The organism is Pseudomonas sp. P4_B4, from assembly GCF_056402255.1.
In genome coordinates, this window is the sequence record NZ_JBFUHS010000006.1 from 230,687 (window position 1) to 329,510 (window position 98,824).

Consider the following 98,824-nt stretch of genomic DNA (forward strand, 5'->3'; position numbering starts at 1 on the left):
GCCGCCGATGAGCGTTCTCGCGAGCGCCAATACAGCCGAATGATAAGCCTCGGCAACCGTTTCGAATTGCGGCAGTCCGGACGGCATTTGATTAGGGCCAAAAAACGGAGAAACCTCATCGTAATGGGCGCCGTAATCAAAGCACTCTTTGAAGTCGCGCGTATTAGCAGGATCTACGTTTTCCGCATACATCGGGATGTAACCACGTAGCGTAAGCCCGGAGTTCACGATGTTAAGTGTGTTCTTCTCTTCGGATGGAAGCTTGAAAAAAAGTTTGGTGACCCTGTACATCTCATCTATCAGTTGCTGCGAAACGCCATGGTTTTTTATATAAAAAAAACCCACCTTTTCGCACGCTTCGCCTATCTGGCTTGCCACCCGCAGCGGATTTTCGCCGTTTATGAGTGGCGAAATATCTATGACCGGGATTTCAGTGAAGGCAGTTTGTTTGCTGGCCAAACGAATATCAAATAACTCAGTCACGCTTCTCTCCTTTCTAAATGGATGACAGACGCGGACGAGCCACATTCGTCCTTGTTTGGGCGGATGTTAATCCTGGATTTTTTGGCACGCAAGCAAAATGTACACCTGTGTCACCAATCGTTGACACAGGTGTACATTTATCCTTATTTTAAGTCACCGAGCCTGATGAAGCCCACTTTGGAGCGCACCACGATGTCCAGCGATCCCTTGCTGCAACCCTATAAAATCAAGAATCTGACCCTCAGAAACCGGATCATGACCACCTCCCATGAACCGGCCTACCCTGTGGACGGCATGCCCAAGGATCTCTATCGCGCCTACCACGTGGAGCGCGCCAAAGCCGGTGTCGCCCTGACGATGACCGCCGGTTCCGCTGCCGTATCCCGAGACAGCCCGCCGGTGTTCAACAATGTGCTCGCCTACAAGGACGAAGTAGTTGGATGGTTGAAGGACCTGACCGATGAATGCCACGAACATGGCGCGGCAGTGATGATCCAGTTGACCCACCTGGGCCGCCGTACCCGCTGGGACAAGGCCGATTGGTTACCGGTGGTGTCGCCGTCACACCGCCGCGAGGCGTCGCACCGCTCCTTCCCGAAGAAAATGGAGGAATGGGACATTGAGCGGATCATCAAGGACTATGTAGACGCCGCGGAGCGCATGAAGGCGGCAGGTCTCGATGGTCTGGAGCTTCAGGCCTACGGGCATTTGATGGATCAGTTCTGGTCGCCGTTGACCAATGACCTCGACGGCCCTTACGGTGGCTCGCTGGAAAACCGCATGCGCTTTACCTTCGACATCCTGCGTGGCATCCGCCAGCGGGTAGGTGAAGATTTTCTGCTGGGAGTTCGTTACACCGGTGATGAAGAATTACCCGGCGGCTTCACTGCCAGTGAGGGCATGCAGGTTTCTCACATGCTCAAGGACAGCGGACTGGTCGACTTCCTGAACGTCGTGCGCGGTCACATCGATACGGATGCAGGGCTGACCGATGTCATCCCGATTCAGGGTATGCGCAACTCGCCCCATCTCGACTTCGCTGGCGAGATCCGCTCGTCGACAGGCTTTCCGACCTTCCACGCGGCGAAGATTCCCGATGTCGCTACCGCGCGCTACGCGATCGCCTCGGGCAAAGTGGACATGGTGGGCATGACCCGCGCGCACATGACCGATCCGCATATCGTGCGCAAAATCATCGAGAAGCGCGAAGAAGACATTCGCCCGTGCGTGGGCGCCAACTATTGCCTGGATCGCATCTACCAGGGCGGCGCGGCCTACTGCATCCACAACGCAGCGACGGGGCGGGAAACCACCATGCCTCATGACATTCCCAAAGCCGCCGTCAAGCGCAAGGTGTTGGTGGTCGGTACCGGCCCTGCCGGGCTGGAAGCAGCGCGGGTCGCCGGTGAGCGCGGCCATGACGTGACGGTGCTTGAAGCGGCTGACCAACCCGGTGGGCAAATTCGTCTGACTGCGCTGAGCGAGCGTCGTCGCGAGATGATCAGCATCATTGATTGGCGAATGGCGCAATGCGAACGGCTGGGGGTGAAGTTTCACTTCAATACCTGGGCCGAAGCCGACACTGTGCAAGCCTTCGAGCCAGACGTGGTTATCGTTGCGACCGGCGGCCTGCCGGATACCGAGGTGCTCAGCAAAGGCAACGAACTCGTGGTTTCAACCTGGGACATCATTTCCGGCGACATCAAGCCCGGTCGCAACGTACTGATCTTCGACGATGCGGGGGATCATGCTGCCCTGCAGGCTGCCGAGGTCATCGCGCAAAGCGGTGCGAGAGTCGAAATCGTCACCCCTGATCGCTCGTTTGCACCTGAAGTCATGGCCATGAACCTGGTGCCCTACATGCGCAGCCTGCAGGATCTGGACGTCACCTTCACCGTGACCTACCGGGTCGATACAGTGGAAAAACATGATGGCGGGCTCGTTGCAACCTTTGGCAGCGATTACGGACAGGTTCACAAGCAGCGCGTGGTCGATCAGGTGGTCGTCAACCACGGCACCCTTCCGCTGGACGACTTGTACTTCGACCTGCGTCCTCTCTCCACCAATGGCGGCGCGGTAGAACAGCATGACCTGATCGCCGGCACGGCTCAGAACATCGTCACCAATCCCGAAGGACGCTTCCAGCTGTTCCGGATCGGCGACGCCGTGTCTGCTCGTAATACCCATGCAGCCATCTACGACGCTTTGCGCCTGGTGAAAGAAATCTGAATCCGAACCTCCATTCTTGTTGGACCGGAGGCTCGCCATGAACAAGAGGGAAACCATGTCAGCAGTGACCATTAAATCGAGGGCGGCAGTCGCTTTCGGCCCAGGACAGCCGTTACAGCTGGTGGACATCGATGTCGCACCGCCCAAGGCTGGTGAAGTACGGGTACGAATCGTGGCAACCGGTGTCTGCCACACGGATGCTTTTACCCTGTCGGGCGATGATCCCGAGGGGATCTTTCCTGCCGTGCTGGGTCATGAGGGCGGCGGGATCGTCGAGTCGATCGGCGAAGGCGTTACGTCATTGTCGGTCGGCGACCATGTGATTCCGCTGTACACGGCCGAGTGCCGGCAATGCAAATTCTGTCTATCGGGCAAGACCAACCTGTGTCAGGCAGTGAGAGCGACACAGGGCAAGGGCCTGATGCCTGACGGAACATCGCGTTTCTCCTTTCAGGGCCAGCCGGTGTTCCACTACATGGGCTGCTCGACCTTCTCCGAGTACACGGTACTGCCGGAGATCTCCCTGGCCAAAATCCCCAAGGATGCGCCGCTAGAACAGGTGTGCTTGTTGGGTTGTGGCGTGACCACAGGTATTGGTGCCGTACTCAATACCGCCAAGGTCGAGGCTGGGGCAAGCGTTGCAATATTCGGGCTCGGCGGGATCGGGCTGGCGGCCATCATCGGCGCGAAAATGGCCAACGCCGGGCGAGTCATCGCCATTGATATCAACCCGGTCAAGCGGGACGTCGCCCTGTCGCTCGGCGCGACCGACTTCATAAATCCCATGGACTATGACAAGCCCATCCAGGACGTGATTGTCGAGCTCACCGACGGTGGCGTGGACTATTCGTTTGAATGTGTCGGCAACGTCAAATTGATGCGAGCTGCTCTGGAGTGCTGCCACAAGGGCTGGGGTGAGTCGATCATCATCGGTGTCGCCGGTGCGGGCCAGGAAATCAGCACCCGCCCTTTCCAGCTGGTGACCGGGCGCGTCTGGCGCGGCAGCGCGTTTGGCGGGGTCAAGGGCCGCACGGAGCTTCCCAGCTACGTCGAGAAAGCGAGCACTGGCGAAATTCCGCTGGAAACCTTCATCACCCATAACCTTGGCCTTGAGGACATCAACAAGGCTTTCGAATTGATGCATGCCGGGCAAAGCATTCGCACCGTCATTCATTTCTGACCAAGGCACTGCCGTGATATCGGCCAGCGCTCACACCCGCATCACAACCCATAGGAAATCAAAATGTCTGTTTTTACCCATGTCACTGTCGGAACCAATGACCTTGCCAAAGCACGGAGCTTCTATGATGGCGTTCTCAAAGAAATTGGTCTCAACCGTGTTGCCGATCTTGATGAATCCGGCTCCATTTGGGGCGTGGATAAGCCGTCATTCTTCGTGCTCAAACCCGCCAATGGCAATCCTGCCAACGTTGGCAATGGCGTGACTGTCAGCTTCGAAGCGCCAAATCGCGCTGCGGTACATGCATTCCACGAAACCGCACTCGCTGCCGGTGGCATCTGTGAAGGCCAACCGGGTTCGCGTAACTGGGCTGAAAATGCCTATGCCGCTTACGCTCGGGACCTTGATGGCAACAAACTGGCTGTCTATTGCTTCAAGGCTGAATAATCGCAACCGTCTGACGCCTTCTGCAGTGGAGGCCCTTCAGCGGGCCTTCACTGTATATCCCCTGCCCTGGCTACATTCCCCGCCGCGCAACCTCAGCGCCAGCCTTTACTGCCCGCCCGACAATGGACTCGATGTTTTGATCGGCCATCGACTGCAGCGCTGCTGCCGTCACGCCACGGTAAGCCATCAACGACTCAATCATTTGCTGCGGATCGCGACTGGCAAGCATCTGGCCGCCCCCCACTACTACGCCTTGTGCAGCGCGCTGCGCAATGACAAGAGGAATTCCCGCAGCCACCGCCTGATTAGTCAGTGCCATTTGCAACATTGCCGGGAAGGCCGGCCCAGTCCCGGACAACGCGCTGAGGTAATCAATACAGTCTTCATCAGACACTTCGTCCGCTGAACCTACGCACTCGAACAGTCGTTGCACCCACTTGCGGTCGCGTTCAACAAGGTTTCCGGCACAGTACCAGGGCGTAAACGACTGCCTGATTTCCACGGCCGCATTCGGCATGGCCCGCACCACTGTATCCGCACCGGTGGCCGCGCTGATGGATGCCGCCGGAACTCCGGCCATCAGGGAAATCACCAGTTTGCCGCGGGCGTTGATCTGCAGTTCGCGAAACTGCTCCGGCCGGATGGACAGCACGACAATATCGCTGAGGTCCACCAACTGCTGGTTGTCGGCCAGCAGTCTCACGCCTGGCCCGAAGGTACTGACGCCGGAGCGGTTCGAGATCAACAAATGGTCAGGCCCGATGAGCCCGCTATCGAGCACCGCCTCAGCGATTGCGCGCCCGAGCCAGCCGGTGCCTCCGATGATGCCCAGAGTTCTATTCTCCATCGGCAGGGGACTCCTCGAATGTTTCGACCAAGGGAACGAAAACGCCAGGTTCTTTTTCCGCGTAGCCAAACTTTCCATAAAAGCGGTCCAGCTCGCGCCGCTTCGGTACTTTGCCGGTGAACACGCTCACGTACTGTGGAATCCGTCGAAATCGTACGACGATATCTTCATTGGTTTTCATGGAGATGTAGCCGATCTGCGTGAGGTAGATCGTCCTGGCCCGAACATCGGCCCCCTCGCCGTCGTAGCCAAACCGTCGGAACATCGCGGCCAAGGCATTCATCCGTGCCTCATCGGCCAGAGCGATTTCAGCAGTGACCTCGTCCGATTGCAGCGCCCAACTGCGCACGGCAAATTCGAACTGCGAGTCGAACAGTTCAGGGTTCACCCAGCATTCGAAGACGTTGAGAATCGCTTCGGAAATACTTTCTGCGTAACTCTCGCATTGGCTGACCATACCGCCGGTGTTCTTGTCCCGCCATCGAGCCAGGAGTGCCGCGAGCAGCTGTTCCCGATCTTCATAGAACCAGTAAAAGCTGGTACGAGACAAATTCAAGCGTTTGGCCAGCGGCATCACCCGCACAGCATCCACACCCGACTCTTTAAGAGCATCGTAAGCGGCGTCCAGCCAGCCATCGACGGAGCCTCGCCAGCCTGCGTCCTGCGCTTTGGTTTTCGCCCTTCCTGTCTGTGACATTCGGGTTGCACCTTTATTTGAAAATTCTTCTCCACTGTACACCCCGGAATCCTTGGCGTACACGGCATGTACATAGGCGTACATTTTCGAGACGCTCGATCGCTAAATCAAGTGAACACACCATCAATGAACCCGAATCAATTGACTGGTCGAAAAAGTGCGGATTCCACACAAAAAAACGCGACGCACGAAGTACATCATGCGCCGCGCCGCTGGAGTTCAACTCAGCGATAGATCGCTACGGGCTCACCGACGACGTCCCGATTGATCGTGAGGCCCAATCCCGGGGCCTGCGGGGCACGGATACGGCCATCCACCACGGGAATGTCGACGTGCGCCGTGATTGGTGGATACATATCGCGCGTATCCAGCACGCAGCGTAGATTTCGGTGTGGGATAGATTGCCCGAGGTGAGTCAGCGCAGCGAACGCTACCTGTGAGCCAGCGGTCTCCTGGACGCTCATCGTCAAGCCGGAGGTCATGCACATGTCGCGCAGTCGCTGGGCTCTGGTCAGGCCGCCATGTTTGGAAACCTTCAAGCCAATACCATCTGCAGCCTTCTCGCTGATCAGTTGCATCACCGAAGCTTCATCCGTCGCCAGTTCGTCCATGATCAGCGGCACATTGGTACGCTGGCGCAGGGACATGTGCTCAGCCCAGGTAGCGCATGGCGCCTCAAGCACGAAGTCCAGCCCGGGTGGCAGCAGTTTCAGCATGCGCAATGCATGCTCTACTGTCAGGCCACCGTTGCAATCAACGATGAAGTATTCCTCGGGGCGGGCATCTGCAAGGGATGCCTCAATGCGCGCGGCATCCAGCGCGGGCCCACCCTCCTCCGGTGTCGCGCCGACCTTCACCGAATGCCCCAGGTATCCTTGCTTTCGAGTCTGAGCAACTCGACGACGCATGTCATCGGGGTCGCCGGCATAGGTCGAGTCGATGATCGGCATGGACAGTCCTGTACTGCCCCCCAGCAGTTCACACACCGGCATCCCGACCGCTTTGCCCAGGATGTCCCAGCAAGCCACATCAATCGCAGCTTTCGCATGAAGGTGGCCCATCAAGGTACTGTCCATGAGATCGTTGATTCGATCAACCTGCCGGGGATCCCGGCCGATGAGCAGGTCCGCCATTTCGGCGATACCCGCTCTCACACCCAGAGCGTGCGCTGCAATATAGTTCGGGCCAAAAGGCGTCGACTCGCCCCAGCCTTCAAGGCCAGTGTCTGTGCGAATACACACTATCGTGGAGTCAAAACTTGTGTAAGTACGGCCGCCTGACAGCTTATAAACGCCGCCAGCATAGGGCAGATCGACTTGATAAACTTCAATTTCAATGATCTTCACAAACACTCTCCTGTGGTGGCACTAATACCAGTTTTCCCGCATAACGTTTTTCTATGAAGTCACTCTGTGCCTTGGCAATGTCGGACAGTGGATAACTGTTGCTGACAAAGGGACGGATACGACCATGTTGAATATGACCGACCAACTCATCGAAAACTGCATCCTCCTGGAAAGTGCAGCCATGAAATGTGAGGTCTTTCAAGTAAAGCGTTCGCAGATCCAGCTCAACGATTGGGCCAGCGATAGCACCTGAAACAGCGTAACGACCACCCCGCTTGAGCACTTGCAACAGCGCGGGCCAATCTTTCCCACCCACCAAGTCCAGCACGACGCTAACGCTGTTTTCACCAAGCGCCTCAACCAGGTTTGCGTCTCTATGAATGATGCGATCGGCGCCCAGAGACAGAATTTGATCCGCCTTGCTTGAACTGGTAATTGCAACTACCTCAGCGCCGCGGCATTTCGCTAACTGAACCGCAGCCGATCCCACACCGCCGCTTGCACCGGTGATCAGTACTTTGTCAGCACCATTGACGGCTGCACGCTGGAGTAAAAGTTCGGCGGTTGAATAGGCACATGGAATCGAAGCTAATTCGATATCGCTCCAATCACTGTTCACGGGCCAGGTGTCCGCTGCCGGTGCAACTGTAAATTGAGCAAAAGCACCATTGCAGTCTGAGCCGTAAGTCCAGCACTCGAACGGCCGATTCTCAACAGGCGCTCGCAGCATGTTGCGTACCAGTACCCGCTGTCCGATTCGAGCATCGTCCACCCCTTTGCCAACCGCAACAATGCGCCCGCAGCAATCGGCCCCTTGGATCAGCGGAAATTTAAGCGGAACACCAGACCAGGATGCGTCCTCAGTGTCGATCTGAGCGAATCCGGAAGCGCCACCCGAATTTGTATCGCCAGTTATTTGTTTGGAGTACCAACCAATACGCGTGTTGATGTCGGTGTTATTGACGCCGGCAGCGCCAACTTTTATCAAGACTTCGCCGACACCAGGGCTAGGCACTGGCACATCGGTTCGATACTCCAGTTGCTCCGTACCCCCATGCCCCTTCAGAAGCACAGCGTGCATGGTCTTGGGTAAAGTAAACGTCATTCGGCTCTCCTAGTCGTTTGAGGGGGGGATGCAACCTGTCTTCAGTTTTTTATTAGTCGGCGGATTTGCCAAGAGGATGTTTGCTTTGCGCGCAAACAAATAGACTTTACTGGCAGTTATTTATTTTTATTCATTAGGCGCTCAAACCCTTTGCATTCAAAGACCTAGAGATTGCCAGCAAAAAACAGTGAGGCTTGTAAACTGCGAGCTTGTAGCGATCTGCTTATAGAAAACCTTAGCAGCTGATATCCCCCACCCATAATGATATTTTAGATAGATAAATGATGACTTCACGTTATGAGCGGCTGACGGTTTTCAACCGGTCTGGCGCGATTGCAAATGCTCGAGTCAGAAACTTTGGATAACGTCAGGTTATCTTTGGCCCCGTAAAAAAGTTATTGGACGCGGCGATCCATTGAAATTAAATAATGGCTGCGCCAAAAAACTACCAGGTAGGTTGCCATATGAAATTCAATAATAAAGTGGTGGTCATTACCGGCGCTGCCGGCGGTGTCGGACAGGCGTTAGCGTTATTGTTCGCCCGAGAAGGCGCAAAGCTTGTTTTATCTGATCTTGACGAAGCCGGTTGCAAATCAATCTCAGCCAAAGTTCGTGACTTGGGTGCCGAAGTGCACTACGTGGCAGGCGATTTACGCCGAAAAGAATATTGTGAAGCGATTGTCCAAACTGCAGTCGATATTTTTTCGGGGATCGATATCGTGTTGAACAATGCGGGCATCATTCCCCGAGGCACGATTGAGGAAACCACTGACGATATGTGGTTTGACGCCATGGGCGTAAACCTGAATGCAGTGTTCTTCATCTGCCGTGCCGCGATACCGCACATGAAAAATCGCCCGGGCGCCGCAATCGTCAACACATCATCTGTCTGGGGAATTTATCCAGGCCCCGCCCACGTGGCGTATTGCACAAGCAAAGGGGCTGTCGCGGCTTTAACCAAAAATCTGGGCCGCGATTGCGCCCCTTTGGGCATCCGTGTCAACGCCGTGTGCCCGCACGAAATCAATACCCCGATGATACGCAGCGGCTTTGAACGTCGCGGCCTGGATCCGGACAAAGCCGTGCAAGAGCTAAACAAGAGCGTGCCATTAGGCCGCATCGCCGAGCCTGAAGACATTGCGGATGTCATCGCATTTCTGGCGTCCGACGAGGCCAGGTACATCGCCGGCGAAACGGTAGAAGTCACAGGCGCCAAGCCGGTGTCCGGCTAAGGAGAGGTAGCGATGCTCAACGGTAAAAATGTAGTGGTGACCGGGGGCGGCAGAGGGATTGGCCGAGGCATTACCGAACAATTGCTTGAGGCGGGAGCTTGCGTGTTGATCGCTCAGCGCCAGGCACTGGACGACGACTTGCGAGATCACCCTCAGGTCTATTTCGTCGAGGCTGATCTCGCCTCGATGGAGTCACCCGGTTTGATTGCACAGTTCGCCCAGGAGCAGCTTGGCGGAATCGATGTATTGGTTAACAACGCCGGGTTCATGTTCGAGAAATCCATTGATGATATGACCGAACAGGACTGGGATCGCATGATGGCAGTCAATCTGCGGGCGCCAGCGTTCTTGTGCAAGGCGTTGGTGCCCCAGATGCGTCTGCGAGGCGGTGGCAGCATCATCAACATCGGGTCGATCGAAGGGATAGGCGCCAACCCTGAACATGCCGCGTACTGTGCCTCCAAGGCCGGTATCCATGGGCTGACCCGAGCCTTGGCAGTCGATCTCGGCCGGGACGGCATCCGCTGCAATGCCATTGCGCCAGGGTGGATCAATTCCGAGTTGAGTGATGCGTACCTCGCCGCTCAAGCTGATCCGCGTGCGGCGCGCCAGGCACTCCTGCGCCTTCACCCGGTCGGACGTACCGGATTGCCGGCGGATGTTGGCGGGACAGTCGTTTTCCTGGCCTCGGAGTCATCGGCCTTCATCACCGGGCAGGTGCTGGTGGTGGATGGGGGGCGCACGGCGAAACTGCCACTGCCGTTTTGATCGAATCAGCCCGACTTGCGACGGAGGGAGTCACTTACCCTCCTCCGTTGCAGGTTGCGCGGAGCCAGACTCTGGTTCGCTGCAAAATTTTGCGGCGGGCAACGCATTGATTACTTGGGTGCTTTGTTCTCTATCAGGCAATTGCCACCATCGATCACCAGCAACTCACCGGTAATGTAACTTGACTCAGGTGAGGCCAGGAACGTAACGGCAGCAGCAACTTCTTCCGGACGACCAGCCCTGCCAACCGGAACATACTTCGCTGCATTCTCTTCCTCTGGAGTGCTTGACCCTGTGGCGATCCAGCCAGGCGCGACCGAGTTCACAGTGATTCCATAGCGCGCGACCTCAAGGGCCAGGCTCATGTTCATACCTACCATCCCAGCTTTGGCCGCAGCATAAGCAGCCTCTCCTGGATTACCTGCCCGAGTGCCAGTCGTGGAGCTGACATTGACGATACGGCCGTAGTGTCTGTTGCGCATCCCCGGCAAAATTCCACGGGTCAACAGGAAGGCGGTTGTCAGATTTCGAGCAATTGAAAGATTCCAGCTATCGACACTCATGTCCGCCAGATCGGCAAAAGGCTCCGGATGACCTTGGGCGGCCATGCCGGCATTGTTCACAAGAATATCGATTCGCCCCCATACCGATTCGGCCCAAGTGGCAAGTTCAAGGACTTGATCCTCTTCACTCAAGTCCGCCGTACGCCCTTGCGCTTCAAATCCTGCGGCACGTAACTCCTCCACCCGATCATGGATGCGAGCGCTGCTGCCTGTGACAATCAACCTCACGCCCAGGCTGCCCAGACGCTTCGCAATCGCAATACCAATTCCTCGCTCACTACCGGCTCCGCTGACAAGCGCTACCTGACCTGTCCAGTCCGCAATCATCGCGTTTACTCCTATCGTCCGGGGTTAGCCCTGAATCCATGGAAATTGAGGGGAAAGAGATACTCAACAGGGACTAAATGCTCTCGCCGGGTGCTGATACCAGGCGTAGGATCGATACGATAACTGCTAATCACGCGTCGTTGGAAGGTGACTTCCAACCAATCTGCATTCACGCGCAAACGCAAGACATATACCACTGCACTGTAAGGCCGCGCGCCCCTTCGCAGTACAAGGGCCGTGTTCTCACAACAACAAAAGCGAGGTGAAAGCATGTCTGGTAATCGTGGTGTCGTGTATCTCGGCGCAGGCAAGGTCGAGGTGCAGACCATCCCCTATCCGAAAATGGAAGACCCGCGCGGCAAGCGCATCGACCATGGCGTAATCCTGCGCGTGGTTTCGACCAATATCTGCGGCTCCGACCAGCATATGGTGCGTGGTCGGACCACGGCCCAGGTCGGGCTGGTGCTTGGCCATGAGATTACTGGTGAGGTGATCGAGAAGGGCCGTGACGTGGAAAACGTGCAGATCGGTGACCTGGTCTCGGTGCCGTTCAACGTCGCCTGCGGCCGTTGTCGCAGTTGCAAGGAACAGCACACCGGCGTCTGCCTGACGGTCAACCCGGCGCGCCCCGGCGGTGCCTATGGCTATGTGGACATGGGCGACTGGGTTGGCGGCCAGGCCGAATACGTGCTGGTGCCGTATGCCGACTTCAACCTGCTGAAGCTGCCCGACCGCGACAAGGCCATGGAGAAAATCCGTGACCTGACCTGCCTCTCCGATATCCTTCCGACCGGCTACCACGGCGCGGTGACCGCCGGTGTCGGCCCTGGCAGCACGGTGTATATCGCCGGTGCCGGTCCGGTCGGACTGGCTGCTGCCGCCTCCGCCCGTCTGCTTGGTGCGGCGGTGGTGATAGTCGGCGACGTGAATCCGCTGCGTCTGGCGCATGCCAAGGCCCAGGGCTTCGAGATCGCCGACCTGACCAAGGACACTCCGTTGCACGAGCAAATCGCCGACCTGCTCGGTGAGCCGGAAGTCGATTGTGCGGTCGATGCGGTCGGCTTCGAAGCCCGTGGCCACGGCCATGACGGCGCGCAGCACGAGGCCCCGGCCGACGTGCTCAACGCGCTGATGGGCGTGGTGCGGGTCGCCGGCAATATCGGGATCCCGGGTCTGTATGTCACCGAAGACCCGGGCGCAGTCAACAAAGCCGCCAAGCATGGCAGCCTGAACATCCGTTTCGGCCTCGGCTGGGCCAAGTCCCACAGCTTCCACACCGGCCAGACCCCGACGATGAAGTACAACCGTCAGCTGATGCAGGCGATCATGTGGGACCGGATCAACATTGCCGAGGTCGTCGGCGTGCAGGTGATCAGCCTGGACGACGCGCCGCGCGGTTACCACGAGTTCGATGCCGGGGTGCCGAAGAAATTTGTCATGGATCCGCACAAGCTGTTTAGCGCCGCCTAAGGAGTAGGTTGGGAAAAGGGCAGCTTTGAGCTGCCCTTTTTTATGGCCGTGCTCATCCAGGAAACATTGATTACTTCATACACTCAGGTACGTTCACGCCTTTGCCTTAATCGCATACAGCCCCCCAATAATCACCAACGTGGCTCCGACAACCACCCAGGTATCCGGGCGCTCGGCAAAAACGATCACACCAATCAAAGTGGCGAACACCAGAAGCGCATAGTTGAAAGGCTGCAGGGTAGAAGCGGTTGCGTATTTCAGTGCTTGAATGAACAGAATCTGAGCGACTACACCCGTCAATGACAGGATCCCCATCAAGAGGCCCTGGACCGGAGTCGGAGAAACCCATGCGGGTAGCCCCGCAAATGTGACTGTCAGGGCACCCACACTTGCCATAAAGAGCATGTTCGTAGCAAAGGAGTCGTGTTGGCTAATCCGGCGCGTCAATACGTTGAACACCGCGAACGCCAAAGCAGCCAGCAGGGGAATCAGCGCCGCGAGTTCGAAAACGCCCGCGCCTGGTCGAAGGATGATCAGTGTCCCGGTGAACCCTATGGCGGCGGCAATCCAGCGCCGCAGACCTATGAACTCCCCAAGCACGGCCCCCGCCAATGCCAGTGCCATCAGCGGAAATACGGCGTAGAGCGCATGCATTTCGGCCAGGCCCAAATATCGTAGCCCTACTGCAAACAGTATGGTTTCACCCACGGCTAACAGCGCTCGAATGATTTGGAGCCCAGGGTGCTTACTGCGAAATGACTCTTTGCCCCTACCTTGGTAGGCGGCATATCCGAGGGCAAAAACGACAAACACCCAATAGCGCATCATGACCAGTTGGGCAACCGGGAAGTCTTTGACAAGCACCTTGGTTAGTCCGTCCTGGCTCGCAAAGATAAGCATTGAAAGCAGGCATAAGAAGATCCCGAGTTGGGGCCTTGCGACCCCAGGACTAGCAGCAACGGTGGGCGCAGCATTTTCTGTTCGGTCGCACTTCAATCGCAACTCGGTCATGCCCTCCTCCTTAAAATTTTTGCGACAGCCCTTTTTTACTTCACCAGCCGTGTTTCTCTCGAAGGCCGGTAACCAAAATACGAGCTGTAGCATTTGCTGAAATGGCTCGGTGAAACAAAGCCGCATGCGACCAGCACATCAACCTGAGACAGCTCTGTGTGCTGAAGTAATCGCCGCGCTTCGGTAATGCGCAATTCCAGGTAATACCGTTGCGGCGTGGTACCCAGTTGTTCTTTGAACAAGCGCTCTATTTGTCGACGGGAACGTCCGGCATATACCGCCAGTTGGTCCATTTGCAACGGTTCTTCCAGGTTGGCGTCCATCAGTTTGACCACCTCCTTGAGGGGGGCGCTCAACGAGATGTTCTGTGTCGGTTTGATACGCCGATACCGCGACTCTTCGAAAGACAGAATGTCTTCGATGCCCTCGACAAGCGCCTTGCCATGCAGCCCTTTGATCCACTCGAGAGCCATATGAAAAGCACCCGCCGGACTCGAAGCCGTGAGCCGGTCTCGATCCATGACAAATGCTTCACTGGTGACATGCGTGACTTTTGAAATTTCTGCGAGCGCAGGTCGGTGTTCGGGATGAATCGCACAACGATACCCCTCAAGCAAACCTGATACGCCCAAAAACCACGCCCCATTCCACAGCCCTGCCAGGGTGATACCAAGTTCTGATGCCGTTTTAAGGATGCTGATCAGCTCGTGATTGACTTTGAGTTCGGTGCGATAGCCGCCGCATATGACCAGCAAATTAAGGTCTTTGAGTGCTGCCACGTCCAAACGCGCATCCGGTCGAATGACCAGGCCAAGGTCGCTGGTAACCTCTCCGTCCTGCAACCCGAAGGTACGTGAAGAGAACAACGTAGGACGCAAAAGGTTGGCAGTGACAATCGTATCGAGCGCTTGCGTAAATGCAGGCAACGAGAAGTGCTCGAGCAGTAAAAATCCTGCCCGAGCATGAGCCGTCGGCTCACTACGAGTCTCTTCCAGATAGCGCAGGTTTTTACCTTTCATACACCCGCTGAAATCTCGTCGTTCTCTCACTTTACGCCTCGCTTCTTTACACTGACGAATGCAGCCTTTGTGCAAACCACGGTTGAATCTGCACTTGCGAAGAATCAACCGCTGGCGCCGTGACCGTACTGTTTATGCGAGCTGGAACCCGTGGGCAAGAGGGTCTTTGTCATCGACGAAAATAGTGTTGTGACCTATCACCTCAGCCCAGCCGCTGACACTTGGATTCATGCCGTCGAAGGTTCCGACCTTTACCGACGCCTCCACTTTTCCTTCGTAGATTGTACCGATCAGACTTTCGAGTCGATAAACGTCGCCGACGTTCAGCCGACCTTTTCCGAAGAGCTGAGCCATCCGGGCCGAGGTACCGGTACCGCCGGGAGAACGATCAATAGCTTTATCACCGTAGAACACTGCACAGCGGCCATGCACGGTTCTGCTCTGTGGTTTGTCACACCAGATGACGTGATGAACACCACTGATTCTGCTGTTCTCTGGATGCACAGGGTCACAAATGGCCGAGAGCGCTGCGCGCAGCTTCTGGCTCATCCCCACGATGTCAGCCGTCGTCTGCCCTTCGAATCCAGTCCAGCACTCCTGTGGTTCGACCACCGCATAGAAATTCCCGCCGTAGGCGATGTCCACCGTAAACGTACCAATTCCAGGTACTTGCACCACCACATCGGCGCTGTGCAGGTAGCTGGCTACGTTGAACAAGCGAATCGACTCAACAAACTCGCCGCCCATTGTGTATTCGACATCGACCCGTCCCGCCGGTGTTTCAATCGCCAGTTTTCCCGGCTCACGAGGTGTCACCAAGCCCTCTTCAATGACCACGGTCGATAATCCGATGGTGCCCGCTCCACACATCGGCAGGCAGCCACTGACTTCGATAAACAGCGCACCGAAGTCGCAGTCATCACGTACCGATGGATAAACAATGACGCCAGACATGATGTCGTGCCCCCGAGGCTCGAACATCAATGCGGTGCGTACCCAGTCGTGGTCACGCACGAAAATATCGCGACGCTCCGCCATCGATACGGAGGGCATCAGCGGTGCTCCGCCCGCTACAACCCGAACCGGGTTGCCGCACGCGTGCGAATCAATGCAAAAAAAGCTGCGTCTCATACTGATGCCCTTTCAAAGGAGTTTGCTGGGGGAGTGACGCTGTAACGCGCCCCGTGACAGTCGATCCAACAGCAGCGCAATAGCGACAATGGCCAGGCCCGCTCGAAGGCCTAATCCCATCTCCATCCTGGAGAGGCCACGGGTAACTTCAGCCCCCAGACCGCCCGCCCCCACCAAACCTGCCAGCACCACCATCGCCAGCGACATAAGGATGCATTGGTTCAGGCCTACCAACAGTGTGGGTGCAGCAGTCGGCAGTTCAATTTTGAACAGAATGTCTTTAGGTGAAGCACCGGACGCCTGGCCCAACTCAAGGAGATCCTTGGGCAACTGCTTGAAGGCCAGAGTCGTCAATCTGAGCATCGGCGGGATGCCGTAAACAATCGTTGCGATGATCGCGGGCACCCGTCCCAAGCTGAACAGCATCACTGCGGGGATCAGGTATACCCAGGGCGGCACCGTTTGCATGATGTTCAGAATCGGCAGCAACGCTTCATCTACACGCTTCACCCGGGCGGCCAGAACCCCCAGCGGGAAAGCAATGGCAACAGAGATCAGGACCGACACGCTGACGAGCGCAATCGTCTGGATGGACGCGACCCAAAGGCCAGCGAACAAACAGAAAGCCAACATCACCGCAGCGAAAACAGCGACTCGTTTATTGGCAAAAAAGAAGGCCGCAACGACGACAATACCGATGAATAAGTACGGATGGGGAGCAAGCAGCGCCCCCTCCACTGCACCGAGTACCGCCTCAATGACCTGACTTATCCCTTTGAACAATCCATGTAAATTAGTGTTCAGCCAATCAACGGCGGGAGCCAGGTAATCGCCTGGAGAAAATTGAATGTGCGTTGTCATTGGGAAGCCCTCACCCGCGCCTGTGCAGCACTCTGCGCCAGACGATCCAGGATCATGGTCAGGATAACGATAGCGATGGCCGCGTTGATCGACTTGGCGATATCCAACGTACGGATGGAACCGTAAATCGCCTCGCCCAAACCGCCCGAACCCACAATGCCGGCGATGACGACCATACCGAACGCCATCATCAAGCTTTGGTTGACACCGGCCATGATGCTGGGCATGGCGAACGGTAAGCGGATCTTGAAAAACATCTGCATTCCAGTCACGCCGCTGGCATCTCCCAACTCGATGAACTCCTTGGGTGTCATGCGAATACCCAGCGAGGTCAGTCGTAGCGCAGGGGGAAGCGCGACGATAAAAGTCGCCAACAGCGCCGTGGCAGGGCCGTAGCCGAGCAGTGCAATGGCCGGTAGCAGGTAGATGTAGGGCGGCATCGTTTGGATCAAATCCAGACAAGGATCAACCACGCGATCAAAGGCCGGCGCCAGACCGGCAATGACCCCCAGCGGAATGGCGACAACCAGTGCCAGGACAGTTGCTGTGAGCACCAGGGCAAGCGTGCTGACTGTCTCTGGCCACAAGCCGATGACGTCGCAAAACAACAGGGCCAAACCTGCAAGAATTGCAAAGCGAACGCCAGCCAGACGCCAGCCAATCAACGCCATGACAATCGCTACAACGTAGTGCGGTGGATAGGCGACACACCACAGCACACCTTCGTAAATGCCCTTCAGCACCGCATTGACGGCATCGAACACGAACTCGCCATTGTCCGAAAGCCATTCCAGTCCTGTATCAATGGAGGTATCAAACTGACTAGAAAAATCCGGCGTGCTCATGCGGACGCCTCCATCGCACCGGCGGTTGGTACTGGCACCAACTCGTTGGGAATACCTTGAACGCCACGCAGCAGATCACGAGGCGTAATGATCCCGACCACTGTTCCGTTATCGACGACGGCAAGCCCGTCGCGCTTGGACTTCATCGTCAAGCTGATGAGTTCATCAATATCGGCGTCAAGCGAGGTTTGAGTGAGCCTGGAAATATCGCAAGTCGGCTGTGCGGCCTTGTAGGCTTGGACAGACGTCATGACCGAGTGAGCCTTGACCAGATGCAATCGGGAAATGCCGGCGACGAATTCCGCCACGTAGTCGTCAGCCGGGTTGAGCACGATTTCCTCGGCGGTGCCAACCTGAATGATGGCGCCATCCTTCATGATCGCAATGCGGTCACCGATGCGGATGGCCTCGTCCAGGTCGTGTGTAATAAACACCGCGGACTTGCCCAGCTCCTTGGTCAGCTGGCGGAACTCATCCTGCAACTGTCGGCGAATCAGCGGATCAAGCGCGCTGAACGGCTCATCCATCAAAATTATTTCTGGGTCAGCTGTGAGTGCACGCGCCAGTCCGACCCGTTGTTGCATGCCGCCTGACAGTTCGCTTGGATAGCGTGAAGTCCACTCGCTCAATCCAACCTTTGCTAGCGCCTGCTCGGCCACTTTGTAACGTTCAGCCTTGCCCACACCCTGCACTTCCAGGCCAAACGCGGTGTTCTCAAGAACCGTACGGTTAGGCAGCAAGGCAACGCTTTGAAAGACCATACCGATGTGACGCGCCCTCACCTCTCGCAGTTGTGCCGGCGACAAGGATGAAACGTCCTTGCCTTTGACCAGGACCTTCCCCGAGCTCGGGGTGATCAGCTTGTTCAGCAACCTTATAAGGGTGGATTTGCCACTGCCGGACAAACCCATGATGCAAAATATTTCCCCCCGGCGAACCTGGAGACTGACATCGGAAACCCCGACCACGCAGCCATGGTTTTGCAGGATCTGGGTCTTTGAAAGACCCTGCTGGACAACCGCGTCCATGGCTGCCGGTGCATTTTTACCGAAGATTTTCCAAACCGACTGGCAATCTACCAGCACTTCGTCAGTATTAATTGTGGCCATTGTCATTTCGCAATCCATCGAACCAGTTGTTTGCTGGTTTCTTTAATTAATCAAAGGGCGGCAGTGGCAAACAAACAAAACTTAATAGTTCTTGATATTTCCCCAACGATTTACAAGATCTGTATGACTATCAATCCAACCCTTGATAGCCTCGTCCATGGTCTTGCCATCCTTGACTTCAGCATTCATCGCGGTGATGTCCGTGATAGGCACATAAACACTGGCCATCAGTTCACGCGCACGCGGATTGGCTTCAGCGAAGCCTTTGTGTCCAATCCAGTAATAACCCTGCAACGGCGGGAAGACCCCTTTTGGATCTTTCAAGAATTTGAGATCAAATTTCTTGGTCATCCAGGAAGGATCCCAGACGGTTACCGCCACCCATTCTTTTCGGTCGACTGCCGACTTTAAAGCCGCGGTCATGGCCGAAGTACTGCCTTCGACCAGCTTGAGCTTGATGTCGTACGCTTTGACCACGTTGTTCGCGTCACTCATCAAACCCGAACCTGGCTCAATACCAATGATTCTGTTCCCCAGTTTGTCCGCGTTTGCATTCAGCTGTTCGATGGAGTCGATGTCTACGTAACTGGGTACTGCCATGCCCTGATAAAGACCAAAGGAGACCGGTGACAGCTTCTCGATTTTGTTCTTGTTCTTTTTCCAATAATCGGCGGCGGCGTAATCAATCTGGGATGCCAATACCTGAATATCCCCTTTGCTGAGTGCAGCGTAGGCGATACCCCACTCGGAAAACTCCACGACTTTTACGGTATACCCAGCGTTCTCAAGTACTTTCTTGGTAATGCCGGTAATGGGCACCAAATCCTCCCAAGACATGGTCCCCATTACTATGTTTTTTTCTTCAGCGTGTGCCTGCAAACTCATCATGCCCACAAACGCGAGCGCGCAGAATGCCTTCCAAATATTCTTCATGGATTGTTCCGTTATTATTAGTGACTTATTAAACGGCCTTTTATAGGAAAAGCCGACAGCTTAAACTTGTTAACCTTCTCGCCCGGCCCAAAATTCATGCCAACGAATGACCGAACTGACGCCCAGCTTCGTTATTATTTGGGGGGGTAGCCTGCTGGGCCCTGGCGCGTGACTGAAACTATCCAGAAAATCAGAACGTATACCCGAAGCCAATTCCGCCGCCATTACACCTGCCAGAGTGCTCTTGACCGTTCCCAACCCATTTTCGCAGCAAGCCGAATACAGGTTTTCTTCGATCTCGCCAAATGCAGCGGCGCTGTTACGACTCAAACACAGACGGCCGGCCCAGCTGAACTCCAACGCAGTGGATTTCAATTCGGGAAAGCGTGCATCCAGAGAATGTCGCTGTTCTTTGGCAACCGCCGCTACACGCTCTGGCGTGACCTGGATACTCGGGTCATAGGTGAACTTTGTCCGGATGACGATACGCGAGAGACCGTCTGTAGAGATTTTACGAACAGTCGCGCCCATTGGATCAGCTGGCAACAATGCCCACTTGGCTCTACCCGGCACGTCTTTCTTGAATGCATCATCACTGTACGTTGCCGTCATGGAGGCGTACGTAAAGACGTGCAGCAGGCGTCCCTGATAATGACCAAAGTCTTCAATGTGACCGTTAACCCCAAGAATGACCTTGGGTGCGTGCACCGTCCCGTTATGAGATCGAGCGATCCAGCCGCTGCCCTGCTTCGACAATTCAATAACTGGAGAGCGCTCAAAGAGAGTGATTTTCCCTTCCAGCCCTGCTGCCAGGTCTCTGATGTATTGTGCGGGTTGAATCAACACAGCTCCGGGGGTATAGATCCCTCCATGGTAATAGGTAGACCCGGTGATTTCACGCATTTGCACTGCATCAAACATCTCGAACTTTTCGCCAATGCGCTCAAGGGATTTGGCATAATTGACGTTCAGCTTCAATCCACGCTCAGTGGCGGCAGCGTTGATCTTCCCTGAAGGGTCAAAGGTGTCTGCGGACATGCCGTACTCGCGTGCGGCTTGCGCAGCAAAATCAATCGCAAAACGATTTTGCGTGATCTCCAGCGCCGTTGCAGACTCACTCGCCACGGAGTATTCCCCTGACGACAGACTGTGCGGCACATCGATCATGAAGCCAGAGTTTCTGCCCGCCGGGCCCTTGGCGACTTCATGAGCATCGACCACAACAATGCTGTCACCCGGGTGTAACTGTGAAAGTCTGCGAGCGGCGGACAGGCCAGCAAAACCGGCACCGATAATCAGCCAATCCGCCGTCACGTTTCCATCAAGCATGCGGACAGGCGCAGTGCGTGCGGAAATCGCCTCCCAACCTGAAACCCCGGTGTCTACCGGCAGGCGCTTGATGGTATGGGTGCTCATTTTTCGGTCTCTTCATCCGACCGATCAGACACATCGATCCAGATTGTTTTGATTTCGGTGTACTGGTCATGGGCAAAAATGGATTTGTCCCGACCACCGAAGCCCGACTCTTTGTAGCCGCCGAATGGCGTCGAGGCATCGCCCTCACCAAAGCAGTTCACGGTGACAATGCCGGCGCGAATTTCCCGCGACAACTTGATTGCTCGGCGAAGGCTGCCGGTGTAAACCGAGGCCGCCAGGCCGTACACCGTGTCATTGGCCAGGGCAATGGCTTCGGCGATCGAACTGAATGTGGTGACTGAAAGGATCGGACCGAATATCTCTTCCTGGAACAGACGGTTGTCTCGACCGACACCGTCAATCACGGTTGGCTCTACGAAGGCACCGTCTTTGGTCGCGCCACCGTAAACAACTTCAAGCTTCCCGGCGGTGGCGTGCTCAAGGTACGACTTCACTTTTGCGAAATGCTCTGGGCTGACCAGCGACCCTACGCGGTTTTGCGGATCGAGTGGGTCGCCCATCTTCCATTCGCGGATGTAGGCGCCCATGCGCTCCAGCAACTCGTCTTTAACAGACGCGTGGACGATCAGGCGCGAGGTCGCGGAGCAGTTTTCGCCCATGTTCCAGAACGCGCCGTTGACGACATGCTCGGCCACACGATTCAAGTCTTCGGCATCATCCATCACTACCGCCGGATTTTTCCCGCCGCATTCGAGCACGATGCGTTTCAGGTTCGAATCGGCTGCGTAATGCAGGAAACGGCGGCCGGTCGCGGTGGAGCCGGTAAAGCTCACCATGTCGACGTCGTTATGCAAGCCAATGGGCTCGCCAACCTCTTTGCCCGTGCCGGTCACAATGTTGAGGACACCGGCGGGTATACCGGCTTCAAACGCCAGCTGAGCGACGCGCAACGTGGTCAGCGACGTTTGTTCTGCAGGTTTGACGATGACCGAACAGCCCGCAGCGAGCGCTGGGCCGATTTTCCAGGCAAGCATCAGCAGCGGGAAGTTCCAGGGCAATACGCAGCCCACCACGCCGATCGGCTCCCGGACCACCATGCTCAGCGCGTCGCTGCCCACCGGGGCGGTGTTGTCATAAATCTTGTCGATCAGTTCCGCGTGCCAACGCAGGGTGTGGATGGTGTCCGGCACATCGACCAGCTGACACTCACTCACAGGCTTGCCGCTATCGAGGCTCTCGAGGACGGCCAGTTCGTGTTGATGGCTTTCAAGCAGGTTTGCAAACTTCAACAGAACCGCTTTGCGCTCCCTGGGAGAAATCGATCTCCAGCGTCCATCCTCGAAGGCCTCTTTGGCGTTACTCACCGCAAAGTCGACATCCTCGGACGAACAGGCAGCGACGTCTGTCAAAAACTCACCTGTTGCCGGGTTGTTCGTGGCGAAGGTTTTGCCCGAGATCGCGGATTTAAACGCGCCATTGATGAACGCCTTGGATGGCAACGAAATATCTTTGGCCAGAGCGGCATACTCGGCCTTGCTCAGAAGGTCACCCATGGCTGGCTCCCGAAGTAATGTTGGCTACGTTACGTTTGAGTTCAGTAATGACCGACGCGAAACTCTGCTTTTCGTCCGCTTCAAGTGGCTGCAATGGCAGGCGCACGTTACCGACTTTCAATCCGGCAACTTCGCAGCCGTACTTGATCGACTGCACGAACTTGCCACCGTCCAGGGCATTCATCAGCGGCATCATTGCCGACATGATTTGACGGCCTTTGTCGAAGTTCTTTTCGATCACGCAGGCTTCATAAAGCGCAACGTGTTCCTTGGGCAGGAAGTTGGAACCTGCGCACACCCAACTGCGGGCGCCCCAGGCAAAAAACTCGAGGGCCTGGTCGTCCCATCCGCAGGACAAGGCGATGTTGGGGAACTGCCGGGCCAGCATATGCACCTGGCCCATGTCGCCGGAACTTTCTTTGATGGCGACGACGTTTTTCGATTGGCTGACACGCGTGAAATATTCTTCATCCATCGAAACGCACATGCGCCCCGGATAGTTGTAAAGCATGATCGGCAAGTCCGCTGCGCGATCGATAGTGAGCGCGTGAATCGCGTTTTCCTGTGAGGTTGGCAGCGCGTAAGGCGGGGACGTGACGAGAATGGCGTCCGCTTTGATCGATTTGGCATCCTTGGCGTACTGAACCGCATCTTCGGTACGAATCGCCCCGGTGCTGACGATCAGTTGCACCCGAGTGCCGATCACATCTTTGGCGTAGGCTGCCAACTCGGTGCGTTCTTCCGAAGTCTGCGCATAATACTCGCCGGTTGAGCCGCCGATAATAATGCCGTGTACTTTCGCCTCAATCAGCGACTCCAAAACTTCCGAGTACACATTCCAGTCAATCTCCCCATCAGAGTTATAAGGAGTTACTGCTGGCGTATAAATACCTTCAAATTTCAAGATAAATGCTCCGAATGCGAGTTAGGTGGAAGATCAACAAACGCGTCAGCCTTGATGCCTTGAACACGATAAAAATCGCCATGTTTTCACGGGACAGTTCCCATTGCTCAAACACGAGATCAACTACGGCACTTTGGCTACTGTTGAATCCAGACTGGCATGGGCCAAGAAGGCGGTCAATAGAGTGTATTTCTGACGTATACATTTCTAAATGGACGCATCACTTGTCACAGGAAATAAATATCCCTTTATATTCAATGACATAAGATTTCCTCGCCGCGTCCACGACGTCAATCGATAACATTTGTTTATGCATTGATCAGAGTAAATGTTTCTTGTTGATGCATGATTGCCGTCGTAGCCTTACAACAGCGATATTCTACCGACGAATTGGAGAAGAAGATTTCTCGTACATTCGTCCCGTTAGTTAAGATTCGTTTGCCCGGGATCGAATATGGTGCTGTAGAAATATTGCTGTTGATGCAAACATCGGCATTAAAGAATTGTCTGCATTAGTAATGGATCAGAAACGAAATGAGTGCACGGATGGCACCCCCATCCAAGAAGGCACATTTCGTAAGGCGCTTCCTGGACGTGGCAAACCGTTCCGGTTCGCGGATAGAAGCAGCACGGTTTGATGGGCTTGCATCCACAGACGGTACTGCGAACTCAAGACCGTTTGGCCTTACCTCGCTGAGCAGGCTGAATGTGTCGCCCCCTTGGTATTTTGGAGTGTGTTGACCGTGAGCACTAAATCGGCAGTTTCAAATCTAATCGCGCAGCGCAAGCCTGACCACGCGCTGCCAGGTGCCCTTTATAGCGATCCAGACGTTTACAGGCAGGACCTGGAACAGATCTGGCACAAAAGCTGGATCTTCGCAGGGCACACATTTGAGCTGGAGAAGTCGGGTCAGTACCTGTCGCTGCAAATCGGCGATTACCCTGTCGCTATCGTGCGCGGCGCAGACAAGCAGATTCGTGCATTCCACAACGCCTGCCGCCATCGCGGCTCCAAGGTGTGCCCGGAAGCAAGCGGCAAGGTCGCCAAGCTGGTGTGCCCTTACCACAAATGGACCTTCGAGCTGGATGGCAGACTGCTTTTCGCCGGGAACATGGGGGATGATTTCGACAAGTCTCAGCATGGGTTGAAAACCGTGCATTGTGAGGTCGTCGAAACGTACATCTATGTGTGCGTAGCAGATGTCGCCCCAGACTTTTCGTCGTTCAGAAAATCCGTCACCCCTTTCGTTGCGCCTCATAACCTGGACGACTGCAAAGTCGCGTTTGAGTCGAACATCATCGAGAAAGGCAACTGGAAACTGGTTTTCGAGAACAACCGCGAGTGTTACCACTGCGATTTTACTCACCCGGAATTGATGCACTCATTCGTCGACAACCCATCAGTGGGTGGCGCCGGCGGCGATGAGGATCTTGAACTCAAAGAGCATTGGGATCGTTGCGAAGCAGCAGGCCTGCCCAGCCAATTGGTCATGGACGAAGACGGTCGCTTCCGCATGACGCGCATCCCCCTTTTTTCCGGGGCCGTCAGCTACACAATGGATGGCAAGCCTGCGGTTGCCGGTCGCTTGGACACAACCGGTGAAGCCAACATCGGTGCGCTGCTTTATTTCAACTACCCATCAACCTGGAACCACTTTCTGGGCGATCACGCGCTGAGCTTCCGCGTTCTGCCCATCGGTCCGGGCGAGACGTTGGTCACTACAAAATGGATCGTCAAGAAGGACGCGCAGGAAGGTGTCGACTACGATATCGATCGCCTGACCAAGGTTTGGCTTGCAACCAATGACCAGGATCGCACCTTGGTGGAAGGCGCACAGGTCGGGGTCAGCTCTCCTGCTTACGAGCCGGGCCCATTGTCGGTGGCCAGCGAAATTGGTGTGTGTCAGTTTGATGACTGGTACTGCAAAACGATGCTTGAGCAACTCAATGACACGATCCCGTTGAGATCTGTCGGCTAAGTACAAAACTGCCGGTGGTGGGAACCACGAATGATCACCACCGGCATACCCAAACTTCTCCCCTCCTCGCACCCCGAGTCACTGCTCAGTCAGTACTCCTATCTTCTAAACAGCTCAGGAAAACTGGGCGAGAATCCAGTCTCGTAGCCGGCAACAGGCGTCGTCATTGATCCGGTCTTCACGAAATGTCAGATAGTGCTGACTTTCATGGAGAACCACTTCCTCTTCTATCGGCCGAATCAGCGTGCCGTTTTCGATCAGGTTTGCAACCAGGTGATTCCATCCGAGGGCGACGCCCTGATGGGTCAACACCATGCTAATTACCAGGTTGTAGTCGTTCGCGTTGAACACGTGAGGGCTGTCGTGGGGGCGTTTCTCGATATCAACATCGTGATAAGCCAGCCAAACGCCCCAGTCAACGTGCTCCGCTACCTGGGATCTGCCATAGGGGCTGAGGTTTAGCAAAACCCCGTCGCGTAATCCTTCCAGGCTGGACAGCTCAGGGTGCTCCTCTTTGTAACGAGGTGTGCACACCGGGTAGATGACGTCATGAAACAACGGATAACTGCGGTAGCCATCCTGAATCCTGGCCATTTTGGTGATGAAGATGTCCGGCGTTACACCCGGTTCCATCGACAAAAAGTTTTGAGTGGTTACCAGATTGAGGTCGATGTCTGCGTTCTTGGTAAAAAAACCTGGCAGCTTCGCTGCGAGCCAGAGGGCTGAAAACGCGGGAGAACAGCAAAGCGTCAACGTGCGCTTGCCTGCATTGTTGGTGCGAATGCGCTCCGCCGCCTGGGAAATGTTGACGAAAGATAGCTGTGCCGCATCAAAAAAGATGGATCCGGCTTCCGTCAACTCGACTGCTCGCCCCACCCTCTTGAAGAGATCCACCCCAAGGTACGCCTCAAGTTCCCGAATCTGACGGCTGATTGCCGCTTGAGTAACGCACAGTGCTTCTGCCGCACGCGTAAAGCTCTGATATTTTGCGGCGGCTACGAATGACTTCACTGCTTTCAGAGACGGCATTTTCAGCAGCGTCATGTCTGGATCGATGTGCTTAACCATAACCTAGAGTATTGAATATCCGGTTCGGGGCCCTTTGGAGGGCCTTAAGGGATGAGATCGGTGGGAGGGTGCCACCTAGAGCCTACGCTGGAGCGTAGCTCAAACACAGGGTCTAAGACAGGGCCAGCCGCAGTCGTCTTCGCAACTAGCACTGCCGCAGTCGCAAATTGACATGATTAATTGATTGATAACATGACGTTATTGATTGGCTGGAAGAAATGTTGTTAGACGCTGACTCTATTAGGTAATAACTTGGTTCTCAAGGTACTGCTTAATTCAGCGCCGATAAAACAAAAATAATAAACATCACATAATAAAGAGGATGGTCACAATGACTATTTCCCAACCTTTCTCCAAGCTTGACTGCCCCCACAAGCACCGTCTGAACTGATCAAGACACGTACACCTAAATTCTTGATCTTACGTCGTAATTGCAGCAGGAGGGGTTATGAGTCTTGGTGACGAGATACTCTCGGTAAAAAACATTTACAAAGTCTTTGGTGCTCAGCCAAAACTCGCGATGGAGATGCTGGCTCGCGGTGCTGATAAAAGTGAAATTTTCAGCAAAACCGGTCAAGTCGTTGGCGTTTTTGATGCCAGTTTCTCCGTAAAGCGTGGAGAGATTTTTGTCATCATGGGGCTTTCCGGTTCCGGGAAGTCGACGATGGTCCGCTTGTTCAATCGACTGATCGAGCCAACCTCCGGAACAATCCATCTTAACGGACAGGAAATTACCGGTCTGTCGGATGCTGATCTCCTCAGCGTTCGTCGCAAAGACATGAGCATGGTGTTTCAGTCGTTTGCCCTGATGCCCCACATGAGTGTGATCGACAACGTTGCTTTCGGTCTGGAAATCTCGGGTGTCGAGGAAAGTGAAAGGCATAAACGTGCACTCGAGGCACTCAAACAGGTGGGGCTCGATGGCCACGCCTACAGCTACCCGCACCAACTGTCCGGCGGTATGCAACAGCGGGTAGGCCTGGCCCGAGCGCTGGCTAACGACCCAGCCATCCTGCTAATGGACGAAGCCTTCTCGGCACTTGACCCGTTGATTCGCCACGAAATGCAGGGCGAACTGATCCGCCTGCAGGCAGAACAGCATCGCACCATCATCTTCATCTCCCATGACATTGACGAGGCGATTCGCATCGGCCATCGCATTGCGATCATGGAGGGTGGCCGGGTAGTACAGATCGGTACCCCGCAAGAGCTGCTTTGCAACCCGGTGAACGATTACGTCAGGGCTTTCTTCAAAGGTTTCGATGCCTCGAAGATCCTGAAGGCTGGCGATGTTGCCAAGATTTGTGCAGAGCATCCGTACGCCGTGGACCAATCCACGCCTACGCTGCGCGACGATGTACTCCTGCAGGACGTCTTTCACATCGTTGCTGATGCAGTTAATCCAGTTGCCGTCCTGGATCGCCAGGGTGTGTTCAAAGGCACGATCTCCAAGAGCCTACTGCTTCAGACAATGAGCCGACACTAATAGTCTCTATTTGCTGGCTTGCCAGGCTCGGACATTCAGGTGATGACATGAACGAATTCAGTTTTCTAGACCCGTTTCAATCCATCAACGTCCCTTTGGGCCAATGGGTAGAAGTTGCCTTAAATTATCTGGTTCATAATTTCCGCGAGGTATTCCGCTCAATTAGATGGCCAATCGACCAGGTACTCAATGGTATTCAGTTCGGATTGTTGGCTATTCCTCCGTCAATATTCATTATTATTGCGACGCTCCTCGGCTGGCAGGTAGGAGGGAAAAAGATAGGGATCCTTTGTTTCGTTACCCTTACCCTCTTAGGAGTGATCGGCGTATGGAGTGACGCCATGGTCACCCTCGCCCTGGTGCTCACTTCACTGTTCTTCTGTGCAGTTATTGGCATACCGCTGGGTGTCCTGTGTGCCCGGAGTGACAGACTGGAGATGCTTCTGCGGCCGGTACTCGATGCAATGCAAACACTGCCTGCATTTGTTTATCTGGTGCCCGTGGTGATGCTGTTTGGTATCGGCAACGTACCGGGGGTGCTGGTCACGATCATCTTTTCGGTAGCACCACTGGTCAGGCTCACCAATCTGGGAATTCGCCAAGTACCGGAAGACAAGGTTGAGGCGGCCCGGGCTTTCGGATGCACCCCACGCCAGATGCTGAGACGGGTTCAACTTCCTTTAGCTGCACCGACGATCATGGCGGGTCTGAATCAGGCATTAATGTTGTCACTTTCCATGGTGGTGATCGCATCAATGATTTCGGTTGGTGGGTTGGGAATGATGGTACTTCGCGGGATTGGCCGCCTTGATATGGGCTTGGCAACCGTCGGTGGATTGGGGCTGGTATTGCTGGCGATTTTCCTCGACCGACTGACCCAGGCGATGGGCGAACGCAGTAACAGGGCAACCAAAGGTGAGCACTGGTACCAGACAGGTCCGGCGGGTGTCATTTATCGCCTGAAGAGAAAAAACGCTGTTACGAAAATAGAAGTCAGTCCCAAAGAGAGCTAACTCCGCTAAGCGGCGCGTCGTGAACCAAAAGAAATGCCAACTTCTTTAATCCAGCCAAGGCAAACGATAATGAACTTCACAACCTTCGGAATAAAACAGAAATTCATTCACTCTGTGGCGCTTTTAGTACTAGCGGTTTCCCCTGTTTTCGCATCAGCCGCCACGGCGCAGGAGCCCGGAAAAGGGGTATCGATCACCCCAATTTTCCCGTCAATTGCCGAAGAGCGATTTCGCGGAGAGATCGCAATGGCGGGTCTCAAGGAATTGGGCTACGACGTTGAGACTCCTAAGGAAACCGAGTACTCCACCATGATGATTGCAATTGCCAATGGTGACGCTGATTTCTCGGTTCATCTGTGGGAGGAGCTACACAAATCTTTCTACGAGAAGGCCGGCGGCGATGAGACGATGGTGAAAACCGGCGACATTATGCCGGGCGTACTACAGGGCTACATGATCGATAAGAAAACGGCTGATGAGTATCACATCACCTCTGTCGATGATCTGAAAAAGCCAGAGATAGCCAAGCTGTTCGACAGTAATGGCGACGGTAAAGCCGACCTGACGGGTTGCAACCCCGGTTGGGGGTGTGAGCTGGTCATTGCCCACCATATGAAAGCCTATGGCCTGGAAAAAACCGTCACAAATAACCAGGGCTCCTATTTTGCCCTGATGGCCGACACCATTGCTCGTTACAAACAAGGCAAGCCGGTTCTCTATTACACCTGGGTACCTCAGTGGATCTCCGGTGTTTTGGTCGAAGGTAAAGATGTTGTGTGGTTAACCGTGCCGCGTACGGATCTTCCAGGTGGCAAAAACGATGTCAACACTACCTTTAATGGTAAAAACCTTGGTTTCGCGGTAGACAGTGTCAAAGCGGTAATCAACAAAGAGTTTGCCGAGAAAAATCCGGCTGCCGTGAAGTTCCTGTCTGAAATGCAGATCACTACCGACGATGAAAGCGCGCAAAATCTGAAAATGCACAACGGTGAAAAAAGTGCAGCTGACATTACTCGTCACGCCAAAGAATGGATCGCGGCCCATCGCGCGAAATATGACAGCTGGCTGGCAGACGCACGAGCCGCGGCTAATACCGCCACCGCAAAAAATTAGTCCCTTCATTTAAATCTGCATAAAAGGTTGCCCTTCCCCGGGCAACTTTTTCATCCGTTTCGGCGTTCATCATTCAGGAATCATGAAATGCAGTTGTATTCATTCGTCCAGAATTTCAGTTACAAGGACGCGCCCCTGCATACACGCGAGTTGGTTAAAACTTGCCTGCTCGACATCATTGGTGTGGCCGCCGGTGCTCGCGACAATCAAACCAGCGTGATGCTCAAAACCTACGCTGACACCCACTACTCTGCCAACAAGCTGTCCAGCCGCCTTTGGTTCGACGGCAGAGCCGTACATCCATTGGGCGCCGCGTATGCAGGCGGTTTCTGCGTTGATAGCCTGGATGCACATGAAGGTCACTTCACCTCCAAGGGGCATGCAGGTGCAACTGTTGTCCCGGCCATTGTTGCATTGGTTGACGCGTATCGCAGTCAGGGCAAAGACATCAGCGGCGAAGAACTCCTCAGCGCACTGTGCATCGGTTACGAGACCGCCTTACGGGCGGGCCAGGCATTGATGGCCACCGCCCCTGAATATCATGCCTCAGGCGCCTTTTCCGGGATCGGGGTCGTTTGCGCCGGTGCCCGCCTGCTGAAGCTTGATGAAACGACATTCCGTCATGCGCTGGGTATCGCGGAATACTTCGGCCCGAGGTGCCCGATGATGCGCCTGGTGAGCTTTCCGACAATGTTGCGTGATGCCCACGGCGCCGGGGCGTATGCCGGACTGAACGCATTACTGATGGCACAGCTCGGTGTCACTGGCGCTCCAGCCGCCACCGTTGAACCTTTGGAGATTTCCACTTTCTGGCAGGACATCGGAACCCGTTGGGAGATCGACGAGCAATATTTCAAACCGTGGCCGGTATGTCGCTGGGCGCAACCGGCACTCACGGCCATGACCGATTTGATGCGAACACATCCAGTCATCACTGCTGAGTTGATCGAGACCATTGATGTCGAGACATTCCACGAGTCTGTGTGCTTGCAGGGGCATTTTCCGAAGAATGCGGATGAGGCCCAATATGCGCTCGCATTTCCACTGGCCGCCTTGATCGTTCGTGGAAAGCTGGGCCCTGACGAAGTCACCGGGGATTCCATTCATGCGCCGGACATCTTGAACATCAGCGGGAAGATAACCCTTCATGAGGCGCCCGACCTGTCCGCCAGGTTCCCTGAGGAAATTCTCTCCCGCGTCACAGTTACCCTGAAAGACGGCACGCGTCTTACGAGCCCAACCGCGACGGCCAAGGGCGACCCCGGCAACCCTATGTCGAGTGCCGAACTCACGGCTAAATATCATTTGCTGGCTGATGACAGCTTGGGATCCACGCTCAGCAATGCGATCAAGAACAGTGTTGAAGCACTGCCTGAGAGCGATGACTGCCAGGCATTCTTTGATTTGTTGCTGTCTGCTCCAAAAACCGCTGTCTAGATTGCGCAACGGTTTCGTAGCTATTGGTAAAGGTGTCAAAGAGGATTTATGCCATTCGTATTCGAGAGCGTGCTTAAAGACAAGAACATGGGGTACTCCTATACGGCGCAGAAACCATTAATGCCGCAGGCGGTGACTCGTGTAGCTTTCGTGCTTTTGAACAATTTCTCGATGATGTCGTTCACCGGTGCTATCGATGCGCTGGTGACCGCCAACCTGATTAGCGAGACACCGGCGTTTGAGGTGTTGACGGTCGGCATCAAGAACCGTCTGGTGATGAGCGATCTGGGAATCGCAATTTCAGCGGACCTGGAGTTATCCCAACTACCGGATCGTATCGACGTTCTCATTGTCGCTGGTGGTTTGCGAGTGAAGCTGATGAGCGACCCGCTGTTACGGCGCAAGCTACGTAACGTCGCATCTCTTGGCGCGACCATGGGCGGTTTGTGGAATGGTGCGTTTTTTCTGGCGGAAGCTCAGTTAATGGACGGTGTCGAGTGTGCCTTCCATCCAGATGGGCGAGCGATGATGGAGGATGTTTTCCCCAAAGTCCTGGTCACTTGTCGGACTCACGTATTAGATAGAAACCGTATCACATGCGCCGGCGCCAGCAGTTCGTTACGAATGATGCTGGAGCTCATCACCGCTAAACAAGGCGTGTCGCTGACGCACGCTGTCGAGGAAATACTCAGTTGCGATCAAACCGCTGAAGTCTCCGGGATATCGACTGTCATCGTTGACACTGACCCCACCTTGCCACAAACCCTGAAGCTCGCTTTAGAACTGATGCAAAAGAACATCGAAGAGCCACTATCGATCGACGAACTGGCTGAATGTGTGAAAATCTCCCGACGACAATTGGAGCGGCGCTTCTGCCGTTTCGTGGGCGCCACGCCCACACGCTACTACCTCGAGCTGCGCTTGACTCGAGCGCGACAGCTTATTCTGCAGAGCAATCGGCCGATCACCGATATCGCGATTGCGACCGGCTTCTGTAGTTTCGCCAACTTCCATATGCGCTTTCGTGACTTCTTTGGCGTAGCGCCAAGCAGCTATAGAGCAACGTATGAGCGCAGGCGTTAAGTTTCGAAACCCGGGCACGCGAAAAACATACGAAACCCGCACTGCCTAAGCCGAGTAAACGATGGCTAGCATCATCGATAAGGATTACCGAGAATTATGAATGCTCCATCGCCGGTGTTATTACCCACGGCTAACCACAGCGAGCGGATGTCTACACGCATTGCCTTCCTCATCGCGGGCTTACTCATGTCCGCTTGGGCGCCTCTGGTTCCATTGGTTAAAGCACGCGCCGGCCTGGACGATGGTGGCCTGGGGTTGCTGCTGCTTGGCCTTGGCGGTGGATCTATTGTGGCCATGCCCTTCGCTGGGTATCTCACTGCACACTATGGATGCCGACCGGTCGTAATCTGGGCGACGATTGTCTTGTGTGCCGTTCTTGCGCTGTTGAGCACCTTGGTGTGGCTGCCGGGTCTGGTCATCGCTGTCATTATCTTCGGCGCCAGCATGGGCATGCTTGATTGCGCCATGAACATACAGTCCGTCATCGTCGAGAAAAACAGCGGGCAGGCACTTCAGTCCGGCTTCCATGGCCTTTACAGCGTCGGAGGCATATTGGGCGCCGGGGCGATGACCGCTCTGCTGACCTTGGGCCTGCATCCTTTGATTGCTGCGCTCTGCATCGTTGCCACCGTTTTGGGAGCGCTTTACAAGGCAGCGCCTGCTTTTCTGACTTATGGCACTGAACGGGGTGGACCAATGTTCGCGGTGCCCAGGGGTATCGTGCTGTTTTTAGGGGCGCTCTGTTTCATCGTCTTCCTCACTGAAGGCGCAATCCTCGACTGGAGCGCGGTTTTCCTTGTCTCGAGCCGAGGGTTAGAGCCGAGCATCGCCGGCTTGGGCTACGCATCCTTCGCCGCCGCGATGACGGTGGGCCGCCTGACAGGAGATGCCATCGTCAGCAAACTAGGCGGCGTGCGCGTCGTTGCGCTTGGCGGACTCTGCGCAGCCGCAGGCATGATCGTGTCGCTTGGAATCAATGGCTGGGCCGCGTCCTTGATTGGCTACGCTCTGGTCGGTGCTGGATGCTCAAACATTGTCCCTGTGCTCTTTACCGCCGTGGGCCGCCAGCAACGTATGCCACAGGCAGTAGCCATCCCCGCTGTCATCTCGATGGGCTACGCGGGGATTCTGATCGGTCCCGTATTTATCGGGGCGGTCGCCCATCTGAGCACCTTGTCATTCGCTCTTGGCTGCGTGATTGTTTTGCTGGTTTTTGTCAGTGCGACAGCTCGATTACTTCGCAATTAACCGAATCGTTTCAGGCGCGATTTCAGCATTGGCCATTGCGAATCGAGCTCAATCGTTCAGAAAGCCAAGAGACAGCTCGATGGATGGATCACTGAATTCTCAAAGTGACCTGCCTGGTATGTTCAAGAGGTAAAAGGTGATGCAGTCGTACTCACAGATGTCGGAACAAGCACTCCTGATACAGGGAGTGGTGATGCGGGAGGCACTCCTGCGAATCCTGGCCCGGTATTCTCAAGTGAGTGGTGTTGATGGCGTGGATACAGAAATCTGTGTTCGCTCCTTGAGCAATGCGCGCCTGGACATCGGCTTGCCTCCGTTCTCGGGCACTTCCCTGCCCGCTTGCCTGGAGCCCACGGTAGCGCGGGCATTGGCGGATGCTCCCCGAACGAATCGGGACTTCAAGATTCTGCTATCGGCTCTTGAGACCCTGTTGTCCAGTAGTCGCTGGATAAAGCGATCCGCTTCAGAAGGGGACGATGATGCGTTTGAAGAAAGGCACCGACATGCGCTGATTCTCGGCAAGGGCGCACTGCTTGAATGTTCAACTTTTACAGTGGGGCTGGCGGTAATGGAGCCCGAACTTTGCTATCCGTACCACAAGCATCCTCCGGCAGAGTTTTATGTCGTTTTATCGGAAGGTTACTGATACCGAAAAGATGTCGGCTGGTGGAATCCCGGGCCGGGCGGCGTAGTGTTCAACCCACCATCGGCTGTCCATTCCATGAGGTCAACCGACAAGCCGTTGCTGGCACTTTGGGGACTTTCCCATGCAGTGGATTGATGCACCGACAATCAGCAGACTGCTCGACTATCCAAGCTTATGTGCCGCTTTTGCCCAGGCACATAGAGAGCCGCTGCCCGTCATCGCCGATCTATGCCTTGAGCACCCTGGTAGCGCTGATCGTTTCATGTTGCGCTCCGCTTGGAGCGAACGGCAAATGGTGGGAGTGAAGCTTGCCACCGAGTTTCCTGGCAACCAGCACCGACACCCGGCCTCCCCTTCGATACAAGGCGTCTATGTTGCGTTTGATGGCATCACCGGCGCCCCTATATTCGTTGCTGATGGCGCGGCCCTTACGGCCCGCAAGACTGCTGCCGACTCGGCCCTGGGACTTGATCTGCTTGCGCGCCAGGATGTCCGAACGATGCTGATGGTCGGTGCCGGTGACATGGCAGGCCCACTGATCGAGGCATTCACCGCGTTGAGACCCTCGTTGCGCCAGGTTTTTATCTGGAACCGCACGCGACCTCGCGCAGAGAAGCTGGCTGCCGACCTTCAAATCCGCGACGTTGAACTCACTGTTGTCGATGATCTAGACGCGGCATTACCTGCGGCTGAAGTTATCTGCGCCGCAACCATGAGCGACCAGCCTTTGATCCGTGGCGCCCAGGTTGCTCCTGGCACGCATGTCAATCTGGTGGGTAGTTGGCTGCCGCACATGCGTGAGGCCGATAACGATGTTCTGATTCGCGGCCAACTCTATGCGGACTTTCGACCGACTGCTCTGGCAAGTGGCGAGCTCCAACTTCCGTTAGCAACTGGCGTGATCTCGGTCGACGATATAATTGGCGATCTCTTTGATCTGTGCGGTGGTGGTCCGCCTTGCTTCACTACAGATCAGATCACTGTGTTCAAGAATGCCGGGGGAGCCCACCTTGACCTGTTTACGGCTCAACTACTGGCGAGACGAATGGGAATCGAACAAGCGGTGCGACGGGTCGGAAACGAGTCCACCTAGCCCTTGCTCGCGCCTCGAAGAAAAGACATTTCGATCAGTGCCACCATCCCCGACCGAGCCACACGGCCACGGCGCTCAGCATCCACCAGCCCGAACAGTATGGAAGCGAAGATCTCCGACAGCACGGGGGCGGCGATATCGATTCTGAACACACCCTCCGTCTGACCTCTCAGAAAAAACGCATCCAGTGCATCCGAGTAAGGCAACCAGCGATTACCTGCTTCTCCGTCCAGTGAGTCGGGACGCCATTGAACGATGAGGAAGACCATTAGCTCACGGTGCGTCAAGTGTTGCTCAATGAGTTTGTGTAGAGCGTCAAGCGCTGGTGACTTTACAAGGTCCGCAGCAGCAATCGCTCGCTCCATCACCTCTGAGGCGTAATTCATCAGCATCTCGATAAGGTTATCTCGAGTGCCACAGAAGCGGTTCAGGGTCGCTTTGCTCACCCCGGCGGCTTGGGCGAGGTCTTTGAAAGTGCCTCGGGGACGATCAACGATGGCGATATCCAAAGAGCCCATGCAGGAGCAATCCAGCCCGGGGATTTGAGGCCACAACGCAAGTATTGCGTCGATTGACAGCGCTGGGGCTCGGCTAACCGACCCCAGCTTTATTTTTAGCAGGCTCAGCAGCAACCTTCCTGCCCTCAAGTGTTGGGCAGACGCCATCCACCTTTTCCCGTCTCATGGTAGCGTTCAAAGAAACTCCTTTCGGATGTCGATACTCGACCGTTCGCCAATATCCCGATAGTTCTCTGTGAGCCACGCCTCGGCCTCGCGTCGTCCGTTGTCGCGCAGTCCGCAAAGGAAGTCCCAGCCCGCGTTGTACTTGCTGGACACGGTGAGCGCGCACATCGCTTCGTCGGACCGAATGGAATGGATCAGCATCTCCTTCATCTCGTCGCAATCGACCTTGCCTTGCTGGATGAGGTCGGTGACAAAGGCGATGGTGCGCATCTCACGCATCAGCGACGAATTGAAGCTGATTTCATTGATGCGATTAAGGATATCGGCAGCGGTAGTGGGCACGCCCGGGCGAACGAGCGGGTTGATATGGACGATCACTACATCACGTGTATTGCAGTGGTAGATCAATGGGAAAATGGCCGGGTTTCCCATATAGCCGCCATCCCAGTAGTGCTGACCTTCGATCGTGATCGCCTGGAACAATGTCGGCACACAGGCCGAAGCAAGCACCGCTTTGGCGCAGACGTCCTCGCCCGAGAAGATGCGTATCTTCCCCGTCTCGACATTGGTCGCGCACAGATAGAGATGGAGCGGGCATTGCTTTCGCAAGGCGGCGAAATCGACCTGACTCTCCAGCACCTCTCGCAGCGGATTCAAGTTGTGGCGATTGAACTGGTAAGGCGAGAAGATACGAAGCGCCACGTCCGCGAACGCGTACATGGGCGAATGGTCCAGACCGAAGCTGTGCGTCCCTTTCAGCCATGGCGTCCAGCGCAACGGGTTATGACGCTCGGCGGACTGCGCCACGGCGTACCAGAAATCGTGCAGCGCCTGGCGCGCGCCGGCCTCCTCACCCTGCAGCATGCCGTAGGCCAGCACGACGGCATTCATCGCGCCGGCACTGGTTGCGCTCACCCCTTCAATGGCAAGCCTGCCGTCCTCGAGCAATCGATCGAGCACGCCCCAAGTGAACGCGCCGTGCATCCCGCCGCCCTGCAAAGCCAGCGCGACCGGCTTACGCTCATCACTGCCCCGACGCGCTCCGTTCTTCGTAGTCATTCTTGGACTCCAAGCCGGTGCTGAGCGGCATCGGGCGCTTGGTGCGGTGCTTCGCCCCGTTACGCACTTACCGACGACACACCGATGCTCGATTCAGCGCCATGCGTCATCAATCGTTCACCCCCCCGCATGGTGCCCATGCATCGAGCAGCGCCTTGGTTTGTAGCAAATCAACGCTGTCGAAGCCTTCGGTGAAGAAGCTATAGATGTCGGCCAGCATTTGCCTCGCCGCCTCCTTGTCTCGTGCTTCCCATAACTGAGCAAGGCTCACTGTGGCTCGTAGCTCGAGTGACTTTGCCCCTTGTTGTCGAGCGACCAAGATCGCCTTTTGAAAGCATGCTTGCGCTTCCTGCTGCACGGAAGAATCCTGTCTGTCTTCGCTCTGACATTGGAGGCTAAGAGCTCCCTTGAGCCGGTACAGTTCTGCTTCGTAAAAGTGCTCGCCTGTTCTGTTCACCATAGCCAGAGCGCCGATCACGACATCCAATCCTGCCTGCGGTTGCCCGGAGCGCCCGTGAGCTGCGGCCAGCAGGGCCAGAAAATAAGAACATCCAAGCTCTGCTCCGGCTGCCTGGTAAGTGGCAATACCCTCGCTTATCTGAGCGATTCCCTCGTCAATGTTTCCCTGCTCGGCACAAGCCCAACCTTGGAGAATAGTCCCCCACGCCAAATAAAACGGAAACCCTCGTTCGAGTGAAAGCTTGATGGCGGCATCAGCACACTCATCGGCGAGTTGTACGTCGTGCCGAAGCTGTCCCAGTATCGACGTAGCCGACAGGGTGAAGGCCAAGCCGAACGGGTCGGAAATCTTATTGGCCAGAGCAAGGGCATCCCGGCCGCGCTTGCTTGCCTGATCGGGGAAACCCAAGAACCAAAGGCACCAGGTCGAAAATGTCAGGGAGTAGCCCGGATCCATACCGTACGTAATGACATGTGTGCGATGACGGTCCGGGTTGTAGAGGACACGCGCCCGCTCCTGGTGCTCAAGTGCATTACGCAGATCACCCTGAAAAAGCAATGTCGCCCCGAGTGCCGCATGGGCTTCCACGAGCAAGTCCGGATCCTGCGCAGTTTGCGCAATACTGAACAATCGTTCACCCAGTTCGCATGCAGTTGAGTATTGCCCGCGCAACTCGTAGTAAGTCCGCAACCCCAGCAGCGCAGGGAAAAGCGAGTCGTCGCCCACTTGCTCGCATAGCGCCAGTGCACGGGTGTAGGTGGCCTCCACCTCGGGCGCACCATAGCCTCGCCCGGCCATCAAGGCCGGCCCCAGGCAGAGCAGCAACGTCAGTTCCTGATGAGCACGCGCGGGCGTGTCGGGCAAATGCTTGAGCAATTCCAGTGCCGCGCCGAGGTGACGCATCGCATCGAGATGGGCGGAATGCTGGAGGGCCTGTTGCCCGGTACGGTGCAAGTATTCCACGGCCTTCGGGACATTGCCGCTCAGCCGATAGTGGTGTGCCAGTTCGCTGCAGTAATCCGCGATGCGATTGGGAAACAGTGCCTCGATGGCCTGCGCCGTGCGTTCGTGCAGTGCGCTACGCCGCTCCATGAGTAGCGAGTGGCCCGCGACTTCCTGGGTAAGCGCATGCTTGAACGAATACTCCACCTCCGGAAATGCGGGCCGCTGGTAAATGAACTCCGCGGCCTCCAGTCGGGCCAGCAGTTCGTGCAAATCGTCGTCCATCCGAGCGACCCGTCCATCACGGATGCGCTGGATCAGACTGAACGGAAACTCCTTGCCGATGACGGCGAGCGTCTGCAGCAATTCCTTTTGCGCTACCGGGAGCCGGTCAATACGGCCGGCGAGCACACCTTGCACGGTGGTGGGAATATGCAGCGCAGCCGGAGTTTGCTCGATCCGGTAACGGCCGGGTTCGCCGAGCAGCGATTTCTCCTCGACCAGCGTTTGGACCACCTCCTCCATAAAGAAAGGGTTGCCTTCCGTCTTCTCCAGGATGAGCTGTTTGAGGGGGACAAGGGTGGGATCGTCCCCAAGCAGAGCCACAAGCAGTCCCTGGGCTTCGGCTGGGCCCAGCGGTTCGAGCCGCAGCTGGCTGCAATGGCCCCCGCGCGTCCAAACAGGCTGATACTCGGGGCGGTAGTTCACGAGGAGCAGAATCGGGGCGCTCGCCACGCGGTCGGTGAGGCACGTGAGGAATGCTTCGGTCTCTCGGTCCAGCCATTGCAGGTCCTCGAACAGCAGCTCGATCGGCTGATCGCGGCTTTCGCGCACCAGAAGTTGCGTAATCGCGTCGAATATTCGATCGTGCCGGATCTGAGGATCCATTTCCGCGAGCGCCGAACTGCGTTCGCCGATACCCAGCAGATAGAGCAGGTAGGGCACGATATCCTCGAAGCCGCGCTCGAGCGTCAGAACCTTGCCCATGACCTTTTCCCGACACCGCCGTTCGTCGTCCAGGGCAGTGATCTGAAAATAGTTTTTCAGAAGCTCGATCAGCGGAAAATAGGCAAAGGCCTTGCCGTGCGACACCGAGAACGTCTCCAGCACCAGACAGCCGCGCCGCGAGCGTTCCTTGAACTCATGGAACAGCCGCGACTTCCCGACCCCGGCCTCGCCTACCACCGCGACGACCTGCCCGTGGCCCGCTTTGACCTGATCGAGCGCCTGATGCAGGAGGTCCAGTTCGACCTGGCGGCCGACGAACCTGGCCAGCCCGCGATGTGCCGCTAGTTGCAGGCGCGTGCGCAGCGCGCCGAGACCCTGCACCTCGTACACGAAGAGCGGCTCCGGGATACCTTTGACCTGGGTGGCCCCCAGAGTCCTGAACTCGAAATAGCCCTCCGCCAGCTTGTGGGTGGACTCGCTCACCAGGATCGACGATGGCGCGGCGATTCCCTCCATCCGGGACGCAATGTGGATCGTGTGCCCGACCGGATCGTAATCGGTGTGCAAATTGTCCGTTCGGATCGAACGCACTACGACCTCTCCGGTGTGGATGCCAACGCGGATTTGCAGCGGAATGCCTTTCTCCAGACGTATGCGGTCGCTATGTCGGTGTATCGCCTGCTGCATGCGCAGCGCCGCATACAGCGCCCGCTGCGGATGGTCTTCATGGGCGATGGGGGCGCCGAACAGCGCGAGGATGCCATCGCCCATCGTCTTGGCCACGTAGCCTTCGTAGTAGTGGACAGCTTCCATCATCAGCGCGACGACGGGCTCGATCAGGCGCTGGGCCTCTTCCGGATCGAGGTCGTGGATCAGCGCCATGGAGCCGGCCATGTCGGCAAACAGCGCCGTGATGGTCTTGCGTTCGCCGGAGGTTTCGCCCCGGGCTTCCATGGCTGCCTGTTCAGCGCGAATGCGTTCGGCAAGGTGGTGGGGCGTGTAATGAATGGGCGCTGGAGAAGGCCCTGTAACAGCTCGGGAGCGCGGTGATGGCGCAGCAGGCGCATCGGTCAGCGGAGCGCCGCATTCACTGCAGAATTTGGCGGTAAGGCCCGCCTCGTGGCCACAGCGCGGACAGCCGCGAGACAGCCTGGCGCCACACGCTTCACAGAAGCTGGACCCGGAAGGATTCTCGAATCCGCAGTTTGCACAGCGCATACGACCTCCTCCCTTGCCTGGTGCCTACTACTTAACATTAGGCGCCGAACCCACTGGCGGCAAGACGCGACCGGACGAGACACTCTCCCCCGGTAGGGGCTTCCTGTCGTTGTGCTCCCATGGCGAGCACCGCAACGCTCACACTCACGCTCAGTCAGAGCCCAGCGCCGTGGGCGTTTTCCGTGCACGCGTCTTGCGCTTGGCTGCCGGAACTTGGCGTACCTGCATCAGTTGCTGCTCCAGCGTGTCTGCTCGGGCCTGCTGCGCCGCGGCGCGTTGCAGGGTTTGGTTGAGCTCGGTTTGAATCGACTCCAGCCGCCATTGCAATTGCTCAACCTGCCGTTCTGCTGTCTTGATTTGGGCGGTCATGGCTTTGCCCGCCTCTCGGGCGTGGTCAACCTCGCGGTGCGCGCGATCCTCCACCCGCAGTTCCAGGTGCATCGGATTTGGCCAGCACGCTTCGTAACCATGATTAGCAACTCGCTGCCCAATGCTGCCTGTTACGGCAACCAGCAAGCGACCATGGCCTGCCGTTAAGCGCGCGGCCCGAGCTCTTGGGCAAGCCCGATCAGAATTCCTTCGGGGCCCCGAATGTAGCAGAGCCTATAGGTGTCTTCGTACTGGACCACTTTGCCGACGAGTTCCGCGCCGCGTTTGTGGAGCCTTGCGAGCGTGTCGTCGATGTCCTCCACGGTGAACATGACGCGTAGGTAACCGAAAGCGTTCACCGGGGCGCTGCGGTGATCGGCGACAACAAGTGGTGCGAGGAATCGGGACACCTCTAGCCGGCTATGACCGTCCGGCGTACGCATCATGGCAATCTCGACGCGCATGTCGCGCAATCCAGTGACGCCATCTGCCCAGTCTCCTTCGATTGGGGCGCGCCCCTCGAGCTCGAGGCCAAGTTCGGTGAAGAACTCAATGGCGGCGTCAATGTCTTCTACAACGATGCCGACGTTGTCCATACGCTTGACCGTCATGATGTCTCCTTGGCACCTAACGTCATAGTAGCCGAGCCCCTAGCTTGGCATTCCCAAGTTAGACGACGAAATAAACTGGACCAGCGGGTCCGATAGAAACTGCGAGACGCGGCGCAGCTTTATGAACGCCAGCCCACCACGGGCGATCCAGTTAATGCGCGTGAGGGCGTTCATAGGGGCGCTCGTCTTAGCACCGCGGTCTGTCTGATACGTCGCGTCGTCTGCATCGCGGGCAGGCCCGGCTCCTGCGGGTGCATGTTCCACCCTCGCTGACAGCAACCGGGCCTCGCGCTCAGGACAGTTCAATGGCGACGAACATGTTCTGCAGGTGACGTGACGACCTGGATCAATACTCGGGTTGAAGCTATACCGAAAGGGTTCAATTAGCGACTGAGGAGAACTTCGCGGTGTCGAATCAGCTGGTCATACGCAACATGACCCGTCCCGAGCTGGACGAGCTCGTCGATTGGGCTGCCCGTGAGGGTTGGAATCCCGGCCTTCACGATGCCGAGCTGTTCTGGGCTACGGACCCTGCCGCCTTCATCGCGGCGTCCCGGGGCGGCGAATTGATCGGCGGCGGTGCCATCACCTCCTACAATGGCGAATTCGGTTTCATGGGTTTTTTCATCGTCCGGCCTGAATATCGTGGTCAAGGTCTGGGTAATACCCTCTGGCACGCACGCCGCGAGCGACTCCTCGCCCGCCTGCGCCCAGGCGCGAGCATCGGCATGGACGGCGTCTTCACGATGCAGGACTACTACGCCAAGGGTGGTTTCGTCTTCTCCCATCGCAATATGCGTTTTCGTGCCAGGACCACCGAACGCCCGACGATCTCGCAGGTGGACGACCAGGACATTGTCCCGTTGGCCACCTTCCCGTTCGATCAAGTTGTCGATTACGACCGCACCTGCTTCCCCGCCGCACGCGCAAGCTTCCTGAGCGGGTGGATAGCCCAAGCCGATGCACTCGCCGTAGGTTGCCAGCGCGAAGGCAGGCTAAGCGGCTATGGCGTAGTAAGGCGCTGCCGGGAAGGCTACAAGATCGGCCCCTTGTTCGCCGATGACGCCCTGGCAGCCAATGCCCTCTACGCGCGCCTGGCGGAATTTGCCGAGGGTGGCCCGCTGTTTCTCGATGCCCCGGAGAATAACCCCGCCGCGATGGCGCTCGTGCACCAACAGGGCATGATCGAGGTTTTCGGCTGCGCACGCATGTACCTCGGCCCTCCTCCGGCGATCGCGCACGAACGTGTGTTCGGCGTCACGACCTTCGAGCTGGGCTGATGTCCGCTCGCGACCTTATCGGGTATGGCGGCTGCCCACCCCACCCGCGATGGCCCGGTGAAGCGCGCGTCGCGGTCCAGTTCGTACTCAACATCGAAGAAGGCGCGGAGTCATGCATCCTCAATGGCGATGCGCAGTCGGAGGCCTGGCTTCACGAGCTACCGGGCCGCCCGCCGCGTGTGGGGGAAGCGGACTTGAGCGTCGAGGGCATGTACGAATACGGATCGCGCGCAGGTGTTTGGCGCATTCTGGAGCTGTTCAGCGCCCGAGGCCTGCCGCTGACCGCCTTCGCCGTCGGCCGGGCACTGGAACTCACCCCGGCGATTGGCCATGCGCTCTGCGCTGCCGGGCATGAGATTGCCGGGCATGGCTACCGTTGGCTGGACTATCGCGACATGCCTGAAGACCAGGAGCGGCGCCATATCCGCCTCACCCTCGACGTGATCGAGCAGATCTGCGGTAAACGCCCCACAGGTTGGTACACAGGAAGGGTCAGCCAGAACACCCGTCGCCTGTTGCGTGAGGAAGGTGGGTTTCTCTATAGCTCAGACGCCTACAACGATGATCTGCCCTATTGGCTCCCCGGCTCGCCCGCCCACCTGGTGATCCCTTACACACTGGTCAACAACGACGCCCGCTATCTGCTGCCGAATGGTTTCGCCTGCGGTGAAGACTTCTTCCGGCTGCTCAAGGATGCTTTTGACCTGCTGTGGCAGGAGGGCGCGCAACACCCGAAGATGATGAGCGTCGGCCTGCATGGGCGGATCAGTGGCCATCCTGGTCGTGCGATGGCGCTGGCGCGCTTTCTCGATTACGTGCAAGGCCACGACGCGGTGTGGATCTGCCGGCGCGAAGAGATTGCCAGGCACTGGATAGCCCAATTCCCCGCCTGAGTGGTAAGTGGTCCGGAACGGCCTGAACCACGCTGGCGTACCAACATCACCCGTTCTGCAGCAGGCGCTCTGCTCCTCCTCGAATACCGCTCTCGGACGCATACTTTTCTGCTGCGCAAACCATGGTCGACTTTTTCAACAGAATCGGCCAGAAGCAATGGGATGGACTCCTCCTCACCTCGGCATCTTGAGTGCCAGACTGAAGGTGCGAACCACAGTCAACCGTGAGAAGGAGTCCACACATGAAGCTTATGCGCATTGGGGTCGACCTGGCCAAGAACGTGTTTCAGATCCACGGCGTGGATTGTCATGAACAACCCATCTGGCGGCAATGCCTACCGCGTGATCGCTGGCTGCAAACGGTGCTGGAGAAAATCGAACCCGGCTGTGAAATCGGTATGGAGAGTTGCGGTGGAGCCCATCATTGGGCGCGACAACTACAGGCACGCGGATTTCGGGTGAGACTGATCGCGCCGCAGTTCGTCAAACCATACGTCAAGAGCAACAAGAATGACGCCAACGATGCCGAAGCAATCTGTGAGGCAATGAGCCGTCCCAGCATGCGCTTCGTCGCCGTCAAGACCATCGAACAACAGGATATCCAGGCGACGCATCGCATCCGGGCCGGCTTAATCGAACAGCGGACGGCCAAAGCCAATCAGATTCGTGGGCTGATCGCCGAGTACGGCCTCGTTGCTCCGAAGGAGTTGCTGATGCTGCGTCGCGCCATACCGTGCTGGTTGGAAGAGGCGGATAACGGTTTGACGGTACGTTTTCGTCGTCTACTGGATGGCTTGTGGGGCGACCTTCGCACACTGGATGAACGCGTGGGCGAACTCGACAGCGAGATATCGGCAATCGCGGCAAGTGAACCAACGGCCGTTCGCTTGCAGCAGCTGCGCGGGGTCGGCCCGATGATAGCCACCGCACTCGTTGCTGCCATTGGTGATGCCCGACAGTTTGCCAATGGCCGGCAGTTGGCCGCCTCGTTAGGGCTGACGCCGAGGCAACACAGCTCCGGCGGCAAGGATCGACTGCTGGGCATCAGCAAACGTGGCGATGCTTATCTGCGAACGCTGATGATCCATGGTGCACGATAGGCACTACGCACGGCCAAATTTAAAGATGACCGGCTCAGCCAGTGGGCTGTCCGTTTAGCTGAGCGCTCGCATCCTAATGTGGCGGCTATTGCGCTAGCCAACAAAACTGCGCGCAAGGCTTGGGCGATGCTACGCAATGGCACTGATTACCAAGCGGATCGGGCAGCGGCCTGACCCATTTATCCAAGGAGAAGCACCTCTACACCACGATTGCGAAGCAACCCGAACAATGGCAAACCGGTCGAACCGGCGTCGGAAAAACCCTCTAATGACCAGGTGCGTAAAGCACGTAGAAGCAATTGGGAGCCGACGCGCGAATAGCCCATCATGGCCCTGCATCGAATCGATACTGAAATCAGAGGCCGAATATACGTGTGCAGTCGGCACGGGCGCCAAAGCGAAGGGGGCTTGCAACGAGGAGGAGTCCATATACAGCTAGTGGGAAACGTAATGACTTCGACACTGATCGATCCGTTGCTGCTCAAGAGTTTCGTCGCGGTGGTAGAGAGCGGCAGCTTCACCCGCGCCGGTGAGCGCGTGCACCTGAGCCAGTCGACCATCAGCCAACAGTTGAAGCGCCTTGAGGAGCAACTCGGCTGCGAACTGCTCAATCGCAGCGGGCGCTACGTCGTCACCACCGAGAACGGCGAGCGCTTGCTCGGCTATGCGCGCCGGATCCTGGGGCTGATGGAAGAGGTGGTGGAAGAGTTACGCAAGGGCCACGCCCAGGGCGAAGTGCATATCGGCGTGCCAGAAGACTTTGCGTCAGACTTGCTGACGCCGACGCTTGGCGCCTTCGCACGCGCACACCCGTCGATAAGGCTTGAGATCAGCAGTGGGCTCAGCAACACGCTATGGCAACAGTTTTGTGCAGGCGACTACGACCTGGTGCTGGTCAAACAGCGCCCGGGACAGGTTGTGGGGCACGCTGCCTGGCCCGAACCGCTCGCCTGGTTCGACAGCCTCAGCGAGCCGACGTACGAGCGCGACCCGCTGCCACTGGTGGTGTTTCCGGTTGGCGGCTTGTATCGCGATGAGATGATCCACGCGCTCGAGAGCGCCGGCCGACGCTGGAGCATCGGCTACAGCAGCGCAAGCCTGGCGAGCGTGCGCTCAGCGGTCGCCGATGGTCTCGGCGTCAGCGTGCTCCCCTCGCGACTTGCCCTGCCCGGCCACCGACGGTTGGGCGTAGCCGAGTCCTTCCCCGAACTGGCGGCACTGGAAATCGCGCTACACCTGCGCCCCGACGCACCACGGCGCGTGATCGATCTGGCTGAACAGCTGACAAGGCTATGCGCCCAGGTGACTGGTCACGTTGGCTGACGTGCCCAAAAAACACATTGGGGTGCGGCGTCCGTAGCGCTCTCGATAACCAGACCGTTGCACGTGAAAAAGGTTGGCCGCAAAGTAGCGATGCACATGAGGTTCGCGCAAGCGGGTGACGCCATTGCCCATGTCCTGTTTTTCGTACCCGTCATCCCCCATGCGACGGGCAAAAAAAACCGAAGCCTTTGACAGGCTTCGGCTGTTGTTATCGGTCTATTGTCGACCCGGTGATCTCAAGGGTTCGAAGATGCCTGGGCATTACCCGCCACCCCGTCCAGCGGGCCTTGATCGACCAGCAGTTGCCCCTTCGGCACGCGCAACGTCCATAGCAGGTAAACCCCTACCAGCCCGGCTGCCGACAGCGACAACATCCCCGCCCGGGGATCGGTGAACCAGACCTCCATATGGGCCTTGAGCATCGGCGCGACGAAGCCGCCGATGTTGCCCATGGAACCGATCAGGGCAATACCGCCCGCAGCGGCGACCCCACCGAGGTAACCGGTCGGCAGCGTCCAGAACAGTGGTTGAACGGTCACGAAACCCGCCGCTGCAAAACAGAAGGCCAGCAGCACCGGGGCAAAGCTGTTGAGCAAGGCCGATGCGGCAATACCGAGGGCCGCCATGCCGAGCATGCACATCGCCATTTTCAGATGCGCCCCACGCCGGTCGGCATAGCGAGTCACGAAGTACATGGCGACGGCGGCGCACAACCATGGCAGCGAAATGAACATCCCCACCTTTAACCCGACCGTAGTACCCAACAGCTCGGCGATTCGCGTCGGCAGGTAGAAGATCACCCCGTACACACTGACTTGAACACTGAAGTAGATCAGGATGAACTTGAGCACGCGCTTGTTGCGCACCAGGCCCAACAGGTTGTTCGGGCCATGGGCCAACTTGAGTTTGTCTTCGGCTTCCAGCTCCTGGCTCAGGGCGGCCTTCTCCTCGCGGGTCAGCCAAGGGGCGTCCTGTGGCTTACTCTTGAGGTAGAACAGCGCAATGATCCCTACGACAACCGCCGCCAGGCCTTCCACCAGGAACATCCACTGCCAGTTGGTCAGGTTGAACATGTCGTGCATTTCCAGCAACCAGCCCGACAGTGGACTGCCCAGCATCAAGGCCATTGGCAAGCCGAAGTAGTAGATGCCGATAGCCTGGCCGCGACGCTGGGCCGGAAACCAGTAGGTCAGGTACAGGATCACACCCGGGGAAAAACCCGCTTCAGCCACGCCGAGCAGAAAACGCAGCACATAAAACGTTGTTTCATCCCGGGTGAACATCATGGCGGCAGACACCAGCCCCCAAGTGATCATGATCCGGCTCAGCCAAAGTCGTGCGCCGACCCGGTGCAACATCAGGTTGCTGGGGACTTCAAAGATCGCATAACCGATAAAGAAAATACCCGCGCCCAGGGCGAAGGCGGCATTGCTCAAGCCGACATCGGTCTGCAACGCCGCCTTGGCGAAGCCGACATTGGAACGATCGATCATTGCCAAGGCGAACATCAATGCCAGGAACGGCAACAGCTTCCATCGGCATTTGGCGATGGCGCTCTCGATGGCGGCCGCGTGCTTCGCGCTTGTTGTGTTTTTGCTCATGATTTGTGTGCCTTATTGTTATTGTCCAGCGACCACTGCTTCTAACTGCCAGGAATCTGCGGCAGGTAAATCAGTGGATTGATTTACCTGCCACCAGGCCGCGAAGCGCCAGGTTGCCCATCAATGCGCGCAGGCCGTACGTCCATGGCGTTGCCTGATTGCTGTAGGTGACGCGATTGTGCAGGGTGCCCAGCAACGGACTGCCGATGCTGACGCTATCGCCCTGCTTGTGGGTGAAGCCACTGCCCTGCTCTTCCCGATCCTGAGTCGGCGCAAACAGAGTGCCGAGGAACAGCATGAATCCGTCCGGGTACTGGTGATTGCCGCCTATGGTCTGGGCCACCAGTTCCAGTGGGTCGCGACTGATCTGCGCCATTGAACTGCTACCGCGCAGGACGAAACCGTCATCGCCTTCGACCACCAGGTCGACCACGCACTGGCGCACATCATCCAGAGAAAAGCCTTCATCGAACAGGCGAATGAACGGGCCGATCGCGCAGGACGCATTGTTGTCCTTGGCCTTGCTCAGCAACAAGGCGCTGCGGCCTTCGAAGTCACGCAAATTGACGTCGTTGCCCAGGGTGGCGCCCAGTATCCGTCCATGGCTGTTCACGGCGAGGACGATTTCCGGCTCGGGGTTGTTCCATTTCGATTGCGGATGAATACCCACCTCGCTGCCGCTGCCCACCGAAGCGAGAACCGGCGCCTTGGTGAAGATCTCGGCGTCAGGGCCGATCCCCACTTCCAGGTATTGCGACCACAGGCCCTGCCCGATCAAAACGGCCTTTAGCCGGGCGGCTTCGCTCGAGCCCGGCTTGATCGAACGCAGGTTATCACCGATGGCGGCCTTGACCACGCTGCGCACGCTCTCGGCCTTGACCGCATCGCCCCCGGCCTGCTCTTCAATCACCCGTTCGATCATGCTTGAGGCGAAGGTCACGCCGGCGGCCTTGATCACCTGCAGGTCAGCCGGAGGCAGCAGAAAAGCCTTGTCGGGATCGCAGCCTGCTCCCGTATTGGTCAACAATGCCTCGACACTGCAAATGTATTGACCGCGAGCGCCGCGAACGGCCTCAAGCGGCGAGGCGCTCTCCAGCAGGTCGCTCAAGGTCGGGAATTCCCGGGACAGATCAAACACGCCATCGGCGCGCAGCACCACTGGCGAAGGTCCGGCGGCCTCTCCCGGGACCCAGGCACGACCGATCAGGGTACCTTGCAGTCCATCGATCGGGAGGGTGTTGTCAGGGGTCAATTTCAGTTCGGGCATATGCAGATCCAGGTCAGATTCGATGACGACCGGGCAAAACTAGTGCACGCCGCTGATAAATCCCAATGACATATATTCAGCATTTGATATCGTTTCGTTATCAACCAGACTTGAGCGCCCTATGGAAAACGACGAGATTTCTTACGCCAGCGTCAGCAAATGGCTGAAGATCAAGCACCTGGTGCTGGTCGATACGCTGGCCCGGACCCGCAACATGCACACGACTGCCGAGCTGATGAACCTGACCCAGCCGGCCATCAGCAAGATGTTGCGCGACATCGAACTGTTGCTCGGCTTTGCTCTGTTCGAACGGCAAACCCGCAGCATGGTTCTGACCGAGCTCGGCGAGTTCGTGGTCCGCTATGCGCGGATGACCCTGGACGACACGCAATCGTTCGTCGATCAGTTGAACAAGCTGCGCAAGGGTGGACATGGCCATTTGAAAGTCGGTGCAATTTTCGCCGCGACCTCGGTCGTGTTGCCCGAGGCCATCACCCGGATCAAGCTGGACCGGCCGATGCTGTCCATCGAAGTGATAGAGCAAACCAGCAATCAACTGTTGGAAATGCTCGAGCATAAAAAGCTCGACCTGATCATTGCCCGCTTCACCGACGAACGTTATCAGCAGCCCTTCGAGTTTCGTGCGCTCGGGCCCGAGCCCTTTTGCCTGGTGGTCAACAGTCGCCATCCCCTGGCACAGTTCGATGAAGTGGCGACCGATCAGCTCGGCGATTGGCCCTGGGTCATGTATCCCTTCAATGCCCCTATACGGCGACGGATGGAAAGTGCCTTCACCGAGTTCAACGTACGTACGCCTACAAATACGGTCGAGACCATCTCGATGCCAACCTTTTTGCAACTGCTGCAATCGGGCCCCATGCTCGCGATGTTGCCCGAGTCGATGGTCCAGCCCCAGGTCCAGAGCGGTTTGCTCAAGGTGCTCAACACGCCGTTCAAGGTCGAACCCCAGGACTACGGCATCATCACGCGCAAGGACGAGCCGCTGAGCGAAGCCGCCCGGGAATTCGCCGATACCTTGCTGGAATTCGCCCGGCTGCGACGGGAAGCCGACGACCGTTGAGCGAGGTTTAACTCAAAAAACCTCGAACTAATGAAAAAAGGTTATCGATCAATCCAAAGGTCTCATTAGGCAGCCACCTGCGGCGGCTCTTATAGTGCGGCAACAAAGGTAAGGCGCGGCCCGTTCGCCAGCGACCTCCCACGCTTCATAGCCAGAGAGTTTGCGATGCAATTGATCATGAAAACCGGTGCAGCCGCCGTACTGCGCCTCAATCCTCTGGACGATGTATTGATCGCCCGTCGGCCGTTGCTGGCGGGTGAAGTACTCGAGCAGGAAGGCGTGACCGTGCGCCAGCCAGTACCCGCGGGCCACAAGATCGCCGCACGCCGAGTCGAAGCCGGCCAGCCCTTGCGTCGTTACGGACAGATCATCGGTTTTTCCACCGGGGTTATCGAAGCCGGTGAGYACGTACATGTGCACAACCTGACCATGGGCGATTTCTCCCGTGACTACGCCTTTAGTGTCGACGTGAAATCCAACAGCCCGTTGAACGAAGAGCCGGAGTTCATGGGCATCGTACGAGCGGACGGTCGAGTGGCGACGCGCAACTACATCGGCATTCTGACCTCGGTCAATTGCTCGGCCACTGTAGCCCGCGCCATTGCCGACCATTTCCGCAGGGACATCAATCCTGCCGCGCTGCTGGCGTACCCCAATGTCGATGGCGTGGTCGCCCTGACCCACTCCGCCGGTTGCGCCGTGGACCCCGCCGGCGAAGGCCTGGCCCTGCTGCGCCGGACGTTGGCCGGCTACGCCACTCATGCCAACTTCGCCGCCGTGCTGGTGATCGGGCTGGGCTGCGAAACCAACCAGATCGACGGGTTGCTCAGCACTCAAGGGTTGAGCCGCAGCGCTACCCTGCGCACCTTCAGCATCCAGGACAGCGGCGGCACTTCCAGGGCAGTCGCCAGCGGCATCGCCCAGGTCAAGGCGTTGCTTGAGGAGGCCAACCAGGTCAAGCGTGAACCGGTCAGTGCCAGGCACCTGGTCGTAGGCCTTCAATGCGGCGGCTCGGACGGGTATTCCGGCATCACGGCCAACCCGGCTCTGGGCAACGCCGTGGACCGTCTGGTGGCGTGTGGCGGTACGGCCATCCTTTCCGAAACGCCGGAGATTTATGGTGCCGAACACCTACTGACCCGTCGAGCCGTCAACTGCGCCGTGGGCGAAAAGCTCATCGCCAGGATCCATTGGTGGGAGGCGTATTGCCAACGCATGGGGGCAGAGCTGAACAACAATCCTTCGGCCGGCAACAAGGCCGGCGGCTTGACCACCATCCTGGAAAAATCCCTGGGTGCCGTGGCCAAGGCAGGCTCCAGCAACCTGGTCGAAGTCTATGAATATGCCCAGTTGGTCAAGGCCAAAGGCCTGGTGTTCATGGACACTCCGGGCTATGACCCGGTATCGGCGACAGGCCAGGTGGCCGGTGGCGCCAACCTGATTGCCTTTACCACCGGACGTGGTTCGGCCTACGGTTGCGCTCCCTCACCGTCGATCAAACTGGCGACCAACAGTGCCCTGTGGAACCGCCAGCGCGAAGACATGGACATCAACTGCGGCGAGATCGCCGAAGACACCATGACCATCGAAGAATGCGGTGAAGCCATCTTCAAACTCATGCTGCGCATCGCTTCGGGCGAACGCAGCATGAGCGAGCAACACGGTTACGGGCAGAACGAATTCGTGCCCTGGCAAATCGGCGCAGTCACCTGACCCCCTGCTCTCCTCCCCTATTGCCCTGAAATCCCCGCAAGGGGGATTCGAACATTCTTTCTGGAGCCAGAAATGCCCACGATCATCGGCCACAACTACATCGCCGGTCAGCGCAGTGCTGCCGGCAATATCATCGTTAACAGTGTTGATGCCAGCACGGGCGAAGCGCTGCCTCACGATTTTTACCAGGCCACTCCGGAAGAAGTCGATGCTGCGGCCAAGGCTGCCGCCGCCGCTTACCCGGCCTATCGCAGCCTGAGCGCCGAGCGCCGTGCGCAATTTCTCGACGGGATTGCCGACGAACTCGACGCCCTGGGCGATGAATTCGTCGCCTTGGTCTGCCGCGAAACCGCGCTGCCAGCCGCACGGATTCAAGGCGAGTGCAGTCGCACCAGCGGTCAGATGCGCCTGTTCGCCAAGGTGCTGCGGCGTGGTGATTTCTACGGTGCGCGGATCGATCTGGCCTTGCCCGAACGCAAGCCCTTGCCGCGTCCCGACCTGCGTCAGTACCGCATCGGCCTCGGGCCGGTCGCGGTGTTTGGTGCGAGCAACTTTCCCCTGGCGTTTTCCACCGCCGGCGGCGATACCGCCTCGGCATTGGCCGCTGGCTGCCCGGTAGTGTTCAAGGCCCACAGTGGTCACATGGCCACGGCCGAACTGGTGGCCGACGCGATCATCCGCGCAGCGGAAAAAACCGCGATGCCGGCCGGTGTGTTCAACATGATCTACGGCGGCGGTGTCGGAGAAGCGCTGGTCAAGCATCCGGCCATTCAGGCGGTGGGTTTCACCGGCTCGCTCAAGGGTGGTCGCGCGCTGTGTGACATGGCCGCTGCCCGTCCTCAGCCAATTCCGGTGTTCGCCGAGATGTCGAGCATCAACCCGGTGATCCTGTTGCCCCAGGCCCTGGCAGTGCGCGCCGAAAGCGTGGCCCGTGACCTGACCGCTTCAGTGGTACAAGGTTGTGGCCAGTTCTGCACCAACCCAGGCTTGGTGATCGGTATTCGCTCGCCGCAGTTCAGCGCGTTCGTGCAGCAGGTGGCCGGGCTGATGGGTGATCAGCCGGCGCAAACCATGCTCAATGCTGGCACCTTGAGCAGCTATGGCAAAGGTCTGCAAAAACTGCTCGCTCATCCGGGCATCGAGCACCTCGCCGGCAGTCCGCAGCAGGGCAAACAGGCCCTGCCGCAACTGTTCAAGGCCGATGTCAGCCTGTTGCTCGACGGCGATGAAGTCTTGCAGGAAGAAGTCTTCGGCCCGACCACCGTGTTCGTCGAAGTCGCGGACCAGGCACAACTCAGTGCCGCGTTGAACGCGCTGCACGGGCAGTTGACGGCGACCATCATCGGCGAGCCGGCGGATTTCGAGCAGTTCGTCGAGCTGACAGCGCTGCTGGAACAGAAGGTCGGACGGATCCTGCTCAACGGTTATCCGACCGGTGTGGAAGTCTGTGATTCGATGGTGCATGGCGGGCCGTACCCGGCAACTTCGGATGCGCGCGGAACGTCGGTGGGCACCCTGGCGATCGATCGTTTCCTGCGCCCGGTGTGCTTCCAGAACTACCCCGACTACCTGCTGCCCGACGCCTTGAAAGCTGCCAACCCCCTGGGCATCTCTCGCCTGGTCAATGGCCAGGCTACTCGCGAAGCTCAGTAACACTCGCGGGTTCATCAACGAGGAGCCCGCCAGCGGCTCCTCGTTTCACAGGCGCAGTCGATCGCAGATGCGAAACAATCCATGGGTGCCCGCGAAATAGATGCTGTCATGTCCGCCGGAACAAGCGCGAGAGTTAGTTACCTAAGCCACTGATTGTTGCAAGGCAGGCACTGCCAGACTCACCGCCCGCACCGAAGCCCCCGCACTCAAGCCCAACGCCTTGGCGACTTGAGCGTCGACAATCAGCGTACCGGCTGCAACTCGCGCCGCTGCCGCAGTGATCCGGCAATCGGCAAACTGACGGTTATGAATCAGGTAAGTCGCCGCTTGCTCCCCCGGTGTGCCAATGCTCAGTTGCAGTACCTGGCTATCGCGCACCGCACGAATATCCCCGGTGGCGCATTCGATCAGCGGACCACCGTCGAAGATGTCGATGTAGTCACGATGCTCGAAGCCTTCTGCCTTGAGCATACCCAACGCCGGTTCGGTGTTTGGGTGAACCCTTCCGATGACCGTTCGTGCCGTCTCCGGCAACAGGCAGGTTGGCAGCGGAAACTTGGGCATCAGCTCCGCGATGAAGGTCTTGTTGCCCAGCCCTGTGAGGTAGTCGGCATCGGCAAAATCCATCTTGAAGAAGTGCCGTCCCAGGCCTTCCCAGAACGGTGAAACGCCCTCTTCATCCGAGTAACCGCGCATTTCCGCAATGACCTTGTCACCGAAGCGATCGCGAAACTCCGCCAGAAACAGGAAGCGCGCCTTCGACAACAAACGACCATTCAGACCACTGCGGTGATCGGCGTGTAAGAACAGTGAACACAGCTCGGAATGGCCGGTCATGTCGTTGCCTAGAAACAACGTTGGCAGCTGTTGATTGATACCCAGGTTTTTCGACGCCGCGACGAACAGGCCCAAGCGGTAGTTGTACCAGGGCTCCCGCAGGCCGACAGCACCCGCCAGGGCACAGATACCCAGCGCTTTTTTGTGTTCGTTCTCCAGCACAAACAGGTAATCGGCATCGGCGCGCTCGGCTTCGCCGGCGAAGGTTTTGGCCGCCCATTCCAGGCGCTGGCGCAGTCGCGACGCATCAGCTGGCAAGGTGGTCAATCCGGTGCCGGCACTATGGGCCAAGGCCAGCAGAGCCGGCAGATCGTCAGGCGTTGCAGGGCGGACGATCATCGCACTTGTTCCTGGGTGGACGAATGCTTGGGCAGGAACACCTCGGCCAGCATGCAGCGCGCGCTGCCGCCACCGATGCGCTCGATGGTGTCGATGTTCACCGGCAACGGCGTGGTGTGAGCTTCGATCAAGCGACGCTGATTGGCGTCCAGCGATTGCCAGGCTGTACGCGACATCACCAGCAGCGGTTCGCCCGCTGCGTTGTGCACTTCCAGCATGTTGCCGGCAAAGGATTCCAGCTGCGCCCAGTTCAAGGCGATGACCTGTTTACCGCTGGTTTCGAGTCGGTTACGCAGCGCCGCACTTTCGCCCGGATGGGCCACAGACGCCAGGCAGGCCACCGCCAGGCGGGTGCCGACACTCATCATGACGTTGGTGTGATAAATCGCCACGCCCTGGCGGTCCACCGCGTTGAATGCACACAGTTCATAGCCCAGATGGGTGACCAGCTGATCCAGGGCCCGGGCGTGGGTGCGGGTCGAGTACCCTGCGTAGCAGATCCGCTGTTGCCGATCCAGGACCATGCTGCCGGTGCCCTCCAGGAAAACCTCCTGCTCTTCGAGGCTGGACAGGTCCAGCAACTGCTCGACCCGGTATGCGCCCAGCAACCCGTCAAGTACACCTTTGTCCCGCTCCAGACGCCGGTTGTGGCCCTGCATCGGATACAGGACCAAGGTGCCATCCGGGTGGCTGCTCCACCAGTTGTTGGGGAAGATCGAGTCCGGGGTATGCGGCGCTTCGCGATCGTTATGCACCAGGACTTCAACGTCGTGCCGACGCAACGCGTCAACATAGCCATCGAACTCGGCCAGGGCCTTGAGTTGTACGTCTTCGGCAACGGTTGCCGGACGCTGGAAACGGTTGTTCGCCGCCGTGTCCTGATTGAAGGAGAAACGTGTCGGGCGAATCATTAATACCGTGTTGGTGGTTTGCATGGGCACAGACTCAATGAGGGTCGAGAGAGGCTCATTGTCTGTTTCGAGGTGGAAAAAACCCGGTTGATAACGGCTTTTGCGCTGATGAAAACGGCTGAAGATTGCTGGTTGCCCAGCCGATTCGGCGGGGCTGAAAAACAAAAAAAAATCGCTGCTTTGGGCAGCGATTCTTGTCTTATTCCATGGTGGTCTTGACCATCGCCAGCTCCGGGTGGCTGACCAGTTTGTCGATGTGCAAATCCGGGTCGTCAAACCAGACTTCGGTCAACACCCGGTAATGCTCCATGTCACGGCAGCGCATGCGCAGGCTGTAGTCGAACGCGCCGCTGATCAGGCGACATTCCAGCACCTGCGGGCAGGCGCGGACCTTGGCTTCGAAGGCCTTTTGCGCCGCGCGTCCGCTCTGGTTCGACAACGCCACCAGCACCAGCAAGGACAAGCCCGGCGTCAATTTCTTCTCATCGAGAATCGCACCATAGCCGCGAATGACCCCAAGCTGTTCCAGCTTGCGCACCCGTTCCAGGCAAGGCCTGGGGGTCAGGTGTACGCGCTCGGAAAGCTTTTGATAGGTGATGCGCCCTTCGTGGCGCAACACTTCAATGATTGCCTGATCGATACGATCAAGCACGATCGACAGATCGCGGATATCCGCCATGTACGCCTTGCCTCACTTCAAACGACCCGATAGAAATTGCTGCAAACGTTCACTGTTTGGCCGGTCGAGTATCGTAGCATCACCCTGCTCCTCGACACGGCCTTGATGCAAGAACAACACCTGGCTTGAGACCTGCCGGGCAAACCCCATTTCGTGGGTCACCATCAACATGGTCCGGCCTTCTTCGGCCAGTGCCTGAATCACCTTCAGCACTTCACCCACCAGTTCCGGGTCGAGCGCCGAAGTTGGCTCGTCGAACAACAGGATTTCGGGTTCCACCGCCAGGGCCCGGGCAATCGCCACCCGTTGTTGCTGCCCGCCCGACAGAAACGCCGGGTACTGATCGGCCACCCGTTGCGGCAAGCCGACCTTGTCCAGATACGCCCGCGCGCTCTCCTCGGCGGCCTTGCGACTCATGCCAAGGACTCGACACGGCGCCAGCACGATGTTCTCCAGTACTGTCAGGTGGCTCCACAGGTTGAAGTGCTGGAACACCATCGCCAGTCGCGTGCGCAAGCGCTGCAACTGCTTGGGGTTGGCAACACGCATGCCACCGACGCCTTGACGGGTGAGGACTCGCTCGCCATCCAGAGCAATGGCGCCTTCGTCCGCCCGCTCCAGAAAGTTGATGCAGCGCAGCATGGTGCTTTTACCCGAGCCGCTGGCGCCGATCATGCTCACCACATCCCCTGCCCGTGCGTTCAACGAGACGCCTTTGAGCACTTCATTGTCACCAAAACGTTTATACAGATTTTCAACCGTGAGTTTGTACATGCGAATACTCCTGGAGCGGCTCGCTTATCGGCGCCGCTCTGGATAAAGAATGGAAGTCAGTGGGCCGGGCCGAGAAAGCTCAGCCAGCGTTTCTCTGCCAGGCGGAACGCGCCAACCAGCCCGAACGACAGCACGAGGTACAGCAGACCGGCAATGCCGAAGGCCTGAAACGTCATGAAGGTCGCCGCATTCGCGTCCCGGGCGATTTTCAGGATGTCCGGAATCGTTGCGGTAAATGCCACCGAAGTCGCGTGCAACATCAGGATCACTTCGTTGCTGTAGTACGGCAGCGCGCGGCGCAGCGCCGAAGGCAGGATCAGTTGCAGATACAGGCGCCAGCCACTGAGGCCATAGGCATGGGCCGCTTCGATTTCACCGTAGGGAATGCTGCGGATCGCTCCGGCGAAGATTTCCACGGTGTAGGCGCAGGTGTTGAGGGTGAACGCCAGCAAGGTGCAATTCATGGCGTCGCGGAAAAACGCTTCGAGCAATGGTTGCGAACGGACCACGGCAATGCCGTAGATCCCGCTGTAGCAAATCAGCAACTGGATATACAACGGCGTGCCACGAAAGATGTAGGTAAACAGCTGAACCGGCCAACGCAAAACGCCCCAGCGCGAGACGCGCAAGATCGCCAGGGGCAACGACAGAAAAAAGCCCATGGCAATACTCGCCACCAGCAACCACAGGGTCATGGCCAACCCGGTGAGGGTCTCGCCGTCGCTGAACAGAAAGGGTTTCCAGTATTCGGCAATCAACTCGATCATCGCGCCATCCCCCGTACACCCTGGTTGTAGCGCCGTTCCAGCACGCGCAAGACATAGTTCGAAGCACTGGTGATCAGCAGGTAAAGCGCTGCGGCGAGCAACAGGAAATCAAGCATATTGAACGTGCTTTTGCCGGCCTCCTGCGCGACCTTGACCAGGTCCGACAAACCGATGATCGATACCAGCGCCGTGGCCTTGAGCAGCACCAGCCAGTTGTTGCCAAGGCTCGGCAAGGCGAAACGCATCATTTGCGGGAACACCACGAAACGAAAGCGCTGCCAACGGTTCAGGCCAAAGCACGCCGCGGCTTCCTGTTGCCCGCGTGGCACACTCAGAATCGCCCCGCGAAAGGTCTCGGTGAAATACGCCCCGTAGATAAAGCCAAGGGTGATGATCCCGGCCACAAAGGGGTCGATTTCCATGTAGGGCCAGCCCATGGACTCGGTCAGGGCGCTGAGCCAGCCTTGCAGGCTGTAGAAAATCAGCAGCATCAACACCAGGTCGGGCACGCCACGGATCAGCGTCGTGTAAAAGGTCGCCGGCAGATTCAACAGCTTCAGCGGCGACAGCTTGGCCGCCGCGCCGAGCAGCCCCAGCGCCATGCTCACCAAAAGTGCGAGCGCCGACAGTTTGAGGGTGACCCAGGTGCCGTGCAGCAACAATGGGCCATAGCCTTGCAGGGCCGAAAGGTCGACCCCCAGAACATTCAGGAAGGAATTCACGCCAGTCACCTGTCTTGATGCGCCCCGGTCGCTGCGACACAGCGACCGGGGCACGAGGATCAGTTGTTGTAGAGGTCCAGATCACCGAAGTGTTTCTGCTGGATCTGCGCGTAGATGCCCTTGTCGTGCAGGGCCTTGATGGCGGCGTTGAGCATGCCTTTGAGCTCTTCGTTGTCCTTGCGCACACCAATGGCGATTTCTGCCGGCACCAACGGGTCGCTGATGCCTTCACTGTTGTGGAAGTCCGCCCCTTGTGGCGAGGTCAGGAAACTCATCTGCGCTTGCAGCTTGTCCTGGATCGACGCATCGAGACGGCCAAATACCAGGTCGGCATACACCTGATCCTGATTCTGATAGGCCCGCAGTTTCACCCCGCCCGGCGCCAGTTTGGCCTTGGCGTAGGTTTCCTGAATCGTGCCCTGCATGTAACCGATGGTTTTGCCGCGCAGCGATTCGGCGGTAGGCAGCAGTCCGGAGTCTTTGCGGGTAACGATGGCGGTCGGTCCGGCGTACAGGCGATCGGTAAAGTCGATCTGTTTTTTGCGCGCGTCGGTAACGGTCATCGAAGATTCGATGGCATCGAACTTGCCGGCCTTGAGCCCCGGAATCAGCCCGTCGAAATCATTGCTGACCCACACACAGGTCAGCTTCAACTCGGCACATATTGCATTGCCCAGATCCACGCCGAAGCCCTGGACCCCACCATCGGCCGTGGTGGATTCAAAAGGTGGGTAGCTTGGGTTGACGCCAAATCGCAGCTCCTTCCATTCCTTGGCACTGGCGCCCGTGGTGCAGCACAGCAACGCGAGTGCCGGCAAAGTCAGCCATTTGATGTTCATTTTCTTGAGTCCCGGATTATTTGGATTTATCGCGATCCGGCGCCTGCGTCGGACCACACTTTTTGACAGGGGCAGAGAGTCGATGCGGCATTCACCGCAGCCGTTTTTGTTGTTGTTTTCGACCGGAAGCAGCCAGTCGTCGGAGTTGCACTCCATCTCAAGCAGCGATCAACAAGCGCTTGAAACGGACCGTCAGAATGCCAATTGCCGGGAGGGTGCTGGTGTCGTAACCCCACGTTCAAACAGCGTGCCTGTGCTGAATGAAAGGCTTGCGCAGCCGATTCTGTCGCCTGCCGTAAGTCACTGTTTTTCCACTTAAAGGGAGCGGCACAGGAAATGTGATGGTCTTTGCGGCCTTCTACTTCACCTGCATGACGATGCGTCGTGAAGCACATCGCGCTTGAGCTGCGCGAGCGAGATGTGAGTGGTAAGTGTCACCCGGCCGATTCCGCTGTGCGCTGCCTGCTTTTCGACTTCTCTCGCTGTGTCCAGGGTCGGTATTGGCCGAAATCTTCTCGCCATTGCCTCGACAATAGGTCCGTTGCAAACACATGGACCGCCTCCTGAGTCTCAGCCGCCAGAGCGAAAGGTTGTCCAGACCGGCACACCAAAAAACGCCCAAAGGAACCCAATATGACCCGTTACATTGACGTCAATGATCTGAGCCGTCTCGTCCAGGAAAAAGGCTTGCCTCGTTGCCTGATCGAAATGGCCGAGTACATCCGTCAAGACTACGTACGCTGGCCGGATTTCGAAAAGTGCGCGCGCCTGGCGAACCACTCACCCGAGGGCGTCATCGAGCTGATGCCCGTGTCTGATGCAGCGCTCTACGCTTTCAAGTATGTCAACGGACATCCGAAGAACACCCACAATGGCATGCTGACGGTCATGGCCTTTGGTGCGCTGGGAGACGTCGATACCGGCAAGCCTGTTTTGCTGAGTGAAATGACGCTGACGACCGCCATTCGCACCGCTGCCACTTCCGCACTCGCGGCCCGCTACCTCGCCCGACCGGACAGTCGCCGAATGGCACTCATTGGCAACGGCTCACAGAGCGAATTCCAGGCCCTGGCATTTCATACACTGCTCGGCATTACTGAAATCAGTCTCTACGACATCGATCCTGCCGCGACAGCGAAGCTGGTAGCCAACCTGCGGGCCTACCCCGCCATACAGGTGAGCGTTGCCAAAACCGTCGCAGAAGCGGTACGTGGCGCCGATATCGTGACCACGGTCACGGCCGACAAAGCCTACGCAACGATTTTGACGCCTGAGATGATCGAGCCCGGGATGCACCTCAACGCCGTGGGCGGCGACTGTCCCGGCAAGACCGAACTGCACCGGGACATCGTCGAGCGTGCGCGGGTCATGGTTGAGTACGAGCCGCAAAGCCGCATTGAAGGCGAAATTCAACAAATGCCCGCCGACTCACCGGTTATCGAGTTCTGGAAAGTCATCAATGGTCAGACTCAAGGTCGCCAGCATGCCGAGGAAGTCACCTTGTTCGACTCGGTCGGCTTCGCCATCGAGGACTACTCCGCCTTGCGCTATGTGCTGGATGTTGCACGAACGCTCAACATTGGCAGCGACATTCAGCTGGTACCAGAGCTGCAGGATCCCAAGAACCTGTTCTCGCTGCTGCAGCCTTCAGCAACTGACGATGTAAGGCTTCGGGCTTGATATCACTCGACACTTCAAAGCATTCACCTGGCGGCCCCTTCGGCTGCCAGGCGCAACCCTGAACAATCCCTCGGTCGTTTGAGCCTTTTTTACAGCGTCATCCGCTGCGCGAGCCGCCTGGTTCCACATAAACAAACGAGGCCTTTGCATAAGAATTCCATGGCTGTTCGCCCCATGCCCAATGGATCTGGCTGATGCCAAATCCACGCCAGCATTGGGCCTTTCCTCATCCACTATGGAAGACTCGATATGCCACGTTTCATGCTCAGCACGCTGACGCTCGCCCTGGCCTTGACGGCAATGATGCCGGTGGCCAATGCCGCCCCTTTACTCGATCCCACACCTGAACATCCCCGCGCCGACAATCAATCAGGCCAGGCCAATACCTGGCTGGAGATTGATCAGGCCGCCTTCGAAGCAAACATCACCAAACTTCAGCAACGGCTGGCGGGTAAAAGCCAGATGTGTGCAGTGATGAAAGCCGACGCTTATGGGAATGGCATTGGATTATTGATCCCTTCCGCCATTCGGATGGGCATCACCTGTATCGGCGTGGCGAGCAACGAGGAGGCGCGTGTCGCACGGGAAAAAGGCTTCAAGGGACGCCTGATGCGTTTGCGCAGCGCAACCGTTGAAGAAGTCGAGAATGCACTGCGCTACAACATCGAAGAACTGGTCGGCAACCTGGAGGTTGCACGTCAGCTCAATGAGCTGGCCACCCGCCAGGGCGTGAAGCTGCCTGTTCACCTGGCGCTGAATTCGGCGGGCATGAGCCGCAATGGTCTGGAAATGAGTACGACTGAGGGGCAACGACAGGCGGTGGACCTGACCCGGCTGGATCACCTGAGCATCGTCGGCATCATGACCCACTTCCCGGTCGAAGAACGCGAGGATGTCCTTCAGGGGCTGGCCAAGTTCAAGGAGCAGTCCGGCTGGTTGATCGAGCACGCCAAACTGGACCGCAGCCGGATCACCCTGCACTGTGCCAACACTTTCACCACCCTTGAGGTGCCGGAAGGCTGGCTGGACATGGTTCGCCCGGGGGCTGCGCTCTATGGCTATCCAGTGGGTGGGCATAACGAATTTCAACGGGTGATGCAGTTCAAGTCGCGGGTCGCGGCGGTCAATGCCTACCCGGCGGGCAGTACGATCAGCTACGACCGCACCTTTACCCTGAGCAAAGACTCGTTGATCGCCAACATCCCGGCTGGCTACTCCGACGGTTATCGAAGAGCGTTCTCCAACAAAGCCTCAGTGCTGATTCACGGCCAACGCGCGCCGGTGATCGGCAAGGTCACCATGAACACGTTGATGGTGGACGTCAGTGGCATCAAAGGCGTGCAGGCGGGAGATGAGGTCGTTTTGTACGGCAAGCAAGGTGATGACGAGATTACCCAGACGGAGCTTGAAACCATCAACGGCGCATTGTTGGCGGATCTCTACACGATCTGGGGCAACTCCAATCCGAAAGTATTGAAGTCTAAATAAGGAGAAAAAAAGAAGGTGCGCAGGCTAAACACTGCGCCCCTGTGGGAGCGAGCCTGCTCGCGATGGACGTTAACGATAACGCGTGTTTTCTGAATAAACGCGCCGTCCTCGAGTCCATCGTCGGAACGCCGCCCGAAGCTATCGAGTGTCGACCGGCTGCTCCTACACCTCAAAGTGGTCCTTCAGGTACTCAGCCGCCTCATCCGATGCTTGCTTGAGATGCGTTGTCATCAACGCAACGGCCGCCTCCACGTCTTTTGCCCGGTACGCCGCGAGGATCGCACGGTGCTCGTCCTGGCTATCAATCCCTGCGGATCGCAACTGCATATAGATGTGCGTATAGCGCTGCGCAATGGTGTGCGCACGGGTGATCATATTTTCCAGGTGTTTCATTTGCGCAGGTGCATAAAGCGCCGTATGCAGCGAAAGGTTCCATTGACTGCTCAGGAGAGGATCCTGAACTTTCTCGAACTCATCGATGATGCGTTCGACAGCATCGAGTTGCTCCGGTGTCGAGAGCGGTACCGAATGGCGGACGGCCAGCGGCTCTAAAACCGCTCTTAACTCAAAGCACTCATTCATTTCATTCAGGGACGGCTGCGTCACCATGAAGCCGCGGTTTGGCATGAACTGGACCAGCCCCTGACCTTCAAGCTCGCGCAGCGCTTCGCGAACCGGCACCTTGCTGGTGTTGAGTTCGGTAGCGATCAGGTCCTGACGCAAAGGTTCGCTACCGGAGAGCGCGCCGGTGACGATGGCTTCCCTGATAACGGCCGCAACAAATTGCGGTGCCGACACACGTGCCAGCGGGATCAGTCCTGCAATGTATTTCAGTGGTGATTGGTTAGACATATGACACTAAGTGGCCAGGGGAGATTTAAAGGCGTGTCTGGGTTTGGCAGATACGAGGAACAACTACATCATCATGTACAACCGTATACGATTATACGAAAACGGACAAGGACGGCATCCTCAGCCTGGTCCCCTCGAACTGCAGTCCAGCCCCTCTCCCCATTCATCTGAAATACGAGCCTGATTCACCGCTTTGCGGTTGTCGTTGGCGAATCAATAATCGTATACTTTCTACAGTAGGAAGGATCTGATACGCCCTGGCTAGCCATTTGCGATCAGGTCCTCGTCCCTCTTGCGCCATCTGCAACCACATCAGGACAACCACCGTGATCAACATAAAAAATGTTTCCAAGTGGTACGGTAACTTTCAGGTACTGAGCGACTGCTCGACCGCCATACAAAAGAGTGAAGTCGTCGTGGTGTGCGGCCCTTCCGGCTCTGGCAAATCAACGCTGATCAAAACGGTAAATGCACTGGAGCCCTTCCAGAAAGGCGAAATTGTCGTCGACGGTATCAGCCTCTCGGACCCGAAAACCAACCTGCCCAAGCTACGCAGCCGGGTCGGCATGGTGTTTCAACACTTCGAGTTGTTTCCGCACCTGTCCGTGACGCAAAACCTGACGCTCGCCCAGATGAAGGTGCTGGGCCGTGGCCAGGACGAGGCGCTCAAACGGGGTCTGAAGATGCTCGATCGGGTTGGCCTGAGCGCCCACAAGGACAAGTTTCCAGGGCAGCTTTCAGGTGGCCAGCAGCAGCGCGTGGCAATTGCTCGTGCCTTATCGATGGACCCGATCGTGATGCTGTTTGACGAACCCACCTCGGCACTGGACCCGGAAATGGTCGGCGAGGTTCTAGACGTCATGATCAAGCTCGCAAACGAGGGCATGACCATGATGTGCGTGACCCACGAAATGGGCTTCGCCAGGAAGGTCAGTGACCGGGTGATTTTCATGGACGCGGGAAAAATCATTGAAGATTGCAAAAAGGAAGAGTTCTTCGGCACCCCCGAAGCACGCTCTCCGCGCGCCAAGGACTTCCTCTCCAAGATCCTGCAACATTGATCATTCGGGGTCGCTAAGGGAGTGTTCTCACCAACGCAACTCGAAGGCATTTTTCGCGCCCGCCTGGATGCTGCTGCCCAGGCGTGCGCACTCGCGAGAAAGAGTGTCGTGCAGCCATTGACGGTCATCCCCTTCGGCGCGACAGATACGAAAGCGACGCAGGCGGGTGGGTATCAAGTCCAGCGACTGCAGGTGCCCACCCGGGTCCAGGGAGGCAAAGTATAGAAACCCCAGGTCGCCGCGAAAGGCTGTGTAGCCCTCTATGCCTTCGTAATCGTTCAGAAGATCACCGCAGCCATAGAGAATCAGGCGTTCGCGGTACACCTCGATGCCTTTGACGTGGTGCGAGGAATGCCCGTGCACCACGTCAACTCCGGCCTCGTCGATCAAGGCATGGGCGAACCGGACTTGCTCGCGCGGGATATCGAACCCCCAGTTGCCGCCCCAGTGAATGGAGGCGACCACCAGATCCCGCGGTTTTTTGCCCTCGAGAATCCGTTTGGCCACAGGGCGCAGACTTTGCATCGACAGATCCTCCAGCCGCGCGACGCCCGCGCCCTTATCCGTGGCGGCCCAGTCCGACGCAATGCCGCTGTCGGGTGCGCCGAGGCCAAACACCAGCAAGCGCCGCCCGCCAGGCTGCAGCAACACGGCGGGCGCTTCGGCAGATTGCCGGTTGTGCCCGGCGCCGGCGCTGCACATACCATTGCTCGCCAGGGTCTCCAGCGTATCGGCCAGGCCGGCTGCCCCCCAATCCAGCACATGGTTGTTGGCCAGCACGCAGCAGTCGATGCCGGCTGCGCTGATGGCCGGGAAGTTCTCCGGGCTCATGCGGTAATTGATGCCCTTTGGCTCCGGTCGTCCGCGGCGGGACACTGCTGTTTCCAGATTGATGATGCGTGCGTGTGGCTGGCGAAGTTCGAACTCATCCAGCGCAGCGCCCCAGACATAGGTGAAATCGACTGGGCGGGGAATCGAGCCATTGACTCGTTCTGCCAGCCGGACGTAATCGCCAGCATTCTTGACGTAAGCTTCGTAAAGCCGCGGATCGCCAGGATGCGGCAGTACTGCGTCGATGCCGCGGGCGGTCATGACGTCGCCGGCGAGAAACAGCTTCAGCGTATCGGTAACAGCTGCCATGGCACCCTCCCGAATATAAGCCGGGGGATGTTTCCATCCCCCGGCTTATTATTACGCTGAAATAGGCAGAACGACTTCTAAACCTCTACTCAGTTGTTCTTCATATGCAGCTGATAAAGCTCATTGGCAATGGCGATATCCTCCAGCCCCAGTCCGATTGAGCGGAAGAAGGTATGGCGCTCGGGATCGGGAAGTCGGGCGGCTCCCGTCATCAGCTCGGGCAAATCTCCGCAAATACTCTCGGGTAACCAGCCATGCTGGTCTTTTGCCAGACGCATTTCCCCTGCGCTGTCGGGCGTTGTAGCCCGGTAGTCGCAATAGACGCTCATGTTCAGCAAGGACTCTGGCGGTACTTCATGTGCCAGGGGTGCATTGGTACAAATGGACGTGATCAGCGCCGGTTTTTTCAGCACGGCAGGGTCAAGCACCGTTTGACCGGCCGAGGTGCACAGCATGATGACATCCGCATCGTCAACGGCACTGGCAAGTTCGGTATGAATACTGACACGTGGATCGATGTCCCGAAGTGTCTGCTGCTCGGACGCTGGCAGAGCGTCAATGTTGGGGGCGTACAACCTGATATCCGCCCATTCGCGCAGTGCCAGGACATGCCGGGCGTGAGCCTGCCCCAGCCGCCCTACTCCCACCACGGCCAGCTTGCTGACCTGCGCGGGCGCGAGCAAATCGACGGCGAGTGCTGTGGTTCCCGCCGTTCGCTCAACCGTCAGTTGTCCCGAATCACAGAGCAAACGGGGTTGACCGTCTTCCATCGACATCATCAACGTCCAGGCCGTCACCAGGGCCCCTTCCGGACGCGGGATATAGGGCGAGAGCTTTGCGCCAAAGACCCCCTCCTCGGCAAGCGTTCCGAGGTAGCTGATGAAGTTGCCTTGCCCGTTGGGAAACGGATTGCGCAATTGTGGCGGTTGCACAGCCTTTTCCTGCCCCAACGCCAGGAACATACGACGCAATGCGGACAGCACGTCAATCTGGCCGATCAGTTTGGCCACTTGAGTTGAATCAAGTACGGCAATGTCATTTTTCATCGAATACATTCCTTCATCGAGCATCTGACAGAAAACCTTAAACGTCGAAATCACTCGGTTCGAGTTCATGGGAAAGAATATTAAAACAACTAGTTGAATAGCTTATAGCTACCAGGAGAACTGATACTTCTTACACAATACAACCCAGCGCATTCGTCTTCTAAAGATGGGCAACCACATCGATTTCAATATCAAACGGAAACGGCCAAGGCTTGACTGCAACGAATGAGCGAACGGGTGGATTCTCAGGAAAATACTTGCGATACACGGTGTTCACCTCATCCATCATCGATGGATCCGTCACGAAGATCGTGGTTTTCACGACGTTATCGAGGCACGACCCTGCCGATTCAAGGACAACTTTCATCACCTGCAATACCGCGTGCGTCTGTTCAATAATCGTGCCCCGAACAATATTCCCGGTCAGAGGATCGAGCGGCGGCAGGCCACAGGTATAGAGCATCGAACCCGAGCGAATCAGCAAAGAGGTCGGTGTATTCAAACGTCTGAGCGCGTCAGATAAAAACGGTACTTCTATTATTTCTTTCATGGAGGCATCCATTATTGATACAGGCGGGCCCTACGCTCACGTTCAATCGCCGCGACGTAGTGTTGGATATACATGCAAATAACGAAGTAGATGACGCCGACAAACAGATAGAGCTCCTTATAGAACCCTTGCCAGTTTTCGTCATAAAGGCTTGATCTTGCCGATCCAAGCAAATCGAAAAGTCCGATGATCATCAACAGCGAACTGTTCTTGACGAACGCGATGGCGATGTTGGCAATCGGTTGCAGCGAATGGGCGATGACTTGCGGCAAAATGATGTAGGCATGACTGCCCCAATAGCCGAACCCCAGGCTTGCCGACGCTTGGCGCTGCCCGACTGAAAGTGCTTGCAGGGCACCGCGCAAGGCTTCGGAAAAGTAAGCGGCGGTAAACAACGAGAGACCGATACCTGCCCGAAAAAGCTTGTCGAAAATAAGCTCGTCCGGAAGGATCAACGGAATGATCGCAAAGGTCATGAAGACAATGGTGATCGCCGGAACACTGCGGATGAGATCGACATAGAGCCGGCACGGAACAGAGACAAGCGGCATCTGCGACCGACACCCCATCGCCAGCAGCACACCCAGAGGGAACGCACACACAAGGCCGGCAATGCTGATCAGCAGGGTGATCGGCAGTCCACCCCAACGCGCACGATCCACTGACTCAAGACCGAACAGTCCGCCACTCATCAATAGATAACCAATCAACGCGGCCAGCACCCACAGCACAATGGCCGTTGTGTGATGGCGGACCCGAAACAAACACCAGAGCGCAACCGCCGCGATCAATGCAACGAAAGTGATCGGACGCCAAAGCGACTCCGGAGGATAGGCCCCGAACAGGATGAGATTGAGCTTGGTGCCGATGAACGCCCAGCAAGCGCCTCCGTTCTGGTGGCATTGCGCGGCATCACCGCTAAAGGTTGCATCAAGCAACAACCATTTGAAGATACCTGGGCCAACCAGAACGACGCCCCAGAGAAACAGTGCGCCGAGCACAATCCGGCTTGGCATACCCGAGCCCAGGCCTTTGAGGCGCTGGATTAGCGTCAAGGGTGCGGCAATCGACACTTGGGCACCATTATTCAGATCACCAGACATAATGTTTCTCCCAAAGACCGATTACCTGCGTCGTAATAATGTTTACCGTGACGTAAACCAGCATGAAAATGCTGATCAATTCGATGGCCTGCCCCGTTTGATTCATAGCGGTGTTTCCCGCCGAGACCAGTTCCGGGTATCCCACGGCAACACCGAGCGAACTGTTTTTCATCAGGTTCAGTAGTTCACTGACCACCGCCGGCATCGCGATCCGGAAGGCTTGTGGCATCACGATGTAACGCAGCACACCAAAGTGCGTCAGGCCCAGCGCATAACCTGCGGCAATCTGTCCCTGGGCAATAGACTGCACAGCCCCGCGGATCGCTTCGGCTATATAAGTGCCCGTGTACACAGAGAGCCCGATGAACATACTCATGAACTCGGGTGAAAAGTGCCCGCCGCCGCCAATTGAAAACTTGCTTGCCGTCGGCCATTCAAATGTCATTTGCCCGGACCACAGGGCATAAGCCGTGGACACGAAGGCAATCAGGCTCAGGAGTATCAGCAAGGCTCCCGGGTTTTTCAGTGCGCTGCCACCGGTCCTCACGCTTCTCAAGATAAACGCCACGACGGTGCAAAAGATTGCGACGATCGCCGTCAATGCGAAGGGGGTTGGCCACGGGAAATTGATCCCGCGATTGCTGATGAACAGACCCGGTAGCGGCTCCAGAGCCTCCCGGACTACCGGTAAACCGTAGGTAAAAACGGCGAACCAGAAGAACAACTGCAGCAGCAACGGCGTATTGCGGATTGTCGAGACATACACTTTGGCAATTCGTCTGGCCAAGCCGAATTTGGACAACTGAGCCAGCGCCGCCAATACCCCGAGCAGCACGGAGAACACAATGGCGCAGAGCGCCACTTTCAACGTGTTCGAAAACCCCGCGAGCAAGGCGTACGCGTATGACTTGTCGCCGCTGAAAGCAATCATGCTTTCGCTGAGGTCGAAGCCGGCGCGAGTCCACAGAAAGCCGAACCCGGTATTGATCCCTTTCTGTGTAAGGCGCTCGTTGATCACGTGCCCGAAATACCAAACCGCAATCACGACAGCCGTGAGTACTACAAGCTGGACCAACACCGTGACTGCCCGGTGTTGGTGTTTAACTGCGCCATCTCTTGCCGACATGACCTTCACCTCTCGTTTTTGATTCGCCATCTACGCGGCGTTTGAGCCATTCACATCGCGGATCAGAAAAGCGGGGCGTACAGCAGGCCACCGTCCGACCACAGCGAATTCTGGCCACGCTTCATCTGCAAGGGAGTATTGGCACCCACGTTGCGCTCGAAGATTTCTTTGTAGTTGCCTACCGCGGAGATGACATTGATCACCCAGTCATCTTTGAGACCCAGCCCTGCCCCAACGCCAGGTGTTACACCCAACAGGCGCCGGATATCTTCGTTGTTACTGGTGAGCATTTGTTTAACGTTTTCTTTGGTGATACCCAGTTCTTCTGCAGTAAAGGTTGCGAAGACGGTCCATTTGACGAGGTCTGCAAAGTGCTTGTCATCGCCCCGCACAACTGGACCCATTGGCGACTTTGAGATCACATCAGGAAGGATGGCGTAGTTTTCAGGGTTGCCCGAGTTGAGCCGGATAACCGCCAACTGCGACACGTCACTGGTGATTACATCGCAGCGGCTTGCGAAAAAGGCCGAGAAAAATTCAGTCCCGCTTTCGATCACCACAGGTTTGAATGTGATCTTCAGTTTGTCGAAGAAATTGCGGACCACATACTCGCTGGTGGTGCCCTGCTGAATGCAGACCGTAGCGCCATCGAGTTCTGCCGCCTTGGTGACGCCCAGTTTCTTGTTGATCAGAAAGCCTTGGCCGTCGAAGAAATCGACCACCGGAAATTGCAGCCCCATCGTGGTATCGCGCGTCAGGGTCCAGGTGCTGTTTCGAGAAAGGACATCCACTTCGCCATTCTGCAGCGCCGTGAAACGTGCCTGATCGGACAGCGGGACAAACTTGACTTTCGGCTTCTCGAAAATCGCCGCCGCAAATGCTTTGCAGAAATCCGCATCAAACCCCTGCCAATCACCCGCACTGTTGGGCGCACCAAAGCCGACCAGGCCAGGGTGCACACCACAGACAAGCACTCCACGCTCCCGAATTTTCGACAAGGTATCGGCCTGTACCGGTGCAGAAATTGCCAATGAAAGCCCCAGGGCTGCTGCGGTAGATGCGAAAAAAACTCTTAGACGTGTCATTAGCTTCTCCACTCGGTAGAAAGTATACGATTTCAAGCTATATGACTTTGCGAGCGGCTGTCAAGCCACAAAAATGGTCGCATCGGTAATTTATTTTGAGTTTAGATCGGGTGCGTTGCGAGGTGACGGATCACCGGCGTGAGTCGCAATGGCTAAAGCAGACTATCGGGATTGGGCAGACCCCAATCACCGATGATGCCAATCAAACAGTCAGTCTTCCTTGCCGAGATCTTGATCGACGGATTGTTCTGCAACGGCAATGGCATGCTGGAAACTTTCAAGAAATACAGTTTCTGCATGGGTCATTTTTTGCTCGCGGTTCCACAACAAGTGAATGTCCACATCGGAGACACCATCCCTGGGCGGCAGGCGCCAGAGCATGCCGTTGTAGAGGTCAACATCGAGTAAGTGCTCTGGCAAACAGCCGATACCAAATCCTGCGATCACCAACCTGCGTATTTCTTCAAAGTTTGATGACGAAGCGACGATCTTTCCGGTGAAGCCCTGTTGGTCACGAAACACGGTAAGCGGCGAAAGATTGCCGCCAATCTGGTCGCTCGTGAAGCTGACAAAGTTTTCCCCTTGCAGCTCAGCCAGATCGAGGCCCCGCACGCCAAAAAAGCGATGGCGTTTTCCGCAAAAGAAGGCATATCGCTGACGTATCAGACAACGCTGCTCAAGCTTGGGTTGAGCGATGCGGCATAAACCGACACCAACGGTGGCGGTCTTCTGCATCAGCGAGCTGAGAATGTCGGAGCTGCGCATTACCTCTATTTCCAACTCCACACGCGGATGATTGAGATGAAAATTCGCGAGAAAATCATCATAGACCGTCGATTGCACCCGGCTGATCGAGAGCAGGCGAACCTTCCCCACCACGTCATCCTGGGGGCCTTCGATGGCCGAGCCGATGCGCGACACGTTGCCATACATCTCTTCGGCAATTCGCAGTATTTCCTCTCCCGCCTCAGTGAGATCAAAGCGTGGCCCCTTACGCGAAATCAAGGCGCACTCCAACTGCTCTTCCAGCCGTTTGAGCGATTGGCTAACGGCCGATTGGGTAATGAACAGCCGCGCCGCAGCACGGCTGATGCTCCCTTCCTGACCAATCGCCAGGTACGTACGCAATAAATTCCAATCCAGACGATCGTTGAGGAAACGCCGCCCTCCCCATCTAGCCTGCATTAGCTCTTCATTCGAGTTTTTGCTGCTCATCTTGATGTCCATTATTAGCGTGGCTTAATCAGCGCTTAAGAATTAGCAAATTGCTTAATTATAGAGGCTACGAGATAAAGCACGAAGGCGCCAGAGGGACAGAGCGTTACCGTGATCCGATTGATCCCTGTCGGAATAATAATTAGAGAAAGGAACTTACATGTACACACCCGACAACATTGCCCCCGCCGAGTGGAAAGCCCGCTGCGAACTGGCCGCGCTGTATCGACTGGTCGCGTACTTTCGCATGACCGACCTGATCGACACCCACATCACCCTGCGCATTCCAGGCCCTGAACACCACTTTCTGATCAACCGCTACGGCGTGATCTTCGATCGCATGAAAGCCAGCGACCTGGTGCGCATAGACCAGTATGGTCAGGTGGTGGGAGGTGCAAACGAGCGCACCCGTGTCAACGCCGCAGGCTTCGTGATTCATTCGGCGATCCACATGGCCCGCCCGGATCTCAACTGCGTGGTGCATACCCATACCGCACCCGGCATGGCCGTGGCCGCCCAGGAGCAAGGCCTGTTACCGATCAGCCAGCATGCGCTGAAGTTCTACGGCAAATTGGCTTATCACACCTATGAAGGCATTGCGCTGTCGCTGGCCGAGCGTGAACGACTGGTCGCCGATCTGGGACCACACAAGGCCATGATCCTGCGTAACCATGGCCTGCTGGCGGCCGGTGGAAACGTGGCTGAAGCCTTCCACGAAATTCACTTCCTGGAGCGCGCCTGCCAGGCGCAGGTCGCGGCACTGGCCGGTGGCAGCCAGCTGGTCTACCCCAGCAAAGAAGTCTGCCAACACACAGCAGAACAGTTCGGCCGCGACGAAGCCGAGGAAATCATGGGGCTGAGCTGGAATGCCGCCTTGACCTTGATTGAAGACCAGCGCGAGTCCTATTGCTCATGAACACCGTTGTACTGCTGTCGCGCGACAGCATCCTGCTCGGCCAGCTCCAGGCGGCCTTTGCCCGACAGGCGCCGGACATACGGGTGGTGCTGGCCGATGACCCGGTCGCCAGTGAAGCACAGGTCGCGGCATGCTGGTTCCCGCCGGCCAACAGTTTGGGCGCGCTGCCCAATCTGCAACTGGTGCACTCGGTCGCCGCGGGCGTCGATCATTTGCACACCGATCCCAGCTGCCCGAACTTGACCGTGTGCCGAGTGGTTGATCCCGCGCACCGCCAAGGCATGACCGAGTACGTACGCTGGGCGGTGATTCACTATCACCGGCGTTTCGATCAGGTCTTGCAGCAGCAGCCTGACCAGCTCTGGCAGCGCCCGATACAGATTCAGGCAAAGGATTTCAAGGTCGGTGTGATGGGCCTGGGTTCGCTGGGCGCAGCCATTGCCGAAGACCTTGCCAGCGCCGGCTACAGCGTTCGCGGCTGGGCGCGCAGTGTCAAAAACTTACCCAATGTGGTCTGCCACAGCGGTGATCGGACGTTCAGCGGTTTTCTCGAAGGCCTCGATCTTTTGATCAACCTGCTGCCGTTGACCCCGGCTACCCGAGGCATTCTCTGCACTGAAACCTTCCAGGCTCTGGCGTCTGGTGCTGCGGTCGTCAACTGCGGTCGCGGCCAGCACGTACGCATCGACGATCTACAACAGGCATTGAGCAGTGGTCAGCTGCGCGGTGCGGTGCTCGACGTCTTCGAGCATGAACCCCTGACGGTCGATGATCGCCTGTGGCGCATGCCCGGGGTGATCGTTACCCCGCACATGGCATCGGCGGCGTCCCACGACTGCATCGCCAGCCAGATTGCCGAAAACACGCGGCGGCTGGCCCGTGGTGAACCCCTGAACAACCCGGTCGATACGTCCCTGGGCTATTAAGACACGCGACAAGAGGTGAATGATGAAAGTATCCAAGGTCAACGGTGAGCGCCTGTGGGGCAGCCTGATGGACATGGCCAAAGTTGGCGCCACCGAGCGTGGCGGCAACTGTCGCCTGGCCCTTTCCAGGGAAGACCTGGCTGGCCGCGAGTTGTTCATGGGCTGGTGCCGTGAGGCTGGCCTGAGTATCGCGCTCGACGCCATCGGCAACCTTTTCGCCCGACGCGAAGGCCAGGACAACGCCCTGCCGCCGATCGTCATGGGCAGCCACCTGGACACCCAGCCAAAAGGTGGCCGCTTCGATGGTATCTACGGCGTGCTGAGCGGCCTGGAAGTGGTGCGTTGCTTGAATGAACAAGGCATCGAAACCCGCCAGCCCATCGAAATCGCCGTGTGGACCAACGAGGAAGGTGCGCGCTTTACCCCGGCCATGTTCGGTTCGGCGGTGTTCACTGGCATTCTGCCGTTGCAAACCGCATTGGATGCCCGTGATGCCAATGGCATCAGTGTCGCTCAGGCCCTGGCCGATATAGGCCAGAGTGGTGAACTGCCCTTGCAGCGAGCCTTCGATTCTTACTTCGAAGCCCATATCGAACAGGGCCCAATCCTGGAAGATAACGGCCTGCCGGTGGGTGTCGTCACCGGTGGCCAGGCGATCTGCTGGCTGGATGTGCAGGTTGGCGGTGTCAGTGCCCATGCCGGCACCACACCCATGCCGCTGCGCAAGGACGCCCTGTTCGGTGTCGCGGAAATGGCCAGCGTGCTGGAATCCATCGCCAGAGACTTCGCACCCAAGGGGCTGGTCACGGTGGGCCAGCTGGAGATCGCCAAGTCATCGCGCAACACCATCCCCGGCCGGATCAACTTTACTGTCGATCTGCGCCACCACGAAGACCAACAGATTTCCGCAATGGAGCAAGCCGTATGCGAGCGCTTGCAAATCGTGGCCGACAAGCGCGGTTTGAGCCTGGCGATCAGTCGTCACTGGCTCAGCCCGGCGACACCCTTCGATGCCGATTGTGTGGCCGCTGTGCGTTCGGCGGTCCAGGCGCTGGGTTACCCCCATCAGGACATCGTCAGCGGTGCCGGGCATGACGCCATCCACCTCGCCGGGCATTGCCCGACCACGATGGTCTTCATTCCCTGTGTCGGTGGCCTGAGCCACAACGAAGCCGAAGATGCCCTGCCAGACGATGTCCGCATGGGCTGCGACGTGCTGCTCAATGCGGTACTGCGGCGAGCTCAGCACCTGAGCGACTGATTATGCAAGTAACACCGAACCTCTGAGGTCGCGTCATTCGCACGACCTCAGGGGCAGGGCCTGCTTGCGCCTGAAAAACAATAAAACCGATCTCCGGCCACAGCATCACCGTTACCCACACTGCCATCCAATAAATCAATCCACTGAGCCCGACGCTCAACTTGGAGAAAAAAGGCATGAACAGCTCCGCGTGCATACAGACCGCTACCCCGACGGTCGAACCCAGCGTCAACATGAAAAAAGTCGCCGTCGCCAGCGTCATTGGCACTACGGTGGAGTGGTACGACCTGTTTGTTTTCGCCACGGCTTCCGCCCTGGTGTTCAACAAGATTTTCTTCCCGGCGTTCGATGCCTTGATCGGCACCCTCCTGGCGTTCGGCACCTTTGCTTCGGCTTATGGCGCACGCATCGTCGGGGCTGCCTTGTTCGGCCACTATGGCGACAAGCTTGGGCGCAAATCGATGCTGTTGATTTCGCTATTGACCATGGGCGCGGCAACGTTTGCCATCGGTCTGTTACCGGATTACGCCAGCATTGGCATCTGGGCACCGATCCTGCTTTTAACCCTGCGGATCATTCAGGGCCTGGCCCTGGGCGGTGAATGGGGGGGTGCGGTGTTGATGGCCGTCGAACATGCACCCGCCAACCAGCGTGGCTTGTATGGCTCATGGGTACAGATCGGCGTGCCGGCCGGTACCATGATTGCCAACCTGGCCTTCCTGGCGATCGCCTGGCTGCTGCCCGCTGAAGACATGCTTGCCTGGGGCTGGCGCATCCCGTTCCTGGCCAGCGCACTGCTGATTGCCGTGGGCCTGTACATCCGCCTCAACATCACCGAGACCCCTGCGTTCCACAAAGCCAAAACCTGTGAGCCACAAATCAAGCTGCCGCTGGCCGAAGTCTTCAGCAAATACTGGAAGCAAGTCCTGCTCGGCGGCGTGGCAACCATGTCGACCGGCGCATCTTTCAACATCATCGTTGCCTTCGGCCTGACCTATGGGACCCAGACCCTGGGCTTCAGTCGCACCATCATGCTCAGCGTGGTACTGGCCTCCTGCGCGCTGTGCATCGTGCTCTTGCCAGCCTTCGGTGCACTGTCTGACCGCTTCGGCCGCAAGCCGGTGATCATCGCCGGTATCGTCGGTGAAGCGCTGGTCGCCTTCCCGATGTTCTGGCTGATGGATACTCGCGAGCTGCCGCTGATGTTTCTCGGCTATGCCCTGTTGATGACCGCGTTCGCCGCCAACTACGGGCCCATCGCAACCTTCCTCGCCGAACTGTTCGGCACCCGTGTGCGTTACTCCGGCCTATCGGTGGCTTACATGCTTTCCGGGCTGCTGGGCAGCGCGGCCACGCCTATCGTGACCACGGCCCTGCTGGCGATGACTGGCAAAGGCTCGTCAGTGGCCTGGTACCTGATCGGCTCTGCGGTCATCTCTCTGATTGCCCTGTTGCTGCTGACCGAAACCTTCAAGCGCGACTTGAGCGCTGGGCGGGCTGAATAGCACCAAGTGACCCACAACAAGAATAAATCCACCTGCACTTGACCCTGCTGCCATTCACGCACCCTCTGGATCCGTACACCATGGAAAAAAACCTGCACCTTTTTGGCATGAGCGCCGGCGCTTGCCTTTTGACCCTGAGCCAGGTCGCTTCAGCCGATTTCATTAGCGACAGCAAGGCCACACTGGGTCTGCGTAACTTTTACTTCAACAACGACTACCGCGACCGGCCCGGCAGTGCCGGCCAGAGCAAGACCGAGGAGTGGGCGCAGGGACTCATGCTCAATTACACCTCCGGATTTACCGACGGCACCCTGGGGTTTGGTGTCGATGCGCTGGGGCTGGTGGGCCTGACTCTGGACAGCGGCCAAGGCCGCCATCGCGGCAGCTCGATGATCCCGACTGAAGGTGATGGCGCTGCCGATGAATGGAGCCGCCTGGGCGTGACCGCAAAAGCCCGTTTGAACAAGACCGAAATGCGTTACGGCACGCTGACGCCCAAGCTGCCGATCTTGGTCGCGAACGACGGTCGCCTGTTGCCACAGACCTTTGAAGGCGGCCAGATTACCAGCAGCGATCTCGACAAGCTGACCTTGACCGCTGGCCGTCTGGAGCACGCTACCGGGCGTGGCTCCAGTGATAGCACCGGGTTGGCGGTCAGCGGTGGGCGTCAGGAGAGCAACGAGTTTCTCTTCGCCGGTGCCGACTACAAAGTCACTAAAGACCTGACCGCCCAGTATTACCTGGCCAATCTCAAGGACTACTACACCCAGCACTTTTTCGGGCTGCAGCATGTGCTCGCACTGGGCGAAGGCCAGTCGTTGAAGACCGACCTGCGCTACTTCGATACATCTTCTGACGGCGCCAACAGCACGGCCAGCGGGCGGGCCGACGGTTTCCGGGTCGGTGGCTATAGCCGAAACGGTGCCGGTGAAATCGACAACCGCACCTGGAGCGCCCTCTTCACCTACAGCCTTGGTGGCCACGGGTTGACCGGCGGTTACCAGAGCGTTTCCGATGGCAGCAACTTCGTCCAGCTCAACCAGGGTTCCCTGGTGGACAAAGGGGCCGGTGGCGCAAGCCTGTATCTGTTCACCGACCGCATGCTCACCAGCTTCAACCGGGCCGGCGAACGCACCTGGTTCGGCCAATACGCCTATGACTTCGCCGCCTCTGGCGTACCGGGCCTTCGTGCGTCGATGGTTTATCTCAAAGGCAGCCAGATCAAGACCACTGTCGGCAGCGATCAGCAGGAATGGGAGCGTGACCTGGCCCTGGATTACGTGATCCAGGACGGTACGTTCACAGGCCTGGGTTTCGGTTGGCGCTATGGCGTTCTGCACTCCGAGGCCGACGCCAATCAGGACCAGAACCGCGTGTTCGTCAGCTACACCCTGGCATTGTTCTGATTCACCGGCCCGCYGCCCATGCCGGGTCGGCGGGCCTCTATTCTCAGCGAGGTTCATACATGAAACGCATCCAGGCAGCACCCGGCACAATCGGCCCGGTCGGTCCTTACTCCCAGGCAGTGGTCAGCGGCCATCTGGTGTTCACTGCCGGTCAAATACCCGCCACAGGCGGACTGGACCAGCAACCCGAAGGCTTCGAAGAGCAAGTGCGCCAGACCTTGCGCAACCTGGAAGCGATCCTGATCGCGGCGGGCTCGGACTTCGATCACGTGATCAAGGTTAACGGCTATCTCACCGATCCAGCTCAGCTGGAACCCTTCAACCGGGTCTATACCGAGGTACTCGGTCATGCGCCACCAGCACGCACCACGGTCTGCGTGGCACTCTGGGGGGTGGCACTGGAGATCGATTGCGTGGCCGAACTCATTGATTGCGCGCCGCAGAGGTAAGCCATGAACGCCTCTACTCAATTGCTTGAAAAGCTCCATCAGGTCAGCTTCGCCACCCTCGGGCATTTGCTTGAAGACGGCTTTGTCAGTAGCGAAATTCGTTCCATGCTGAGCGCCGTCAAAGTGGTAGGTCGCGCCGTGACGCTGAGCGTGATCAACGCCGATGCCATTGCTGTCAACCGCGCCTTGGCAAGCCTGCAAGACGGCGACGTGCTGGTGATCGACATGAACGGTGATCGACGTCACGCCTGTGTCGGCACGGTCACCGCCTGTGCGGCTCAAGCGCGAGGCGCCAGGGCCATCGTGGTCGATGGCCTGGTGACCGATATCCTTGAACTGCGCGAAGCCGGACTGCCCGTTTTCGCCCGTGGCACCAGCCTGCTGACCACCAAACTGCACGGCAACGCCGAGAGCCGCTTGAATGTCCCGGTGCAGTGCGGCGGGGTTCAGGTGAGCCCGGGTGATCTGGTGCTGGGCGACGATAACGGTTTACTGATTCTTGGCAGTCAGGCACTTGCCGCAGTCATCGACCAGGCACTGGCCAGTGATCGTGCAGAACCCGGTCTGCTGGAACGTCTTGAAGCCGGAGAGTCAATAGCATCCGTACTTCGTGTTGAATGATTGATCGCTGTGTAATGTAGCCAACGATTCCGGTGCCGCGCGTCATCATAGAGCGGGCGCCTGAATGGGTGAGACCTGTGTATCCGGCGAAGCGCGGAGTTCGTAGCCAGGGAGCTAATAGCTCTGGTTATGAACAGGTAGAAACAGGCGTTTTACGTAGGGGTAATGAGCTCGATGCCTCATCCCGCTACTGATCCAGCTGCAGATTCGCTACTATGGTTGCCCGCCTTCCTTGTCTGCGGATTTCTTCATTCTGGAGCCCGAATGCCTAGTCAAAAGGACATCGCCGCCGAAAGCGGCGCACCGATGATCCCTGAACAGCGCCGTGAATTGATGCTGCGACAGTTGCGCAAGCATCAGGTGCTGAGCGTTCATCAATTGATGGAAATGTTCGACTGTTCGCACATGACCATACGCCGCGACATTGCGTTGCTGGAGCAGGACGGTCGTGCTTACTCGGTAACGGGTGGAGTGCGGATCGCCAGCCAGCTGCACAGTGAGCCCAGCCATCAGATCAAGGCGGTGGTCGAGTTGCCGCAGAAGCAGGCCATGGCCAGGCTCGCCGCCCGGCTATTGCATGCCGACATGACGATTTACCTGGATGCGGGAACCAGCACGCTGGAAATCGTCCCCTACATCAAGGCGCTGTCCGGCATGACCGTGGTGACTAATGACTTCGGTATTGTCCAGGCACTGATCGAAGCCCCCCATGTCACGGTGATTCATACCGGCGGGCAGCTGGATCACTCCAATCAATCGTGCGTGGGTAGTCTGGCGGTTGCCACCTTGCGTCAGATCGTCACCGATATCGCGTTCATATCCACCAGTTCATGGGATTTGCGTCGCGGCCTCACCACCCCTTCGGCGCTGAAGGTTGAGGTCAAGCAAGCCGCGATGCAATCGGCTTCGCAAGTGGTGCTGGTGGCCAGCAGTTCGAAATACGGCACCTTCAGCATGTACAGGATCGCCGGGCTCGAGCAGTTCGACATCATCCTCAGTGACGACGCATTGACCCCTGCGGCGGCCGATGGCATCCGCAAGCAGGGTGTCGAACTGTTGCTGCCGGCTGACAGTACACCGGCGTGAAACGACGGGCTCCTGCATCCAGCGGAGCCCGTCGCCGCCCTCCTCTATAGCGCCTGGCGCGCTTTCCAGTCGCGCAACCACTGCAGGCCGGCAGACGTATTGCCCCGTGGCCGATATTCGCACCCTATCCAGCCGTCATAACCCAATTGGTCGATCAGCTCGAACAGATAGGGATAATTGACTTCCCCCAGGTCCGGTTCATGCCGGTCAGGCACGCCGGCGATCTGGATATGGCCGATACCATCGAAGTCGCGACGCAGTTTGGTCGCCAGGTCGCCCTCGACGATTTGGCAGTGGTAGCAGTCGAACTGAACCTTCAGGTTACTGGCGCCCACTTCCTTGCAGATGGCCTGGGCCTGATCCTGGCGGTTGAGGAAAAAGCCTGGCATGTCTCGTGTATTGATCGGTTCGAGCAATACGGTGACGCCTGCCTTGGCCGCCTGGGCGGTGGCGTAGGCGAGGTTTTCCAGGTACACGCCGTGATGCCGTGGGCGATCGCTTTCCGACGGCAACAGCCCGGCCATGACATGGATGCGCGAATTGCCCAGCACACCGGCGTAATCCAGAGCGCGATCAAAACCGCTACGGAATTCACCCTCCCGACCGGGCAACGACACCGTGCCCCGCTCCCCCGCAGCCCAATCACCGGGCGGCGCGTTGAACAGTGCCTGCACCAGGCCGTTGTCGCTCAAGCGTTGCTTGAGTTCTTCAGCGCGGTAGTCGTAGGGGAACAGATACTCCACCGCTTCGAAACCGTCAGAGGCAGCGGCGGCGAAGCGATCCAGAAACTCATGTTCCGGGTAGAGCATGCTGAGGTTGGCTGCAAAACGAGGCATGGTAGCTCCTGAGATAAAGGGTTAGACAAAGGGCCAGATCAGCAGGGTAATACAGAAACCCAAGGTGCCGAGCAAGGTGGTCATCACCGTCCAGGTGCGCAGACCGTCGGCCACGTTCAGGCCTGACAGCTTGGTGAAGATCCAGTAACCGGCGTCATTGATATGGGACATGGCCAACCCGCCACCGCCCATGGCCAGGCACAGCAGAGCCATGTGGTTCGGGGTGAGATCGAGGGTCGCAATCAGCGGGCTGATGATGCCGGCAGTGGTCACCAGCGCCACCGTGGTCGAGCCCTGCACCGCGCGCAACAGCATGGTCAGCAGAAAGCCCAGGGCCAGCACCGGCAGACCGGTGGTGCGCAGCATGTCGGAGACCACGGCACCGATTCCGGTATCCACCAGCACCTTGCCGAACACACCGCCGGCACCGGCAATCAGAATCACCATGGCGACACCAGGCAAGGCCGAACCGATCACGTCGGACACCTGAGTGCGGCTCCAGCCCCGACGCGAACCCAGCAACCAGGCACACAGCAAGGTGTCGATCAGCAGCGCCACCAGCGGCGCACCGAGCACGGTCATGATGCCGCGCAGAGTCGATTCGGCAGGCAGCAACGAGGTAGACAGAGTCCCCAGCAGAATCAGAATGATCGGCAACAGGATCAGGCTGACGATCAGGCCAAAACCCGGTGCGGGGGCCGGCGGCAATTTGGAAACGATGCTGCTGGTCGACTCTTCCAGGCCCATGTGTGATACGGCTTCAGCCGCTCGCTCAGCGTTGATGTCATTGCCATTGGACCAGGCAGCCAGATCCTCGTTGGTGACATGCGGACCATAGACCTCGGCACGAATATCGTCGGTCATCGGGTACGCCCGACGGGTCATGCGCCCGGCCACGCGGTAACCGACATAGCAAAGGAACGCGGTGATCGGCAACCCGAACATGAGCACGCGGCCCAGGTCCGCGCCCAATTGGCTGGCAGCGGCCACTGCACCTGGGTGCGGCGGCAGAAAGGCGTGTACGGTCAACAACGCAGCACACATCGGCAACGCAAACACCAACAACGGTTTGCGCGCACGCCGGGCAATACCATAGGCCAGCGGCATGAGGATGATCACACCGACCTCGAAGAATACCGGCACCCCGACCATGAAGCCGGCAATCGTCAATGCCAGGGGCGTACGCCGGTTGCCGAAACGGGTGATCAGCGTCTTGGCCAGCGCCTCGGCACCGCCGGAGAGCTCGATGATCCGCCCGATCATCGCGCCCAGGGCAATGATGATCGCGATATGGCCCAGGGTCTTGCCCATGCCGCCTTCGATGGTGGCGACCAGGTCGGACGGTTTCACCCCGGCCACCAGCGCCACCAGAATGCTCACCAGCATCAAGGCCACGAAGGGCTGGAACTTGTACTTGAGCACCAGGAACAACAACAGAGCGATGCCTGCCCCAGCGGTAATCATCAGGATTAACGGGCTCATTTCAGAAGCCCTCCACACCGGGTGAACGAAAGGATTCTTCTGAAAATGCCACAGTGAAGGCGAGTCATGCCTGGAATTCCTCTTGTTATTGTATTTTTAGGCAAGCCGGGGCCATCGAGAGTCGCTGAGCGTCTCCCGGACAGGGCCTGCGTTATCTATCTGTCATGTTCTATCGTGTTAAAAAATCAGCGCTCTACCAGTGCGCACCGAATGTCTCTCGCAACTCGTCCAGCTCCGCCTGATCGAGAGGATCGGGCTTGGGATTGCTCATCAGCCAGAGCCGCGCGGTTTCCTCGAGCTCTTCCAGGGCGTAGCTGGCCCTGGAGACCGAACTCTCCCAGACCACCGGCCCCAGCCGTTCGAGCATCACGCCGCGAACGCTGTTGGCCAGCAGCGCGACCTGTTCGGCAACCTTCGGCGAGCCGGGTCGCTGGTAGGCGATCAACGGGATATGCCCGACTTTCATGACCTGATACGGCGTCAACGGCGGCAGAATGTCGTTCGCCTGCCAGACACCTGCGAGCGTCAACGCCACAAGGTGTGTGGAATGGGTATGCACCACACCACCGACGCCCGGGTTGCGGTCGTAGACCTGGCGATGCAACGCCAGAGTCTTTGAAGGCTTGTCACCGGACACCCATTCGCCGGCCAGATTGACCTTGGCGATGGTTGCCGGATCGAGGCGCCCGAGGCACACATCCGTCGGCGTGATCAACCAGCCGTCATCCAGGCGCGCGCTGATATTGCCGGCGCTGCCGACGGTATAACCGCGCTCATAAAGGCTGCGGCCGACCTCACAGATTTCTTCGCGCAGGGCGTTCTCGTTACTCATTGCGCATCTCCGACCTGGGCGAGTTGGTTCAAGGCTTTACTGAAGAAATCCCGGCCACCGAAGTTGCCCGACTTGAGTGCCAGCGCCAAAGGTTCCTCGGTACTGCTGACCGTCGCCGGTACACCCGGATCAATCTGCGCGCCGATCTGTAGCAACTGCACACCCAACGCCTGGACCACAGCACCTGAGGTTTCTCCGCCGGCGATCACGAAGCGGCGCACACCATTCTGGAGCAAGCCGTGGGCAATTTCGCCAAAGGCGTTTTCCACCAGGCTACCGGCCTGCTCGACGCCCAGTTGCTGTTGCACCAACTTGACCTCTTCCGGTGAACTGGTGGCGTAGATCAATACGGTTTGCTCGTTATCACGGGCGAAGGCCAAGGCTTGCGCCACCACCGGTTCCCCCGCCGCCAAGGCCAACGGATCAATCCGCAAAGCTGGCCGGCCGGCTTCGAGCCAGGCGGCCACTTGTCCATTGGTGGCGATCGAAGCACTACCGGCCAACACCACTTCCCCGCCGGACACCGCCGGAAGTTTCGAGGCGTCGAGGTCGCGCAACTTGCCGGCGCGACGGAAGTTTTCCGGCAGGCCCAGGGCCAGCCCAGAACCACCCGTCAACAGCGGCAGATCGGCGCAGGCGGCACCGAGGGTATACAGATCGCTGTCCGACAAGGCATCAGCGATGGCCATGCCGACACCTTGAGCCCTCAGCTCGGCGATTCGCGCACGCACCTGCTCAGCGCCACGGGCAATCGTGTCGTAGCGCAACAGGCCGACATTCAGACGGGTCTGCGATTGCAGGACGCGCACCAGGTTGGCATCGGTCATCGGCGTCAACGGGTGGTTCTGCATGCCCGACTCGCTGAGCAGTTGATCCTGCACAAACAGGTGGCCGCGAAAGATCGTCCGGCCATTCTCCGGGAATGCCGGGCACGCAAGGGTAAAGTCGCTACCCAGTGCGGCCAGCAGTGCTTCGCTGACCTGGCCGATATTGCCGGCCGCGGTGGAGTCGAACGTCGAGCAATACTTGAAAAAAATCTGCTCGCAGCCTTGTTCGCGCAGCCAGGCCAGCGCGGCGAGGGACTGCTCGACTGCTTCGGCGACCGGCGTGGTACGCGACTTCAAGGCAATGACGATCGCATCGGCATCAAGCCCGGCAGCCACTTCTGCGCTCGGAATGCCAATGCTTTGCACGGTGCGCATACCGCCGCGTACCAGCATGTTGGCAAGGTCCGTGGCGCCGGTGAAATCGTCGGCGATGCAGCCCAGTAGCGGGCGTGCGGTGGAGGTAGTCATGGGGTGTTCCTCAAACAGGCTCAGGCTTGGCAGTCGGCAATTCGATGCCCGGGAAAATCTTGATCACCGCCGAGTCGTCCTCACGACCGAAGCCGGCACTGGACGCCTGCATGAACATCTGGTGGGCGGTGGCCGACAGCGGCAGCGGGAATTTGCTGGCCCGGGCGGTATCCAGCACCAGGCCCAGGTCCTTGACGAAAATATCCACCGCGGACAACGGCGTGTAGTCAGCCTTTAGAATGTGCGGAACGCGGTTTTCGAACATCCAGGAATTACCGGCGCTGTGGGTGATCACCTCATACAGTGCATCGGCATCGACCCCTTCACGCAGGCCCAGCGCCATGGCTTCGGCAGAGGCGGCAATATGTACCCCAGCCAGCAGTTGATTGATGATCTTGACCTTCGAACCCAGGCCATGGACGTCACCCAGGCGATACACCTTGCCGGCCATGCCAGCCAGGATCGACTCAGCCTTGGCGTAGGCGTCGGCCGGGCCCGAGGTCATCATGGTCATCTCACCAGCGGCAGCCTTGGCCGCGCCACCGGAAATCGGTGCATCCAGATACAGCAGGCCCAACGCGGCCAGGCGCTGGCCCAGGTCCACCGCGTAAGTCGGAGCGACTGTGGCGCAGCCGATCACCAGGCTGCCCGGCCGCAGAGCGGCCACGGCACCACCCTCACCAAACAATACGGTCTCGGTCTGCTCGGCGTTGACCACCACGGTAATGATCACGTCACACTCGGCGGCCATGTGCGACGGTGACAGGCAAGCCACACCGCCCTCCCCGGCGAACTGCTCTGTTACGGCAGTGCGCACATCACAGGCATGCACATTAAAACCGCTGCGCAACAACGAGCGGGCAATGCCCAGCCCCATCGCGCCCAGACCGACCACACCGACATTCTTGTTATTCATGGGGTACTCCAGAGAAAAGCAGCGATTGCTTCCACGCCTGCAAGGCGCAGACGTTGGCCGCGTTGTGAATAGGGCAGCGGTAGACAGAATCAGCACCACGCGGATAAGCCTGCTGAGGGGCGCTGTGATTCAGGACGTGAGTCGGGATCTCATCGAACATCAAGGCAATCCTGTTTTTGTCGTGTTATCAGATTGTCATACCGGCTGATGGAGATCATCTACCAGTGATCAGATTATGTGAAGTATTTTTTACCAATAACATTTTTTAACACGGCTTTCGCCGCGCAGAAAAAACAAGTCGTGTGATGCCCACAACAGCACTGCCGGTGCAAAAGGCACAGCAGATGCTCCTGCACCTCCCCACTGTCATCGCCACCCGCGATGGCAGGCTCGTGAATGGCTGATATACGAACCGCTTTTACCTCTCCTAACATCGGTCGCACATGACCACTCCGGTGCCGATCACCTTTCGGCACACGGGCTCCAAGAATAAAAACGCAAACCCGCGAGGTTGAACCATGAAAACCCTAGCCGTCAGTTCCACGGCGCAAGCTTCTGTCGTCGACGGAGTCGGTCAACTGAGCGCCAACCAGCGTTACGTGACGTTGGGGGGCTCCTGGGCCGCCTGGCTGTTTGACGCGCTGGATGCCACCATCTTTGGCTTTGTCCTCCTGGCGGTCGCCAAGACCTTCGCCGTCGGTCTGGGCGATGTGGTCTCCACGGTTGCCTGGTTTCTGCTGGCCACCGGCATCGGTGGTTTCTTCCTCGGCAACATTTCCGACAAGATCGGCCGCAAGAAAACCATGATGCTGTCGGTTTTCGTCTATGGCACCGGCACCTTGCTCTGTGCTTTTGCCGACAGCCTGTGGCAGCTCAATGTATTCCGCTTCTGCGTGGGCATCGCCGTCGGTGGCTTGTGGTCCGCCGCGGCGGCACTGGTGTCGGAGATCTGGCCTGCGGCCGGTCGCGCCAAGGCCTTTGCGGTGATGCAGACCGGCTGGTCGGGTGGTGGTCTGCTGGCAGCGATTTTCGCCTGGACGTTCCTCGATGGCGGGAATCCTGAATCCTGGAGAAACTTGTTCATCTATGCCTCGATCCCGGCGTATTTCACCCTGGTGTTCATCTGGCTGTTCGTCAAGGAATCGCCGGTGTGGCTGGCCAACCGCGAGTTCATGCGCCGTAACGCCGACAAAGGCCGGCTGATGGAAATCTTCCGTCCGCAGTATCTGAAAGTGACCTTGCTGGGCCTGAGCATTTCGGTACTGGGCATGTACGGCTACTGGATCATCACCACCTTCATGCCGGCTTACCTGCAGAGCATTCTGAACGTGCGCATCGATCAGGCTCCGGTGTTTGTCATCTGGATCGGCATCGGCGCCACCATCGGTTACCTGGCCTACGGCTACCTGGCCGAAAGCATCGGTCGTCGCTTGTCGTTCGCGGTGTTTTTTGGCGGCATGGCAATCATGGTGCCGGTGTTTGCCTACTCGGCGACCTTGATGCCATTGACCGACGGCAAGCTGCTGTTCACCACCCAGAACGTCATCGCCCTCGGTTCGTTGGCCGCACTGCTGGGCTTCTTCACCGGTTATTTCAGCGGGTTCGGCGCCTGGTACTCGGAGTTGTTCCCGACCAGCATCCGTTCTACCGCGTCGGGTTTCTGTTTCAACTTCGGCCGGGTCGGCGCCATCGCCGGCATCAAGCTGGTCCCGGTGCTGATCCCGCTCATCGGCTTCACCGCCACCATTTCCCTTGCCTCCGTTTCCTACGTCATCGCCGCCGTCATGGTGTTCACGCTGCAGGAAACCAAAGGCGTTCAACTCACCAGCGGCAACTGACCCGACCGTTCAAAGGAAAAATCCATGAAAAATTTTCGCATCGGCCAAATCGTACCCAGCTCCAACACGACGATGGAAACCGAAATCCCGGCCATGCTGACTTCGCGCTACGAACTGTTTCCCGAAGAGCATTTTACCTTTCACTCCTCGCGCATGCGCATGATGCACGTCAGCCCCGAAGAGCTGAAAAAGATGGACATCGACAGCGACCGTTGCGCGCTGGAACTGAGCGATGCGCGAGTGGATGTCATGGCCTATGCCTGCCTGGTGGCGATCATGTGCCAAGGCGCGGGCTATCACCAAGTCTCGCAGGATCGCCTGAGTAAAACCGTGGCCTCCAATCAATCGACCGCTCCGGTACTCAGCTCCGCCGGTGCGCTGATCGATAGCCTGCACATGCTCGACTACAAGAAAGTCTCGATCATCACGCCGTACATGAAGCCGCTGACCCGGCAGGTCATCGACTACATCGAAGCGGCCGGAATCGAAGTGGTCGACTCCATCAGCCTGGAGGTTTCCGACAACCACGAAGTCGGGCGTCTGGACCCGATGAATCTGCTGGCTCACGCCGACAAGCTGAACATAGGCCAGGCCGATGGCGTGGTGTTGTCCTGCTGCGTGCAAATGCCGTCGCTACCCGCGATCCAGCTTGTCCAGGATCGTCTCGACAAACCGGTGCTGTCGGCATCGATCGCCACCGTTTACCAAATGTTGAAAACCCTTGGCCTCAAGGCGCAAGTGCCCAACGCCGGCCATCTGTTGTCCGGGGCGTTCTGAGCCAATGCCGGAGGAAGTACTATGCTGGCCATTCAGGCCAAACCGGTACTTCCCATGAAACTCGACCCGGTCTCGTTGCGACTCTTTGTCAGTGTCGTTGAAGAAGGCACCATTGCTGCCGCCGCCAAGCGCGAACACATCGCCGCGGCGGCGGTCAGCAAACGGCTCAGCGAGCTGGAAGAACTGCTCGACTCGAAACTGCTCAACCGCACCAACAAAGGCATCGCCCCGACCGATGCCGGTCTGTCGCTACTGTTCATGGCGCGCAGTGCATTGAACAACCTCAATGAAATCGTGGTGCAGATGCGTGACTACTCCCACGGCCGCCGTGGCTCGGTGCATGTCCTGGCCAATATTTCCGCCATCACCCAATTCCTCCCGGGCCTGATCAAGTCGTTCATGGAACTGTACCCACTGATCAACATCAGCCTCGAAGAAAAGCAAAGCCTGGCCATCACCAAGGCGGTGTCCGAAAATCGCACAGACATTGGCATCTTCACCCGTCTTCCGCACGGTGCCGATATCGAGGTTTTCCCGTTTCGTACCGATCGATTGGTGTTATTGGTTCCCCTTGGGCATCCGCTGGCGACACGCGGCTCCGTCAAATTCAGCGAAACCCTGGATCACGAATACATTGCCTTGCGCAGTGGTACTCATCTCAACTTTCAGTTGATCAAGGCGGCCAACGACCTGGGGCGTTCGCTGAAAATTCGCATGGAAGTCTCCAGCTACGACGCGCTATGCCTGATGGTTCAGGCCGGCCTGGGCATAGGCATCATGCCCGAGGGGAGCGCGGCGATTTACAAAATGGACGGTGCGAAGGCGATCAGGCTGGATGAGCCGTGGGCCACCCGCGAACTCAGCGTGTGCGTGAGGTCGCGAGAGGCGTTGTCGGTTGCGGCGGGATTGTTTCTGGAGCACTTGCTCGAAAGGCAGTGAGCGATATCGGGCTCAAGGGCTCGAAGGTGCAGATCGATCATGGATTTGGGCCAAACGCAGCACTGGCAAAGTCCAGAAAGCTTCGCAGCTTGGGAGTCAACCGACGGTCAGGCGCATATAGAAGGTTCATGGGTGAGACCGGCACCTCGTAGTGAGACAATAGACTGACCAACGTCCCATCCCTCAGTGCATCCTTGACCAGTTCCAATGGCTGAAGCATCACACCCAATCCAGCGACGGCGGCTGCGAGTAGCGGATCGCCCTGATTAATCGTCAATCTGCTTGTAATTGGCACGTCTATACGCCCTTCTTTCCCGTCGAAACTCCAGTGCGAGCGCCCGTCGGAATACGCAAAGCCCAGGCATTCGTGCTGTTGCAGATCCCAGGGTGTAGTAATGCGAGGCCGGCGCGCCAGATAGGACGGCGCAGCACAGAGCACCATCTGGTAGGGTCTCAATGGCAACGCTTTCAAACCGCTGTCCGAAAGCTCACCTACCCGAAACACTGCGTCATAGCCGTCTTCGACGAGGTCTACGATCTCGTTTGATAACGTCAGGTCCACCGAGACCTGCGGATACTTGACCATGTACTCCAGCAGGCGCGGCGACAGCGTACGCATACCGTATGTGACTGGCGCGTTAATTCTCAGTCGACCGCTTGGAACCCCCCGCGTCACGGCAGCCATGCTTTCTGCAGCGTCCATATCGGCAAGGATCATCTTTGCCCGTGGATAGAACGCGCGACCAAATTCGGTGAGGCTTTGTTTGCGAGTCGTTCGGTTAAGCAGCGACACCCCCAAATGCTGTTCGAGCATTTTCACCTGTTTACCTACCAGTTGCGGGGATAGATTGAGATCGTCCGCCGCCGCACTGAAGGAACCGAGTTGTACCGCTTTGACGAATGTGGCCATCTGGGTGAGACGATCCATTGGAAACCCATTGTTTCTAGTGTTGCGCCATCCTAGTCCTTTATCCGAGAGGGGGCCAAAGCCTATATTCGATTGCCATGACTCAGGCACGCTCATAAAGCGGAGCATTCCCTGGGTCCCGGCTTTCACTCAAATCAGGTCGGCATTCACCCCGGCCCCTTGATTACAACAGAGGTAACGATGGCCCGCATTGTCAGAATCCATGAGTACGGTGACGCAAGCGTCTTGAAGCTGGAAGCAGTCGATGTGCCTGCTCCAGGATCGGACGAGGTGCAAATTGAAGTAAAAGCCATAGGGCTGAACCGGGCGGAAGTGATGTTCCGCAACAATGCCTACCTGCAAGAGGCAGAATTTCCAAGTCGTCTGGGGTATGAAGCCGCCGGCGTTGTCGTCGCGGTCGGTACCGGCGTCACTGACTTCAAGGCAGGCGATGTTGTCAGCGTCATTCCGCCACTGGACATTGCACGCTGGGGCACTTATGGCGAATTGGCGAACGTGCCCGCCAACCTCACTGTCAAGCATCCCGAAAACCTGTCTTTTGAACAGGCCGCGGCCTCCTGGATGCAGTACGTTACAGCGTGGGGCGCATTGGTCGAGCAGGCAAAACTGCAAAAAGGTGATTGTGTTCTGGTTACCGCAGCTTCCAGCAGCGTCGGCTTGGCTGCCTTTCAGATTGCCAGAATGGTGGGCGCCACCGCAGTCGCCATTACCCGCACCCGGGCAAAGAAACAGGCGTTGCTGGATGCAGGTGCTGCACACGTCATTGTCAGCGAGGAAGAGGATATTGTTGAAGCGACAATGGCGCTGACCGGCGGATTGGGTGCCCGTGTCGTTTTCGATCCCATAGGCGGCCCCTCCTTCGTACCTCTCACCCAGAGCATGGCCAAGGGCGGTATCCTGCTCGAGTATGGTGCGTTGAGCCCGGAGCCCACGCCATTCCCATTGTTCACCGTGTTGGGTAAAAGCCTGACCCTCAAGGGCTACCTCTATTCTGAAATCGTTTCCGACCCGGCGACCTTGTCGCGGGCCAAGGCGTTCATCCTGAATGGACTCGAATCGGGCGCGCTGCGGCCGATCATTGCCAAGACCTTTACACTGGATAGCATCCAAGAAGCGCACCGTTTTCTTGAAACCAACCAGCAGATCGGAAAGATCGTGGTGACCGTTTAACGTTTGCATCAGAACCGCGTATGGCCGGTTTGCTTCTCAAAACAGGAGAGATCCTGAAAGCGAAACAACCGGCCTCTCTCCGAGACATAGTGCAGCCCTGATGCGCAGTATTGCGGACACCAGCGTCCGAAGTGTTCGGATCTCTGGCGCATTTTTCCCGACTGCATCTCTTCCTACACTGGGTGACCGGGCTTCTTGTCCCGCCCGACAACGCAACCTTTCCCTTCAAACCAGGCTCAGGAGCTTCCATGACCCTGTCATCAAAAATTCGAGTGGGTCTCATTGGCGTCGGTAATTGGGCCGAGTACGGCCACTTGCCCGCCCTCCAGTTGCTTCCCGACTATGAGCTGACGGCAGTCCACAGTCGCAGTCCGGAAAAAGCCGCCGGGTTGGCACTGCGCCACGGCATCCGCTTTGCCCTCGATTCCGTGGAGGCTCTGGTCAACCATCCGGAAGTGGATCTGGTGCTCGTGCTCAACACGGCCCCACAGCACGAGGCCACCGTACGCGCGGCCATCGCCGCCGGCAAAGATGTGTACTGCGAATGGCCGCTGACGCCCAGCAAGGCCGTGTCGCAGGAACTGATGGAACTTGCCGAGAAAGCTGGCGTTCGGCATATCGTCGGACTGCAGCGTCGACTGAACCCGGATTATCGCTATGTACGCGACCTGTTAAAGGATGGCTACATCGGGGAACTGCGTTCAGTACGGTTGCATCTGAGCGTCGAATATTTCCAGCGCGAACGCATCGCCGCCCTGTACTTCACCATCCCGCCGGAGAACTTCTCCAGCCTGCTTTCCATCTATGGCGGTCACTATTTCGATGCGGTGTTCAGCATGCTGGGCCATCCGCAGAGCATCAGTGCTCTGACTGTAAACCAGTTCCCGGAAGTGACGCTGATCGAGACAGGCGAGGTACTGAAACACACAACGGCTGACCAGATCCTGGTCAACGGTACCTTCTCCAACGGGGCTGTGCTGACGGTCCATATCGAAGCGGGGAAACGCAACAACCATGGCATACAGTTGGACCTGACCGGCACCCAGGGCGATCTCAAGATCTGGAACACCACCAGTTTTGGCGACCACTTCAATACCATCGAAGCGGCCCAGGGCGACTCGCAACCCATGCATACACTCACGGTGCCGTCGAGTTACAACTGGCTGCCGGAGAATGACCTGGGCGGCAGCCAGCAGGAACTGGCCAACCTGTATGCCGCCTACGCCAGGGATGTGCGCGACGGCACCCACGTTGCACCTACCATGGCGGATGCCATGCGCATGCACGAATTGATCGATGCCATCGAAATCTCCAACCGCGACGGCGTGCGCCTGAAGCTGCAGGCGTAAACGATCAGATGCGCAAGTGCGCACTCATGTAGTCAATGAATACGCGCAACTTGGGCGAGGCATAACGGTTGGCTGGCCACAGCATCCAGAAGACGACCTGGCGGTCTATGTAGTCGTCCAGCACTGTGACCAGCTGGCCGCTTTCCAACGCTTCGCGTACCAGGAAAGCAGGCAGAAAAGCAATCCCCCTGCCCTGGATTGCGGAGTAGGCAAGAGGCTCGATCGTGTTCGACGTCATCGTGGCGGGCAGCACCAATTCAGCCTCGGAGGCTTCGAGCCGCAGCGGCCAACGCTCCAGCTTTCCCGTCGCGGGGAACTTGTGCTGCAGGCATGAATGGCGTTCCAGTTCACGCGGATAAGTGGGTACACCATGCCGCTTGAGATACGTCGGCGACGCCACCAGCACATGTGCGCAGGAACCCAGGCGACGCGCAGTTAAGCGAGAATCGGTTTGCTCGCCGGTGCGAATCACCGCGTCGAACCCCTCCTCGATCACATCGACCATGCGGTCGCAAAAATCGATATCCAGTTCGACTTCCGGATACTGCTCCATGAACCCGTCAAAGGCCGGCATCATCAGGTCGCCCAGTAGCGGAGTGCCCACGCGAAGTCGCCCCCGTGGACTGCCAGCCAGGCCTGACAGCTCGGACTCGGCAGCGGTGACCTCGCTGAGGATGCGGCGGCAGCGCTCAAGGAACAGGGTCCCCTCGGCCGTCAGCGTGATGCTGCGTGTGCTGCGATGAAACAGCCGCACATGCAAGCGCTCCTCCATCCGCGCAATGGTTTTGCCCACGGTCGAGGATGACACCCCCAACTGGCGGGCGGACTCGGTAAAGCTGCGCGTTTCGGCAACCTGCACGAACATCGAGATGCCATTCAGACTTTCCATCACTTTTCCTGCCTGCTCCGATAGAACCCCACCAACAAGGCGGGATTACGGAAAAAACATCCGAAATGTTCGGCATCGCGGGATATTTTTCTCCGCGAACTTTACGCCTACATTGGCCCCATCCCACCACTGATAGGTATCGTTGTCATGTCCAAACTGCATACGAGCATCCAGATAGGTCCACACCAGATTTCCCATCGCGTCGTTCTGGCGCCACTTACCCGTATGCGTGCCGAGCCGGGCGCCATCCCTGGCCAGTTGATGGCCGAGTACTACGCCCAGCGTACCACCGCCGGTGGCCTGTTGATCGGCGAAGCGACTATCGCCGCAGCCAATGGCAATGGCTACCTCGGTGCTCCCGGTTTGTATGACGACAGCCAGATCGCCGGCTGGAAGCTCGTGACCGATGCGGTTCATGCCAAGGGCGGCAAAATCTTTCTGCAGCTCTATCATGCGGGGCGCCAGTCCAATAGCCTCCTGCAGCCGGGCGGCGCCCAGCCGGTGGCCCCTTCCGTCGTGGACCACGGCGGCCTCGCCTTCACCGAGACCGGCTGGACCCCCGGCAGCCCGCCGCGCGAACTGACCATCGCGGAAATCCGCGGGCTGGTGGAGAGCTTCCGCGCCGCGGCCGAACGCGGTATCGCAGCCGGATTCGACGGCGTGGAGTTGCACTCGGCCAACGGCTACCTGTTCGATCAATTCCTCCAGGACGGCAGCAACAAACGTACGGATATCTACGGTGGCTCGTTCGAGAACCGCAGCCGTTTCCTGCTCGAAGCGGTAAAGGCGGTGATCTCCGTCTGGGGCAGCAATCGGGTGGCGGTGCGTCTGGGGCCGAGCGGCAATTTCGGCGACATGTCCGACAGCGACCCCATTGGCCTGTTCACCTATGTCGCGCGCGAGCTGAACAAGCTGGACCTCGCCTATCTGCACCTGATCGAGCCGCGCATCCTGGGTGTCGCCGAAGACGAGCGCCGGGATCAGAATCCGGTGGCGTCCCAACTCATCCGCCAGCACTACAAGGGCACCCTGATCGCGGCGGGCGGTTTCTCCGGTGAATCGGCCAACGCGATCCTTGAGGCCGGCGATGCAGACCTGGTCGCGTTCGGCCGCCACTTCATCGCCAACCCTGACTTGCCCGAGCGCCTGCGCAATGGCTGGCCGCTGAACCCGTACGACCGCGAGTCGTTCTTCGGCGGCACGGAAGTGGGTTACACGGACTATCCTTTCCATACCGAAGTTGCGTGATCATTTGCACCACTGGTAGCTGGGGTCATAGTGCCCCAGCTACCTACCCTCAAAAAAAACACTCACCCAAGCAGCGATGCGCCAGCTTACTGCCCGTTTCACCGTAGCTTCTGCCAGCGGGTGCATTCTGACTGTTGGATGGAGCTAACCCATGAAGGACCTTTTCTCCTACAGGCTTTTCACAAGGGTGGCGCGACTGGGCAGCTTTTCGGCTGCGGCACGCGAAGTGGGTCTTTCTCAACCCCAGGTCTCCAGGATTGTCGCCGAGCTCGAAACCGATCTCGGCACCCTGCTGCTGGCGAGATCGACACGTGCCGTCGTACCGACCGAGGCAGGGGCGGACTTTCTCTCGCGCATGGAACCTATCCTCGCCGCGGTGGAAGAAGCCGAGCAAAGCGTTCGCGGGGGCCAGGAGCTGCGCGGGGTCGTGCGGATCAGCATGCCAACGAGCATCGCTGTAAGGGAAATCATTCCGCGCATAGCGCCGTTCGCGGCGATACACCCCAACCTGCATATCCAGGTCCTGCTTGCCGATCATTGGCAGGATCTGGTGCGCGAAAATATCGATGTAGCGATAAGGTTGGGACGGCTGGTGGATTCCAGTGCAACAAGCCGTCAGATCATGACGATCTCCAGATACATTCTCGCCTCACCGTCCTACTTGCGCGCCGCTGGGGAGCCAACTACGCCTGAAGACCTGCAATCACATCGAATCATCGCCGGTCCAGCCTCGACAGTCCCAAGTGGATGGATGTTCAAACGCGATGGCGAGACCAGGACGATTCAGCTCGAGGCGCACTTCTCGACCGACGAAAACGAGGGCGCTGTCGCGGCGGCAACTGCCGGCTTGGGGATCACCTCGACAACGGCCTGGGCGTGCCGGCGGGAGCTTGAAAGCGGTGAACTCGTCGCGCTGCTCACCGATTGGAAAACCGAATCCGTACCTGTGCATGCCTACTTCCCCCACGGCTCGCGAACCCGCAGGGCCGGCCGCGCCCTGATCGAACATCTTGTCGCCAGCCTGCTTGACGATGCCGGCGGTGCTTATGCATCCGACGCATAGAAGATAGCCGGCCACAGCGTCTACTCCGTTCCCGCCGAAGCTGCCAATTTAGCGCCATACCCCGCGACGCAGCGGTCGAGCTGATCGACCTCGCAGCGTGGCGGACGCCCTGACTTTTTCGTTCAAGGAAATCCCTCATGCGCATGACTGGCAACACGATCTTCATCACTGGCGGCGGCTCCGGCATCGGTCAAGGCCTGGCCGAAGCCTTCCACAAGCTGGGCAATCAAGTGATCATCTCCGGACGCCGCAAGGAGCGACTGCAGCAGACGCTCGACGCCAACCCCGGCATGGCCGCCATCGAGCTCGACATCAACGACACGGCCAGCATCCAGGCAGCAGCGCAGCACCTCATCGCCAATTATCCTGAGCTCAACGTGCTGATCAACAATGCCGGGATCATGCTGCTCGATCATGCAGAAGGTCCGGTGGACGATGAGCTTGCCGTCTCGACCGTCACCACCAACCTGCTGGGTCCGATCCGCATGAGCTCGGCGCTGGTCGAGCATCTGAAGGCCAAGCCGGATGCGGTCATCGTCAACGTCTCCTCGGTACTCGGCTTCGTACCCATGGCCGTGACGGCGGTCTATTCGGCGACCAAGGCAGCGCTGCACTCCTACACCTTGTCACAGCGCTATCTGCTGCGCGAACACGGCGTACAACTGGTCGAGATCGCACCACCCTGGGTACGCACCGAGTTGCTCGACAGCAGCGAGGAAGAGCGCGCCATTCCCCTCGACCAGTTCATTGCCGGCGCCATGGCGCAATTCGAGAGCGGCGTGGACGAAATCCTGGTCGCGCCCGCTGAAGCCATGCGCGCCAATCCTGGTCCGAACGAGCACGCCTGGGTGAACGCGTTCAACGACATGATTGCAAACGGACCGGCTTTCGGCTGAGTCCACAAGGCGATATTGGGCGGCCCTACAGCCGCCCTCCCCTTTACTTTGTTAGCAGGAAACCGACCATGACTTCACTCACCCCCGCCGAGAACAAGGCCATCGTCCTCGAAGGCTTCGCAACCCTGTTCAATCGCAAGGATCTGGCTGCGGCCGAACGCTACTGGTCGCCCTCCTATATCCAGCACAGTGCCCATGTACCCCCTGGTCGCGAGGGTCTGTTCGAACTGGTCGCCGCAGGAGCGCCCGATTTGCGTTACGAATGCCAACTGGCAGTCGCTGAAGGCGACTTCGTCATGTTGCACGGTCGCTTCACTGGCATCGGCCAGCCGGCGAACTGGGTCGTGGTCGATATCCTGCGCCTTGAGGACGGCGTGATGGTCGAACACTGGGATGTGATTCAGGACGAGGCCACACGTGACGGTTCCGCCGGCGGGTACCCTATGTTTGGGGATCAGTTCCCAGGCTGATGCTCCATTAAACAGTTCAAGGAGTTCAGGCCGAACTCAGGCGACGCTCGATTGCGGGACGCATTCCTTGAGTTGAAGGCGTCTCTGTAGACAGCTATCAACGCAATCAGGCGGTCGCCCTTGGTTGATTTGTTATGTTATAACTAATGCAAGCGTGCACTGTCAGTCGCCACTGGCAGAGCCATCCATTCCCAGCTTGCGACATTCGATGACAACTTCTACTCACATCCCACCCATCACACGCTTGAACCAACGCCTGCTGTCCATCGATGCCCTGAGGGGATTGGTAATCCTCCTTATGCTGTTGGATCACGTGCGCGAAACGTTCTTTTTGCACCGTCAGGTAGCAGACCCGATGGACATCGGCTCCACTGAGCCAGCGCTATTTTTCAGCCGCACACTTGCCCATTTGTGTGCGCCGGTTTTCATACTGCTCACCGGACTTTCCGCTTACCTGTATGGCCAAAAGCACCAGGGCAAGGGCGATGTGTCAGCCTTTTTATTCAAGCGCGGTCTGTTCCTGGTACTGCTGGAGTTCACCCTGGTGAATTTCGCCTGGACATTTCAGTTCCCGCCTACGGCGATTTACATGCAAGTGATTTGGGCCATTGGCATCTGCATGATTGCCCTGGCCGGACTGGTCTGGTTACCCAGGCCCATTCTGTGCTGCCTGGGCCTGGTGATCGTGGCCGGGCACAACCTGCTGGATAATGTGCACTTCGCGACAGGCTCGCCCATGCATATACCTTGGGCGATTCTGCATGATCGCGGCTGGATCGATTTCTCCGACGGCTTGCGTCTGCGCACCTCGTATCCTGTACTGCCGTGGATCGGTGTGATCGCTCTTGGGTACAGCATCGGCCCCTGGTTTGCTGGCCAGATTTTGGCCGCAGAGCGTCAACGTACTCTGCTGCTTGCAGGGGCCGGGACACTGATCGGATTTGTCGCACTGCGAGCCGTCAATGGTTATGGCGAGGCGCATTGGGTCGCCCATGAAGGCATCACGCAAACCCTCATGAGCTGCTTCAACATTACGAAATACCCACCCTCCCTGCTGTTCCTTTCGCTGACCTTGGGCATGGGCCTGTTACTGCTTCGTGCCCTGGAACGGGCTCAACAACGCAAGTGGGTCAATGTATTGGCAGTCTTTGGCGCGGCGCCGATGTTCTTCTACTTGCTCCACCTTTACGTACTCAAGGCGCTGTATTTGGTCAGCGTGGCGTTGTTCGGATTGAACCAAGGCAATTTTTTCGGTTACGACAGCATTGGGGCTGTGTGGCTGACGGCGGTGCTCTTGGCTTTATCCCTGTATTTACCCGTGCGCTGGTTCGCGGAATTGAAGGCACGCCGTCGCGATATCAGATGGCTCAAATACTTTTGATCAGGACATTTGCTCAATAAAGGGGCGCCCTGGAGAGCCCCTTTTTTTCAAAATGCCCCGTCCTGAAAACCTTTATCAAAGCGGAATGAGGCGCCGTAGGCAGAATCCGGTAAATGGTTAGCGCCATCGTCCCGTAACCGCGAACGGAAAGTACCGCTCTGTGGTTCAGTACGATACAAGCCACGCTTTTGCAGTTCAGGAATGACCAGTTCAACAAAGTCTTCGAGGCTGCCTGGGCTGATCAGCGGGTTGAGCATGTAGCCACTGGTGCCGGAAATTCGGGCGTGCTCCTCAATCCGATSGGCCACTTGTTGCGGCGTTCCCACC

Annotated in this window: 88 protein-coding genes and 4 pseudogenes (1 of these 92 only partly in view); 43 read left to right on the forward strand and 49 right to left on the reverse strand. The window is 57.8% G+C overall.

Annotation, left to right across the window (positions count from 1 at the left end):
* A protein-coding gene (locus AC1DVE_RS09810) for an isopenicillin N synthase family dioxygenase (RefSeq protein ID WP_477783901.1) crosses the window boundary here: on the reverse strand, nt 1-483 show its 5' portion. The gene continues 498 nt to the left of window position 1, outside the view; the window shows 483 of its 981 coding nt (coding positions 1-483); it begins with the start codon at nt 481-483; its stop codon lies beyond the left edge, outside the window.
* A 192-nt stretch (nt 484-675) separates the two neighbouring features.
* On the opposite strand from AC1DVE_RS09810, the gene AC1DVE_RS09815 reads away from it, so the two are divergent.
* The 3 genes from AC1DVE_RS09815 (at nt 676) to AC1DVE_RS09825 (ending at nt 4,339) form a co-directional block, all read left to right on the forward strand.
* A complete protein-coding gene (locus AC1DVE_RS09815) occupies nt 676-2,712 on the forward strand; it encodes an NADH:flavin oxidoreductase (RefSeq protein ID WP_223453905.1) in 2,037 nt (678 codons plus the stop codon).
* Between the two features lie 55 nt (nt 2,713-2,767).
* Nucleotides 2,768-3,892 carry an S-(hydroxymethyl)glutathione dehydrogenase/class III alcohol dehydrogenase gene (locus AC1DVE_RS09820; RefSeq protein WP_223453903.1) on the forward strand — a complete coding sequence of 375 codons (1,125 nt, stop codon included), beginning with the start codon at nt 2,768-2,770 and terminating at the stop codon, nt 3,890-3,892.
* Between the two features lie 63 nt (nt 3,893-3,955).
* Nucleotides 3,956-4,339, forward strand: coding sequence for a VOC family protein (locus tag AC1DVE_RS09825; protein WP_223453728.1), 384 nt, complete (start codon nt 3,956-3,958; stop codon nt 4,337-4,339).
* Between the two features lie 70 nt (nt 4,340-4,409).
* Here the strand turns inward: AC1DVE_RS09825 and AC1DVE_RS09830 are convergent, their stop codons facing one another.
* From AC1DVE_RS09830 to AC1DVE_RS09845, 4 genes are all read right to left on the reverse strand, one after another.
* Nucleotides 4,410-5,186, reverse strand: a complete 777-nt coding sequence (locus tag AC1DVE_RS09830; RefSeq protein WP_477783906.1) for a pyrroline-5-carboxylate reductase family protein — start codon at nt 5,184-5,186, stop codon at nt 4,410-4,412.
* The gene (locus AC1DVE_RS09835) at nt 5,176-5,883 is read right to left on the reverse strand and encodes a TetR/AcrR family transcriptional regulator (RefSeq protein WP_160386905.1); all 708 of its coding nucleotides are present in this window, start codon (nt 5,881-5,883) and stop codon (nt 5,176-5,178) included. Before AC1DVE_RS09835 ends, AC1DVE_RS09830 begins: the two co-directional genes overlap by 11 nt.
* Before the next feature lie 224 nt (nt 5,884-6,107).
* Complete coding sequence (locus AC1DVE_RS09840; RefSeq protein WP_223453726.1) at nt 6,108-7,229, reverse strand: mandelate racemase/muconate lactonizing enzyme family protein; 1,122 nt, start codon at nt 7,227-7,229, stop codon at nt 6,108-6,110.
* Entirely contained in the window at nt 7,216-8,334 is a 1,119-nt protein-coding gene (locus AC1DVE_RS09845; protein ID WP_223532470.1) for an alcohol dehydrogenase family protein, read from the reverse strand. The genes AC1DVE_RS09840 and AC1DVE_RS09845 overlap by 14 nt, the downstream gene beginning before the upstream one ends.
* A 428-nt stretch (nt 8,335-8,762) precedes the next feature.
* Between AC1DVE_RS09845 and AC1DVE_RS09850 the strand changes: the two genes are divergently transcribed.
* Entirely contained in the window at nt 8,763-9,566 is an 804-nt protein-coding gene (locus tag AC1DVE_RS09850) for an SDR family NAD(P)-dependent oxidoreductase (RefSeq protein ID WP_223532472.1), read from the forward strand.
* A gap of 12 nt (nt 9,567-9,578) precedes the next feature.
* A complete protein-coding gene (locus tag AC1DVE_RS09855; protein ID WP_223532474.1) occupies nt 9,579-10,334 on the forward strand; it encodes an SDR family NAD(P)-dependent oxidoreductase in 756 nt (251 codons plus the stop codon).
* Between the two features lie 110 nt (nt 10,335-10,444).
* Here AC1DVE_RS09855 and AC1DVE_RS09860 read toward each other — a convergent pair whose 3' ends face one another.
* On the reverse strand, nt 10,445-11,224 hold the full coding sequence (locus AC1DVE_RS09860) for an SDR family NAD(P)-dependent oxidoreductase (protein WP_223532477.1): 780 nt from the start codon (nt 11,222-11,224) through the stop codon (nt 10,445-10,447).
* A 270-nt stretch (nt 11,225-11,494) separates the two neighbouring features.
* Here AC1DVE_RS09860 and fdhA point away from each other — a divergent pair, with 270 nt between their 5' ends.
* Nucleotides 11,495-12,694 (forward strand): formaldehyde dehydrogenase, glutathione-independent, encoded by a 1,200-nt coding sequence (fdhA, locus tag AC1DVE_RS09865; RefSeq protein WP_134099950.1) that lies wholly within the window; start codon nt 11,495-11,497, stop codon nt 12,692-12,694.
* 93 nt (nt 12,695-12,787) lie between these two features.
* On the opposite strand, the gene AC1DVE_RS09870 is transcribed toward fdhA, so the two are convergent.
* From AC1DVE_RS09870 to AC1DVE_RS09915, 10 genes are all read right to left on the reverse strand, one after another.
* The gene (locus AC1DVE_RS09870; RefSeq protein ID WP_223532479.1) at nt 12,788-13,705 is read right to left on the reverse strand and encodes a DMT family transporter; all 918 of its coding nucleotides are present in this window, start codon (nt 13,703-13,705) and stop codon (nt 12,788-12,790) included.
* A gap of 35 nt (nt 13,706-13,740) precedes the next feature.
* Nucleotides 13,741-14,754, reverse strand: a complete 1,014-nt coding sequence (locus AC1DVE_RS09875) for a GlxA family transcriptional regulator (RefSeq protein WP_223532481.1) — start codon at nt 14,752-14,754, stop codon at nt 13,741-13,743.
* A gap of 102 nt (nt 14,755-14,856) precedes the next feature.
* Entirely contained in the window at nt 14,857-15,855 is a 999-nt protein-coding gene (locus AC1DVE_RS09880; RefSeq protein ID WP_223453712.1) for a 4-hydroxyproline epimerase, read from the reverse strand.
* A 12-nt stretch (nt 15,856-15,867) separates the two neighbouring features.
* Nucleotides 15,868-16,716, reverse strand: coding sequence for an ABC transporter permease (locus AC1DVE_RS09885; RefSeq protein WP_160386883.1), 849 nt, complete (start codon nt 16,714-16,716; stop codon nt 15,868-15,870).
* Nucleotides 16,713-17,561, reverse strand: a complete 849-nt coding sequence (locus AC1DVE_RS09890; protein WP_223533750.1) for an ABC transporter permease — start codon at nt 17,559-17,561, stop codon at nt 16,713-16,715. Before AC1DVE_RS09890 ends, AC1DVE_RS09885 begins: the two co-directional genes overlap by 4 nt.
* A complete protein-coding gene (locus tag AC1DVE_RS09895) occupies nt 17,558-18,676 on the reverse strand; it encodes a quaternary amine ABC transporter ATP-binding protein (RefSeq protein ID WP_160386881.1) in 1,119 nt (372 codons plus the stop codon). Before AC1DVE_RS09895 ends, AC1DVE_RS09890 begins: the two co-directional genes overlap by 4 nt.
* Before the next feature lie 75 nt (nt 18,677-18,751).
* On the reverse strand, nt 18,752-19,603 hold the full coding sequence (locus AC1DVE_RS09900) for a glycine betaine ABC transporter substrate-binding protein (protein ID WP_223459991.1): 852 nt from the start codon (nt 19,601-19,603) through the stop codon (nt 18,752-18,754).
* A gap of 69 nt (nt 19,604-19,672) precedes the next feature.
* A complete protein-coding gene (locus AC1DVE_RS09905) occupies nt 19,673-21,019 on the reverse strand; it encodes an NAD(P)/FAD-dependent oxidoreductase (protein ID WP_223533751.1) in 1,347 nt (448 codons plus the stop codon).
* Entirely contained in the window at nt 21,016-22,533 is a 1,518-nt protein-coding gene (locus tag AC1DVE_RS09910) for an aldehyde dehydrogenase (protein ID WP_223533752.1), read from the reverse strand. The genes AC1DVE_RS09905 and AC1DVE_RS09910 overlap by 4 nt, the downstream gene beginning before the upstream one ends.
* Nucleotides 22,526-23,437, reverse strand: a complete 912-nt coding sequence (locus tag AC1DVE_RS09915) for a dihydrodipicolinate synthase family protein (protein ID WP_223459985.1) — start codon at nt 23,435-23,437, stop codon at nt 22,526-22,528. Before AC1DVE_RS09915 ends, AC1DVE_RS09910 begins: the two co-directional genes overlap by 8 nt.
* Nucleotides 23,438-24,180: 743 nt before the next feature.
* On the opposite strand from AC1DVE_RS09915, the gene AC1DVE_RS09920 reads away from it, so the two are divergent.
* The gene (locus AC1DVE_RS09920) at nt 24,181-25,416 is read left to right on the forward strand and encodes an aromatic ring-hydroxylating oxygenase subunit alpha (protein WP_223533753.1); all 1,236 of its coding nucleotides are present in this window, start codon (nt 24,181-24,183) and stop codon (nt 25,414-25,416) included.
* Nucleotides 25,417-25,530: 114 nt separating this feature from the next.
* Here AC1DVE_RS09920 and AC1DVE_RS09925 read toward each other — a convergent pair whose 3' ends face one another.
* Nucleotides 25,531-26,484 (reverse strand): LysR family transcriptional regulator, encoded by a 954-nt coding sequence (locus tag AC1DVE_RS09925; protein WP_172435296.1) that lies wholly within the window; start codon nt 26,482-26,484, stop codon nt 25,531-25,533.
* Between the two features lie 448 nt (nt 26,485-26,932).
* On the opposite strand from AC1DVE_RS09925, the gene AC1DVE_RS09930 reads away from it, so the two are divergent.
* From AC1DVE_RS09930 to AC1DVE_RS09965, 8 genes and pseudogenes are all read left to right on the forward strand, one after another.
* Nucleotides 26,933-27,970 (forward strand): quaternary amine ABC transporter ATP-binding protein, encoded by a 1,038-nt coding sequence (locus AC1DVE_RS09930; protein ID WP_150723827.1) that lies wholly within the window; start codon nt 26,933-26,935, stop codon nt 27,968-27,970.
* Nucleotides 27,971-27,978: 8 nt separating this feature from the next.
* Entirely contained in the window at nt 27,979-28,983 is a 1,005-nt protein-coding gene (proW, locus tag AC1DVE_RS09935; protein WP_223533757.1) for a glycine betaine/L-proline ABC transporter permease ProW, read from the forward strand.
* Between the two features lie 69 nt (nt 28,984-29,052).
* Entirely contained in the window at nt 29,053-30,096 is a 1,044-nt protein-coding gene (gene proX, locus AC1DVE_RS09940; protein ID WP_223459981.1) for a glycine betaine/L-proline ABC transporter substrate-binding protein ProX, read from the forward strand.
* An 87-nt stretch (nt 30,097-30,183) separates the two neighbouring features.
* Nucleotides 30,184-31,533 (forward strand): MmgE/PrpD family protein, encoded by a 1,350-nt coding sequence (locus AC1DVE_RS09945; protein WP_223533754.1) that lies wholly within the window; start codon nt 30,184-30,186, stop codon nt 31,531-31,533.
* Between the two features lie 48 nt (nt 31,534-31,581).
* Nucleotides 31,582-32,616, forward strand: a complete 1,035-nt coding sequence (locus tag AC1DVE_RS09950; protein ID WP_223459978.1) for a GlxA family transcriptional regulator — start codon at nt 31,582-31,584, stop codon at nt 32,614-32,616.
* A gap of 96 nt (nt 32,617-32,712) precedes the next feature.
* The gene (locus tag AC1DVE_RS09955; RefSeq protein WP_223459976.1) at nt 32,713-33,864 is read left to right on the forward strand and encodes an MFS transporter; all 1,152 of its coding nucleotides are present in this window, start codon (nt 32,713-32,715) and stop codon (nt 33,862-33,864) included.
* A gap of 193 nt (nt 33,865-34,057) precedes the next feature.
* A pseudogene (locus AC1DVE_RS09960) lies at nt 34,058-34,645 on the forward strand (dimethylsulfonioproprionate lyase family protein).
* Nucleotides 34,632-35,603 (forward strand): ornithine cyclodeaminase family protein, encoded by a 972-nt coding sequence (locus AC1DVE_RS09965; RefSeq protein WP_223459974.1) that lies wholly within the window; start codon nt 34,632-34,634, stop codon nt 35,601-35,603. The pseudogene AC1DVE_RS09960 and the gene AC1DVE_RS09965 overlap by 14 nt, the downstream one beginning before the upstream one ends.
* Here the strand turns inward: AC1DVE_RS09965 and AC1DVE_RS09970 are convergent.
* The 6 genes and pseudogenes from AC1DVE_RS09970 to AC1DVE_RS09995 all read right to left on the reverse strand — a co-directional run bounded on the left by AC1DVE_RS09970 (nt 35,600) and on the right by AC1DVE_RS09995 (nt 41,893).
* Complete coding sequence (locus tag AC1DVE_RS09970) at nt 35,600-36,121, reverse strand: TetR/AcrR family transcriptional regulator (RefSeq protein WP_223459972.1); 522 nt, start codon at nt 36,119-36,121, stop codon at nt 35,600-35,602. The genes AC1DVE_RS09965 and AC1DVE_RS09970 overlap by 4 nt on opposite strands.
* Before the next feature lie 174 nt (nt 36,122-36,295).
* Entirely contained in the window at nt 36,296-37,345 is a 1,050-nt protein-coding gene (locus AC1DVE_RS09975; RefSeq protein ID WP_223459970.1) for a patatin-like phospholipase family protein, read from the reverse strand.
* Between the two features lie 109 nt (nt 37,346-37,454).
* The gene (locus AC1DVE_RS09980) at nt 37,455-40,649 is read right to left on the reverse strand and encodes an adenylate/guanylate cyclase domain-containing protein (RefSeq protein WP_223533759.1); all 3,195 of its coding nucleotides are present in this window, start codon (nt 40,647-40,649) and stop codon (nt 37,455-37,457) included.
* Between the two features lie 123 nt (nt 40,650-40,772).
* Nucleotides 40,773-40,913 (reverse strand): annotated as a pseudogene (locus AC1DVE_RS09985) (zinc-ribbon domain-containing protein); the annotation flags it as partial.
* A gap of 150 nt (nt 40,914-41,063) precedes the next feature.
* The gene (locus AC1DVE_RS09990; protein WP_317850431.1) at nt 41,064-41,354 is read right to left on the reverse strand and encodes a hypothetical protein; all 291 of its coding nucleotides are present in this window, start codon (nt 41,352-41,354) and stop codon (nt 41,064-41,066) included.
* A 92-nt stretch (nt 41,355-41,446) separates the two neighbouring features.
* The gene (locus AC1DVE_RS09995) at nt 41,447-41,893 is read right to left on the reverse strand and encodes a VOC family protein (RefSeq protein ID WP_223533755.1); all 447 of its coding nucleotides are present in this window, start codon (nt 41,891-41,893) and stop codon (nt 41,447-41,449) included.
* A gap of 407 nt (nt 41,894-42,300) precedes the next feature.
* On the opposite strand from AC1DVE_RS09995, the gene AC1DVE_RS10000 reads away from it, so the two are divergent.
* The 4 genes and pseudogenes from AC1DVE_RS10000 (at nt 42,301) to AC1DVE_RS10015 (ending at nt 46,489) form a co-directional block, all read left to right on the forward strand.
* A complete protein-coding gene (locus tag AC1DVE_RS10000; RefSeq protein WP_223533756.1) occupies nt 42,301-43,173 on the forward strand; it encodes a GNAT family N-acetyltransferase in 873 nt (290 codons plus the stop codon).
* Entirely contained in the window at nt 43,173-44,066 is an 894-nt protein-coding gene (gene puuE, locus AC1DVE_RS10005; RefSeq protein WP_223459961.1) for an allantoinase PuuE, read from the forward strand. The genes AC1DVE_RS10000 and puuE overlap by 1 nt, the downstream gene beginning before the upstream one ends.
* Before the next feature lie 242 nt (nt 44,067-44,308).
* Nucleotides 44,309-45,340: pseudogene (locus AC1DVE_RS10010) on the forward strand (IS110 family RNA-guided transposase).
* A gap of 276 nt (nt 45,341-45,616) precedes the next feature.
* Nucleotides 45,617-46,489 (forward strand): LysR family transcriptional regulator, encoded by an 873-nt coding sequence (locus AC1DVE_RS10015; RefSeq protein WP_223459959.1) that lies wholly within the window; start codon nt 45,617-45,619, stop codon nt 46,487-46,489.
* 236 nt (nt 46,490-46,725) lie between these two features.
* Here the strand turns inward: AC1DVE_RS10015 and AC1DVE_RS10020 are convergent, their stop codons facing one another.
* Together AC1DVE_RS10020 and AC1DVE_RS10025 are read right to left on the reverse strand one after the other, a co-directional pair.
* Nucleotides 46,726-48,090, reverse strand: a complete 1,365-nt coding sequence (locus AC1DVE_RS10020; RefSeq protein WP_223543134.1) for an MFS transporter — start codon at nt 48,088-48,090, stop codon at nt 46,726-46,728.
* Nucleotides 48,091-48,160: 70 nt separating this feature from the next.
* Nucleotides 48,161-49,357, reverse strand: a complete 1,197-nt coding sequence (locus AC1DVE_RS10025; RefSeq protein WP_223533475.1) for a fumarylacetoacetate hydrolase family protein — start codon at nt 49,355-49,357, stop codon at nt 48,161-48,163.
* 121 nt (nt 49,358-49,478) lie between these two features.
* On the opposite strand from AC1DVE_RS10025, the gene AC1DVE_RS10030 reads away from it, so the two are divergent.
* The 3 genes from AC1DVE_RS10030 (at nt 49,479) to AC1DVE_RS10040 (ending at nt 53,804) form a co-directional block, all read left to right on the forward strand.
* Nucleotides 49,479-50,438: a LysR family transcriptional regulator gene (locus AC1DVE_RS10030; protein ID WP_223533476.1), complete on the forward strand. Its 960-nt coding sequence runs from the start codon at nt 49,479-49,481 to the stop codon at nt 50,436-50,438.
* Nucleotides 50,439-50,603: 165 nt separating this feature from the next.
* Entirely contained in the window at nt 50,604-52,151 is a 1,548-nt protein-coding gene (locus AC1DVE_RS10035; protein WP_477783902.1) for a UxaA family hydrolase, read from the forward strand.
* Nucleotides 52,152-52,223: 72 nt separating this feature from the next.
* A complete protein-coding gene (locus AC1DVE_RS10040) occupies nt 52,224-53,804 on the forward strand; it encodes an aldehyde dehydrogenase (NADP(+)) (RefSeq protein ID WP_223533478.1) in 1,581 nt (526 codons plus the stop codon).
* A 141-nt stretch (nt 53,805-53,945) separates the two neighbouring features.
* Here the strand turns inward: AC1DVE_RS10040 and astA are convergent, their stop codons facing one another.
* The 7 genes from astA to AC1DVE_RS10075 all read right to left on the reverse strand — a co-directional run bounded on the left by astA (nt 53,946) and on the right by AC1DVE_RS10075 (nt 59,672).
* Complete coding sequence (astA, locus tag AC1DVE_RS10045; RefSeq protein WP_223458369.1) at nt 53,946-54,980, reverse strand: arginine N-succinyltransferase; 1,035 nt, start codon at nt 54,978-54,980, stop codon at nt 53,946-53,948.
* Nucleotides 54,977-55,915, reverse strand: a complete 939-nt coding sequence (gene ctlX, locus AC1DVE_RS10050) for a citrulline utilization hydrolase CtlX (protein ID WP_223533479.1) — start codon at nt 55,913-55,915, stop codon at nt 54,977-54,979. The genes astA and ctlX overlap by 4 nt, the downstream gene beginning before the upstream one ends.
* A 175-nt stretch (nt 55,916-56,090) precedes the next feature.
* Nucleotides 56,091-56,570 carry an Lrp/AsnC family transcriptional regulator gene (locus tag AC1DVE_RS10055; RefSeq protein ID WP_007974731.1) on the reverse strand — a complete coding sequence of 160 codons (480 nt, stop codon included), beginning with the start codon at nt 56,568-56,570 and terminating at the stop codon, nt 56,091-56,093.
* 12 nt (nt 56,571-56,582) lie between these two features.
* The gene (locus tag AC1DVE_RS10060) at nt 56,583-57,344 is read right to left on the reverse strand and encodes an ABC transporter ATP-binding protein (protein WP_007986657.1); all 762 of its coding nucleotides are present in this window, start codon (nt 57,342-57,344) and stop codon (nt 56,583-56,585) included.
* A gap of 56 nt (nt 57,345-57,400) precedes the next feature.
* Complete coding sequence (locus tag AC1DVE_RS10065) at nt 57,401-58,111, reverse strand: ABC transporter permease (protein ID WP_102700408.1); 711 nt, start codon at nt 58,109-58,111, stop codon at nt 57,401-57,403.
* Nucleotides 58,108-58,833 carry an ABC transporter permease gene (locus AC1DVE_RS10070; RefSeq protein WP_223458373.1) on the reverse strand — a complete coding sequence of 242 codons (726 nt, stop codon included), beginning with the start codon at nt 58,831-58,833 and terminating at the stop codon, nt 58,108-58,110. The genes AC1DVE_RS10065 and AC1DVE_RS10070 overlap by 4 nt, the downstream gene beginning before the upstream one ends.
* 59 nt (nt 58,834-58,892) lie before the next feature.
* Nucleotides 58,893-59,672, reverse strand: a complete 780-nt coding sequence (locus AC1DVE_RS10075) for a transporter substrate-binding domain-containing protein (RefSeq protein WP_150755301.1) — start codon at nt 59,670-59,672, stop codon at nt 58,893-58,895.
* Between the two features lie 633 nt (nt 59,673-60,305).
* Here AC1DVE_RS10075 and AC1DVE_RS10080 point away from each other — a divergent pair.
* Both AC1DVE_RS10080 and alr read left to right on the forward strand, forming a co-directional pair.
* Nucleotides 60,306-61,352: an ornithine cyclodeaminase gene (locus AC1DVE_RS10080; protein WP_223458377.1), complete on the forward strand. Its 1,047-nt coding sequence runs from the start codon at nt 60,306-60,308 to the stop codon at nt 61,350-61,352.
* Nucleotides 61,353-61,601: 249 nt separating this feature from the next.
* Nucleotides 61,602-62,840: an alanine racemase gene (alr, locus tag AC1DVE_RS10085; protein ID WP_223533480.1), complete on the forward strand. Its 1,239-nt coding sequence runs from the start codon at nt 61,602-61,604 to the stop codon at nt 62,838-62,840.
* A gap of 162 nt (nt 62,841-63,002) precedes the next feature.
* Here the strand turns inward: alr and AC1DVE_RS10090 are convergent, their stop codons facing one another.
* Entirely contained in the window at nt 63,003-63,692 is a 690-nt protein-coding gene (locus AC1DVE_RS10090) for a GntR family transcriptional regulator (protein WP_223458381.1), read from the reverse strand.
* A gap of 326 nt (nt 63,693-64,018) precedes the next feature.
* On the opposite strand from AC1DVE_RS10090, the gene AC1DVE_RS10095 reads away from it, so the two are divergent.
* Nucleotides 64,019-64,753 carry an amino acid ABC transporter ATP-binding protein gene (locus tag AC1DVE_RS10095; protein ID WP_007991043.1) on the forward strand — a complete coding sequence of 245 codons (735 nt, stop codon included), beginning with the start codon at nt 64,019-64,021 and terminating at the stop codon, nt 64,751-64,753.
* 27 nt (nt 64,754-64,780) lie between these two features.
* Here AC1DVE_RS10095 and AC1DVE_RS10100 read toward each other — a convergent pair whose 3' ends face one another.
* The 7 genes from AC1DVE_RS10100 to AC1DVE_RS10130 form a co-directional block, all read right to left on the reverse strand.
* Complete coding sequence (locus AC1DVE_RS10100) at nt 64,781-65,893, reverse strand: CapA family protein (protein WP_223533481.1); 1,113 nt, start codon at nt 65,891-65,893, stop codon at nt 64,781-64,783.
* A gap of 89 nt (nt 65,894-65,982) precedes the next feature.
* Nucleotides 65,983-66,939: an ornithine cyclodeaminase family protein gene (locus AC1DVE_RS10105; RefSeq protein ID WP_223458429.1), complete on the reverse strand. Its 957-nt coding sequence runs from the start codon at nt 66,937-66,939 to the stop codon at nt 65,983-65,985.
* Nucleotides 66,940-67,099: 160 nt separating this feature from the next.
* Nucleotides 67,100-67,489: a RidA family protein gene (locus tag AC1DVE_RS10110; protein WP_150813082.1), complete on the reverse strand. Its 390-nt coding sequence runs from the start codon at nt 67,487-67,489 to the stop codon at nt 67,100-67,102.
* Nucleotides 67,490-67,500: 11 nt separating this feature from the next.
* On the reverse strand, nt 67,501-68,592 hold the full coding sequence (locus AC1DVE_RS10115; RefSeq protein WP_223533482.1) for an amino acid ABC transporter permease: 1,092 nt from the start codon (nt 68,590-68,592) through the stop codon (nt 67,501-67,503).
* Nucleotides 68,582-69,718, reverse strand: coding sequence for an ABC transporter permease subunit (locus AC1DVE_RS10120; RefSeq protein ID WP_223533483.1), 1,137 nt, complete (start codon nt 69,716-69,718; stop codon nt 68,582-68,584). The genes AC1DVE_RS10115 and AC1DVE_RS10120 overlap by 11 nt, the downstream gene beginning before the upstream one ends.
* A gap of 62 nt (nt 69,719-69,780) precedes the next feature.
* Complete coding sequence (locus AC1DVE_RS10125; protein ID WP_223458387.1) at nt 69,781-70,803, reverse strand: amino acid ABC transporter substrate-binding protein; 1,023 nt, start codon at nt 70,801-70,803, stop codon at nt 69,781-69,783.
* Between the two features lie 210 nt (nt 70,804-71,013).
* Nucleotides 71,014-72,018 (reverse strand): LysR family transcriptional regulator, encoded by a 1,005-nt coding sequence (locus AC1DVE_RS10130; RefSeq protein WP_223458389.1) that lies wholly within the window; start codon nt 72,016-72,018, stop codon nt 71,014-71,016.
* 160 nt (nt 72,019-72,178) lie between these two features.
* Between AC1DVE_RS10130 and AC1DVE_RS10135 the strand changes: the two genes are divergently transcribed.
* The 8 genes from AC1DVE_RS10135 to AC1DVE_RS10170 all read left to right on the forward strand — a co-directional run bounded on the left by AC1DVE_RS10135 (nt 72,179) and on the right by AC1DVE_RS10170 (nt 80,188).
* The gene (locus AC1DVE_RS10135) at nt 72,179-72,934 is read left to right on the forward strand and encodes a class II aldolase/adducin family protein (protein ID WP_223458392.1); all 756 of its coding nucleotides are present in this window, start codon (nt 72,179-72,181) and stop codon (nt 72,932-72,934) included.
* A complete protein-coding gene (locus AC1DVE_RS10140; RefSeq protein WP_223533484.1) occupies nt 72,931-73,860 on the forward strand; it encodes a 2-hydroxyacid dehydrogenase in 930 nt (309 codons plus the stop codon). Before AC1DVE_RS10135 ends, AC1DVE_RS10140 begins: the two co-directional genes overlap by 4 nt.
* 22 nt (nt 73,861-73,882) lie before the next feature.
* Nucleotides 73,883-75,121 carry a Zn-dependent hydrolase gene (locus AC1DVE_RS10145; protein ID WP_223533491.1) on the forward strand — a complete coding sequence of 413 codons (1,239 nt, stop codon included), beginning with the start codon at nt 73,883-73,885 and terminating at the stop codon, nt 75,119-75,121.
* Nucleotides 75,122-75,297: 176 nt separating this feature from the next.
* Nucleotides 75,298-76,626, forward strand: a complete 1,329-nt coding sequence (locus AC1DVE_RS10150) for an MFS transporter (protein WP_223533485.1) — start codon at nt 75,298-75,300, stop codon at nt 76,624-76,626.
* Nucleotides 76,627-76,706: 80 nt separating this feature from the next.
* Complete coding sequence (locus tag AC1DVE_RS10155) at nt 76,707-78,032, forward strand: OprD family porin (protein WP_223533486.1); 1,326 nt, start codon at nt 76,707-76,709, stop codon at nt 78,030-78,032.
* A 59-nt stretch (nt 78,033-78,091) separates the two neighbouring features.
* Nucleotides 78,092-78,481, forward strand: coding sequence for a RidA family protein (locus AC1DVE_RS10160; protein WP_007991063.1), 390 nt, complete (start codon nt 78,092-78,094; stop codon nt 78,479-78,481).
* Between the two features lie 3 nt (nt 78,482-78,484).
* Entirely contained in the window at nt 78,485-79,102 is a 618-nt protein-coding gene (locus AC1DVE_RS10165) for an RraA family protein (protein ID WP_223533487.1), read from the forward strand.
* A 264-nt stretch (nt 79,103-79,366) separates the two neighbouring features.
* Nucleotides 79,367-80,188 carry a DeoR/GlpR family DNA-binding transcription regulator gene (locus AC1DVE_RS10170; RefSeq protein ID WP_223533488.1) on the forward strand — a complete coding sequence of 274 codons (822 nt, stop codon included), beginning with the start codon at nt 79,367-79,369 and terminating at the stop codon, nt 80,186-80,188.
* Between the two features lie 44 nt (nt 80,189-80,232).
* Here the strand turns inward: AC1DVE_RS10170 and otnI are convergent, their stop codons facing one another.
* The 6 genes from otnI to AC1DVE_RS10200 all read right to left on the reverse strand — a co-directional run bounded on the left by otnI (nt 80,233) and on the right by AC1DVE_RS10200 (nt 85,709).
* Entirely contained in the window at nt 80,233-81,024 is a 792-nt protein-coding gene (gene otnI, locus AC1DVE_RS10175) for a 2-oxo-tetronate isomerase (protein WP_223458403.1), read from the reverse strand.
* A 21-nt stretch (nt 81,025-81,045) separates the two neighbouring features.
* Entirely contained in the window at nt 81,046-82,506 is a 1,461-nt protein-coding gene (locus tag AC1DVE_RS10180) for a GntT/GntP/DsdX family permease (RefSeq protein ID WP_223458405.1), read from the reverse strand.
* 193 nt (nt 82,507-82,699) lie between these two features.
* The gene (gene otnC / locus AC1DVE_RS10185) at nt 82,700-83,338 is read right to left on the reverse strand and encodes a 3-oxo-tetronate 4-phosphate decarboxylase (RefSeq protein ID WP_477783903.1); all 639 of its coding nucleotides are present in this window, start codon (nt 83,336-83,338) and stop codon (nt 82,700-82,702) included.
* Nucleotides 83,335-84,633 (reverse strand): 3-oxo-tetronate kinase, encoded by a 1,299-nt coding sequence (otnK, locus tag AC1DVE_RS10190; RefSeq protein ID WP_223533489.1) that lies wholly within the window; start codon nt 84,631-84,633, stop codon nt 83,335-83,337. The genes otnC and otnK overlap by 4 nt, the downstream gene beginning before the upstream one ends.
* Nucleotides 84,634-84,643: 10 nt before the next feature.
* A complete protein-coding gene (gene ltnD / locus AC1DVE_RS10195; protein WP_263287552.1) occupies nt 84,644-85,549 on the reverse strand; it encodes an L-threonate dehydrogenase in 906 nt (301 codons plus the stop codon).
* On the reverse strand, nt 85,542-85,709 hold the full coding sequence (locus AC1DVE_RS10200; RefSeq protein WP_223537422.1) for a hypothetical protein: 168 nt from the start codon (nt 85,707-85,709) through the stop codon (nt 85,542-85,544). Before AC1DVE_RS10200 ends, ltnD begins: the two co-directional genes overlap by 8 nt.
* Before the next feature lie 358 nt (nt 85,710-86,067).
* Between AC1DVE_RS10200 and AC1DVE_RS10205 the strand changes: the two genes are divergently transcribed.
* The 3 genes from AC1DVE_RS10205 to AC1DVE_RS10215 are packed head-to-tail and all read left to right on the forward strand — an operon-like array spanning nt 86,068 to nt 89,103.
* Nucleotides 86,068-87,387, forward strand: a complete 1,320-nt coding sequence (locus tag AC1DVE_RS10205) for an MFS transporter (RefSeq protein ID WP_223533490.1) — start codon at nt 86,068-86,070, stop codon at nt 87,385-87,387.
* A gap of 24 nt (nt 87,388-87,411) precedes the next feature.
* A complete protein-coding gene (locus tag AC1DVE_RS10210) occupies nt 87,412-88,164 on the forward strand; it encodes a maleate cis-trans isomerase family protein (protein WP_317848738.1) in 753 nt (250 codons plus the stop codon).
* Nucleotides 88,165-88,185: 21 nt separating this feature from the next.
* Nucleotides 88,186-89,103 carry a LysR family transcriptional regulator gene (locus tag AC1DVE_RS10215; RefSeq protein WP_223458418.1) on the forward strand — a complete coding sequence of 306 codons (918 nt, stop codon included), beginning with the start codon at nt 88,186-88,188 and terminating at the stop codon, nt 89,101-89,103.
* Nucleotides 89,104-89,140: 37 nt separating this feature from the next.
* On the opposite strand, the gene AC1DVE_RS10220 is transcribed toward AC1DVE_RS10215, so the two are convergent.
* Complete coding sequence (locus AC1DVE_RS10220; protein WP_223458419.1) at nt 89,141-90,031, reverse strand: LysR family transcriptional regulator; 891 nt, start codon at nt 90,029-90,031, stop codon at nt 89,141-89,143.
* Between the two features lie 180 nt (nt 90,032-90,211).
* Between AC1DVE_RS10220 and AC1DVE_RS10225 the strand changes: the two genes are divergently transcribed.
* Both AC1DVE_RS10225 and AC1DVE_RS10230 read left to right on the forward strand, forming a co-directional pair.
* Nucleotides 90,212-91,201, forward strand: coding sequence for a zinc-dependent alcohol dehydrogenase family protein (locus AC1DVE_RS10225; RefSeq protein ID WP_223458420.1), 990 nt, complete (start codon nt 90,212-90,214; stop codon nt 91,199-91,201).
* 248 nt (nt 91,202-91,449) lie between these two features.
* Nucleotides 91,450-92,550, forward strand: a complete 1,101-nt coding sequence (locus AC1DVE_RS10230; RefSeq protein ID WP_223458421.1) for a Gfo/Idh/MocA family protein — start codon at nt 91,450-91,452, stop codon at nt 92,548-92,550.
* Nucleotides 92,551-92,554: 4 nt separating this feature from the next.
* Here AC1DVE_RS10230 and AC1DVE_RS10235 read toward each other — a convergent pair whose 3' ends face one another.
* The gene (locus AC1DVE_RS10235) at nt 92,555-93,439 is read right to left on the reverse strand and encodes a LysR family transcriptional regulator (RefSeq protein ID WP_223458422.1); all 885 of its coding nucleotides are present in this window, start codon (nt 93,437-93,439) and stop codon (nt 92,555-92,557) included.
* Between the two features lie 147 nt (nt 93,440-93,586).
* On the opposite strand from AC1DVE_RS10235, the gene AC1DVE_RS10240 reads away from it, so the two are divergent.
* The 5 genes from AC1DVE_RS10240 (at nt 93,587) to AC1DVE_RS10260 (ending at nt 98,497) form a co-directional block, all read left to right on the forward strand.
* Nucleotides 93,587-94,687, forward strand: coding sequence for an alkene reductase (locus AC1DVE_RS10240; protein WP_223458423.1), 1,101 nt, complete (start codon nt 93,587-93,589; stop codon nt 94,685-94,687).
* 151 nt (nt 94,688-94,838) lie between these two features.
* A complete protein-coding gene (locus AC1DVE_RS10245) occupies nt 94,839-95,750 on the forward strand; it encodes a LysR family transcriptional regulator (RefSeq protein ID WP_223458424.1) in 912 nt (303 codons plus the stop codon).
* Nucleotides 95,751-95,887: 137 nt separating this feature from the next.
* The gene (locus AC1DVE_RS10250; RefSeq protein ID WP_223458425.1) at nt 95,888-96,646 is read left to right on the forward strand and encodes an SDR family oxidoreductase; all 759 of its coding nucleotides are present in this window, start codon (nt 95,888-95,890) and stop codon (nt 96,644-96,646) included.
* Nucleotides 96,647-96,714: 68 nt separating this feature from the next.
* Nucleotides 96,715-97,116, forward strand: a complete 402-nt coding sequence (locus AC1DVE_RS10255; RefSeq protein ID WP_223458426.1) for a nuclear transport factor 2 family protein — start codon at nt 96,715-96,717, stop codon at nt 97,114-97,116.
* Nucleotides 97,117-97,324: 208 nt separating this feature from the next.
* The gene (locus tag AC1DVE_RS10260) at nt 97,325-98,497 is read left to right on the forward strand and encodes an acetyltransferase domain-containing protein (protein WP_477783904.1); all 1,173 of its coding nucleotides are present in this window, start codon (nt 97,325-97,327) and stop codon (nt 98,495-98,497) included.
* A 47-nt stretch (nt 98,498-98,544) separates the two neighbouring features.
* On the opposite strand, the pseudogene AC1DVE_RS10265 reads toward AC1DVE_RS10260, so the two are convergent.
* A pseudogene (locus AC1DVE_RS10265) lies at nt 98,545-98,824 on the reverse strand (LLM class flavin-dependent oxidoreductase); the annotation flags it as partial.

Excerpts from the sequence above, each read along its gene's own strand:
- AC1DVE_RS09815 (WP_223453905.1), top strand. The coding sequence starts at position 676 with ATGTCCAGCGATCCCTTGCTGCAACCCTATAAAATCAAGAATCTGACC.
- AC1DVE_RS09820 (WP_223453903.1), top strand. The coding sequence starts at position 2,768 with ATGTCAGCAGTGACCATTAAATCGAGGGCGGCAGTCGCTTTCGGCCCA.
- AC1DVE_RS09825 (WP_223453728.1), top strand. The coding sequence starts at position 3,956 with ATGTCTGTTTTTACCCATGTCACTGTCGGAACCAATGACCTTGCCAAA.
- AC1DVE_RS09830 (WP_477783906.1), bottom strand. The coding sequence starts at position 5,186 with ATGGAGAATAGAACTCTGGGCATCATCGGAGGCACCGGCTGGCTCGGG.
- AC1DVE_RS09835 (WP_160386905.1), bottom strand. The coding sequence starts at position 5,883 with ATGTCACAGACAGGAAGGGCGAAAACCAAAGCGCAGGACGCAGGCTGG.
- AC1DVE_RS09845 (WP_223532470.1), bottom strand. The coding sequence starts at position 8,334 with ATGACGTTTACTTTACCCAAGACCATGCACGCTGTGCTTCTGAAGGGG.
- AC1DVE_RS09850 (WP_223532472.1), top strand. The coding sequence starts at position 8,763 with ATGGCTGCGCCAAAAAACTACCAGGTAGGTTGCCATATGAAATTCAAT.
- AC1DVE_RS09855 (WP_223532474.1), top strand. The coding sequence starts at position 9,579 with ATGCTCAACGGTAAAAATGTAGTGGTGACCGGGGGCGGCAGAGGGATT.
- AC1DVE_RS09860 (WP_223532477.1), bottom strand. The coding sequence starts at position 11,224 with ATGATTGCGGACTGGACAGGTCAGGTAGCGCTTGTCAGCGGAGCCGGT.
- fdhA (WP_134099950.1), top strand. The coding sequence starts at position 11,495 with ATGTCTGGTAATCGTGGTGTCGTGTATCTCGGCGCAGGCAAGGTCGAG.
- AC1DVE_RS09870 (WP_223532479.1), bottom strand. The coding sequence starts at position 13,705 with ATGACCGAGTTGCGATTGAAGTGCGACCGAACAGAAAATGCTGCGCCC.
- AC1DVE_RS09880 (WP_223453712.1), bottom strand. The coding sequence starts at position 15,855 with ATGAGACGCAGCTTTTTTTGCATTGATTCGCACGCGTGCGGCAACCCG.
- AC1DVE_RS09885 (WP_160386883.1), bottom strand. The coding sequence starts at position 16,716 with ATGACAACGCACATTCAATTTTCTCCAGGCGATTACCTGGCTCCCGCC.
- AC1DVE_RS09890 (WP_223533750.1), bottom strand. The coding sequence starts at position 17,561 with ATGAGCACGCCGGATTTTTCTAGTCAGTTTGATACCTCCATTGATACA.
- AC1DVE_RS09895 (WP_160386881.1), bottom strand. The coding sequence starts at position 18,676 with ATGACAATGGCCACAATTAATACTGACGAAGTGCTGGTAGATTGCCAG.
- AC1DVE_RS09900 (WP_223459991.1), bottom strand. The coding sequence starts at position 19,603 with ATGAAGAATATTTGGAAGGCATTCTGCGCGCTCGCGTTTGTGGGCATG.
- AC1DVE_RS09905 (WP_223533751.1), bottom strand. The coding sequence starts at position 21,019 with ATGAGCACCCATACCATCAAGCGCCTGCCGGTAGACACCGGGGTTTCA.
- AC1DVE_RS09910 (WP_223533752.1), bottom strand. The coding sequence starts at position 22,533 with ATGGGTGACCTTCTGAGCAAGGCCGAGTATGCCGCTCTGGCCAAAGAT.
- AC1DVE_RS09925 (WP_172435296.1), bottom strand. The coding sequence starts at position 26,484 with ATGGTTAAGCACATCGATCCAGACATGACGCTGCTGAAAATGCCGTCT.
- AC1DVE_RS09930 (WP_150723827.1), top strand. The coding sequence starts at position 26,933 with ATGAGTCTTGGTGACGAGATACTCTCGGTAAAAAACATTTACAAAGTC.
- proX (WP_223459981.1), top strand. The coding sequence starts at position 29,053 with ATGAACTTCACAACCTTCGGAATAAAACAGAAATTCATTCACTCTGTG.
- AC1DVE_RS09945 (WP_223533754.1), top strand. The coding sequence starts at position 30,184 with ATGCAGTTGTATTCATTCGTCCAGAATTTCAGTTACAAGGACGCGCCC.
- AC1DVE_RS09950 (WP_223459978.1), top strand. The coding sequence starts at position 31,582 with ATGCCATTCGTATTCGAGAGCGTGCTTAAAGACAAGAACATGGGGTAC.
- AC1DVE_RS09955 (WP_223459976.1), top strand. The coding sequence starts at position 32,713 with ATGAATGCTCCATCGCCGGTGTTATTACCCACGGCTAACCACAGCGAG.
- AC1DVE_RS09965 (WP_223459974.1), top strand. The coding sequence starts at position 34,632 with ATGCAGTGGATTGATGCACCGACAATCAGCAGACTGCTCGACTATCCA.
- AC1DVE_RS09970 (WP_223459972.1), bottom strand. The coding sequence starts at position 36,121 with ATGGGCTCTTTGGATATCGCCATCGTTGATCGTCCCCGAGGCACTTTC.
- AC1DVE_RS09975 (WP_223459970.1), bottom strand. The coding sequence starts at position 37,345 with ATGACTACGAAGAACGGAGCGCGTCGGGGCAGTGATGAGCGTAAGCCG.
- AC1DVE_RS09980 (WP_223533759.1), bottom strand. The coding sequence starts at position 40,649 with ATGGAAGCCCGGGGCGAAACCTCCGGCGAACGCAAGACCATCACGGCG.
- AC1DVE_RS09990 (WP_317850431.1), bottom strand. The coding sequence starts at position 41,354 with ATGCACCTGGAACTGCGGGTGGAGGATCGCGCGCACCGCGAGGTTGAC.
- AC1DVE_RS09995 (WP_223533755.1), bottom strand. The coding sequence starts at position 41,893 with ATGACGGTCAAGCGTATGGACAACGTCGGCATCGTTGTAGAAGACATT.
- puuE (WP_223459961.1), top strand. The coding sequence starts at position 43,173 with ATGTCCGCTCGCGACCTTATCGGGTATGGCGGCTGCCCACCCCACCCG.
- AC1DVE_RS10015 (WP_223459959.1), top strand. The coding sequence starts at position 45,617 with ATGACTTCGACACTGATCGATCCGTTGCTGCTCAAGAGTTTCGTCGCG.
- AC1DVE_RS10020 (WP_223543134.1), bottom strand. The coding sequence starts at position 48,090 with ATGAGCAAAAACACAACAAGCGCGAAGCACGCGGCCGCCATCGAGAGC.
- AC1DVE_RS10025 (WP_223533475.1), bottom strand. The coding sequence starts at position 49,357 with ATGCCCGAACTGAAATTGACCCCTGACAACACCCTCCCGATCGATGGA.
- AC1DVE_RS10030 (WP_223533476.1), top strand. The coding sequence starts at position 49,479 with ATGGAAAACGACGAGATTTCTTACGCCAGCGTCAGCAAATGGCTGAAG.
- AC1DVE_RS10040 (WP_223533478.1), top strand. The coding sequence starts at position 52,224 with ATGCCCACGATCATCGGCCACAACTACATCGCCGGTCAGCGCAGTGCT.
- astA (WP_223458369.1), bottom strand. The coding sequence starts at position 54,980 with ATGATCGTCCGCCCTGCAACGCCTGACGATCTGCCGGCTCTGCTGGCC.
- ctlX (WP_223533479.1), bottom strand. The coding sequence starts at position 55,915 with ATGCAAACCACCAACACGGTATTAATGATTCGCCCGACACGTTTCTCC.
- AC1DVE_RS10055 (WP_007974731.1), bottom strand. The coding sequence starts at position 56,570 with ATGGCGGATATCCGCGATCTGTCGATCGTGCTTGATCGTATCGATCAG.
- AC1DVE_RS10060 (WP_007986657.1), bottom strand. The coding sequence starts at position 57,344 with ATGTACAAACTCACGGTTGAAAATCTGTATAAACGTTTTGGTGACAAT.
- AC1DVE_RS10065 (WP_102700408.1), bottom strand. The coding sequence starts at position 58,111 with ATGATCGAGTTGATTGCCGAATACTGGAAACCCTTTCTGTTCAGCGAC.
- AC1DVE_RS10075 (WP_150755301.1), bottom strand. The coding sequence starts at position 59,672 with ATGAACATCAAATGGCTGACTTTGCCGGCACTCGCGTTGCTGTGCTGC.
- AC1DVE_RS10080 (WP_223458377.1), top strand. The coding sequence starts at position 60,306 with ATGACCCGTTACATTGACGTCAATGATCTGAGCCGTCTCGTCCAGGAA.
- alr (WP_223533480.1), top strand. The coding sequence starts at position 61,602 with ATGCCACGTTTCATGCTCAGCACGCTGACGCTCGCCCTGGCCTTGACG.
- AC1DVE_RS10090 (WP_223458381.1), bottom strand. The coding sequence starts at position 63,692 with ATGTCTAACCAATCACCACTGAAATACATTGCAGGACTGATCCCGCTG.
- AC1DVE_RS10100 (WP_223533481.1), bottom strand. The coding sequence starts at position 65,893 with ATGGCAGCTGTTACCGATACGCTGAAGCTGTTTCTCGCCGGCGACGTC.
- AC1DVE_RS10105 (WP_223458429.1), bottom strand. The coding sequence starts at position 66,939 with ATGAAAAATGACATTGCCGTACTTGATTCAACTCAAGTGGCCAAACTG.
- AC1DVE_RS10110 (WP_150813082.1), bottom strand. The coding sequence starts at position 67,489 with ATGAAAGAAATAATAGAAGTACCGTTTTTATCTGACGCGCTCAGACGT.
- AC1DVE_RS10115 (WP_223533482.1), bottom strand. The coding sequence starts at position 68,592 with ATGTCTGGTGATCTGAATAATGGTGCCCAAGTGTCGATTGCCGCACCC.
- AC1DVE_RS10120 (WP_223533483.1), bottom strand. The coding sequence starts at position 69,718 with ATGTCGGCAAGAGATGGCGCAGTTAAACACCAACACCGGGCAGTCACG.
- AC1DVE_RS10125 (WP_223458387.1), bottom strand. The coding sequence starts at position 70,803 with ATGACACGTCTAAGAGTTTTTTTCGCATCTACCGCAGCAGCCCTGGGG.
- AC1DVE_RS10130 (WP_223458389.1), bottom strand. The coding sequence starts at position 72,018 with ATGAGCAGCAAAAACTCGAATGAAGAGCTAATGCAGGCTAGATGGGGA.
- AC1DVE_RS10135 (WP_223458392.1), top strand. The coding sequence starts at position 72,179 with ATGTACACACCCGACAACATTGCCCCCGCCGAGTGGAAAGCCCGCTGC.
- AC1DVE_RS10140 (WP_223533484.1), top strand. The coding sequence starts at position 72,931 with ATGAACACCGTTGTACTGCTGTCGCGCGACAGCATCCTGCTCGGCCAG.
- AC1DVE_RS10145 (WP_223533491.1), top strand. The coding sequence starts at position 73,883 with ATGAAAGTATCCAAGGTCAACGGTGAGCGCCTGTGGGGCAGCCTGATG.
- AC1DVE_RS10150 (WP_223533485.1), top strand. The coding sequence starts at position 75,298 with ATGAACAGCTCCGCGTGCATACAGACCGCTACCCCGACGGTCGAACCC.
- AC1DVE_RS10155 (WP_223533486.1), top strand. The coding sequence starts at position 76,707 with ATGGAAAAAAACCTGCACCTTTTTGGCATGAGCGCCGGCGCTTGCCTT.
- AC1DVE_RS10160 (WP_007991063.1), top strand. The coding sequence starts at position 78,092 with ATGAAACGCATCCAGGCAGCACCCGGCACAATCGGCCCGGTCGGTCCT.
- AC1DVE_RS10165 (WP_223533487.1), top strand. The coding sequence starts at position 78,485 with ATGAACGCCTCTACTCAATTGCTTGAAAAGCTCCATCAGGTCAGCTTC.
- AC1DVE_RS10170 (WP_223533488.1), top strand. The coding sequence starts at position 79,367 with ATGCCTAGTCAAAAGGACATCGCCGCCGAAAGCGGCGCACCGATGATC.
- otnI (WP_223458403.1), bottom strand. The coding sequence starts at position 81,024 with ATGCCTCGTTTTGCAGCCAACCTCAGCATGCTCTACCCGGAACATGAG.
- AC1DVE_RS10180 (WP_223458405.1), bottom strand. The coding sequence starts at position 82,506 with ATGAGCCCGTTAATCCTGATGATTACCGCTGGGGCAGGCATCGCTCTG.
- otnC (WP_477783903.1), bottom strand. The coding sequence starts at position 83,338 with ATGAGTAACGAGAACGCCCTGCGCGAAGAAATCTGTGAGGTCGGCCGC.
- otnK (WP_223533489.1), bottom strand. The coding sequence starts at position 84,633 with ATGACTACCTCCACCGCACGCCCGCTACTGGGCTGCATCGCCGACGAT.
- ltnD (WP_263287552.1), bottom strand. The coding sequence starts at position 85,549 with ATGAATAACAAGAATGTCGGTGTGGTCGGTCTGGGCGCGATGGGGCTG.
- AC1DVE_RS10200 (WP_223537422.1), bottom strand. The coding sequence starts at position 85,709 with ATGTTCGATGAGATCCCGACTCACGTCCTGAATCACAGCGCCCCTCAG.
- AC1DVE_RS10205 (WP_223533490.1), top strand. The coding sequence starts at position 86,068 with ATGAAAACCCTAGCCGTCAGTTCCACGGCGCAAGCTTCTGTCGTCGAC.
- AC1DVE_RS10210 (WP_317848738.1), top strand. The coding sequence starts at position 87,412 with ATGAAAAATTTTCGCATCGGCCAAATCGTACCCAGCTCCAACACGACG.
- AC1DVE_RS10215 (WP_223458418.1), top strand. The coding sequence starts at position 88,186 with ATGCTGGCCATTCAGGCCAAACCGGTACTTCCCATGAAACTCGACCCG.
- AC1DVE_RS10220 (WP_223458419.1), bottom strand. The coding sequence starts at position 90,031 with ATGGATCGTCTCACCCAGATGGCCACATTCGTCAAAGCGGTACAACTC.
- AC1DVE_RS10225 (WP_223458420.1), top strand. The coding sequence starts at position 90,212 with ATGGCCCGCATTGTCAGAATCCATGAGTACGGTGACGCAAGCGTCTTG.
- AC1DVE_RS10230 (WP_223458421.1), top strand. The coding sequence starts at position 91,450 with ATGACCCTGTCATCAAAAATTCGAGTGGGTCTCATTGGCGTCGGTAAT.
- AC1DVE_RS10235 (WP_223458422.1), bottom strand. The coding sequence starts at position 93,439 with ATGGAAAGTCTGAATGGCATCTCGATGTTCGTGCAGGTTGCCGAAACG.
- AC1DVE_RS10240 (WP_223458423.1), top strand. The coding sequence starts at position 93,587 with ATGTCCAAACTGCATACGAGCATCCAGATAGGTCCACACCAGATTTCC.
- AC1DVE_RS10245 (WP_223458424.1), top strand. The coding sequence starts at position 94,839 with ATGAAGGACCTTTTCTCCTACAGGCTTTTCACAAGGGTGGCGCGACTG.
- AC1DVE_RS10250 (WP_223458425.1), top strand. The coding sequence starts at position 95,888 with ATGCGCATGACTGGCAACACGATCTTCATCACTGGCGGCGGCTCCGGC.
- AC1DVE_RS10255 (WP_223458426.1), top strand. The coding sequence starts at position 96,715 with ATGACTTCACTCACCCCCGCCGAGAACAAGGCCATCGTCCTCGAAGGC.
- AC1DVE_RS10260 (WP_477783904.1), top strand. The coding sequence starts at position 97,325 with ATGACAACTTCTACTCACATCCCACCCATCACACGCTTGAACCAACGC.